Consider the following 115343-nt stretch of genomic DNA (forward strand, 5'->3'; position numbering starts at 1 on the left):
AACGTTGTTTACGCTTTGCCATTTAAAATAGCTTCAATAATTGCCATACGGACAAAGACTCCGTTTTGCATCTGAGCAACGATACGAGCCTTAGGTGCCTCAACCAGACTATCAGCAATCTCCACATCACGATTAACCGGAGCAGGGTGCATGATAATCGCCTGATCAGCTAACTTGGCATAACGTTCTTCAGTCAAACCATAGAGAGCATGGTAGTCTTCTTTTGAAAATCCTTTGTCATCCCCATGACGCTCGTGCTGAACACGAAGCAACATGAGAACATCCAAGTCCTCAATGACGTCGTCAATGGCCACATGCTGACCATAAACATCAAACTCATTCGAGTACCACTCTGCCGGACCAGCAAAATAAAGCTGAGCTCCCAAACGCTTGAGAATCTGCATATTTGACTTAGCGACACGCGAATGCGTAATGTCACCTGCAATACAAATCTTAAGATTTTCAAAGGTTCCAAACTCTTCGTAAATGGTCATCAAGTCAAGCAAACACTGACTTGGGTGTTGCCCTGAACCATCACCACCATTGACAATAGAGGTCTGAATAGTTCTACTATCAATCAACTGCTTGTAGTAATCGACTTCCGAGTGGCGGACCACACAGATGTCCACGCCCAAAGCAGACATGGTTAAGATCGTATCATAGAGGGTCTCACCCTTGTTCACCGAGCTAGTTCCAGCATCGAACTCAATCACATCCAGGCCAAGTTTTTTCTCAGCTACCTCGAAGGACTTGTGTGTTCGTGTTGAATTTTCAAAAAAGAGATTGGCAGCGAAATACTGTCGATCCAGCTGGAAATCAGCTCTGCCATTTTTAAAATCTCCACCTCGACGAATCAGGCCCAAGACCTCTTCATTCGTGAGGGTTTCCATTGTCACCAAATGTTTCAGTGACACTTTTCCATCTGCAATCGCCATAGTTTTTCCTTTTAAATTGATTGACTAATCTTTGCTACCTTTTTTAGGATCTGGCAAAATTTGGTAAAGCAAGATACCAAGAATGGTTGAACTTGCCACACCCGTAATTTGAAGACCACCAAGGTCAATCATCAAACCACCGATACCAGATACCAAGATAACACTAGCAATCAAGAGATTCTTTTTATTATCAAAATCAATCTTATGTTCAACTAAAATTTTCAAACCGCTAGCAGCGATAACCCCAAAGAGGGCAATAGATAATCCGCCCAATACAGGAGTTGGAATAGAATGCAAGAGTGCTGATAGCTTACCAATAAAGCTCATCAAGACCGCAATCACTGCTGCGCCCGCAATAACGTAAACTGAGTAGACCTTACTGAGGGCCATAACCCCAATATTTTCACCATAAGAAGTTACCGGAGGAGCTCCAAAGAACCCAGCGATAATCTGTGCCAAACCATCACCAGTAAGGGTGTGGTCAAGTCCTGGATCTTTGAAGTAGTCACGCTCAGTCAAACTGTTTAGAACCATGACGTGACCAAAGTGTTCGGTCATCGTCACAAAGGCAATCGGAGCCATGGTCAAAATCGCACTTGGATAGAGCTTAAAGCTATAATCCACAAATGGAATATCAAAGTTTGGAACTTGAATCCAATGTGCCGCCGCTACCTCTGAGAAATTGATAAAACTATGTCCTGTCAGCAAACCAAGAACCGCTGAGAAAATATAGCCCACAATTAAACCAAGCAAAATTGGGATGACACCGACAATCTTCTTGCCATACATGTTAAAGAGGATAACCGCAAAGAGAGTGACCATCGAAATCAATAGAGCATAGATACTATAGCTTTTATTTAAAGTTGTCGCATCATTGACTGCATTGGCTGCAAGGTTCAAACCAATCACCATGATAATGGGACCAACCACGATTGGTGGAAGGACCTTATCAATCCAGTCTTTACCCGCATACTTAACAATCAGAGCCACAAGCAAGTAAACCAAACCACCAGCCATGGCACCTTGAGCGACCGCTGCAATTCCATCAGTCTTCATAAGTGTCTGCATAGCCGCAATATAGGCAAAGCTAGACCCCATGTAAGCTGGAATTTTGTACTTGGTCACCGTCAAGTGAGCCAAAGTTCCCAAACCAGATGAGAAAAGAGCAATAGCGGGATCAATCCCAACCAAAATCGGCACAAGCACCGTCGCACCAAACATGGCAAACAAGTGCTGGAATGACAAACCAACCAATAAACCAGGTTTTGGCATATCATTCACATCATATTTTACGTTATTCACGATATCAAAGGACTCCTTAAATTAAGATACAAAGGGACGCTTTGGCTTAGCCAAACATTTCTGTAGAAAAATAGGAAGTCGACACCGCACTCCCAAGAGTGCTAGGAGACTTATCTTTTTTCCTAAGAAATGAGTCCCGTGTTCAATTAACAAGATACAAAGGGCGTTTCACCCTATCTGTCAGCCAACTTAGCTTGGGTCAATAATGTTGACGCTATCTTTGCCATCAACTTCTGCGACCAAAACTTCAATTTCTTCTGACTCACTAGTTGGGATATTTTTACCAACATAGTCCGCACGGATTGGCAATTCACGGTGACCACGGTCAACCAAAACAGCCAAACCAACACGCGCTGGACGCCCATGGCTAACGATATTATCAATAGCTGCACGAATCGTACGACCTGTGTAAAGCACATCATCCACAAGGATAACATCTGTACCATCAATTTCAATAGGGAAAACAGATGTGTCTTGCTCAGCCTTAACATCATCACGGAAAGCCTTAGTGTCAAGCTCAATCAATGGCACATCAAGGTTTTCCAACTGTTTCAAGCGCTCTTGAATACGCTGTGCAATATAAACACCACGTGTCTTAATACCAGCCAAGACAATCTTGTCGAGATTTTTGTTACGTTCAATAATCTCATAAGTGATACGTGTAATGGCACGTTTCATGGTTACGTCATCGACGATCTCTTTTTTCTTCATAAAAAGAACCTTTCTAAATACAAAAAAATCCCCTCGAAAACAAGGAGATACACAAAAATATGAGTACAGTTCACCCGTACACTTCTCATGGCTCCTTGCCTGCCTCTCTGGACAGTGATTAAAGGACTTATTTAATTAGGTAAATTATAGCAAATTTCAGACTCTTTTACAAGAAAAAAACGGACACCTCTACCAAGAAAGACTATCCGTTTAATAACTGTTAAGCTTCTCTCAACTTCTCCAAGGTTTCCTTGAAAATAGCAGGGTCTTCCGCTGTAAATTCGACCAATTCTCCAGTCGTAGGATGCGTGAACCCAAGGGTCTTAGCATGTAGAAATTGTCCATGGCCCTTGAGGGTCTTGCGTGGCCCATAAAGAGGATCGCCCGCCACCGGGTGACCGATATAAGCCATGTGCACACGAATCTGGTGTGTGCGACCTGTTTCCAGCTGCAACTCTACCAAAGTATAGTTGCCAAAACGTTCAAGAACGGTAAATCGTGTTACTGCAGGTTTTCCTTTAGCTGTGACTGCCTGCTTCTTGCGGTCCTTGTCCGAACGCCCAATCGGAGCCTCAATCACGCCTCGATCGTTAGGCAAATTGCCATGCACGATAGCCACATACTTACGAAGGGACTTCTTATCCTTAAGCTCAGCCGCCAAAGCATTGTGGGCCTTATCATTCTTAGCAATCATAAGGAGACCAGACGTGTCCTTGTCAATACGGTGGACAATCCCTGGACGAACCACACCATTAATAGACGAGAGGTCCTTGACATGATACATAAGGGCATTGACCAAGGTACCAGACGTGTGACCAGCTGATGGATGGACAACCATGCCTTGAGGCTTGTTGACCACTGCCACATCCGCATCTTCGTAGATAATATCCAAAGGAATATCTTCAGCCTTGTATTCCAAGACCTCTTCTTCTGGCAATTCATAGGTGATGACATCACCCTCTTTAACCGCATACTTGGCCTTTGCCGACTTACCATTAACCAAGACCGTTCCAGCCTTAATCGCTTCATTAGCCTGACTACGTGACAATTCTGTCAAATCTGCCAAAGCCTTGTCCAGACGGTTTCCCGCCTCTTTAATGATGACTTCCATTTTCCTCTTTCCATAAGATTAAAATCAAGAGCAGTACGCCCACCGTTAGGTAGGAGTCTGCCACGTTAAATATTGCAAAATCAATAAAATCAAGCTGAACCATATCAACCACGTAACCCAAGTGCACACGGTCAATAAAGTTACCAATACCACCTGAGATAATCAAAACCAAAGATAGCACCAACCAAAGACTCTTCTGGTAATTTTTAACCAGATAAACCAGAGCCGCACCAATCACTAGAACCGTCAAAATCACAAAGAAATATTTCTGATCCTGTAAAATCGAAAAGGCAGCACCACGGTTCTGTAGATAGGTCAAGCTGAAAAGTCCAGGGATCGCCTTGATAACTTGGTTAAGGGCAATATTTGCCACAACCCAATGCTTGACCCACTGATCCAAACCAATCAGAGCTAGAATAGCCAAAGGAATCGCAACCTTACGCATAAATCCTCCTATGGTTTATATGTATCAAAGTAGTCAAACATAACATTGACAAACTTGAGAGCACAAGACGACAAGTTAATACCCTTACGACGGACATAAACCATCTTGTTATCCAAATTATCCTCAAGCGGAATCACCGTAATCCCATTCACACTTTGTGCATCCAAGAAGCCAGACCCCGTCGCATAAGCATCCGTACGTTCCAAGATACCGTTCAAAGTCGCACGGTCTGTCACGTTAAACATAAGAGACGAATCTGACGTATCCACAAAGTTCTCAGAATAGTAAAGGTACTCGTCCTTCTCCTGAGTGAAACGCACCGTAGGCAAGGCCGCCAAGTCCTCCATGACCAGACTTTCTTTTTTAGCCAGAGGATGCCCCTTACGGAGATAAATGTGCGTCTTAAACGGAATCAAATCAATAGCCTCAAGCCCAAGCTTGTCCATATTTTGCTGGATTCCCTTGCTATTTTGACGATTCAAATAGATAATCCCAATCTCACTGTGTCCCTTGGCTACCTCATCCAAAATCTGAATGGTCGTAGACTCAAAGATACGGAAATCCTTGTAATCAGGGTAACGCTCTGAAAAAGTCGTAATCAAAGGTGGCAAAAAGTCATAGTGCTGGCTGGCAATCGAATACTGGTTACCCTTTTCAGAAGCATTGAGATAGCGATTTTCAAAACTATCAAAACTGCGTACCACCTCAAGCGCACGCTCATAAAAGGTCATACCCTGACTGGTCAAGACAGCCCCCGTCGTTGTACGGGTGAAAATTTGAAAATTCAGCTCCTGCTCCAAATCCTTGATAGCCACTGATAGGCTAGGCTGGCTCACAAAGAGCTTGCTGGCTGCCTCACGGAAGGTTCCGCTGTTGGCAATGGCTACGACATAACGTAGTTGTTGTATGTTCATCTGTGACACTTCTTTCTTGAAAAATCAATCAATTCTATTATACCAGATTTTATCCTCTTTTGTTGATACTAAAAAGCCCAGACAACCCTGAGCTTGAATTAATTAAAAAGTAGTCTTATTCGTCTGATTTGTCTGTCAAGAAGTACTCGTTTTCACGTTTGTCATAGTCAAAGGTCAAACGAACAGCATCTACCTTACCACTTTCTGGATTATAATCACGGTAGCTAAGACTCACTGACTGAGTGAGATCGCCTTGTTCAGTTTGTGTCATTTCATGATAAGTGAAGCTAGCCTCTGGGTGTTTTTCAACCACCTCAGAAAGTCGTGTCCCCTTGAGCAAATCAGCTTGTGTACCTACAGACAACTTTTCATAGTCATCTTTTGTCCAGTTGCTATGATAGTCATCGACTTCTTTGACCTTATCATAGTCGAAGGTTGCTGAGGCAGATTTCAAAACATAGACATCGTCTTTTTTCTCGAAAGTCAAACGAACATAGTTGTTCCCATCTGTGTTTTCTTTTCTATAGGTAAGATCTAGCAAATCTGGTTTATCTTCCTCGTAAGCATCACTATACTCGGCATCAGTCGCCTTACCGTGAGCATCCAAGACCTCATCCAATGTCAAAGTACCAACCTTCAACTCCTTAAACTGATCCTCAGTCCAGTCAAACTTATTATTCTCATCGATATACAGATAAGCTCTATCGTGACCGTCACTTTGGAACTGTTCAGCGTGGTTCATGACATATTTCACCGCTTGATAACCTGCTCCAGCAAGCGAAGTCATAAAGAAGATGATTGACATGACTAGGGCAATAATAGATAGTGCCTTGCGTGTCGACTTCAGACTCAAAACCAAAGTCACAATAGCTAGAATGATAAGGAAGAAGGCAAGGAAAGTAAAGACAAAACCGATAGGAAGCGTCCAAGACAAAATGACAAATAGAATCCCCAAAACTAGGATAATGATTGGCAAAGCAATATTAACAAAAACATTGTTCTTGGTTACTTTTGGTTTGTAATAAGGGTTTTCCAAAGGTATCTGACTTGCCTTTGGAGCTTCTTTTTCTTGCTCTTTCTCCATATTCAACTCAGGCATTAGCTTAGGAGCTTCCTCCTCTAATGCCACCTGAGCCTCGTCTGGTTGCGTATCTGCTACTGAGTCAGCTGACACCTCTTCAGTAGCTTCAGAGCTATCCACCTGCTGAGCCTCAACCTGCTCAGACACTTGGACACTTGGTTCCTCCGAAGCAATGACAAAGCTCTCTTTCTTAGCTTCCATAAACTCCTCAGGACTTGGTTTACGTCCATTGACGTCCTCAAAGTGACGCACCCATTCTTCTCTAGTTGCCATAGCCGACTCCTTTATCTCTTTTTCTTTATTTTATCATACTTTAATCTGGTCTTATGAAAATAAGGTCGGATATAAGAGAGAATTTTTTGAGACTACCTTAGGTGCTTAAGCGACAAGCCATCTCATGAAAATAGACGAAAGAAGAAAAGAAACTGCACCTAAAAGTAAGATTTTTTCGATCACACTTTTTGGGGCAGTTCAATATTAGTAAGAGTAGTTTTTATATTTATATGTATAGTTATGTATCTAGTCCTTTTTAATCTCCAAACTAAGCTTATAAAAACTATAAAGGCTATAAGCAATTGCAATGATCCCCAAGAAACCAAAGTATACATTATCCTTTAAACTCTTCATATAAATCCCAATTATTATAAAGAGAAGGGTATTGATCAAAATGACTAATCTTTTATTTTCTATCTTGCCTATTTTAAGTACCAATAGTCTAATAATAAGTATCGATGGAGAGAATAAAACGGCAATTATTGTAAGTAAAAATTTTTTTCTGCTAATTAAATTAGCTTTAATGTCTTTTTGAGATTCTTTTTCAATATTCATCTCTTTAAATAATAGTTCCAGTGAAACATTATCAGGTTCACTTTTTCCTAATTCCCATTTAGAAATCGTCTGACGAGTAACAAATACTTTATCTGCAAGTTCTTGCTGAGTCATACCTGTTTTAATTCTATATTCTTTAATCAACGTAGCAATGTCCATTTTAATACCCCTAGCTTATTTCTATTCTTTGATAAAAGGCTCTGCTAACAAAATTGCTATTACTATTATATAGAGAGGATGTTTATAAATAAAGTAAGTAGCAACGAGTAATAGAAACAATAACATTCTCGTAACCCACGGATATCTGTTTGATAAACTGACCAATAAATTAACTAAAGGTTTCAGTATCAACCCCATTAATCCAAAAGTAAGCACCTATATAAAATTAGTTTTGTTTTTCTTAATAAATTGTAACATTAAGAATACCTCCTCAGATTTGTTACTTTAAATTTATCAAGACCCATGACTAAAAGCACGCAACGAATAGTAAAATATGCGCAACGTCCTTAGAAACTAGGATGCAACGCTCCAAGTCATTACGCAACGAGGAGAATAGTACCTCTTAAAAGTACGAAATGGTAGTACATTAGAACCTAAAGGCAGTAAAATTTTACAATACTACAAAAGACATGGCAATAGAGAAGAAATAAATAACAATTGAAGTGATAAACAAGCCAATAAATCGTTTCCAGCTCCCTTTTTGATTGAGCTTGTCTACAGTTTCCTTAGTGACAAGAGACTGGCTTTGCTCGAATGTATAATTTAAGAATTTCAATAGCTTTCTCCTTCTATCAAGAAAAAACAGGAAGGTTTCCCCTCCTGTCCCTTAATTAATCCTCATCTGGACCTGATTTATAAGTAAGGTAGAATGTATCTTCACCTTCTTTGGTATCAAATGACAAGTAAACACTCTTGAGTTTGCCATCTTCAGCCTTATAATCACTATAAGAAATAGTCATTTCTTTTGTGAATTCACCTTGACGAGATGTTGAAATCGTGTATTCTGCACTTGAAGCTTTAGGGTGATCCTTAACGACATCTTCAAGTTTCGTACCATTTGATGGATCAGTGTAATCACCCTTATTGAGAGCATCAAACTGTTCTTTTGTCCAATCAGATTTATAAGATTTATCAACTTCTACCTTATCTTGAGGGAATCTACCTGAAGCATATGACAAGATAAATGTACCGTCATATTGTTTCTTAAAGTTTAGGTAGACACTCTCGCCATAGTCTTTACCAGAGTATGTCAACTTCAACTCATCACCTGACACCTCAGCATCTGACGCCTTGCCGTATGTTTTAACGATTGATTTAACAGTGTCTTTACCTGCTTTCAACTTCTTGAACTTAGATTCATTCCAATCAAATTTAGCATTTTTGTCAATGTAGTCGTTGACATCAGTACTATCACCTTTTGAGTCTGATTTTGAATCGCTGTCGTCATCTTTCTTGTCAGCGTCATCGTCGTCTTTATCAGCAACTTTTGATGTCTTGCTTGAGCTTGTGTTGTTGTTGCTAGCATTTTGAGAGATTTGGAAAATCAAACCACCAATAGACACAAAGAGCATGAGACCAGCAACGCCTATTGCAATGATTGAAAGCAATTTCTTGCTTGATTTAAGGCTAAAAACAAGCGAAACAACTGCTACTGCAACTGCGAGGACTGTCAAGATGATGAAGACCCAAGCAGGACTTACAAACCACGCCAAAATTGCAAAGATTACTGAAAGTGCAATCGCAACGATTGGCAAGATAAGATTGAAAAGAGGGTTATCTGCTGAGCCAGCTGCTGCTGGATTAGGAACTGTTCCAAATCCTTGAGCTGAAGAGATAGGTGCCTTTTCAAACATGCTTGAATCAAATTGTGGTGTTGGTTGTTGCACAGGTGCTTCTGAGAAAGATTCTGCACCAAATGGTGATTCACTACTTGCTTGTTCTGCGACAGCATCTTCAGCTGTTTCAGCCACATCTGCGATATCATCTTGTTCTGTGACTTCTTCAGTAGCAACTGGTTCTGGAGCTACTTCTTCAGCGACAGGTTCATTAGCTGGTGCTTCTACAGATGCTGCTTGAGCAGCCAAAGCACTTGTATCAAAGTCAGCTGCTTTAGCATCCAAAAATTCTTGGGGGCTAGGCTTACGCCCATGTACCGACTCAAAGAGTTCAGCCCATTCTGCTTTAGTTGACATAAAAATCTCCTTTTTTCAAGAAATCCAAACAAGAGGTCCCTTCGCCTTAGCGAAGTTTTCTATAGTTAGAATTTAGACACCTATCTCTGATAAGAGCAAGTAGCATGCGTCCTTCCAAAAGTCAGCCCTCACTTTTTAGCCTGAGGCAACCTTTTTCCTATATCTAGTCCCATTGTTCATTTTCTTGTTGATAATCCCATTCTACCATATTTAAAGACCTCTGTTAACCGTTTCCCAAAAGGTTTTTTTCTGCTACAATAGTAGGTACAATGCACCAAAGGAGTTATATATGAAAAACATTAAAAAGTACATTCCATTAATTATTGTACTTGTTATCGCAGGACTAGGTTTTGCCTTTCGTGAGAACATCGCACGCGCCGTTCGTGGAGATGCTTATGTTGATAATAAGATATTCACTAAACAATTAGAAAAAGCCCAAAAATCTGGAAAAGATGCCTTCCCACAGTTGTCTGACAAGGTCGCTAAGGACGAAGCTGAAGTTATCCTCCACACTTCAAAGGGTGATATCACAGTCAAACTCTTCCCTACACTTGCTCCAAAGGCTTCTGAAAACTTCTTGAAACATGCCAAGGACAAATACTATGATGGACTTACCTTCCACCGCGTCATCAAGGACTTCATGGTTCAAAGTGGTGACCCTAAGGGTGACGGTACTGGCGGAGAATCTATCTGGAAGAAAGGTTTCGCTGTTGAGCCTACACCATTCCTCTACAACATCCGTGGCGCACTTGCTATGGCCAATACTGGTGCTAAGAATTCAAACGGCAGCCAATTCTACATTGTTCAAAACAAGGACGATCAAAGCAAGCAACTAGGAAATGCTGGCTATCCAAAACCTATCGTTGACGCCTACAAAAAAGGTGGTTACCCAGCTGGTGATACTAAATATACTGTCTTTGGACAAGTCATCAAAGGTATGGATGTCGTTGATACCATTGCTAACCTTGAAGTCGATGACAACAGCAAACCAAAAGAAAATGTAACGGTTAATTCCGTTGAAGTTGTTAAAGACTACAAATTCAAATAAACAAAAATCCGAGAAGTTGATTCTCGGATTTCTTTTTTATTTAACAGCAGTGAGGAGATAGTCACCAGTGTTAACACGAGCTTCTTTAGTCGTTAAGACATCATCAAAGTCAGCTGTATTGGTCACAATAACTGGCGTGATAACTGGTAATTTAGCCTCTCGGATAGTTGCTAGGTCAAATTCTATAAGTTTTTGTCCTGCTTCTACAACTTGACCTGCTTCCACATAGGTCTTGAAGCCTTTACCAGCAAGAGAAACAGTGTCCATACCAATATGGATGAGAAGCTCTGCACCATTTTCAGTTGTCAAACCAATCGCATGACCAGTAGGGAAGACTAAATTAACCGTTGCCTTAGCTGGTGCGACCACTACCCCATCGGTAGGGTCAATAGCGATACCCTTACCCATAGCTCCTGAGGCAAAGACTTGGTCAGGAACTTGGTCAAGTGGGACAATATTCCCGATAAGTGGGCTCGCAATAATTTCTTGTTGAATTTCTTTAGGAACAGGTGCGACTTCTTCAGCTTTTTCCTCAACCTTAGCTGCTCCACCACCGTATAGATTTGGCACTCGTACAAAGAGTTGGATGAGGAAGGCAAGAACACCACCCACAATGGCAATAATAATGGCAAAGATAACTTTAGAAAGGTTACCGTCAGGCCCAATAAGGCTTGGGAAGACAAATACACCCAGACCACCTATTGAATACGTCTTAATATCTAGGGCCATCATGGCAGCCCCCATAAGTCCTGAAACACCACATGAAATGTAGAATGGCGTTTTCATTGGAAGGCTTACCCCATAGATAGCAGGTTCTGTAACCCCAAAAATAGATGAAATGAAGGCTGGCATAGAGATGGTACGGACTTTTTCTTCTTTCGTTTTAAGCATGATAGCTCCCAACACACCTGTTTGCGTGAAACATGGAAGAATAGCCGCCGAAAGAATAATAGAACTTCCGTTTGTTGCCACATCTAGGATAGCAAGGGGAACAAGCGCCCAGTGCATTCCGAACATAACCAAGACTTGCCACGAGATACCGAGTATAAGACCAAAGACAATCGGACTAAAGTTCATGATCGCTTGGAAAAGATTTGTCAATCCATCAGAGAAAGTATTAGCAACTGGTCCTACCACCAAGAATGTTAATGGTACCGTAATGAGCAATGTAAAGAAAGGTACTACAAAGACTTTAATGACATCAGGAGTAATCTTGGTAAAGAATTTTTGAATGTATGAAGCCACCCAAACGGCCAAGATAGAAGGCATTACAGTTGAGAGGTAGCCCCCTGCAGGAAGCGCAAAGGGAATAACTCCTAGAACATGACCCTGACCAGTTTTCTGAAGAGCAGTCACCATCGTAGCAATATCAGGATAAACAAGTGCTCCTGCAATCGCAATAGCTGTAAACTCATTAACCTTGAAACGACGAGCAGATGTCAAGGCAATCAAGATTGGCAAGAACTGGAAGAAACCATCTCCTGCTGCATTCAAGATTACATACATAGGGCTTGTTGCAGCTGACAGGCCACATGCTGCCATGACAGCGACTATTCCTTTGATAATCCCGGCTGCAGCCAAAGGCCCAAGGAAAGGTTGGAAAATACTTGAAACCAAAGATACAAAGCGGTCAAAGAGATTCCCTTTAGGCGCATCACCTTCATCAATATCAAGACTACCACCCGCTGGAAGACCGCCAACCTGGAGAACCTCCGCATAAACATCAGGGACATGGTTACCTATAACCACCTGATATTGACCACCTGCCTTAACAACAGTAACAACACCGTCACGGTTCTTAAGGTAGTCATCATCTGCTTTAGACTCATCTTTCAAATCAAAGCGCAAACGTGTCACACAGTGTTTCAAGCTATTGACATTTTCCTTGCCACCAACGTGTTTGAGAATGTCTTCAGCTAATTCAGTATATTTAGCCATAAGGGCTCCTTTCTTGTCTAGGATCCTAGTTTTCTTTGAGGCTTTTTCAACGAAAAAAACCTAAATAAATACCAAGAACCAATTGGAATGAGCATACACTACTCCCATTAGTTTTTCGTATTTATCTAGGTTTTGCCTGCTGACCAGTAACAATCCTTTTGCTATGGTTCTATCTTATCAGAGTTCAAATATTTTTGCAAGCCCTTACAAAAATATTTTTTTGTTTTTGAAGGTAAAATCTTGACCAAGATTATAAGTCATGATAAACTATTGTTAGTTTATAAACTAACAGAAAGAGAGTTACACGATGAAAACAAGAGCAATTATTGAATTTAAAGACACATACGCTAGTATGGAATGTCACGAGCTTGGTTACCAAACCAAGGAAACTGCCTTGGCTATTATTTCTCCCACTGGACATATTCTATCAAGTACACCGCTTTTCAGAAAGGCATATGGTTCAAACACTGCTCACATCAACCAGCTTCCTTTCAATATAGATGATCTCAGTATCACAGCAAAAGGTCTCAGTAAAAAAGCTAAAGCCAACTTGGAAGATTGGATTGCCCATACTATCATTCTTCCAATGGACTATGATAAGTACTTTACTAAGCATCAAGAACTTTTGCACCTCTTAGCAGAGTCACCAATCGTCGAGTCTGTCCAAGCTTTAACTTATAAGACAGTTAAGATTCATTTTTCTCAAGCCCTCAATGATGAGCATATTCGCCAACTGCAAGGGTTTATTCTTGCTCAGGCAGGTATCTATAGCTATATTGGGACATCTACAGTTTCAGATCGAAATGCCTACCAGGCTCTTGAATGGGCTAAACTTGATGTTAATGGTCGTTCACACAACGATCATAAGCCTGCTATTTTCCATCGTAGCAAGGGCCTCTTAGGTGGCTTCTTTCACCATGGAAACCAAGAAAGTATTGCATAAATAGTTACCGGGACACCTTGTCTCCTTTTTTTGCAACAAAAAACTCACCATAAAGGTGAGCTAAATTGATTTATTTACTGTGTTTCCAGTTACTATAGATACTAAATACGACAATCCAGATGGCTGCCCCAATAGCTCCGACAACTGTTGACTTTTGCAAGAAGAGACAAACAAAGACGAAGATGAAGAAAAGGATTGTCAATGGATTAAGAATCTTATAAGCTGGCATAAGGAATCCATCTGCCATAAACTCTTGAGATTTACGGTACTTGAGATGAGCAAGCATGGTCAAGATATAGATGGCAATGTAGACCCCTGATGATGATGCAGTAATCAAAGCGAAGGCATCAGATACACCAGGCAAGACATTGATGAAGGCTGAAACACATACTACAATAGCTGAAACAATGATAGCACATGAAGGAATACCATTACGTGACAAAGTATCTAGCTTCAAAGCTTTCATGACTTTACTATTTGGTGTTTCCTTAGCAATTTGGAAGAGGTGACGACCTGTAGAGTAAAGTGTTGAGTTCAATGATGAAGCCGCTGCTGTCAAGACAACAAAGTTAATGAAGGCTGCTGCCCACTTGATACCAGCCATTTGGAAGACCGTTACGAACGGTGATTCATTAACTGGAAGTTTTTGCCATGGGAAGATAGCCATGAGGGCAATGAGGGCACCCACATAGAAGATGACAATACGAATCGGAATCTCCTTGATTGCCTTTGGTAAAACCTTACGTGGATTTGCTGTCTCAGAAGTTGTAATCCCTACAAATTCGATGGCTTGGTAAGCAAAGAAGACCATTTGGAAGGTCATAACAAAGCTTACCCAACCTTTAGGGAACATCTGGAAGCCGTGTGTAATATTGGCAAGGCTAGCATGTCCAGCAGGCGTTTCAAAGTTGGTTGCTACCATGAAGATACCTGTTGCGATAAGAGCTAGAATAGTGACAATCTTGATCATCCCAAACCAAAACTCAACTTCCCCGAAAATCTTAACCGCAATCAGGTTAACCGAACTCAGGATAATCAAGAAGACAATCTGAATCTGCCAGGCAGGCCAACTTGGGAACCAATATTGGACATAAGTTGATACGGCCGTAATTTCTGCCATTCCAAGGAATATCAGTGATACCCAGTAAGACCAACCCGAAAAGAATCCCCAGCCCTTACCAAGGTATTTGGTAATAAAGTTGATAAAAGTGTGCTGGTCAGGATCCATATAGAGCATCTCACCGATCGCTCGCATCATAAGATACATGAAGATACCAGTTAGTATATATACTAAGATAATTGAAGGTCCTGTTAGGGAGAGAGAACGCCCTGCCCCTAGGAAGAGACCTGTACCGATGGTACCAGCGATGGCAATCAGCTGGACGTGACGGTTTTGAAGACCACGTACCATCCCATTCTCAGTCTGGTTGTCGTCGTCTTTATGATGTTGCTTTTGCGACATTTTTTTCACTCCAATTCTATTGAGCACGACTCATTGAATCATGCCATTTTTTAACATAACTTATATTTTACCATTTTTGAAATAATTGGTCAATTTTATACAGAATATTCAGAATTTTATACTTCAAAACAAGGGCTTGGAAAAATTCCAAACCCTTGTTCATCGTTATTATGATTCAGGATCATCAAGGCTACGGCCATGCAAACCTTTTTCACGTTGTATTTGACGTAGTTTTTCAGGTGTCACATCGTTACCCTCTTCGTCAACGACTTTAATTCCTTCGATATGATGTCGAACCGAACGACGATAACCTTCAATGTATTCTTCACGAAGTTTTGCTTGTTCCACTGCTTCTTCTGGAGTCAAACCTTCTGTTTTCTTCTTTTTAGCAAGCTCATTGATACGAGCAATTTTTTTAGGATCCATTCCCTTTCACCTCTATTTTGTGTTCAATTGGTTGAAGGCTGCAACAGCATTAGCTTTAGACACAAGACCTGCAAGAAGGGCCAAACGGTTGTTTTTAACAGCCTCATCTTCTGCCATAACCATAGTATTGTCAAAGAAGGCATCGATGACTGGGCTAAGAGCGAAGAGCTGTGCCAATTTGTCACTTGCTGAACCTGTCAATTCAAGCTCTTCAATCGCTTTAGCAAGGGCTTTTTCTTGGTCGTTTTCAAAGAGACTAGCATCGACTGTCACTGAAGCATCCGCTTTTTCTGCCAAGTTGAAGGCACGAGAAAGTGACTCAACAGCTGACTTATAGCCATCAGCCTTAGCAGCTTCTGAGAGGGCGTCAGCTGCTTCAAGCATATCAGCCACGACAAAGTTTGAACCAGCAAGAACGGCTTCTTTGATATCTTTTGAAGTGCGTCCCATCATCTTGTCCACACGCGCTTTGATGAAGTTGATGACTTCTGCTTGATTGTCATATGAAAGACTATCAAATGAAAGTCCGTAAAGGCTGTCAATCAACTCATCCATAGGGATATGCCAACCAAAAGCATCCAAGATACGAACAATCCCTTGTGTTGCACGACGAAGCGCATAAGGGTCATTTGAACCTGATGGAATCAAGCCAACTGAGAAGAATGAAAGTAGGGTATCCAATTTATCTGCAAGCGCAAGGATAGCACCAACCTTAGTCTCTGGAAGAGCTCCGTCTGCTGAATCAGGAAGGTAGTGCTCACGGATAGCTGTCGCTACCGCAGCATCTTCACCAGCGAGAAGGGCGTATTTTTCACCCATGATTCCTTGCAATTCATCGAACTCTCCGACCATACCAGTCAAGAGGTCAAATTTGTAGATTTCAGCTGCACGAGCTACGGCTGCCGTTTCTTCTGCAGTCAAACCAGCTTGCTCAGCTAGTGACGCTGCAATAACACCCGCACGTGCCATGTGTTCTGAAAGAGAACCAATTTTTTCATGGAAGGTCACGTTAGCCAATTTAGCAACGAGGTCTTCAATCTTAAGTTTTTGGTCTTCACGCCAGAAGAATTCACCGTCTTCAAGACGTGCCACCAATACTTTTTCATTTCCTCGGATAACATTTTCCAAGTGCTCAGCGTTACCATTACGGACTGAGATGAAGTTTGGTTTAAGTTTACCATCAAGGTCACGTACAACAAAGTAACGTTGGTGCGTTTCCATTGAGGTCACCAAAACTTCTTCTGGAACATCCAAATACTTAGTATCAAAACTTCCCATGAAGGCAGTTGGGTATTCGACCAAGTTCAAGACTTCATTCAAAAGGCCTTCTTCGATTTGAACTTGAACACCTTGTTCTGCTTCGATAGCCTTGATTTGCTCACGAATCATATTTTCACGTTCTTTGCTATCCGCAATCACGTAAACGGTACGAAGGTCTTCTTCATAAGAATCCGCATTAGTAATTTCCACTTCATGTCCAAGGAAACGGTGTCCACGGCTCACACGACCTGACTTGATATCCAAGAAATCAAGGTCGAGCGCTTCGTCGCCCAAAAGAACTGTCAAGGTGTGAACTGGGCGAATGTATTCAAATGTATTGTTAGCCCAGTGCATGCTGACAGGGAAGGTCAATGAAGCAAGCACTTCTGGAACGCCAGCCAAGACTTCTTTAGCTGGTTTTCCAGCTTCGTGCTTAGTGACATAAACGTACTCTTCACCTTTGACTTCACGGAATTCAATATCATCAACCGTCAAGCCTTTCCCACGGACGAATCCTTGTGCCGCTTTTGAGAAGTTTCCATCTGCATCCAAGGCAATTTTCTTAGAAGGTCCTTTAAAATCTTCGGTCAAATCAGATTGTTGATCAGCCAAACTAATCACACGGACTGCCAAACGACGTGGTGTTGAGAAGGTTTGAATGCTTTCGTATGAAAGACGGTTGTCATCCAAGAAGGCTGCCATTTTCTCACCGAGTTGTTTTTCACTTGGTGTGACAACGTAGGCTGGCAACTCTTCAAGTCCTAGTTCTACTAATAAGTTTTTTGTCATGTTTTTTCTCCGAAAAATATCTTTTTTTCCAGTTTGCCTTATGTGATTGGCACGCAAGCAACCGACTTCGTCGTTTCATTGCTAAAATTGGAGCCTAAGGTCTCCAATTTTGCCTGGTATCGTTAGTTTCTCTAACGATACCTTTATCACTGCGGCAACTGGTTCTTTAGGATTGCTCGATCAGCCAATCCCATCTAATACGCTCTCGTTATTCTTCCTCTTCTGCTAGGAGTTTTGCGCGTGTGGCTTCGTCAAGAAGTGGGTAACCGAGTTTCTTGCGTTCTGCGACGAAGGTTTTTGCTACGACACGGGCCAAGTTACGGATGCGGGCAATGTAACCGGCACGTTCTGTAACGGATACTGCTCCACGAGCATCAAGCAAGTTGAAGGTATGTGAACATTTCAAAACGTAGTCATAGGCAGGGTGAACAAGTCCCAATTCCAAAGCACGTCCTGCTTCTTTTTCAAATTTTTCGAAGTTTTCAAGAAGCATATCTTGGTCAGAAACTTCAAAGCTGTATTTTGAGTGTTCATATTCTGGTTGAAGGAAGATTTCTCCGTATTTAACGCCTGGAGCCCACTCAATATCGTAAACAGAATCTACTTCTTGGATGTAAGAAGCCAAACGTTCCAATCCGTAAGTGACCTCAGAAGTTACCGGACCAGTTGCCAATCCCCCAACTTGTTGGAAGTAGGTGAACTGAGTGATTTCCATACCATCAAGCCAAACTTCCCAACCAAGACCAGCTGAACCAGTTGATGGGTTTTCCCAGTTATCTTCAACGAAACGGATATCGTGTTCCAAAGGATTGATACCCAATTTTTCCAATGACTCAAGGTAGAGTTCTTGGATGTTTGATGGTGATGGTTTCATCACCACTTGGAATTGGTGGTGTTGGTAAAGACGGTTTGGGTTTTCTCCGTAACGTCCATCAGCTGGACGACGTGATGGCTCTACATAAGCCGCATTCCATGGCTCGGGACCAATAGCACGAAGGAAAGTGTAAGGACTCATTGTTCCCGCACCTTTTTCATTATCATAAGCCTGCATGAGCATACAACCCTGGTCATTCCAGTATTGTTGCAAAGTAAGGATGATTTCCTGGAAAGTCAATTTTTTAGACATTATTTACTCCTTTTTCTATAATTTCTTGCGACACGAGTCTACCTCGTCGATTATACGAGGCAAGACGAGTTAGTACTGCGTCTAGCTCAGGCACCCTAGTGCTGAGCGTGGAGCAGTCCGACTATAAGGAAGTATCTGCCACTGACGCAGTGAAAAGTCAATTTTTTAGACATTATTTACTCCTTATTCATAAAGTTTCTTGTGACTCAGGATACAAAAAGAACCGTGTCTCTGCTCCTAAGTCGTTTGACCTAGGGGCGTCAGAAACGCGGTTCCACCCTAATTTATTACTTCATTTTATCTGTTTGTACTCAGCTCTTCGCTGAGAGAAAGCGCCACTTGCTTACTTTGCCCTACTTGGCTTTCACTATCCCAAGCTCGCTAGAAAAACGCCATAAGCCCTTCTTTCTTGTCAGTATTATAGCAAAAATAGGGAAACTTGTAAAATAAAATTCTAATCCTTCTTACTGATTCCCATTTCCTGACGAACATGTGCATGGGAATCTTTATGGAGAATGTCATTATCAATAATTGAGGCATCTCGAAGTTCCTCGGCCTTTTTCTTGTCCTGATGAGTTAAGTCTTGATTGGGATCATAAGCTTTCTCAACGATAGACAAAAGATGATTTCGAATTTCCTTTTCCTTACGAATTTTGGCTTTTTTGCGGTAGCTAGCCACAACCAGCACAACCAACATCAGCATTCCCAGATAACCGATAATAGGATACATAACTGCTACCAGTTGACGGAAGCCCATAAAGGAAATAGCAAAGCCAGCAAGGGCAAATGCAGCCACGAAGAACTTGAAGCGTTTATCACTACCTGCTGAAAAGCGTTTACCAAGGGCATAGTAGAGACTAAAGACGGTATTAAAAATCAAACCAAAAATCACTAAAGCGTAGAGCGTCGCAAAGATTGGGTTCACTTCCTTCGCAATAGCCAACATAGGAACATCCGAGCTAGCAATCTTATCACTGTTAGCAAAGAGAATCAAGGTCGTGACGAAGAAAATCACACCAACCATGAATCCTCCCCAGGCTCCACTCTTTTCAGCTTCATTGATTTTGAGAATAGACCCACCCATCACAAAGGCCATGGCTATGGCCGACATGACACAAACGGCAAAATAGTTAACAACAGACAGCCAAATACTCGGAAAAGGAGATTGAATGGTTTGCGACACCTTATCCATCTCAGCAAAATCCCAGTGACGCCCTAGAACATTGGTCACGAATATCATGGCAATCATAACCAGAATCATAGGGGTAAAAACTCCAATAACACCGATGATTTTTTTGAAATCTAGGAAACTCACAAAGATAGTCAGAGCTGTACAAAGGAAAGCACCTACCCAAATCGGAAAGCCGAACTGTTGGTTTAGGTTAGCCCCTGCACCTGCTGTCATCACAAAACCAAACAGGAAACAAGTGATAATCAAAGCGATATCCAGAATACGGTAAATCACAGGATGACTGATTTCTGCCAGGACTCCCGAATGATCATCTGAGCGGTAATAACTTCCCAGAGCAATCATGAGTCGCCCAAAGCCAACATGCAAAATTCCTAGAACTATAACACCTATCAGTCCCCAGGCTCCAAAACTAACAAAATACTGTAAGAGGTCCTGTCCTGAAGATACTCCTGCACCAATCATTACACCGACATAGGCCAGAGCAATGCTCCAAATACGTTTTGACATATTACCTCCTGTAAAATATAAAGTATTTCTATTTTACACTACTCTGACACCTTTGTAAAAATCAACTAAAAATAGCACCTTCCACAGAAAGTGCTACTTATTCTCTTATTTTTCCCAACCTTTTCGTCCATCAACATAGGTTGCTTGTAAGTCCAAGGAGTCATCTAAGACGATAAAATCAGCTGGTAGACCTGCTTTTAGGCTTCCGCAAGTATTCTCAAGTCCAACCGATTTAGCTGGAACACTAGTTGCCATCTGCAGAGCTTGAGCAACCGTCACAAGTCCCCAGTCAACCACATGTTTAACACCGTCTTTAAGTTGTAGGATAGATCCAGCTAGGTTACCACCTTCTTTGAGGCGGGCAGTACCATTTTCGACGATGACAGGAAGTTCACCCAGTATATAGTCGCCATCCGGACGTCCTCCCGCTGACATACAGTCCGTAATAAGGGCAACTCCTTGAGGTGTCTTTTGCTTGATAAGAACCTTACAAGCTGCAGGGACCGCGTGATGCCCATCTGCGATCAACTCACCAATCGTTTCTGGACTATCGAAGGCTGCTCCAACCATACCAGGCTCACGATGTGTAAAACCACGCATTCCGTTGTAGACGTGAACCCAAACGGATGCCCCGGCTTCCACTGCTGCCATGGCTTCTTCATATGTGGCATTGGAATGACCTAGAGCAATAGTTACGCCTTGCTTGGTTGCTTCCTGGATAAATTCAGATACTCCCTCACGTTCAGGGGCAAGAGCCAATTTAATCAATTTTCCTTGAGCTGCCTCCTGCCATGCCTTCAATTGTTCCACACTTGGATTGCCCATGTATTTAGGATTTTGAGCCCCCTTATAGGTTTCAGTGAAATAAGGTCCCTCAAAGAAGAGCCCTTGAATTTTGGCACCATTTTCCTTACCAACCGTACTAGCTGTTGTTTGGCAAATAGCCTTTAACTCTTCAAATGGCGCTGTTAGGGCTGTCGGTAAGAAAGAGGTCACACCTGCTGAAAGCAAGGCTTGACTCATGCCTAGAAGACTTTCCTCAGAATTATCCATGACATCATAACCCGCAAATCCATGAATATGAGTATCTACAAGACCCGGAGCAATCTGATAATCACTGTAATCCAGCACCTCTGCACCTTCTGGTACATTTTCCGACCAATCGCCGAAACGACCATCCACAATCGCTAGGTAGCCACCTTCCTTGATTTTATTTTCAAAGTAAAAACGTTTGGCTGAAATATAATAGGTCATAGGACCACCTCTCATCATTTTTCTATATTCTTAATACGCTTTCATTATATCAAAAAAGCCGAGAAATTTTCTCGACTTTCTCTATTAAATCACACCTTCTGTAACCTTTTCAACAAGATTAATCGCATGGTCTGCGATACGTGTGTAATGTGAGAGGTAATCAACATAGTTGATACCTGCTTGTGCAGTACATTCACCATTGTTAAGACGTTTGGTATGTGTTTTACGCAATTGTTTTTCAAGTTTTTCCAACTCTTCATGACGAAGGATGACTTGACCTGCAAGTACCTTGTCATCATCTACAACCACACGAATACTATCAAGGGCGATGCGGTGAGTACGGTTGTAAACATCCGCAAGCTCAGCCTTGGCAGTATCAGAAAATTCAATTCCCTTATTATGAATGTGTTGTGAAAGGTTTGCACTTGCAACTGCAAGGTCACCAATGCGCTCCAAGTCACGAACAGAGTCAAGCACACTTGCCAACACTTCATTTTCAGAAACGCTTAGAGATTCGTTAGAGATGTCAATCAAGTAAGTTGTCAACTCTTCGTCAATACTATTAACTGCTGTTTCATACTTCTCAACCTTATCGAAGTATTTCTCATCTCCCTTAGCAAAGAAAGCATAGGAAGCTTCCAAAGACTGGATGGCGTATGACGCCAAGTGTACCAATTCTTTCTTAGCATTACCAAGGGCAATAGCTGGTGCTTGTGTAATAAGCAAACGGTCCAAGTAGAGTGCTTCGTACTTGTTAATCTCATCTTCACCAGGAATAATCTTAGTTACAAGGTAAGCTAGAACTCCGATGAATGGGAATTGAACGATAGTATTTGCAATGTTAAAAGTACCGTGAGCAAAGGCGATAGTCATCTCTGGTGTCAAACCAAGCACAGATTTAAACCATTGAATCAAGGCTGTGAATGGTACCAAGAGAATCAAACACAAGACCGTCCCAATAACATTGAACAGGACGTGAGCCCCTGCCACACGTTTAGCTGCAATGTTTGAACCAAGAGCAGCTAGAACCGCTGTGATAGTTGTTCCGATATTATCCCCAAAAAGGATTGGAAGGGCACCTTGCAGGTCAAGCAAACCACCTGAGTAGAGACTCTGAAGAATACCGATAGTTGCTGCTGATGACTGAATCAACATGGTCAAACCAGCACCAATGATAACCCCCATGATTGGACGATTACCGAGTGTCGCCAAGTAGTCCTTAAAGGCTGTAACTGACTTCAAAGGCTCAACCGCATCTCCCATAAGGTTAAGGGCAAAGAAAATTCCCCCAACACCAAACAAGATACGACCTAGGTTATTGAGCTTCTTATTGCTTGTAAAGAAGAGAAGCGCAGCCCCCAGGAAAATCACTGGAAGGGCATAGTCACCAAGCTTGAAACCAATCATGAAGGAAGTTACGGTTGTACCGATGTTTGCCCCCATGACAATCCCAATAGCCTGACGAAGACTCAAGAGCCCTGCCGAAACCAGACCGACGACAATAACGGTAACCCCTGAACTCGATTGAATCAAGGCCGTCATGACAATACCAATCAAAACCCCTAAAAACGGGTTGCTGGTATACTTATCGATGTAAAAGCGCAACTTATCTCCGGCTGCTTGTTGAAGACCATCTCCCATGTACTTGATACTAAAGAGGAAAAGCCCCAAACCACCGAGGAAAGAAAACGCAATATCTTGCCAATTTACTGACACATTTTTGTCCTCATTATTTAAAAATTTTCGGTAAAACCGACCTTTCTATTGTATCTATTTATCAGGGAATAGACAAGACTTTTTCCACAAAATAATAGAAAGATCAGAAGAAAATCTGACCTTTCTAGATGTCTCATTAATCCACTTGAACATAACGGCGAACACCACTATAGCTAATGTAAGAAATCCAACTATGACCGTCTTGCGTAACCTTCAAATCGAAGTTAATCTTATCGCCTGCTTCTAAGTAAAATTCTACTGGAGCTGTATCACTAGGCGTATTTTTGACAGCCGTACGTTTGGTAAGCGTGTAGCTGCCAGATTCTGCAATACCACCATCAATTGGAAGTTGATTGTCAGTAACTGTCACGTCTTTAGGTAGCGTCACATTGTCTGATTCTTTAAAGTAGACTTTTGTTCCACTAGTACTGGTTACTTGAATGGTATCTTGTTCATAGCTAGGACCAGAAATAGCTGCCTTTTTAGAAACAAAACTAATAGCCCTATTGTAAAATGAAGTGCAACACAAAAGACATGTTCATCTGATATACTAGAGTTGCGAAAAACAGTATAAAGGAAGATGAACATGTCCACTAATTATTCTACCACAAATCAATCATACAAGCACTTATCTGAAGCTGAGCGAGGGGAAATTGAAGCTTATTTAAGCGTAGGACTCAAACCTGCTGAGATTGCTCGTAGACTAGGGAGAAATCGCTCTACTATTACTCGTGAAATTAATCGTGGTTCCATAACACAAGTGAAAAAAGTAAATGGGCAAAAGGTCTATTACCAACACTATTATGCAGATGCTGCTCATAACCGTTATCGTCATGCTAGAGAAGCCAGCTATTATTTGAAACTGGATTCCGTATCGGATGACTTTCTGAGAGCATTTACAGAAGCAATGAGAGAGAAACCAAGGGTGCATAGCGTGGATACCTTTGTTCATACCTATAGACTCCAACATGTAGATGCAGTTGTTCCTTCAACCAAGACGCTCTATAACTATATCCATCAAGGATTGTTAGAGATTAAGGTCATTGATTTGCCAAGAGCAGTGCGGATCCGTAAGAAATTTACCAAGCGCCCCTCTACCAAGAAACATCTAGGAAAGTCAATTGAAGAAAGGCCAGAAGAAATCAATAATCGTTCCCGTTTTGGAGATTGGGAAATCGATTCTGTTCTGGGTGGAAAGACAATAGGAGAACCTTCTATTCTAACCTTGGTAGAACGACAAACACGCTATGCTGTCACAAAGAAACTCGTGGAAAAGAAAGCAGAGTATGTCAATCAAGCAGTCTTAGAGTGTATGAAACTTTATCCCATTAAGTCCATAACTGCAGATAATGGAAACGAATTTTCATCATTGAGTAAGATAGAGGGATTAGATGTTTATTTTGCACATGCCTATTCATCTTATGAACGAGGTACAAATGAGAATTTCAATGGACTACTAAGAGAGTTCATTCCGAAGGGGTGTTCGTTAAAAGAACTAAATCAGAATCTTTTAGAGGACTATACAAAGGCTATCAATGAAAGACCTAGACGAATTCATGGCTATCAGTCCGCAAAAAAGCTGTTTGAGCTAACTCAAACAGCTTGAAAGATACTCACTTAATCAGAGGAACATCTTTGTTGCACTTGACTTGACAATTAGGGAACAAAACTAATATCGCCAACAATACCAGAGGTGTCACCCCTATCTCTTGAAAGAGTGGCATCATACTTACCTGAGCCTTCTTGATAATTATCTTTCGGGTGCACATAATTGTGAACTGTCGCTTGACCTTGGGCAGTGATATCTCCTACTAGACTAGTGTTATTAAAGACCAGACGACTGCCATCACTGGACTTCCAAGTACCAGCAATACTATCAAACTGACCACGCGCTACAGCACTCACATCCATATCCACGGTGGTTACTTGCATATCCGTTTTAGCTTGAGCTTGACTGCTAGATTGACTACTTGAAGCTTGACTATCACTTGAGCTCTTTGGCGCTTGGGATTGACTGGCTGAAGATTGACTCTCGTTTGAAGATTTAGGAGCTTGGGACTGGCTACTTGAGGAAGCTGATGAACCCTTTGAAGATGATGACTGAGACTGACTGCTACTCGAACTTGGGGCAGAAGCCTTTTGACTACTTTGCGTGCTTGAAGACTCCGCCTTTGAACCCGAAGATTCCTTGACCTTAGCACTAGACTTGCTAGTCTTACCGCTATCTTTACTGGATGTTTTAGCCTTACTTGATGAGGTCACCTGGCTGCTCTTAGGCGTCTTATCTGCTGAACTCGATTCCTTATGGCTGGAACAGGCCGTCAGCAAAGCCGCTGAGGAAAGGGTAACCATGGAAAGCACGATTGCTTGGGAAAATTTGTTTTTCATAATTATTTCCTCATTTCTAGTCTATCGTAAAAAGTAAAGAAAGGACCTATGTTACAAGGGAACATCGGGTTCTCTCTACTTTTAAGGGAACAATCTTTTCTACAATTTCATTATATCATTTTCTAATGTAAACGCTAACATATTAGGGTTGTAAATTCTAAAAAAGACATGAAAATCTCTTGAATCCTTGTGATATAATGGAGACAAAAATTGAAAGTTATATCATGACAGTCTATCTTCTAGCACAAGTATTCTCAGCCATCGGAGCTCTCTGTGTCGCTATTTCCTCTTTTGCAAAATCAAAAAATAAGATGCTGGTCTGGCAAATTACCGACTACATTTTTACTGCTATTGCCAACCTCTTATTGGGTGGCTATACCGGTGCTTTAACCATTAGTATTTCCATCATACGTAATAGCTTGATGGTCAAAAAGAAGATGACCAAGACTATCTTGACCATCCTCATCGTTATTCAAATCATTGTAGGAACCTATCTCAATCAACTTGGACTTATTGGCTATCTGCCAATCATCTCTTCAGTCTCTTATAGTTTAGCCATTGCCATCACACGAAACCTTCAGTGGCTTCGCTGGGTCATCATTGAGAATATGTTACTCTGGCTAATTTACGATTTGACCATTAAGGCCTACCCCGCTGCTATCACTGACGTCACGATCACACTAACTACCCTCATTGCCATTATCAAAAATCGAAAGACCTTTAGCAAACAATAAAGCTAAAGGTCTTTTTCTTATAAAGCCCAAGTACGAATGGCGTGTGCCACACCTGCTTCGTCATTTGTCAAGGTCACATACTTACACAACTCTTTAATGTCGTCACTAGCATTACCCATGGCAACACTCTGACCGACGAATTGAAGCATTTCAAGGTCATTAGCAGCATCACCCAGAGCCATGATTTGATCTGGAGAAATTCCAAGTTTTTCAGCTAAATGCTTAAGTCCACTGGCCTTAGTTGCCCCCTGTGGCATGATTTCAAAGATATAGTCTTGGCTACGAACTGTGCTATAGCTTTGATCAAGTCTGTCTTGCACAGCGTTTTGGAAGGCGTCCAAAGGTTCAGTATCAGCCATATACATGGCTTGGAAAATCACTTGCCCTTCCGCAAAGATTTCTTCCAAACTTCTAGCCTTCGCTTCTGTGAAAACAGTACCAGCATCATAAGCTACTAGCTCAGGCACTTCATCGCCCACAACATAGTAAGTCTTCTCACCAGTCAAGGTTAGAGCCACCTCTGGAAAGTCTTCGCAAGCCTGCAAGAGTTCTTCCATCTCAGAGCGAGATAAACTTTCATATTGAAGCAACTTCCAATTTTTTGTCTCATAAGTTGAACAGCCATTATTCATGATAATGTACTCTTCTTCACTCAGTCCTAATTTCTCAAAATGCGGAAGAATGCCTGAACGCGGGCGTCCTGTACAAAGGACAATTTTGATACCTGCCGCAGCTGCTTCTTGAATAGCCTTAATATTCTCGACAGGAATCTCTTTTTGGCTATTTAAGAGTGTTCCGTCCATATCTATTGCAATGAGTTTCACTTGGTTCTGATTCATTTTACTCTCCTTCGACCCTAATAAGTGTCATAAATGGTTAACTGGTATTGTTCAATGATGCTGTTTAATTTGTCTCCGTAGGTTGTGTCCGTAGCGTAGACCCCTGTTAGGGCAGCTGTCGCATCCTTATAATTCTTAGTATTGGAACGGTGCACCCCTACATAGTAGCTCCCCTCAAGGAAATCCACATAGTCCTGTAAAGAATTTTCCACAGAACCATAAGAACGAAAAGCCGCATCAATATAGTAAGGATTGCCCTTACCATCATCCTCCCAGGTCGGTAGGGTCACACTTTGACCATTGTAGTCCCCCTTAATCCCAAAGAAGTTATAGGACGGCTTCTGACTCAAAGTAGATTGTCCAGAGTCGGATTCCAAGATGGCCTGAGCAATCATGACAGATGCATAAAGATCGTTTCTAGCTGCCAAATAGCGGGACGTCTCGCCAATCTCGGCAATAAAAGCAACCGTCCTCTCATCTGTAGATGTCATGTTTTTTTCCATAGTCAACTTTGGAAAATTCAAACTAGCTAGGAGTCCCAATAAGGCAAATAGGCCAATAAAAATCAGACTCCACTTTTGGAAAAATTTAGGAAAGAGCAAGAAAGACTTCTGTTTCTTTTTAGTTTTCTTAGGTCTAGCTTTAGACTTACCTTTCTTTTTTCCTTTTGCCAATCGGTCACCCCCTCAATCATACTAACTCCTCTAAGTATATCAAAATTCACTAAAAAAGACCCAAACCAACCGGTTTAAGCCTTCATTATATTAAATGGCGTCTCCACCACGTTCGCCTGTACGAATACGGATAACATCATCAATAGGAACAATAAAAATCTTCCCATCACCAACTTCTCCTGTCGCCACGGCGCTCCGAATGGCATCAACAACTTCGTCAACCGCCATATCCTTAACTACAATTTCAACCTTAACCTTAGCTAATAAGGTAGGAACAATGCGCTGTCCACGAACAAACTCTGCAAAGCCACGTTGATTACCATAACCTAGAACTTGACTTACAGTCATCCCCTTAGCCAAGCCACTACCAGTCAAGGCATTTTTCAAATCTTCCAATTTATCCGAACGAATAATCGCTTCTACTTTTTTCATCTGTATTCTCCTACGAATCTAAGCCCATAAAGGTTGGATAGGCTGTCTCTTTGTGTTCACAGTCATCAAGACCAATAGCTTCATCACGGTCACTAACACGCAAAGGCATATAATGAGCAATTACTTTAATAATACCATAGGTCACAAGAGCAGACCAAATAGCTGTAAAGATAATAGCTAAAATGGTCACAATAAAGAGATGGGCCTTTCCATAAATCAAGCCAATATTGGCCTTATCTAGGGCTAAATCCGGTGTCGTAAAAATCGCGGTAGCCAAACCACCAAAGATTCCTCCAACGCCGTGGCAACCAAAAGCATCCAAAGCATCATCATAGGCAAAACGTTTCTTCAAGACAGAAATAGCATAGAAACAAATCGGACTAACCATAAGACCAATTAGAATAGCGCTCCAAATTGAAACAAAACCTGCTCCAGGTGTGATTGCAACCAGTCCTGCCACCAAACCGGTTGAACCACCAACCAAGGATGGATGTCCTGTGACATGTTTTTCAATTGCCAACCATGAAAACATGGCTGCAGCAGCTGAAACATGGGTGGTTACTAGCGCGTGCACTGCCAAGCCATTAGCAGCCAAGGCTGATCCTGCATTAAAGCCAAACCAGCCAAACCATAAGAGACCCGCTCCCAATAGGACAAAAGGAACATTATGAGGACGGTGTTCTAAAATGCCAAAATCACGACGTTTACCAACAACGATTGCCAAAACCAAGGCCGATACCCCCGAGGTAATATGAACCACATCACCACCTGCGAAGTCAATTGTCCCCCATTTAGCAAGGAGCCCTTCGTCCCAAACCATATGTGCAAATGGATAGTAGACAAGAAGTAACCAAAAGACAACAAAGATGGCTAAAGGTGTAAAGCGCATCCTTCCTACTACTGAACCCGTCAAAATCGCCACACAGATAATCGAAAACATCATCTGAAAAGCAGCAAACAGCATATCAGGAATGGTTAGACCACGACTTGAGGCAGTTTCAGACACGCCATTTAAAAAAAGGTGACTGAAATTACCGAAGATATTCCCATGACCGCCAAAAGAAAGCGAGTAGCCAGCAACAATCCACAAGAGGGAAGCTATAGCTAAGGGAAGAACAGACATCATCATGGTATTGATAACATTCTTACGACGTCCAAGCCCACCATAGAAGAAGGCCAAGGCCGGTGTCATCAAACAAACCATGGCTGAACAAATCAATATAAAGGCACTGCTACCTGTATCCATGAAACCACTCCAATTCACAAATTATTCTATGTCAGATAATATAACACAAAAATATGAGATAAACAAGCGTATTTACGGAATTTTTTGATAATTCTTTCTTTTCTGACATCTTATGTCGCCACAAAAAAAGAGCCTCTTAAACCCCATGGAAAAGGTTATAAAGCTCTTGTCTGTTTATTTTTCGCTCTTTAGCAACGGTTTTTATAGCCTGATTAGGTTTCATGCCAGAAGCAATTAAAGCTTCAACAGCCTCTACTGGCGTAACATCTGATGTTAGATTTTCTTCCCTATTATTTTCAGAAGCTCCAGCCACAATCAGTAAACATTCTCCCTTGAGAGGATTACTAGCAATATAATCTAAAATTTCTGAAATTGACCCTCGCTGGTACTCTTCATAAAGCTTGGTTAATTCTCGAACTAGCGTTACTTGACGATTGCCATAGACCTCATGAATATTTTCAAGGGTATCCGCCACACGGTATGGTGACTCGTAAAAAATCTGTGTCTCAGGATAAGATACTTTTTCCTTGAAGAAATCAATCTGCTGTCCCTTTTTACGAGGCAGGAAGCCATAAAAAATATGAGGTTGGGGTGCTAAACCACTAGCAATCAAGGCTGTAATACCAGCTGATGCTCCCGGTAAGGCCACCACAGGAATATTCTCAGCAATGGCGGCTTTGACCAAATCATGCCCAGGATCCGAAATGGAAGGCATACCAGCATCAGAAACCTGAGCCAAAGAAAGACCTGATTTCAAGCGCTCCAGTAAATCTGGAATTTTCTCATAGGCATTGTGCTCATGGAAAGAATACTGCTTGGTTTCAATCTCAAAATGCTTGAGCAAGAGACCCGTATTGCGCGTGTCCTCCGCACAAATAAGATCCACCTCTTTCAGGATTTGCACACTACGAAAAGTCATATCCTGCAAATTTCCAATAGGAGTAGGAACCAGATAGAGGGTACCGTAACTAGATTGCCCCTTAAAACTCTTTTGAACCTGCATGTTTAGTCTCCGTACAACAATTCTGCACAGAAGCCGCAAGCTTCATTATTGTCACGACGTTGGCCGTAGAAATCTGGACAAATATGGAATCCATCATCGTAAATAGCCTCGAGGTTCACCTTACCATGAGACATTTTAGTTCCTGTCTCCTCTTGAACCACTTGACTCAAGTGCTCACGCAACTTGTCATTTTCCAACTTGAGGGCCGTATTTTCATCAAGAATCCCTGAGAAGTTCGCCTTAATTGCTTCCACTTCTGCCAACATCGACATCAAATTTTGTGATAATTCCTCGAATTTATCATACAATTCACGCTTTTCCATTTAGCTGAACTTCCTCCACTCCATAAGTTAGGGGCGCACGCCCTTTTTCAAATAAAACCTTAATGGTCCCTGCAATCACATCAATGGCAACGACCTGACCCGTGCCATCCTTGGTTTCAATTTCATCACCCAAGTCAGGATAACTCGCCTTGCTATCTCGGTAAAAGTCATCTTCATAACTGAGACAACACATAAGTCGACCACAGACCCCATTCATCTTACCAGAATTCAAAGATAAACTCTGATTTTTAGCCATCTTAATCGATACTGGTGGGAATTCACCCAAAAAACTAGAACAACAAAGTGCTCGGCCACAAGGTCCTAAGCCACCATAGATTTTTGATTCCTCACGACTTGAAATTTGACGCAACTCAATACGTGTCTTAAAGTAAGAAGCCAGATCTTTGAGCAACTGACGAAAATCTACCCGTTTTTCAGCTACAAAACTGATTAGCACATAAGAGTTATTTAATGGAAAGACAATATCAACCACCTTCATATCTAGCTGATTTTGAGCAATTAATTCAGCCACTACTCCCATACTCTTTTCAGCCTTCAAAAGATTTTCCTCATATCTAGCAAAATCTTTCTCTCCTGCCAATCCTTCAACCCGATTCAGATCCGCAGGTAAACTAAGCTCAGGAAAATCAGTGTTTTCCATGACAACCTGGGCTAGGCGCTTATCTTTTTTCTCCAAAACGACTACAAAGTCATCTTTGGCGTAATTTTTATCAGGAACAACGTATTCTACTGCTCCAGTTTCTTCAAATTTTATTCCAATGACTTCTGTCATGATAATACCATATACTCCATCGCATTTTGAAAGCTAACATTAGCTAGCCACATTTTTCGTGCCTCATAAACTAAGTCTAGCCATCGTCTTGCTTGTGGATTTTGTATATCCTTCCCCAATTGATAAGTTAAAAAAGCCCAGACCATCTCTTGTTCCGACTTTTCACTACACTGGACAGCCAGTTTTGCAACGTCCAAATAAAGCAGGTCCTGATTAGATAGCAGGGACTGTGTGAAACGCTCTACTGTATTAATCAGATCAAGAATCTTATTATCTTTAGCTAAGTCTAAAGCCTGAACATCATCTTTAGCAAAGTCAGCCAACACTTTGGCTTGTGTCAGCAACAAACCTTCCTTCTGCAACAACTCTTCCAGATAAGCCCGATTCTTTGGAAAATAAAAGAGTTGAGCCCGGCTTTTAATCGTCGGTAACATACGACTATCATCAGCTGTCAAAAGAAAAATATAAATCTGACTTTGAGGTTCTTCAATAAACTTTAATAGACTATTAGCAGCATTGACGTGCATCTTATCTGCATCCCGAATGATAAAAAACTGAGCCTGCCCCTCAAAACTCGATTGACTAAACTCTCTAGTCAACTGACGAATCGTGTCCGTCTTAATAATCTGTCCTTGTGGCTCTACTAATTTAACATCAGAAAAGTCCCCCTGTGCAATCAAACGACAGGGACGACAGTGACCACAAGGTAGACCATTCTCAGGAGTCAGACAAAACCGACTCTGTGCTAGCCAAATAGCCATGTCGAGACTTCCAAAATCACCCGAAAACAAATAAGCATGACTCAAACGATTTTCTCTGATAATTTGTGAAAACTCTTCAAATAGTTTGCTTTGACTTTCAGCTAACTTCATCTTGCTCCTTATAAATAGTCTTTAATTACATTCCAAGCTTGCTCTACAACATCCTCAAAATCCTGTGAGGCATCAATTAGCTTGATACGTTCTGGTTCAGCCTGTGCCAAATCCAAATAACCTTGACGTACACGCTGATGTAGGTCAAGTTTCTCTAAATCCAACCGATTGACTTCACGTTCGCCGCTAGCTGCAATGCGGTCCAAACCAGTCTCAGAATCCACATCAAACAATAGGGTCACATCAGGTTTATACCCATCAGTCGCATAGGCATTTAACCAGGCAATCTCATTCTGATTCAAGCCACGACCAGTACCTTGATAGGCAACTGATGAATCAATAAAGCGATCCATGATGACCATATTGCCCTTTTCAAGCTCTGGCAAAACCTTCTCAACCAGATGTTGACGGCGAGCAGCAATATAGAGCAAGAGCTCTGTCTTAGCATCCATAGCCGTATTATCTACATCCAGAATAACCTCACGGATTTGCTCTGCAATAGCTACTCCTCCTGGTTCACGTGTCGTCACGACTTTGGCTGGATAGGCTTCTCTAAGACGAGGTAAAAGTGCCTCCAAAACTGTTGTCTTTCCAGCACCATCTGGCCCTTCGATTGAGATTAATAACCCTTTTGACATGATACTTCCTTTTTGATTTCTTTACTTTCTATTTTATCAAATTTTAGCTCAAATGAACAATCAAGGGCAAAAGAAAACAGAGGTTTCTAAAAACCCCTGTTTCTATCTGAATACTTCTGACCATGCCGATTGCAGGTTTCGAACCTGTGACCTACGCGTTACGAGTGCGTTGCTCTACCAACTGAGCTAAATCGGCTGACACAGTCATTCTAACACTATGTCCTAAAAAGTCAAGTTCTGTATGAAATTTACAAAAAAGAACTTGGACTAGCCAAGCTCATTCTTTTCTTACAATGATTTGTAAAGTTGACTTGCATTTTCAACAGTGAATCCATATTCTTTAAAGATACGGTCACCAGGTGCTGAGGCACCCCAAGTATCAATAGTAAGTGTTTTACCTGCAAGACCAACATATTTGCCCCAACCAAAGCTAGTTCCAGCTTCGATAGCCAAACGTTTTGTCACAGCTGCTGGAAGAACTTCTTCTTTATATGCAGCATCTTGTTCATCAAAGAGATTTTGTGATGGCATTGAAACAACACGGACATGCACTCCTTCAGCTTCAAGAGCCGCTTGAGTATCAAGAGCCAATTTCACTTCAGAACCTGTCGCAATGATGATACCATCAAGATCACCTTTAGCTTCTGAGATGATGTAAGCCCCTTTATTGACACCAGCTTCGGCATTTTCAGCTGTACCATCAAGGACTGGCAAGTTTTGACGTGTCAAAACTAGCATTGTTGGACGTTCAGTCTCAGCCAAGGCACGTTTCCACGCAGCATTAGTTTCATTACCATCTGCAGGACGGATAACGTTAAGGTTAGGCATTGAACGCACACTTGCCAATTGTTCGATTGGTTCGTGAGTAGGTCCATCTTCACCAACTGCTACTGAGTCGTGTGTCATAACATAAGTTACTGGCAAGTTTTGAAGAGCTGCCATACGTACTGCTGGAAGCAAGTAGTTTGAGAAGACGAAGAAAGTACCACCATAAACGCGAGTACCACCATGAAGAGCAATACCATTCATCGCTGCAGCCATAGCAAACTCACGTACACCGAACCAAATATTACGTCCAGCATAGTTGTCTGGTTGGAAATCAGACTCAGCCTTAACCATAGTATTGTTAGAAGCTGAAAGGTCTGCAGAACCTCCCCAGAATGAAGGAACTTGTTCAGAAATCTGTTGGATAGCTTGTTGGCTTGACACACGGCTAGCTACTGCTGAACCCAATTCATGAGCATTCAAGTCAACGTGTACAGGTTCATTCGCAAAGGCAACCTTGTATTCAGCAGCCAATTCTGGATAAGCAGCTTCATATTCTGCAAATTTAGTTTGCCAAGCATTTTCAGCAGCTTCACCACGGAATTTAATACCAGCTTCGAAACGACGAGCGACTTCATCTGGAACTGTAAATGCTGGTGCATCGTAACCGTAAACACCTTTTGCGTGATCAATACCGTCTTGACCAATTGGAGCACCGTGGACAGCCGATGTTCCTTGTCCTTCAGCTCCGTAACCAATGATTGTCTTAACTTCGATGATAGATGGTTTATCTGTCTCAGCTTTAGCTTCTTCGATTGCTTTAGCGATAGCTTCCAAATCATTACCATCTTTGACAAGAATGTGTTGCCAACCATAAGCCTCAAACTTAGCCTTAACATCTTCAGTGAAAGCCATTGAAGTCGGTCCATCAAGTGAGATATCATTTGAATCGTAAAGAAGTACCAACTTACCAAGTTTAAGGTGACCAGCAAGACTAGCAGCTTCTTGAGAAACACCTTCCATCAAACAACCATCGCCATGGAGAGCATAAGTATAATGGTCAACAATATCAAAACCAGGTTTGTTAAATTTAGCAGCCAAATGTGCTTCAGCCATTGCCATACCTACTGCATTAGCAATCCCTTGACCAAGAGGACCTGATGTTGCTTCAACACCATCAGTATGATCAACTTCAGGGTGACCCGGAGTCTTAGAACCCCATTGACGGAAGTTCTTCAAATCATCCATTGATACATCATAGCCTGAAAGGTGCAAGAGACTATAAAGCAAAGCAGAACCATGACCTGCAGAAAGAACAAAACGGTCACGGTTTGTCCAGTTACGGCTAGTCTTTGGATTAACATTCATCACATGGTTCCAAAGTACATAAGCCATTGGCGCTGCACCCATAGGAAGACCTGGGTGTCCAGAATTCGCGGCTTGAATTGCCTCGATCGAAAGCGAACGAATAGTGCTGACCGCCATTTGGTCAATTGCATCAAAAGTCATGATTCTAACTCTCCTTTTTTGGAAAAAAATACGGAGCATACAGACTATTAGCATCTGAGCTCTAGTTATACTACTTTCATTATAGCATATTATCTGTCTCTTTGGGCAATCCAATTCTATTTGTCAAACCCTAAACCTATAAAATAGAGCACCTAAAGCGTTCGTTTTTACAAACCTGCACCATTTGTCTTATCCCAAGCAATTATTTATAAAGCTATTCATCAAAAAACAAAAAAGCCGAGGAAAACCCCGACTTTATGTAAAATTATTTAACGAAGTCAAGCAATGCCAAGAAGCTTTCAGCTTCAAGTGAAGCACCACCAACAAGAGCTCCGTCAACGTCTGGACAAGCCATGTATTCAGCAACGTTTTCAGGTTTAACTGATCCACCGTATTGAACACGTACTTTGTCAGCAACTTCTTGACCAAAGTCAGCAGCTACAACGTCACGAACAACTTTACACATTTTTTGTGCGTCGTCTTGTGAAGCTGATTTACCAGTACCGATAGCCCAGATTGGTTCGTATGCGATAACTGTTGAAGCTACTTGTTCTGCAGTCAATCCAGCAAGAGCAGCTGAAACTTGAGCACCTACGAATTCTGCTGCTTTACCAGCTTCGTAAGTTTCAAGTGATTCACCACAACAGATGATTGGAAGCATACCGTTAGCAAAGATTGCTTTTGCTTTTTTGTTGATGTCTTCATCAGTTTCGTGGAAGTAGTCACGACGTTCTGAGTGACCGATAACAACGTAGTCAGTACCGATTTCTTTCAAAACTTGTGGGCTAGTTTCACCAGTGAAGGCACCAGCATTTTCAAAGTAAGTGTTTTGTGCAGCAACTTTAAGGTCTGAACCTTTAGCAGCAGCAAGTACAGCTGTCAAGTCAACTGAAGGAGCTGCGATACCAGCTTCAACAAGATCTGATGAAGGAAGTTTTGATGCTACAGCTTCAACGAATGCTTTTGCTTCTTCTGGATTTTTGTTCATTTTCCAGTTACCAGCGATAAATGGTTTACGTGACATTTCACATACCTCTTCTTTTATTTATTTACTCGTTTATTTTATCACAAATCCCTTACTATTACTAGGATTTTAGGAAAATTCCGAAAACTCAGCCTGCTTTATGTGTATTTATCACTATCAAAACTTAGATTAAGCATCTAAAACACGTCAAAAATATAATATTACGAGTATTTTTAAACACCAAAAAGAGCCGAGTAACCTCGACTCTCTCAATTATTGTCTGACGAATAATTGTATTGGGAACTTAATATTAATTAAGCTTCAATTTCAGATACGATACCTGAACCAACAGTACGTCCACCTTCACGGATAGAGAATGTTGTACCTTGTTCAACGGCGATTGGGTGGATCAACTCAACATCGATAGTCACGTTATCACCAGGCATAACCATTTCAGTACCTGCAGGAAGTTCGATTGAACCTGTTACGTCAGTTGTACGGAAGTAGAACTGTGGACGGTAGTTGTTGAAGAATGGAGTGTGACGTCCACCTTCTTCTTTAGAAAGGATGTAAACTTCACCTTTGAATTTAGTGTGTGGGTTGATTGAACCAGGTGCAGCCAATACTTGACCACGTTCGATTTCATCACGTTGGATACCACGAAGAAGAACACCGACGTTATCTCCGGCAATACCTTCGTCAAGTTGTTTACGGAACATTTCAACACCAGTAACAACTGCTTTTTGGATTTCTTCTTTAAGACCAACGATTTCAACTTCGTCATTAACACGAACAACACCACGGTCGATACGTCCTGAAGCAACAGTACCACGACCAGTGATTGAGAATACGTCTTCGACTGGAAGCAACAATGGTTTGTCAGTGTCACGTTCTGGTTCTGGAATGTATTCGTCAACAGTGTTCATCAAGTCCATGATGATGTCTTCGTATTTAGAATCACCTTCAAGAGCTTTAAGAGCTGAACCTTGGATAACTGGAATGTCATCACCTGGGAAATCGTATTCTGAAAGAAGGTCACGGATTTCCATTTCAACCAATTCAAGCAATTCTTCATCGTCAACCAAGTCAACTTTGTTCATGAAGACGATAAGGTGTTTAACACCAACCTGACGTGAAAGAAGGATGTGCTCACGAGTTTGTGGCATTGGTCCGTCAGTAGATGCTACTACAAGGATCGCACCGTCCATTTGAGCGGCACCAGTGATCATGTTTTTAACGTAGTCCGCGTGTCCTGGCGCATCGATGTGAGCGTAGTGACGTTTTTCAGTTTCATACTCAACGTGTGCAGTGTTGATTGTGATACCGCGTTCACGTTCTTCTGGAGCAGCGTCGATTGAAGCGTAGTCTTTTGGTGTGTTAACTGCGCTAGGAAGACGACGAGCCAATACAGTTGTGATAGCAGCTGTCAAAGTAGTTTTACCGTGGTCAACGTGTCCGATTGTACCAATGTTAACGTGTGGTTTACTACGATCGTATTTTTCTTTTGCCATTTAGGAAAAGCCTCCAATAAAATATATTTTATAGATAGACAGTAGGCAATACAGTCTAACTTTACTCTACTATTCTATCAAAATGTCATAGAATTGCAAGTATTTTATATAGTTTTCAATTTTTCTTTAGAGTAATCACAAATATTTCTTTCAGTATTTCTATTTCTACTACTTCTACAAGCTTTTAGTATTACCTTTACTAATGCAAAACGCTATCAAGTAAAAAAGAAGCCGAATTAACGACCTCTTCTTAAAGGTACAATTTTTTCATCTTGATTTTCCAATTCTTGAGTCTGAGATAACTCGTCCTCAATAGCTTGAACAATATTATCACGCTTTTCGTTGGCAGCAATATTTAAAACAAAAGCAATCCCAACAGAAGTTACCAGAAGCGAGTTACCACCTTGTGAAAGGAAGGGGAAGGTAACCCCTGTCGATGGGATTAGCCCTGAGATTCCCCCAATATTAACAAAGACCTGCATAAGCATGAGAGCTCCCACACCAAGCGCCATCATAGAGTTAAATGGATTTCTGGCCTTAACTCCCACAATCATAATACGAAGAATGAGGAAAAAGAGGAGGGCCAGAATCAAGCCGGCTCCGATAAGACCTAATTCTTCAATAACAATCGAAAACACAAAGTCTGTTGTAGCTTCTGGTAAATAACCAGTTTTCTCAATTGAATTTCCAAGCCCGAGACCAAACCATCCTCCATTACTCATAGCATAGTATGAATGAGATAGCTGAAGACCAGATCCTGTCAAATCCTTGAACGGATTAAAATATGCTGCGAAACGCTTGGCAACATATCCAAAGATAGGTACCTTAGCCATGGTTTGAACCCCAACCAAGGCAATTAAGCCTAGGAAGGCCGACGAAATCCCTACAATACTGGCAAATAAGGCCGTAAACCAACGGTAGCCAACACCAGAAATTGAAAACATCACTACTGTAGTCAATACAATGATAGCCGCATTCCCCAAGTCAGGTTGGATAGCAACCAAACCGATCATACCAAGCAAATAGACACGCCAGTCATTAAGTTCCTTACCATTCCTAGGAATCCATCTATTCTTCGTCAGGGCTTGGTAGTCATAACGTTCTATGGCAGACTGTTTTTTTGAAAAGGTGTGTGCCAAAAACCAAACAACAATGATCTTAAGGTACTCCGCTGGTTGGAAAGACAAGGGACCTAGCACAATCCAACCATTGGCACCATTGATTTCCCTGGTGAAAAATTTGGCAATGACCAAAAGTAAAATCTCAAAGGCAATAACAACACCCAAAAGCTTATCTTTCCTGAGAAAGTTCAATTTCAGTCGGTAGATGAAAAAAATAGAGAACAAGGATAGCAACCAGAAGCCTCCTTGGTTCATAACAGATGCGAAGGGATTGGCCCCCAAGGTTACTAAACGAGCACTCGTTGTTGAATACACTACTATTAAACCAACCACGGATAAGATTAAATAAGGTATCAAAATGGTGTAATCTAAAAGATGCTTCTTTTCAATTTTCATATCTTTAAAAAACTCATACTTTCTATTACGTTACTCTACATTTTCTCTTAAAATATAAAGCTAACAGCTTATATTATAACACTTTGATACCTTAAACTAAAGCAAAAGCTAAATTAACCGTTTTCAGGACTGAAAATCTGATTATTTTATCTTACCTTCAGATAGGTTTTACAATGAGCTTTCTTTGATAACCTTGCTACTTCTTATGTTTTCTTTTTATGTTTTCTTTTTATGTTTTCTTTTTATGTTTTCTTTTAAGACAAACAAAAAACAAGACCTAAGTCTCGCTTTTTGTTTATCTTATTTTGTACCGACACTGATACGATTAAGTGCTCGACGGAGAGCAACCTGAGCACGTTGAACTTCATCAATACGGTCAGATTTAGTTGCTTCTTCCAAGTCACGTTCGGCACGTTGCTTGGCACGTTCGGCACGAGAAACGTCAATGTCGCGTTCACGTTCTGCTGAATCGGCAACGATAGTAATAAAATCATCTTTAACTTCGATGATACCACCATTTACGGCAATCCAATCGACGTGACTCTCGTCATCCACACGACGAACCTTGAGTTCATCCACTTCAAGTGGCGCAATCAAGTTAATATGGCCTGGCAAGATACCAATTTGACCATCTTTAGTAACCGCGTGGATAAAGCTGGCATGGTGGTCATATTTAAGACCATCCGGAGTTACCACTTGTACGGTCATTTGTGCCATATATTCACCTCATTAGTAGCCCATAGCTTTAGCTTTAGCTACTACATCCTCAATTGGACCTACGCTACGGAAGGCATCTTCTGGAAGATTGTCATATTTACCTTCAAGGATTTCTTTAAAGCTACGAACAGTTTCAGCAACTGGAACATAAGAACCTGGTTGACCTGTAAACTGTTCAGCAACGTTGAAGTTTTGTGACAAGAAGAATTGGATACGACGAGCACGTCCAACCAATGTTTTTTCTTCGTCTGACAATTCATCCATACCAAGGATAGCGATAATATCTTGCAATTCACGGTAACGTTGAAGCACACGTTGAACTTCAGTCGCAACAGCATAGTGTTCTTCACCAACAATTTCAGGTGAAAGGGCACGTGAGCTTGATGCCAATGGGTCAACGGCTGGGTAAATACCCATTTGTGTCAACTTACGTTCAAGGTTGGTTGTTGAATCCAAGTGAGCAAATGCTGTAGCTGGCGCTGGGTCAGTATAGTCATCGGCTGGAACGTAGATGGCTTGGATTGATGTAACAGAACCTTTTTTAGTTGATGTGATACGTTCTTGCAATTGACCCATTTCAGTAGCAAGTGTAGGTTGGTAACCAACGGCTGATGGCATACGACCAAGAAGGGCAGAAACCTCAGAACCTGCTTGAGTGAAACGGAAGATGTTATCGATGAAGAGAAGCACGTCTTGACCTTCGACATCACGGAAGTATTCCGCAATTGTCAAACCAGTAAGGGCAACACGCATACGTGCTCCAGGTGGTTCATTCATTTGACCGAAGACCATGGCTGTTTTCTCAATAACGCCAGATTCTTTCATTTCCCAGTAAAGGTCATTACCTTCACGTGTACGTTCACCAACACCTGTAAACACGGAAATACCACCGTGCTCTTGGGCAATGTTGTGAATCAACTCTTGAATAAGAACGGTTTTACCAACACCGGCACCACCAAAGAGTCCGACTTTACCACCTTTAAGGTAAGGGGCAAGCAAGTCGATAACTTTAATCCCTGTTTCAAGGATTTCAGTAGATGTTGACAATTCATCGAAAGTTGGTGCTTTTTTGTGAATTGGTTCACGCTCTGCATCGTCTGCAAAAGGTGCTTCCAAGTCAATGGTATCACCAAGAACGTTAAAGACACGTCCAAGGGTATCTTTACCAACAGGAACGCTGATTGGACGTCCAGTGTCCAGAACTTCTAGTCCACGAGTCAATCCATCAGTAGATTCCATGGCAATGGTACGAACCACACCTTCTCCAAGTTCAAGAGCTACTTCGAGCACGATACGTTTAGACTTTTGTTCATCAGTATAAACGACCAATGCATTGTTAATCTCAGGAAGTTTATCACCAGCTGCAAACGCTACGTCTACAACAGGACCAACAACCTGAGCAATTTTGCCTGAGCTCATTGTTTTCTCCTTATGATAGTTTTCTGGATGACAATCATCCTTTTTTCATGTGTGTCTAATTAAGACAAATCTCTAGCTATTCAAGTGCACTTGCACCGCCAACGATTTCAGTAATTTCCTGAGTGATGGCAGCTTGACGCGCACGGTTATATTGGATTGTCAAATCGTTAATCACATTCTTCGCATTATCAGTGGCTGTCTGCATTGCAGTCATACCAGCTGCGTGCTCAGCTGTTTTGGCATCTACGATAGCACCGTAGATAAGACTCTCAGCATATTGTGGTAAGAGTTGATCCAAAATAGTGTCACGATCTGGTTCCAATTCAAACTTGGTCAACACATGACCTTCTGATTCATTGGGATCCAAATCAGCGATAGGAAGCATTTGTTCCACACGAACCTCACTAGACAAACTGTTGACATGGTGGTTGTAGCACACATAGAGTTCATCAAAAAGTTCATTTTGATACATTCCTACTGCTTTAGAAATGATTTTTCCGACTTGTTCAAAACTAGGTTGATCTTCAAGGCCACGAAGTTCAAAAGCAACATTCATGTTACGAGCCTTGAAGAAATCTGAACCTGTTCCACCAATAGAAATGATAGCATATTCATCTTCAGAATCATGGTCACGTTTAATCATGTCCAACACAGCTTTAAGAATTGTTGAGTTATAACCCCCAACTAGTCCCTTATCTGAAGTAATGACAATGTAACCTGTCTTACGGACTGGACGTGCGTCCAACATTGGATTTGACGAACCATTAATCAATTCTGAATGTAGAAGATCTGTTGTGATCTGTCTAATTTTTGAGGCATAGATTTGGAAATCTTTAGCAGCTTGCTCAGAACGTGTCAATTTTGATGCAGAAACCATTTGCATGGCTCCTGTAATTTGACTCGTTTTCTTTGTTGAAGCAATTTTTGCTTGGATTTCTCTTAGAGAGCCTGCCATATGCTGTCCTCCCTATTTCTATTTATATTCTGACTGATCTTTGAAAGCTTGGATAGCTTCATTAAGTACAGATTCCTCAGGAAGATCCTTAGTTGTACGAATAGTTTCAAAGATATCCTCATGGTGACCATCAAAGTAGTCATAGAGTGCTTCTTCAAAATCCAAGATTTGATCAACCGGAACACTATCCAAGAAACCGTGTGTCAAAGCGTAAAGGATAACAACTTGTTTCTCAACTGGAAGTGGTTTATGAAGCGGTTGTTTCAAAACTTCGATTGTACGACGACCACGGTTCAATTTCGCTTGAGTCGCAGCATCCAAATCTGAACCAAATTGCGTAAAGGCTTCAAGTTCACGATATGAAGCCAAGTCAAGACGAAGTGTCCCAGCAACCTTCTTCATCGCTTTAATTTGCGCTGATCCACCTACACGTGATACGGAAGAACCCGCATCAATGGCTGGACGAATACCTGAGTTAAACAAGTTTTCTTGCAAGAAGATTTGTCCATCTGTGATTGAGATAACGTTTGTTGCGATATATGCTGAGATATCTCCGGCTTGCGTTTGGATGATTGGCAAGGCAGTAATTGAACCACCACCAAGATCATCCGAAACTTTAGCTGAACGTTCCAAAAGACGTGAGTGGAGATAGAAGACATCCCCTGGGTAAGCTTCACGACCTGGTGGACGACGGAGAAGCAATGAAAGTTCACGGTAGGCCACGGCTTGTTTAGACAAATCATCATAAACAATCAGTACGTGTTTTCCGTTATACATGAACTCTTCAGCCATTGCAACACCAGCATAAGGCGCAATGTAAAGCAATGGTGATGGTTGTGATGCAGAGGCAGTCACAACGATTGTGTAATCAAGAGCACCGTGTTTACGGAGAGTTTCTACTTGTGTACGAACTGTTGATTCTTTTTGACCAATAGCCACATAGATACAGATCATATCTTGACCTTTTTGGTTCAAGATCGCATCAATGGCTACTGAAGTTTTACCAGTTTGGCGGTCTCCGATAACCAATTCACGTTGACCACGTCCGATTGGAACCAAGGCATCAATGGCCTTAAGACCAGTTTGCAATGGCTCAGAAACTGATTTACGTTGCATAACACCTGGAGCAGGTGTTTCAACTGGACGGAAACCTGTTGTTTCGATGTCACCAAGACCATCAACTGGTTGCCCAAGTGGGTTTACTACACGACCAATAAGGGCTTCACCAACTGGAACTTCCATAATTTTTCCAGTACGTTTAACAATATCGCCTTCACGAATTGCTACGAAATCCCCCAAGATAATGATACCGACATCATTAGTTTCAAGGTTTTGGGCCATACCATAGGCACCATTTTCAAATTCGAGCAACTCACCACTCATAGCATTATCAAGACCACGAGCACGTGCGATACCGTCACCGATATAGGTAACGACACCAGTTTCAGTGACGTCAAAGTTTGGCTGGAAGTTTTCAATTTGCTTTTTAATTAAAGCGCTAATTTCTTGTGCGTTAATTGCCAAAAGTCACACCACTTTCTATTTCAAATTCGTTTTAAAGGTTTGCAATTGACTGCGAATTGACGTGTCAACAACCTTATTTTTTGCTTTGATGACGAATCCTCCGATGAGGTCCTCATCAATTTTTTCTACTAAACGACGTGTCTTAATCTCAAATTTTTGTGAAACAATCGCCAAAAGTCGAGCTTTTTGTTCTTCAGACAAGGGACTTGCTGATGTCACTGTGACATCGTAAGTATTGTCTTCTTGATCAAAGAGCTCAAGGACCAACTTCAACACATCATAGAGAATGTTGGCACGGTCATTGAGTAAGATTACCTCAAGAAAATTGTTCATATACACTGAACAAGACTCTTGAAACAAGCTCAAACTTTCTTTTTTAGCTTCACTTGTCACATTTTCCTGCGACAAGAAGGTTTTTAGATTTGTTTCAGCAAAAACTGTTAGGATTTGCCTTACTTCTTCTTGGATTGTTGACACGGCGTCTTGTTCAAAAGCGACTTCTACCAGGCTTCTGGCATACTGCTCAACAAGAGCTTGTGTTTTCTTATCCATTAAGCATCTCCTAATTGATCAAGATAGCTATCAATCAAGTCAGATTGCGCTTTAGCATCAAGGTTTTGTTTCATAACTTTTTCCGCCAAGAGGACAGTCAAGTCTGCAACTTCACCTTTAACTCCAGCAAGTGCTTCCACACGGCTTTGGGCGATGTCTTGATTTGCTTTTTCTTTCAAGCGTTTAGCTTCATCATGTGCTTCTGCAATGATTTTTGATTCTTGAGTTTTACCAGTTTCCTTGGCCCCATCAATAATTTGAGCCGCCTCAGTGCGAGCACCTGCTAACTCATCTTGACGTTTTTGTGCCAAGCTTTCTGCTTCTTGACGAGCATTTTCAGCACTATCAATATCTGTGGCAATTTTCTTTTCACGAGCAGCAAAGATTCCTGTAATTTGATCCCATGCGAATTTACGGATGAGGTAATACAAGAGAAAAACTGAGCCGAGTGTGATAATGATATTACCAAGTGTCGTACTATTAATCAGTAATGACATTTCATTTCTCCCTTTCTTAATTATTCTTCGTTGACTTTATCACCAATATAGTTTGAACTTAGGATAATAAAGACATAGGCTTGGATGAAGCCGATAAAGGCTGAAAAGGCAACCCAGACAAGGTTCAAAGCAAAGGATACAGGTGCTGCAAAGACAGACCATGTCACCAATTTAAGAATCAAGCCAGTAAGTACCTCACCAGAATAAATGTTACCAAACAAACGCAAGGCCAATGAAGCAAGATTGGTTATTTGTTCCAAAATGTTCATTGGGAGCATAGCTGGGTATGGTGAAAGGTAGCCTTTTAGATAGCCTTTAAACCCTTTTTTACGGATCCCCTCAATATGACTAATGAGGGTAATAATCAAAGAAAGAGTGATAGTAACACCGAAGTTCGATGTTGGAGAAGTCCAAAAATTGTAATGCTCACTTTTTACAGATACAAGCAAACCTAAGTTGTTTGCTGTAAAAACAAAGGTGAAAATTACAAACAAGAGCAAACTATAATTCTTCGTGAATTTCCCAAGATTTTGAGAAATGGTACTATTCACAAACTCATAGATGAACTCAAGCACATTTTGTTTTCCCTTTGGTTTAATGGTCATCTTACGACTTGACCAGAAAACCACTCCAAAAACGATAATTACTGTCAAGAGAGACATGGCAAGGACAGTCAAGTCAAAATCAATCCCAAATAATGAGACGGTTGGATTACTTGTAGTTTCCACTGCTCATCCCTCCTTCATCTTTTTATTTGTCTATTAGACAATGTAGCTAAGGGCAAACAATACGAAGAAGGTACCTTCGATAAAGGCAACACCAGTAAACATCAATGTTTGAAGTTTGCTAAACATCTCAGGTTGGCGAGCTGCAGCTTTAGCGACATTGGCAACGAGGATACCCTCACCAATAGATACACCCATAACGGCCAAACCGAGGCCTAAGATAGTTAAATTCATAGTAGAATTCTCCTTTTAATTTTTTTTTACCCTGTTATTTTAGTCCTATTTTCCACGAAAGTCAACGAATTGACGGTTTTTTAGACGTTTTCACTGACTTTGCCTAACGTTTTCACTATTTTTGCGTAAGCGTTTACTTTTAATGAACAGGCTGATCTGCTAATTCCAAAAAAAAACAAGCCTAACTATGGCAGGTTAGACTTGTTTGGGAAATTTATGAAAAAAAGAAAGTTTCACTGTCTGACTCAGCGTCAGAGGTGTGAGTTCTACCGAACCATGTTCAGCAATACTTATTAGGATGATTATAGTATAGCTTGGGTTGCTTAAAGAAAGCTGAAGGAAAGCTGATTATTTTTTTCAAATTGCTCCATTATTTCTTTTAAAAGTCCTGCTAACTCCAAACGTAGGAGACACTACTCCGACACTTTTTAATATTGGTATCGATCTATATCAAATGATTAACTTATCAATAATCACCATTGATGTTGCTTCTTTCCTTGAATAAAATAAACACTAATATTATCAGATGTTAGACGACTTACCCAGCCTTGATTTTTTATAGCCTAGGAACAACAATACCAACCCTTGGAGACTTTGTATTTTTCATAAAATGACGTGTATAAAACGGTAACTCGTCAGATTTAACAACTTCTGTTGTTCAAAAAGCTTCTGCTATCTTCCTTTCGTTGTCAACGATAGAATCTGGAAGCTCACTGTACCTAGATTTATATAATGTGAGATTCCTAGACTTTATCATTCTGTGATTATAGTCAATTTGAAATATAGATAGTTTGAAGCATCTGAACTTATTTTTGTTATAATATCTTATATAACTATTTACTTGTAATCGAAAGGAAATAAAATGAGTTTTACAATTTTGAAAGAGGAAGAGTTTACATCTTTCATAGAAAAATGTAAAGAACATTCGTTCATGCAAACAGTATCAATGTCTAATCTCCTAAGAAAAAGAGGATTCGAGACTAAGTTTTTAGGTTGGAAAAGTAATAATGAAATTACTGTTGCTGCTATTGCTTTCATGAAGCATTTGACTGGAGGAGTCAGAATAGAAATTAATAGTGGTCCATCGTATACAGATGAATCCGACTTAAAGAGTTTTTATCATGAATTACAACTTTTTGCTAAGAAACAGGGAGCTCTAGAACTGGTTGTAAAGCCAGACGACACTTATCAGACATTTGAAATTGATGGAAAGCCTACTGAACCTGAGAAAACAGAATTAATTTCTACACTAACAGATCTTGGCTACAAATTTGATGGTTTACAGGTAGGCTATCCTGAAGGGGAACCAACCTGGCATTATTTGAAAAATCTTGAGGGCTTTGATGAAACATCCTTATTAAAATCATTTAACAAAAATAGCGTCAGAAACATCAAAACTGCTCTCGACTATAATGTTATTGTTCGCAAAATAAATAAAGGCGAAATCACAGAATTCAAAAAGATTATAGAAGAAACCGGAAAAAGGCAAGGGTTTGAAGATAAAAGTTTAGATTATTATACAGATCTATATGATGCATTTGGTGATAACGCTGATTTCTTGGTAGCAGAGTTAGATTTTGAAAAAAGCTTAGATCACATAAATAGTAAACTTACCTCACTGAACCCTAAGAGCAAACAGTATGAGCAACAAGCTCAAAAATTGAATAAACAAAAACAGATCATTTCAGAGCTCAAACAAAAAATTAATACAGAGAAGATACTTCTTGCTTGTGCTTTAATACTATATACACAAGATCAGGCCACCTATCTATTTGGAGGTTCCTATACAGAATTTCAAAAATTCTCTGCTGCTTTCTTAATTCAGTATCATGCCATGAAATGCACTTTGAAGAGAAATATTATGAGTTATAATTTCCTTGGAATTACAGGCGTGTTTGACGGCTCTGATGGAGTTCTACGATTTAAACAAAACTTTAACGGTTATATTGTTCGTAAGATGGGAACCTTCCGTTATTACCCACAACCTTTAAAATACAAACTTATCCAAGGACTTAAAAAGCTTCTTAAACGTTCTTAGTTTAAAGAATACTGTTTGCTATTCTCTCCTTGAAAATAAACACAAAATTCTAATACAACAAAAAGTCATCATATGATGACTTTTTGTTGTATTAGAATCGACGTGAGACTATTCTCAATAGTCATAATCACCCGTCTAACAGTTAATTTGCTTAAACGCTAAAAAACCAAATACCGGCCAGTGCCCAAGCATTTTCTTCAAATCTTAGTGCACTTGACTCGTCACAAACTCTCAAAGAAGAATTCGCAGTACTTAGTATTATCAGTAAAGCTTTCAATACACTCTCGCATAATAGGTGATTTATTTGTCTCATACCTTCGAAGCGAGACAAGCTTAAACTCACATAAAAAAAATCCAACCCTAAGGCTGGACGCTATCACAGATGCCACCACCGAGAATTGAACTCGGAACGGAGCATTACCATTGCTCTATTATACCATTTAACTATAGCGGCAACTGTTTTAATCTTACCATACTTCTATTTACTGTGGCAAGATTTTTTGCTTATTTTTTATAAATTTAAGTCTTGGTAAGGCGTACGGTAACCAACCTGTAAAACCTTACCATCTTTAATCAAGATAGGACGTTTAATCAACATACCATCTGAAGCCAAGAGTTCAACAGCTTCATCAAGAGATAGTGTCGGTAGCTTATCCTTTAAACCTAGAGAGCGGTAGGATTGACCACTCGTATTGAAGAATTTCTTAAGTTCTAAATCTGACCCTTCCAAAAGCTCTTTTAAAAATTGAGCTGAAGGTGGATTTTCCTTAATATTAATAGATTCAACATCTAAACCTAATTGATTGAGTTCTGCCTTTGCCTTACGGCAAGTGCTACATTTTGGATATTCATAAAAAGTGTACATGTTTTTCTCCTTTTTTCTAGCATAAGCTATCTCTCTGGGACTGTCAAACCTGATGTCTTCTAAATGCAGTAGAAAACACTTAGCTTCTTCTCCTGCTGCATAATTACCTATCTGACCACTACTAGGCAAGACACGATGACAAGGGACCAGAATCAACCAAGGATTTTTACCAACAGCAGTTCCCACAGCCTGTGCGGATTTGCAGGAGATTTGCTGGCTAATCTGTCCATAGCTAATGGTCCGTCCATAAGGTATCTCCCCTAAAACTGACCAGACTTTTTGTTGAAAATCTGTCCCTCTATCAGCTAGAGGTAGGATATCTGGACTTGGATTATCCCCCTTAAAATAAGCCTCTAACCAATGCTTGGTCTTTTTCAAGATAGAATTTGAGGTGTCTACTAGCTCCTCTTCCTTGATCCCTGCCTGAAAATGTTTTTGCCCCTCCAACCAAACACCATAAAGCGCTTGGTCACTTGCCACCAAGCACAAGCGTCCAATAGGAGATAAATAATACTGACGATAAAGCATATCTTTATTATAACAAAAAAGACAGGAATCTCTTGTTCCTGTCAATTAACTCTTATGATTTACCTTTAATCAAACGCACACGAACGATATTTTCACTAGCTTCAAACTTGGCAACCAATTCATCAATCTTAGACTTGTCTGTTTCATCAAGGTCAAGAAGTGTATAGGCATAGTCACCCTTAGAACGGTTGATGATATTATCAATATTGATATTAAAATCAGAAACCGCTGTAGAGATACGAGCCACAATATTAGGCACGTTTTTATTAATCAAAGTGATACGGTATGGGGCACTTAAGGCCTGTTGAACACGTGGGAAGTTGACAGAGTTAACAATTTCACCTGTTTCCATGAAACGACGAATGGTTTGACCTGCCATAATCGCACAGTTAAGTTCTGCTTCACCTGTTGATCCACCAACGTGTGGGAAGACAGTCACATTAGGTTTGTTAAGGAGATCTTCTGTACCAAAGTCTGTGATATAGCGTTTAACCACACCTGTTTCCAAAGCATCAAAGAGGGCATCGTTATCTACCAACTCTGCACGAGCAAAGTTAATGATAGTTGTCCCTTTTTGCATGAGGTTAAAGGCATCCGCATTGAAAGTACCTTTTGTATCTGGTGTCAATGGAACGTGAACAGTGATATAGTCACAGTTTTCAAAAATCTCTTTAAGATCAGAAACACGTTTTACATGGTGAGAGATATTCCAGGCAGCTTCAATAGAAACATATGGGTCGTAACCATAGACCTTCATTCCCAAACGGTAAGCATAATTGGCAATACGTGCACCAATCGCACCAAGCCCGATAACACCCAATGTCTTACCAGTAATCTCGCTACCTGCAAACTGTTTCTTACCTGCTTCAATTTGTTTAGGAACATCGTCACCACTAAGTGTGTTAACCCAAGCATTGGCCGCAATATAGTCACGTGCTGAGAGTAAGATAGAGGCCAAAACAGCTTCTTTAACAGCGTTAGCATTGGCACCTGGAGTATTGAAGACAACAATCCCTTTTTCAGTTGCTTCGTCAACTGGGATATTGTTAGTACCTGCACCAGCACGCGCAATAGCTTTCAAGTTGTCAGGGAAGACAGTATTATGGAGATTTTGACTACGAATGATAAAGGCATCCGGATTTTCCGCTAAATCACCATCAATTTGGAAATGATTTCCAAGTTCCTTCAAACCAATCTGGTTAATATTGTTATACGTTTTTACACTAAATACCATAATTTTATTCCTCTTAAATCAATGTATCCCGTGGTGAGCTGCTTCATCAAGTTCTTGATAAAAGGCTTTCTCCCGCTTAGTTTTGATTTTCTGATAAGCAAGACGTTCACCATCAATAGGAACCTTGCCACAATAGACATAGCCAAGCTTCTCCAAAATATGCTGCATGACAGTATTCTTTTCATGCGTATCGCAACGGAAATCATGAGCATCAGTCCCCTCAATAAGACCTTGAATAAAGGTTTGAGCAATGCCTTGACCCGTAAATTCACTTAAAACGGCAATTCTATGAAAAGTAATGTAGCGCTTATTGTGGTGTTTCCAGTCCCCGTCATAGATTTTGTCGTAGGCAGGGTCTCCATCAACAATCACCGCAGCATAAGAAACGATTTGACCATCAACAATCCCTACATAGGCCTGCCCATTAAGGACATCGTCAAAGATAGTTTCTTCTGTAGGGTAACCATCAGCTCCTTGCCATTGGGTACTCCCTGCTTCTGCTAAAGCAGTTCTAGCACTCTCAATCACAGTCATGATAGCCCCAATTTCATTTGGGAAGGCTTGTCTAATTTCCATCTCTTTACCTAATTATTTATTTTCGGCTTCAAATTTCTTCATAAAGTCAATCAAGTCAAGTACACCCTGACGTGGGAAAGCGTTATAAACACTAGCACGCATACCACCTACTGAACGGTGTCCTTTGATATTCTTGAAACCAAGAGCATCTGCTTCTGCTACAAATTTAGCATCCAACTCTTTACTTGGTGTTACAAATGGAATATTGCAGACAGAACGATCCTTGGCATCTTTGACAGGATTTGTATAGAAATCAGAGGACTCAATGTAATCGTAGAGAAGACCTGATTTCTCACGTTGAATTTCAGCCATCTTGTCCACGCCACCAATTTCATTTTTAACCCAGTCAAAGACGAGTTTTGAAATATAGATGTTGAAACATGGTGGTGTATTGTAAAGTGATCCTGCTTCAGCTTGAATACGGTAATCCAACATGGCAGACAATTGTGGTTGGTCGTTAAGGAAGTCTTCACGAACGATAACCACTGTAACACCAGCAGGTCCAATATTTTTCTGAGCACCAGCATAGATAAGGGCAAAGTCCTCAACATTGTAACGAGCAGCCAAAATATTTGAAGACATATCAGCTACAATTGGCACACCATTAGTATCAGGCAAATCGTAGATAGATGTTCCTTCAATGGTATTGTTCGTTGTCAAGTGAACATAAGCAGCTTCTGGATCAATTGTTGCTGGGTCAAAACTTGGGATATGATCGTAAACAGTTTCTTCTGAAGAGGCCAAAAGAATTGGTTCAAAAGGAATGGTTTTTGAAAGTTTAACAGCTTCTGTATAAGCTTTTTTTCCCCATGAACCACCTACAAGGTAGTAAGCTTTCTTACCTTGAGCGAGGTTAAGTGGGACCATTGTAAATTGTGTTGAAGCGCCACCTTGCAAGAAAATAACCTTATAGTTATCTGGAATAGCCATGAGCTCACGAAGTGTCGCTTCCGCATCTTTAACGATTTTGTCAAATTCTGGAGAACGGTGGGACATTTCTAGCACGGACATACCGGAATCTTGATAGTTAAGCAATTCAGCTTGGGCTTTTTCAAGCACTGGTTTTGGTAATGTAGCAGGTCCTGCTGAGAAATTATAAATTGTCATAAAGACACCTCCAAAATTTTAATGGTCCTATTATAGCGAATTTTCTGAATATTGTAAAGTGTTAACAGTAAAAAACGAACGGGATTAACCGCTCGCCACAAAAAAGTTAGCTATTTTATGTATATTTTGATCAGTAATTGATTTTAGTATCCGTTTATTTTTGCTTAAGAAAATAGGCTGCCCCAATTAGATTAGCTCCATTATGATGATGACAAGCAACAATCTCGGGACGTTTAATAATTTTACCGATAAAGTCAATCTCATGGTGAACCTTATCAAACTGGCGATTGACCTCCTTGATAAGAATCGGTTGCGCTGAAATACCACCTCCAATAACAAAGGTTTCCACATCAAAGATGGTTTGAAGATTCAAAATGGTAATGGCTAGATTACGGCAATAGCTTTCAAAAAGCGAATAGACTGTTTCATCTCCTGCATTTATGGCCTTAAACGCGGCTAAACCATCCTTTAAATCTGAGTTACCTAGCACTTCATTTACCTTGGTAATTAAACCGACAGCCGACAAATCCATGCCTCGCATCAATGAAGGATCAACTTTTTCCATTTGAACTGGTAACAGAAAGGTCAACTCCCCTGCTTGAAAGTGGCTTCCTTGAAAAAGTTTACCATTAATAATGAATCCACCACCTAGACCTGAACCCAAAACAAGGGCTGCACCATTGGTCACTCCTTGCAAATGACCTGTGGCTAGCTCTGCCAAGGCCGCTGCTTTACCATCATTAAGTGCCATTACAGGTAGATGGTACTTGGCTTCGAGGACCTCTTTAATACGAAAGCCGTGGAAGAACCTCAATAAGCCACCATGATAAATCACACCTTCCTCAGTATCAACTGTCCCTGGAACACTAATTGCTAAACCTGATAAGTCTACTTCAACTGAAGTAACTTTCTGATCAATCACGTCAATAGCTTGTTCCAAGGTTTGTGGGGATGACTGCGTCGGCAGATTCTTTTCAATGGCGAACTGCTCCGAAACAAGTGCTGACTTCATCTGTGTTCCCCCAAAATCAATCGCTAAAATCGTCATAAGCATCCTCCACAGATTGTTATTCGTCATTATAACACAAAAGAGCAAAAACTAGAAAAAACGGTTCCAAAATGCTATCATAAACTTACAGAATTAGATAAAAGGAGTTATCTCACATGACTAAATTTCTACACACTTGTGTCCGTGTCAAGGACCTAGAAGCCTCACTTAAATTCTATAAAGAAGCTCTTGGTTTCAAAGAAGCTCGTCGCAATGATTTTCCAGAATATAAGTTCACCCTTGTCTACTTGCAACTCGAAGATGATCCTGATTACGAGTTGGAATTAACCTACAACTACGACCATGAAGCTTATGATCTCGGAGATGGATACGGGCATATCGCCGTTGGTGTTGATGACCTAGAAGCTACACACCAAGCTCACAAAGAGGCTGGCTATACTGTCACAGACCTCTCAGGTCTTCCTGGTAAACCAAAAATGTACTACTTTATCACTGATCCAGATGGCTATAAGATTGAAGTTATCCGTTTGACGCAATTCCTAGAAAAATAAAACAAAAAAAGTCAGATCGTATAGATCTGGCTTCTTTTTGTGCTTAATTTTTATTATCTGTCTTTAAGGCTGACAAAATTTGGGTACGAATATCATCCACACCGTTTGGATTATTTGGTAGGAATAAGGTTTGATTGCCTTTTGCCGCAAAAGTATTAAGGGTATCTAGATATTGGTTAGTCAAGAGAATAGACATAATCTGCTCTTCAGACATACCCACATTGGCCTCTTTAAGTTCTGCGATAGATTCAGCCAATCCATCAACGATTGCCTTACGTTGTTGGGCAATACCGACCCCGTGAAGACGATCTTTTTCAGCTTCGGCTTCGGCTGCTGTGACAATCTTAATCTTATCAGCTTCTGCCAATTCTTGAGCTGCTACACGCTTACGTTGAGCAGCATTGATTTCGTTCATAGACTGTTTAACTTCAGCATCTGGTTCAACTTTGGTAATCAAGGTCTTAACAATGATATACCCATAAGTTGTCATTTCTTCGGCCACTTGGTGTTGAACCTCAAGGGCAATTTCATCCTTCTTCTCAAAGAGCTCATCAAGTGTCAATTTAGGAACTGATGAACGGAGAGCATCCTCAATGTATGATTTAATTTGAGCTTCTGGACGCATGAGTTTATAGTAAGCATCTGTTACATTTTGCTCATTAACACGATATTGAGTAGCCACATTCATCATGACAAAGACATTGTCCTTTGTTTTAGTCTCAACCACAATCTCACTTTGAAGCAAACGTAGTTGAATACGAGCGGCAATTTTATCGATACCAAATGGTAAACGCATATGAATCCCACTCGTTGCAATCTTTTGATAACGTCCAAAACGTTCAACGATAGCCACTGACTGTTGACGTACAACGTAAAGCATACTAATGAGAATTCCCAAAATAATCAGGAAGGAAAACAGTAAAAAGAGAAGTGCTGCTTGCATGTTAAGTCCTCCAAAATAAACATTAAAAATTTCTTTGTTTTATTATAGCACAGTAATACAATTTTTCAAGAAAAATAGCATGGCTCGTTCGAAATAGTGTAAAAGAGACACTTTCTTTATCACTGATGTGTCAGCACTCCTGAAAACTTGAAAATTCCTGCTAATCGAGAAAGTTGTACGCAACAGGCGAGACTTTTCGAAATAAGAAAAAGGCTGAAACGATTGCGTTTCAGCCTCTTAGTATTTTCGAAAATAAAATCGTTTGAAGAATCATTCTAGATGGCATCTAAAACTCAAATCTCAAATGACTTATTTACGATACATCTTAACTTGAAGGTAAATATCGTTATAGATTCCGAGCCATTTTTGTCCTAAGTTGTTATAAACTTCAAGGTTTTTAATGGTTGATTCTGAGGGATAAAAGGCTTTATCATCGGTGATACTCTTTGGAAGCAAGGCTTTAGCTGCTTGGTTAGGTGTGGCATAACCGATATATTCAGCATTTTGCGCTGCATTTTCCGGTTTAAGCATGAAGTTGATAAAGGCATAAGCCTCTTTTTCATGCTTTACAGTCTTAGGAATCACCAGATTATCAAACCAAAGGTTTGAGCCTTCAGATGGGACAACATAACGTAGGTCCTCATTTTTATCAAGCATCTCACTAGCTTCCCCTGAGAAAGTCACTCCGATAGCTGCGTCACCTTGAACCATGTAGCCCTTCATCTCATCACCAACAATAGCCTTGATTTTTGGTGTTAGACTATTAAGTTTAGTTTCAGCCAAACGTAATTCAGTCATGTTCTTCGTATTCAAGCTATATCCCAGGCTATTGAGTGAGAAACCAAGGACTTCACGCGCACCATCAACTAGCATAATCTGGTTTTTGTAATCTGGTGACCAAAGATCATCCCAGTGCTGTGGTGCTTTTTTCACCAATTTTGTATTATAAACAATACCGACAGTTCCCCAGAAATAAGGGATGGAATAGTCATTGTGAGGGTCAAAACTAAGCCCTTTAAAGCTTGAACCAATCTGGTCAAAACCTTTGATTTTAGATTTATCCAACTTCACCAAAAGGTCTTCCTTAACCATTTTATCAATGGTATAGTCTGACGGCACAGCGATATCGTAGGTTGTTCCGCCCTGCTTAATCTTGGTATACATGGCTTCATTGGAATCAAAGGTTTCGTACTGGACCTTGATGCCCGTTTCTTTTGTAAACTTGGTCAGAAGGTCTGGGTCAATATAATCACCCCAGTTATAGATAACTAATTTGTCTGACACATTTCCAGTACGACTCTGCATGTAGGCAGAGATGCCCCAAAGGAAGAAGATAATGGCTAAGATACCTGCCAGAAATTGATAGAGTCTACGCATCCTGCTCCTCCTTCTCCTTGGTAATCGCATAATAACCTATCACTAAAAGAATAGAGAATAGGAAAACAACGGTTGACAAGGCATTGATTTCCAGAGAAATCCCCTTACGTGCACGTGAGTAAATTTCCACAGCAAGTGTTGAAAAACCATTCCCCGTTACAAAGAAGGTTACTGCAAAGTCATCCAACGAATAGGTAAAGGCCATGAAATAACCAGCAATAATACCAGGTGTCAAGTATGGCAACATAACCTCACGTAACATCTGCCATTGAGTTGCACCTAGGTCATAAGCGGCATTCACCATATCTCGATTCATTTCCTTGAGACGTGGCAACACCATGAGAACCACGATTGGGATTGAAAAGGCAATGTGACTCAATAAGACAGATACAAAGCCTAGTTGGAAACCAATCAAGGTGAAGAGAATCAAGAAACTTGCACCAATCATGACGTCCGGTGCAACCATGAGCACGTTATTTAGGGATAAAATCCCAGTCTGCTGCTTCTGTTTACTCTCATAGATAAAGATAGACCCAAAGGTACCAATAATCGTTGCCAGAAGAGCGCTAAGGAAAGCTAAAAAGAAGGTTTGAGCCAGAATTAACATAAGACGGCTATCTGAAAACATGCTCTGGTAGTTATCCAGAGTAACACCTGTGAAACTATTCATATCGCCACCACTATTGAAAGAATAGGCGATTAAATAGAAGATTGGCAGGTAAAGGATAACAAAGACAAGAGCTAAATAGAGATTTGCAAATTTTTTCATTGACGTCTCTCCTTTGTTAACCACATTGTCGCAATCATAGCAGCAATAAGAACAACACCAATGGTTGCCCCCATTCCCCAGTTTTGTGTCGTGAGGAAGTGCTGTTCGATAGCTGTCCCTAAGGTGATAACTCGGTTACCACCAATCAAACGTGTCAGCATAAAGAGGCTGAGACTAGGAATAAAGACCGACTGGACGCCAGAGCGTACCCCATTAAGCGATAAGGGAAAAATAACCTTGGTAAAGGTCTGCCAATCATTGGCTCCCAAATCTTTACTTGCATTCACAATATTTTCATCCAAATCATCTAGTACATTGAAAATCGGTAGAATCATAAAGGGAATTTCAATGTAACTAGCTACGAAAATAAAGGAGAAATCCGTAAAGAGAATTTGCATGGGTGCAATCCCAAAGAAACCGAGAAAGGCATTGATACCGCCTTGTTGACCAAAAATCCCCATAAAAGCATAGGCTTTCAGAAGGAGATTGACCCAGGTTGGCAAAATGACCAACATTAACCAAAGTTGCTTATGCTTCAGTCTGGTTAAAAGATATGCCGTCGGATAAGAGATGAGGAGAGTTACTAGAGTAATGATGGCTGCATAAAGAACTGAGTTAAAACTCATCCTTAAGTAAGTCCAACTTGAAAAGAAGGTGCCATAATTATCCAATGTAAAGTTGCCACTGATATCAAAGAAAGACTGATAGAGTAGCATGAGCACTGGAGCAACCACGAAGAGTAAGAGCCATAGGAGGTAAGGTACCGAGAAGAGGCTAGCTGTTTTCTTCATAGCGCTCCTCCTCAATGGCATTAATCAAGCCATCTTCATGTTCTTCCACTTCCACATATTCTTCAATACGTGCATCGAACTCTTCTTCTGTCTCATTAAGACGCATGATATGAATATCCTCAGGCGTAAAATCAAGACCGATAATCTCACCCTCAATTGCCTTACGGGTTGAATGAATCATCCATTCATTGCCAAGATTGTCATAGGCAATGATTTCATAGTGGACCCCACGGAAGAGCTGAGTTTCCACGCGAACTTGCAATTTGCCTTCCTCAGGAAGTGTAATCTGCAAATCTTCAGGACGAATAACCACTTCGACAGGTTCGTTAGGACGCATTCCTCCATCGACAGATTCAAAACGTTTCCCATTGAACTCAACCAAATAGTCCTCAATCATAACACCTGGAAGGATGTTGGATTCTCCAATAAAGGTTGCAACAAAGTGATTGATAGGTTCGTCATAGATATCAACCGGAGTTCCTGATTGAACAATTTCACCATCATTCATAACAAAAATCCAATCCGACATGGCCAAGGCCTCTTCTTGGTCATGGGTAACAAAGACAAAAGTAATCCCTAGACGTTGCTGTAATTCGCGCAACTCGTATTGCATTTCAGTACGTAGTTTCAAATCCAGTGCTGACAAGGGCTCATCCAAAAGGACCACACGTGGTTGGTTAATAATCGCACGGGCAATGGCCACACGTTGACGTTGACCACCTGATAATTTTTGAATTGAGCGCTTTTGATAACCATTTAGTTGAACCATCTTTAAGGCTTCTTCTACACGCTCTTCGATTTCCTTTTTTGGCACCTTTTTCAATTTAAGGGCAAAAGCCACATTGTCAAAGACATTCATATGTGGAAAGAGGGCGTAAGATTGAAAAACGGTGTGGACATCCCTTTTATTAATAGGAATATCATTGATACGCTTTCCATCCAAAAGGACGTCACCACTGGTCGCATCTAAGAGACCTGCAATGATGTTCAAAATCGTTGATTTACCAGAACCAGAAGCCCCGAGTAGGGTATAGAACTTACCTTCTTCTAGTTCAAAGTTGATGTCTTTTAAAACTTGTGTGCCACTATCTTCAAACACTTTTGAGACGTTTCGAAAGGCAATAATCGGATTAGTCAATTGTCATAAATCCTCCATGGATAGCAAATATAGGGATAGGGTTTTATTAGTTTAATTTGTCGCCAATGATACGTACTTCAGGCTCAAGTGTTACACCTGAATTTTCCTTAACCTTAGCGATGACATCTGCAATAAGATCTTCATAGTCTTTAGCTGTTCCGTGATCAACATTGACCATGAATCCAGCATGCTTAGTTGACACCTCAACACCACCGATACGATGTCCCTTGAGATTTGCTTCCACAATAAGCTGACCTGCAAAATGACCTGGTGGGCGTTTAAAGACCGAACCACATGAAGGGTATTCAAGAGGTTGTTTAAGCTCTCGCAAATGATTAAGACGATTCATCTCATTCTTGATTTGCTCGTAATCTCCTGGTTTGAGGTTAAATTTAGCTGAAATAACCACTTCACCTGTTTCTTGGAGCACTGAACGACGATAACCAAAACGCATATCTCTTGCGTCAATCGTACGAACATCACCGTCTTTTGTAAGAACCTGAGCAGAAACCAAGATATGGGCAATCTCGCCACCATAGGCACCAGCATTCATAAAGACGGCACCACCAACACTACCTGGAATCCCCGCTGCAAATTCAAAACCAGTCAAACTTTGAAAACGGGCTACCTTGGTCGTCGCAATCAGGTTAGCTCCCGCTTCAGCTTCAATTTGATAACCATTAACTGCGATACCATTAAGTCTGTCAAACATAATCACAAAACCTCTGATACCACCGTCACGGACAATCAAATTACTAGCATTACCAAGAACCAACCAAGGAATGTCATGCTTATTAGCAAATTTGACAATACGAGAGAGTTCATAGCGGTTACGTGGAAAGGCCAAATAATCTGCTGGACCACCAACCTTGGTATATGTATAACGTTTTAAGGGTTCGTCGAAACGAATATCAATTTCCACTAAATCTTCTTTAAGTTCATCTAACATGTTATTTTCCATACTTTTTCTATACATTGATTTCTTTGTAGGTATCGTGATAGACTCCCCCATGTTACTATCACTACCTAAAAATGAGTTAGTATTTTTCCCTAAAAATTAGAAGAAAAATACAGCAAAAAGCCAAGTTTAATTATAGCAAAAATTCCCCATCTTGACGACAAGGAATTTCACGCAAAGCTAGTCCATAAGTTCCAATTTACGGACATCACTAGTGTTTAAGTGACTCAAATAATTTTTGTAGGCTTGCCCAGTTTTGGGGTCAACCAAATCATCTGCTATTTCTACTAAGGGCACCAAAACAAAAGCTCTCTGGCTCATATAAGGGTGGGGCACTTTAAGGTGCTCAGTCTCCCAAATTTCCTGCCCATATAGAAGAATATCGATATCTACTGTCCGAGGCCCCCAATGCTCATGACGAACGCGATCAAGATCTTTTTCAATTTGCTGACATGACCTTAGTAAGGTCTCTGCTGGCAACTTCGTCTCTAAAGCCAAGGCAAGATTCAAAAAATCAGCCTGATTTGTCAGTCCCCAAGCAGCCGTTTCATAATAAGAGGATACCGCTTTAACCTCCGTCTCAGGTAGGTCATTCAAGGCCTTCACAGCTTTTTGAAGATAGCCCTGACGGTCTCCCATATTAGATCCCAAACTCAAATAAACTCTTGTCATCGGCTACGCTCCAATTCGATACCAACACTCTTATAATGCCCATTAATTGGGGGATTTTCCTTGGTAATTCGAACTTTAATAGATTGAATTGGTGGAAACTGTGCAAATAGATCCTCGCAAATTGCACCAGCTAAACGCTCAATCAAAATGTACTTTTTATCTTCCACTTGTTTTTGCACAGCTTCAAAAACCAATCCATAGTGAACCGTATCATCTAGATTGTCACTCTGTGAGGCCTTGGTTAGATCAACAGCCAATTCCAAATCTACCACAAAAATTTGTCCCAGGGTCTGTTCCTCAGCAAAAGCCCCGTGATAGCCATAAAAACGGCAACCATTTAAAATAATTTTATCCATAGTTTCTCCTTCACACGACTAGACTCCTCTTTATTCTAGCACAAAACAGTTGAAAAGTTGGTCTCTAATTAGTATGATATTTTAGACAGATCTGAAGTTATTGTGTTTACGCGTATGCAATCGGTTGCATAATTCTTCTGATTTGGTAAAATATAGGCACAGGAGTTAAAAAGATTCCTGATTACAAGCAAGACTATCTCAACTAATTAAGGAAAAAACTATGACAAATCAAACCGCAATGCAATACTTTGAATGGTATCTTCCAAGTGACGGTCAACACTGGAACAATTTGGCTGATGATGCCCAACATTTAGCAGACCTGGGCATCAGCCACGTTTGGATGCCACCTGCTTTTAAGGCCACCAACAAAGATGATGTTGGTTACGGAGTCTATGACCTCTTTGACCTTGGAGAATTCGACCAAAAAGGAACAGTCCGCACCAAATACGGCCTCAAAGAAGAGTATCTCAATGCTATCAACCAACTCAAAGAAGTTGGTATTGTACCTATGGCCGACGTTGTGCTTAACCACAAGGCAGCAGCCGATAAACTCGAGACCTTCGAAGTGGTCGAAGTTGACCCAGAGGACCGTACCCAAGAAATCAGCGAACCATTTGAAATCGAAGGTTGGACACACTTCACCTTTGACGGACGTAATAAAGCCTACAACGATTTTGAATGGCACTGGTACCACTTTAACGGAACTGACTTCGATGCCAAACGTAATAAAAGTGGCATCTATCTTATCCAAGGTGACAACAAAGGTTGGGCAGACAACGACTTGGTTGACAATGAGAATGGTAACTTTGACTACCTTATGTATGCTAACCTAGACTATAAACACCCTGAAGTTATTGAAAACATTTACGAATGGGCAGATTGGTTCGTTGAAACAACAGGCGTTCAAGGATTCCGCATGGATGCAGTCAAGCACATTGATTCATTCTTCATGCGTAACTTTATTCGTGATGTCAAAGAAAAACAAGGTCAGGATTTCTATGTCTTTGGTGAATTTTGGAATGGTAACGAAGAGGAAAATAATATCTATCTTGAAAAGATTGAAAAACGTTTTGACCTCGTCGATGTTCCCCTCCACAACAATCTACACAAGGCTAGCTTAGATGGTGCCGATTATGATTTGACGACAATTTTCGATCATTCCTTGGTCAAAAATCATCCTGAACATGCTGTAACCTTCGTAGACAACCACGACACTCAACGCGGACAAGCTCTAGAATCTACTGTTGAAGAATGGTTTAAACCAGCTGCTTATGCTCTCATCCTTCTCCGTGAAGACGGTCTTCCTTGCCTATTTTATGGTGACTACTATGGAATCGAAGGTGAATTTGCTCAAGAAAATTTCCAAGAAACCCTAGATACCTTGCTCTACGCTCGTAAAGACCTAGCTTACGGAGAGCAAACAGACTACTTTGATGATCCAAACTGTATTGGATGGACACGCTCTGGCAACGAAGATGGCGCTCCATTAGCTGTAACAATCTCTAATGATGCTGCTAACAGCAAGTCTATGGAAATTGGTAGTGATTGGGCTGGACAAACCTTCTATGACATTCTTGGAAACTGCTCTGATACTGTAACCATTGACGAAGACGGATGGGGAGACTTCCCAGTTTCTGAAAAATCTGTCAGCGTTTGGACAATTCAAGACTAAGAAAAAAAGCTCAATTGAGCTTTTTTTAGTATCATAGAATTCCTGAAATGGTCTTAACAATATCACGATTGGCGTCAACATTATGTACACGGACAATCTGACAACCCTTGCTAACAGCATAGCCAGATAGAGCAGCCGTTCCCTGATCGCGGTCCTTAGCTTGGGTATTTCCACCTAGTAGGTAGTCCACAACACGCTTACGAGAAATCCCAAAAAGAACAGGATAGCCTAGGGCAACGACCTTGTCCAAACCTTTTAGCAGGTCAATATTGTGTTGGACATTTTTCGCAAAGCCAAAGCCTGGATCAATCCAGATATTGTCCTTGACCACACCTGCTTCCAAGGCGGCCTGAGCACGTTGACTGAGGAATGTACAGACATCTTCTGTGACATCATTGTATACTTCTTCTTTTTGATTATGCATGAGAATAATCGGCACATTCTTTTCAGCTGCTAAAGCTAGCATCTGACCATCATAGAGTCCAGCCCAGACATCATTTAGAATATCTGCACCTGCTTCAAGAGCAGCTCTGGCAGTGGCTGTCTTATAGGTATCAATACTGATGAGCACATCATATTTTGCCTTGATAGCCTGAATAACTGGCACGATACGAGCAATCTCTTCTTCCTCAGTTACAAATTCTGCTCCTGGTCTTGTAGATTCGCCACCTACATCGATAATGGCAGCCCCTTGGGCAATCATACGCTCAACCTGAGCCAAAGCATCTTCTACAGTGTCAAAATCGCCACCATCTGAGAAAGAATCAGGGGTGACATTCAAGATTCCCATAATACAGGCCTTACCTGCAATCTCATGTTTGCCAATAAACATCTTAACTCCTAAAAATCACGCATCAATGAAAGAATTTCCTTGCGTTCTTCACGGTCTTCTTTATAAAGGCCCTTAGCGACAGTTGTGATTGTCTTACTTCCTGGTTTCTTAATGCCTCGCATGGTCATGCACATGTGCTCTGCTTCAACCATGACAAAAACTCCTCGAGGATTCAGAGCTTCTTCAAGTGCTGTAGCAACTTGATCGGTAAGACGTTCTTGCAACTGCGGACGACGAGCAGCTACTTCAACCGCACGCGCTAATTTGGAAAGTCCTGTCACCTTGTCTCCACTTGGCAAATAAGCCACGTGGGCCTTACCATAAAATGGAACCAAATGGTGCTCACACATAGAGTAAAAAGGAATATCCTTGACAAGGACAACTTCGTCATGGACTTCTGAAAAGACAGCTGTAAATTGATCCTTAGGGTCTTCATTTAGACCTGAAAACATTTCAGCATACATCTTAGCCACACGTTTTGGTGTGTCCAAAAGTCCCTCACGCTCAGGATTTTCACCTAGAGCTTCCAATAGTTGATAGACTGCTTGTTCTACTTTTTCTTGATTTGCCATAATTTCCTCTTGCAACGTTATAATACTATCTATTATACCTTATTTTGCTGGATTTTTCTTGCAAAAAATAAGATTTCCTAGCTACCTAATTCTCAAAAAAAGCGAAGACTCACCTCCTCACAAAGGCTGTCATCGCTTATATTTTTTAGTCTTTCAAGTGGTAAGAATAAGATGAAATGACAATATTCTCACGCCATTTGAGGTAATATTTCAATCGCAAACTCATCTGGTTATGAAGCATGGTTTGCCATGATTTTTTAGGCACAAACTGAGGAATCATGACTGTCAGAGTCGCATTATCCTTCTCAGCTTGAGTAGCGACCTCGTCCACATACTGAATGGTTGACTGAGTGATTGAGCTGTACGGTGATTGGATATGAACCATCTCGATTTCAGGGAAATATTTTTTAAACTCTTGTTCAGTTTCCTTGTCCTTGTTCTCTGTATCCTTAGTAGATACATGCATGGCGATAACCTTGTCACCAATAGAACGTGCATAGGAAATAGCTCCGATATTAGCCTTGGTAACATTCCCAACAAGGATAAGAACAATATTTCCTTGATAATGGTGTTCTTCTACCGCTCCATCAATACGCAACTGTTGAGCAACACCATTATAGTGTTTTTTAATCTTAAGGAACATCCACATCAAGATTGCAATAATCGGGAAGAATGGCCAGATATCTCCTAAACGGAAAAGGAAGAGAATGAGAACGATAGCATAACAAATGAGGGCACCTAAGATATTTGCTAAAGAGTGTTTCCAGAATCCCTTACCATATTCACGAATCCAATGGATGACCATCCCCGTTTGAGAAAGAGCAAATGGAATAAATACACCGATGGTGTAAAGCGGAATCAACCGTTCCGTATTTCCTCGGAAAATAAACAAAAGGGTAATGGCACCAATTGCAAGTGTCAAGATCCCATTAGAGTATCCCATACGTGCACCTTTTTCAAGGTACATGTGAGGCATGTATTTATTTTTCGCCATATTAAAGGACAACATCGGAAAGGCTGAAAAACCTGTGTTAGCTGCCACTGCAAGAATCATGGCAGTAGAGAATTGGAAAACGTAAAATAGAATACTACCAATCCATGATTGACCAAGAATTTCTCTAGCCATTTGTGACAAGATAGTTACTCCTGCATGAGGTGTAATACCTGTCCACCAGTTGAGGAAGGTGATTCCCGCAAACATAGCTCCCAAAATGCTAGACATGATAAAGAGGGTTGATGCTGCATTTTTTGCCTTAGGTTTCTTAAAGAAAGGCACCGCATTAGAGATGGCTTCTACCCCTGTCAATGAGGCAGAACCTGAAGTAAAGGCCCTTAAAATAAGAATCAATGACACCCCTGTAATGGGTTGTCCTAAATGTGCCGTGGCTGCGTAAGGCATATGACCCGTTAAAATTTGAAAGAAACCAAATCCCAACAAGAACAGCGTCGAAACAATGAAGAGATAAACCGGTATCATCAAAGATTTTGCCGATTCACGCATTCCCCTAAGATTCATAACCATCAAAACAAGTACCAAAATCATTGATATCTCAAGATTGAAAGGATGAAGGAAGGGAAGGGCTGAAGTAATGGCATCTGCACCTGAGGCCACTGAAACAGCAACTGTCAACATGTAATCGACCAAAAGACTGCCACCAGCTATCAAGCCAAACTTAGGAGACAGATTTTCCGTCGTTACCATATAGGCACCACCACCTTGAGGATAGGCCTTGATAACCTGTCTATAAGAGATGGTAAGGCTGGCTAAAAGGACGAGAACCAAAAGCCCAATAGGGATTGACCACCAAATAGCCGCACTAGATACAGCTGTCAGAACCAAGATAACTTGCTCTGGCCCATAGGCGATAGATGATAGCGCATCACTCGACAACATGGCCAAGGCCTGAATCTTGGACAATAAGTGTTCATCACCACTATCATCATGAGTTAAAGGTTCACCGATTAAAATGTTTTTTAGACGTTGAAACATTGCGATCTCCTTGCTTTTAAAACATACGAGGGTTATTATACGCCCCTAAACGTCATCTTTCAAGTCTTAAACATCACTTGCCTGCTCTAAAACCCATTTTCTGACCTGAGAAATAAAGTATAGAGATCCCGTAATCACATAAAGTTTCTTATTGTCAGTCGTTACATGTTCTTTAATCCATGTTTTGAAATCTGGTACCTGCTTATAAACCTCTGGGTATTTATCTAATTTAACACTGTTTGGATAGTCAAAACTCGTTACAGTCAAGTCACCAACCGATTTTAGTTGGGCAAGCATTCCGTCAATAGGCTTGGTGTCAATAGCTGCAAAGAGAAGTTCAATCTCCTTATCTGCATATTCTGATTGCAACAAGTCAATCAAAACTTTAACACTCTCATTATTATGAGCACCATCAATCATGAGATTAGGTCTTAAAAATTCTGTTCGACCTCTCCAATGGGCATGAGCCAGGGCATCCTTTATGAGTTCAAGAGTTACTTTAGGATAATCTTTTTGAAGCAATAAAGAAGCCATGATAGCCATGCTAGCATTTGCTACTTGGTGTTGACCGGCCATAGCCAAAACTATATCATCTAACCTTTGCTCTCCATAGGTAAAATCAAAGGAATGGCTTGACCCTTCAGCTGTGAAATCTCTCCCCAGCTCATAGGTCTTAGACCCTTCTTCACGCGCCTTCTTCTCGAAAACATCTCGAACATCAGTACGATCAGTCGCATAAATAAAGGGAGCCCCATTCTTCAAAACACCAGCTTTTTCTGCTGCAATTTCAGCATGGGTATTTCCCAAAATAGCCTGATGATCCAAACCAATCGATGGACACAGGACTGCCAAGGGCTTAAAGAGATTAGTCGAATCATGAAGACCACCCATTCCAGCTTCAATGAATGCGATATCCACAGGATGGGCCTGACCAAAATAGAGGAACATCAAGACTGTGATAATTTCAAACTCTGTCGCATTTTCATGCTCTGTCTCTTTTGGCAGCCGTTCAACCACAGGCTTCACACGATTAACCAGGTCAAGTAAGTCCTCTTCTGAAATCATCTGACCATTAAGAGAGATTCGTTCCTTGAAGTCAATAATATAGGGTGAAGTAAAGGTTCCAACTTCATAGCCCGCCTGGGTAAAAATGGTTTGTAGGGCATTGACTGTAGACCCTTTGCCGTTTGTTCCCACGATATGCACAGCCTTGAGATTATCTTGTGGATTTCCCAACTCTTTAAGCATCCAAGCCATACGCTCCAAGCCAGGCTTGATGCCAAATTTTAATTGTCCATGAATCCAATCCAACGCTTCCTGATAAGTCATAACTACTCCTTTTTTAGGCTAATGCTTCAACTTAGTCATTAAGCTGACCTCTAAACTAGATTTCTAGTTTTTCCTTGAGCTTAATGCTTTGACGCTCTTATTATACCAAAGACTTCTAGGTATAACCAAAATATGCAAAAAAGGCAACCCTAGGGTCACCTCTTAAGCTTTCTCTTTTTCGTCAATAACAAGACGAACTTTTTTACCTTGAGTAGGTACCGAATAGACAATCGCTCTTATCGCCGTAATAGTACGTCCTTTTTTCCCGATAACTCGCCCAATATCGGCTGGGGCAAGATCAAGATGGTACTCCAAAAACTCAGGACCGTCAAAAATTTTGATGGTCAACTGATCTGGTGAAGCAATTAAAGGTTTAACGATAGCGATAATAAGATTTTCAATGGTATCCATAGGCTAAAAAATTATTTTGAGAATTTTGATTCGTGGAATTTCTTCATAACGCCTTCTTTTGAAAGGATGTTACGAACTGTATCTGAAGGTTGTGCACCTTTAGACAACCACTCAAGAACACGTTCTTCTTTAAGTGTTACTTGGTTTTCTTCAACGAGTGGGTTGTAAGTACCAACTGTTTCGATGAAACGTCCATCACGTGGAGCACGTGAATCTGCAACGTTAATACGGTAGAAAGGTTTTTTCTTAGAACCCATACGAGTCAAACGGATTTTTACTGCCATTTTTAATATCTCTTTTCTTTAGTTTTTTATTATGGTGGAGGCACTTATCGCCCCTCGACCTTAACTAGTATACCATATCATTTTTATGTGTCAAGAAAAAAACTTGACAGACTTAAAATTTCTACAAAAAAAGTTAGAGTCAAACTCTAACTTCCTTTTCGACTATTTCTTAGTCGTAGTCTTATGATTTTTTTCATAAGCTACCTTTGCTCCAGCATATTCAGCTTCTAAACCCTTAGCCGCTGCCTTCGACACTTTCTCGTAAGTATCACGACTGGTCAACTTGCCATCCTCGTTGTAGGTAGAAACAACCAAGGTATCTTTATTTACAGTATAGGACTTGGTGCGTTTCCCTTTACGGTAGAGTCGGTAGTTATCTACGTTATCCGAAATATAGTAATCTACTAGATTCTTATCTGCATTTGGATAAAGTTGCGAGACAACTTTAGTTAACTCACGCTTAAATTCTGAAACTTCTTTAGTATAGGTGATCGATTTATTCCACTGATCAACAACTTGATATTCCTTCAAATAATCTGAAGCTGTAAAAGTAGGCTGATCCTCCTCACCTTTTTTATAAAAGTAAGAATGTGTTTGTAAATTATTAGACTGATCAACTTTAAGGAAAGAGACGTAAATTTCATCTTTATCTTCATGTTCTTTCAGAGCATTGGTTAACTTTCCAGAATTTTCATCCAAGACCTTAGACGATTTTAATTCCCAAGTCCCCTCAATGTTCCCCGAAGCATTACGCCAAAAACCGTAGACACCACCGACAAGCAACATCAAAACAACAGCAACAAGACTAGATATCAAGGCTCCTTTACCCCAATTTTTGGCCTTTTGCGATTTTTGATTAGCGTTTTGAATCGTTTCGAGAAGACGAACCTGACTTTCCAATCTCTTTTCTAGTTTGGCAACTGTCTGTTCTTCCTTAGATTTAGCTTTAGCAGCTAATTTTTCAGCCTTTTTCTTATCACGAGCAGCTTGACGAGCAAGCTTCTTAGCTGCTTTTTCTTCCTTATGATCAAGTTTTGTCAAATCCTCAGACAATCCAAGATGCTGTGCTTGGTTACTGAAAACTGGAATAGATTGATTAGGTTCACTCGAGGTATTAACAGAATGATTTCCTGCATCTGGACGGGTTGGCGCATAACTTGCCAAACGCTCCTTAGCCTCTGCGACGCGTTTACGTTGTTCCTCTTCTTTTTGAATATCCTCAGCCTGACGGCCCGACTGAATGGTTCTTACTTGACCAACAGTCTCTTGAGATAGGGCCTTCCGCTTTTCTTGGGCCGCATTTGCCATAGCCTCTTGCGCGTTGTCACGCTCTTTCTGAGACTGGGCTAGTGCTCTGGCAGTTGCGGTTCCTTCTTCAAACTGTTGGTCAGCTGATGTTTCTCCTTGATCAGCTACTTGGTTAGCCTCTGCACCTTCAGAGAGAACAAACTCTCCTCGTTCCAAGGCTTCTTTAAAGTCGATTGGTCTTGGTTTTCGGCCATTCACAGCCTCAAAGTACTCTAACCATTCGTCTTTCAACATAATAAATCCCCCTGAATTAAAAAACACATGATTAACTTCCCTATTTTACCATACTTTTTAACATAAAAATAGGGATTAATAAGAATTCTAAAAATTCTTATTAAATCCCCATTAATCTTCTTTTGGTGTAATAGACAATAATTGGACAAAACGGTGTTGTGCTGATTCCGTTTCAAGCGTGACATTATCGTATCTAAAGAGAATCTCTTCGATATTTGCCAAGCCCAACCCTCGACCTGTTCCTTTTGTTGAAAATCCTCTTTGTTTCAAAGGAGTTACATCAATATAAGCTTCCTTAGTTGAATTTTCAACAACAATAACTGATTGATTTCCCATCTTAAAGATAGCAATAGATAATTTTGGTTTATCTGCCAATACAGTAGCTTCAATAGCATTGTCACAAAGAATGGATATGATTGTGATCAAGTCTAGAGCACGCACTTCCGTGAAGAAAACACCTTCTTCAACCTCAACATGACATTGAATTCCCTTATCAAAAGCTTCAGCCAATTTAGATGATAGAAGACTCTTGAGTGGCATGTTGGTCACTCGTGTTAGTTTTGCTAAATCAAACTTTTGCTGATTCAGATCTGATGCAGAATCTTTAAGGACACTGTCATAAATCATCTTAATCTGGTCAATGTCTTTCATCTGAATGGCTTCATTAAGCGAAATCATGACATTAGTATAGTCGTGACGGAAACTGCGTAACGTTTCGTAAAGACTTTCAACCTGCTCAGAATACTTCTCTAGGTCATCCAAGTGACGACGATTTTCTTTTCTTCGCTCATTTTCAAAGTACTCATCTGCGTATCTATTGACACTGTAAACAGCATAAAGAATCGCTATATAGCCAATCAAGGTTATAATATGGCCAGCATAGTACAAATCAAAGAAACGCGAAGCCACAACTACGGAATAGTTCATAATCACATAACTAATCAAAACAAAGTTAGTGAAAAACATTATCCGACCAAATTTGCGATCTCGCTCCAAAACCCTCAAATATTTAAAATCAATATTAAGAAGTTTGGAAAGAGCAACAAATGTTGGAATAATTAAAAGGTCAAAGAAAATAAAATAAAGATAACTTTTGTTAAGAAAATCCGATGTGATACCAAATCCCGGCATCAAAAAGTAGGCATAACCATTAAAAATCAAAAGATAAAGAACAAGAGGATAGAAGGCATAAAACGCCAACATATTGGTGGTTCTTTCCTTGCCATAGAAATAAGCATAGAAAAGAAGGTAGAAAGGTGTCATAAAGGACAAACCGACATTATATGACATCCCCAGTATTCCCCCTATACATTCAACTAGGAACGCAATAGGAAGAATCATACGTGGTATCCTAACCAGGCTAGTCTTTTCGTAAATCCACTGTATAACGATGAAATGCAAAAGAAACTCTAATGCAATTTGTAAATTGAGTATCATTTAATGGTTAGCAACTTCCTTCTAAAGATTCTAAATAAACAACAAAAGGTCATACTGCTATTCTATCATAATTCCTGATAATAAATGAGATAAAGTTGAATAGTTATCCCTAATTTCAGAAAAATTTCAATAACAATTAAAGAAAAAAGGAGAGCTAAAACTTTAACGGTTTTTCAACCGTTCCAAAAATTCCTTTTTACGTGTGCGCGAGAGCAGACAAGACTCATCACCCTCAAAAAATACCATATTAGCTGTACGATCAACGCTGGCGACATTGCTAACATTGACAACAAAGGAGCGATGCGTTTGGAAGAAAATGTCATCCAACTTTGCTACCTCTGCAATCTTTCCATAGAATTCTACCAAGTTTAACTTGGTGTGGGCAATCAACTTATGGGGTACCGGAGCTGTCTCAATATATAAAATATCTTCATAAGGAAGATTGACATCATTTTTATCTGTTTTGACAGTTAGGCTCTGAGCCTTAGTTTCTTGTTCAACCTGTGACTGAGCAAAATCTAATAGTTCTACTAGGGCTCTCTTAAGATCCACATCGTCCATGGATTTATCTACAAAATCAAGGGCTTGAATCTTATAACGAAAGGTCAAAGGCATAAATTCGGAATAGGCCGTTACAAAAGCAATTTGTGCCTTTAAATCTTCTTTTCGAATCTCCAAGCCAATATCTAGTCCCTGCTTGGTCTGATTCTTGAGGTCAATATCCAAAAGATAAACCATGGATTTACCTGAGTCCCTGTCAGTATCTAACAATTCCTGACCCTGCTCATAAAAGGTAATCCCATCAACAACGGCCTTCGACTCCTCAACTGCTTCGTCCAATAAACGACTAACACGATGACGCTGCAAGGCATCATCTTCAAGGACGATAATAGAAAGCATCTTATTTCCCTCTTTCTTTCTAATATACTTTAATATACCTACCTAACATTTTATCATAATTAATCGGATAATATTCCTTTTTTTACAGCATAAAATCTTTTTAACTCACCACATTTCATTTATAAAACAATTGTTATCTACTTGTCATTTCATCTTCATTTTTAGGTGTTATCATGAGAACTGTTTTTGTTTGATATTAAAAAGGAGAAAGTTATGTTACGTTCATTTAAAACACAAGGGACTAAGACAAAGACCATCTTGACCCTTGCAACTGTCGGTATCATTAGTGCTTTTCTTGTGGGAAGTCCTCAGCATGCCTCTGCGGATCAAACCTATGTTTCAGATCCTAATCAGGCTCTGACATTTTCCGAACTTGAAACAGCTACAAATACAAATATCATCGCTCAAACAGGTGTATCTAGTGAAACACCTACTACTGTGACTACTGTGTCACATACCTCTGTGGATGGTCTTCATACACATGAAAATGACTATGAACAAACTCCCGCAAATACTACGACTTTTGAGGAATTGAAACAAGATAGTCAAACAGCTAATAGTACTGTCGACAGCCAGACTGGCAGCAAAACCTATGAGACTAGAATTCCGACAAATACAGATAGCAATCAGAAGGCTGTAGAAAATCAAGCTGAACCAAAGACCGAAACTGTTGCTCAAGCACAAACCTGGTCAAATGATGGTGCTACATGGGTGTCAACAGAAATTAATAATGGTAACGTTCATAAGATTCTATCTACTTATATTCCAAAACCATTAACACCTTCTACAAAACCAACGACAACAGCTACACCGAAACCTAAACAATCAACTCCTGCTGTTAGTCAACCTAAAAAAGTGGCCACAGTCGCTAACAAACCTAAAACACCTACAACTCAGCCTAAGAAACCAACAACGACTGTCACTAAACCTACAGCTCCTAAAGCCACTCCTATCCAACCTGCTAAACCAGTGGACCGAGTTGCTCAAGTATGGCAAAAGAATAACGAACTGGTAAAAGAGAATTACGACACTCCTCACTGGTCAAGTAAGGAAGCAACAGTCTTCATCAATGCTAAGAATCCTGAAATCGTGAACGCCTACAAACAAGCTATCACTTCTTGGAATAACACTGGTGCCTTTAATTTCTTGCTCACTAACGATAAACAAAAAGCTAACATCATTGCTGATGAACGTTATGAAGGTAATGTAGCAGCTCCTCTTGGGGTTACCTACTCTACTTACTACCTCCCAACAAAGCAATATAGTAATGCTACTGTTTACTTGAATACCTTCCATGTTCAAAACAATTATTATCAAAAGAATGGTGGAAAACTCCTTAACACTGCGCAACACGAATTAGGACACTCAATTGGACTTGAGCACAACAGTGCCGTTGCCTCTGTAATGGAACCTAAAGGTGGTAAGACAAGTATCCAACCTGTTGATATTAACAATGTTAAGAAACTCTATAGCAAGATTGTCTAAGTTCTTACACTATTACTACAATTCATAAGCAGACCTATCAGGTTCTGCTTTTTTTATACAGGTGAGTTGACCATTCAAGACTAGAAAATGACTGTTCATGATTGTTTCTTACATATTTTAAAAATACGTAAGATTTTCTTCGTTTTTTTTGGTAAAATAGAAAATGTAAAGAGAGACCGGATGAGTTATAGAACTCAACTTTGTTAGTTTTTGCTCATTATTCTCATAAACAGAATAACATAGTCTAGGAACCCTTCTTAACATTTATACCTATCTTCCCCAAACACTTTTCCCCCATTCCTAGATTTCCAGATCTCTCCTAATAAAGAACGTCTAGCAACAGCAGCTAGGCGTTTTTTAGTCTATTAAAGCACATAGTCGTTGGTATTAGCTCACTAGATTAGTAATCGTTCAAAATAATTCTCACAAAATTACCATTCAAGACCAGAAAATGACTGTTCATGATTGTTTCTTACATATTTTTGATATATGTAAGTTTTCTCTGGTTTTTTTGGTACAATAGATAATGTAAAGAGAGATATAATGAGCTGTAGATAAGCGTTTTGTCATTTAAAATTTATTATTCTCATAAACATTTTCTAAATAGTCTAGGAACCCTTCTTAACATTTATAACTATCTTCCCCAAACACTTTTCCCATTCCTAGATTATCAGATCTCTCACAAGAAAAGCGTCTAGCTCACCCGGCTAGGCTTTTTTTCTTTTTCCATACTTTTGCTATAATAGAGCCATACCGTTTGAAAGGAACTCATAAAATGACTATAGATCAGCAACTTCTTTGCTACAAACGTTTACCAAACTGGACAGCTACAACACTTCCGGAAATGGTGACGCAAAAACACAATACTAAGGTGGGAACTTGGGCTAAATTGACCATTCTATCGGGATCTCTTCACTTCTACGAATTAGACGAAGAGGGAGAGGTTACTGCCGAGCACCTCTTTACCCCCGAGACAGAGATTCCTTTTGTTGAACCACAAGCTTGGCATCGCATCGCTGCTGCTTCAGATGATTTGGAATGCTATCTTTCTTTTTACTGTAAGCCTGAGGACTACATGGCTAAAAAGTATGACACTAGGGCCCACTCCGAGGTTCTTGAAGCTGTCCAATCTGGCCATATCAAACCTGGTCGCACCCTTGACCTAGGCTGTGGTCATGGCCGTAACGCTCTTTATTTGGCATCTCTTGGGCATGATGTTACAGCCGTTGATGTTAATAACGAAGCTACACAACGCATCCAAATGATTGCAGATGAGGAAAATTACAATGTTAGAGCTGGCTACTACGATATCAATGCTGCTGCTCTTCCTGAGTCTGAGACCTTTGATTTCATCCTCTCAACAGTAGTCTTTATGTTCCTTGATCCGGATCAAATTCCGGCTATTATCAAGAATATGCAAGAGCGTACTGTCGTCGGTGGTTACAATCTAATTGTCTGTGCCATGGATACTGAGGAACACCCTTGTACCATGCCTTTCCCATTTACGTTTGAAGAGGGAGAGTTGAAAAATTATTATAGTGACTGGGAGTTAGTCAAGTATAATGAAAATCTTGGTCACCTTCACCGTCTGGATGAATATGGCAATCCCATCGCCCTTCAATTTGCAACCATGTTAGCTAAGAAGGTTAAATAAGAGCGAATAACTGTAGACGAGCTGAGCACAGCTTGACTTGTCTTCAAAGTAAAAACTAGGAACCCAGTCGGATTCCTAGTTTTTAATTGTTTACAATATCTGCATATCCTGATTTAAGGTCTGCATTTTCTGTTTCTTTGACATAATAGACACCACCATTGGTAGTTGGTGAATAAAGAACAAAGGGAGTCCCATCTTTTTTAATGGTAAAGAAATAACGGTGAACTGATACATTTTCCCATCTCTCGTAAACGGAAACAATAGTATACTCAGAACTGCTATTACCATTTGCAGCATAAGTAGCATCCACAGTCTGGTTATGGTCCGACATCCAACGGATAGGCAAAGAAGAAGCCTCATTGGTGATTTCTTTGTATCCAGGCTGATTCATCTGATTGCCCCAAGAAACCATCAAACTAGCAAGTCGACTAGCCTTATCATTGGTCCAACGTGGATTTTCAGTATAGGCTTCCTTGGCATGGTTAGCATCAGGTGTGTCAATACTTGCACTGCTAGATTCACTTGTCCTCGTATTTCCGGTCGATGAAGTACTTGATGAGGCACTAGCCTTATCTGTCGATGAAAATATCGAGCTAGGCACTGTGGCAGATGACTTAGTCTGTTTGACGTTCTTCATTGAACTAGAGACTAGAGTCAAGCCAATGCCAACTACGATTGCTACTAGAGCCCCCAGAAGAATATAGATATAATTATAATTTTTCGAGATTCCAATAAGGCCAGACTGATAAGCTAATTGTAGTTCATCTGGTTTCGGTTTCCGCCCTTGAACTTGCTCAAAACGACTTATCCATTCTGCTTCTGACAGCTTTCGCATAATTTTCCTCTTCTCTTTATCAATTATCTTCCATCCTATCATAGAACAGTGATGATGACAATAGTAGAGAGAACTTGAGGTCTACCTTCAACCAATTACCCTTTATTTTCAAAATAACGACGAACAATCGGCGCCACTTCTTCACCATAAAGTTTAATGGCCTTTAGAACGTCTTCATGTGGCATAGAACCAATCGGGAGATGAAGCATGAAGCGATCTAGCTGTAAATCCTCAATAATACGAATGATTTTTTGAGCGACGTGAGCAGGGTCCCCAACGAACATGGCTCCGTTTGGTCCAACACTAGCATAGTACTGCTCTTTAGTCATTTCAGACCAGTGTGGGCGATCCTTAGCAATGTTATCCACCGTTTGTTTTGTTGGATAAAAATAATTCTCTATCGCTTGGAAATTATTTTCTTCAATCCAACCCCAAGAATGAGCAGCCACCTTAAGTTGTTCATCCGAATAACCATTTCGAGCACCTATCTCCTTATAAACCTCAACTAATTTTGCAAAGGCCTTTGGATTTCCTCCAATTGTAGCATAGGCAATTGGCAGACCTTTTTCCGCAATTTGAATGGTCGACTCAATGTGACCACCTGTCGCTACCCATATTGGAAAATCATCTTGGACTGCTCGCGGATACACAGGACGATTGTCAACAGATTGAGTATGCTTACCTTGCCAAGTTAAATTCGTTTGTTTTTTCACTTCCAGAAGCATATCTAGTTTTTCATTGAAAAGTTCATCATAGTCTGAAAGATCATAGCCAAAAAGTGGAAAACTCTCAACAAAAGAACCTCTACCCGCCATGATTTCTGCACGACCATTTGACAGAGCATCAATGGTTGCATACTGCTGATAGACACGAACCGGGTCAATAGATGACAAAATGGTTACTGCACTAGATAAACGAATCTTCTTGGTATTCACAGCACCTGCTGCAAGAACAATTTCCGGTGCCGATACCGCAAAATCTTCACGGTGATGCTCTCCAATCGCATAAATGTCTAGTCCAACTTGATCCGCCAATTCAATCTCTTCAACGAGTTCTCGAATACGTTGGTCATGAGAGATAGCTTTTCCAGTCGATTCTAGGAGGGTTGTTTCTCCAAAAGTTGAAATGCCAAGTTCAATCGTCATAAATCTTTCCTCCAGTAATTCTTTTATTTGTTATGAGAACAACATTATCACTAGTTAGTGATAATTACAAATAAAAAAGCCTAAGACTCTATTTTCCAAGAAAGGCTAATAGGGTTAGGCAGAAAAGAAGAACTAAAGCACCCATGACCACTAGGAGACTAAGCTTATAACCCAGAGGATTTTGAGGATTTAAACTAGTTCCAAGACCACTCCTACGAAGGACAAATAAGGGTTCTGAGGGAGATTGATTAAGGGTGTAATGCAAGAGATACCTTAAGCAAAATAGAAAGTAGAGACTCATCCCTGGAAAAATGGCAAGGGGAAGAATCATTCCCTGTGACCACCAAATCATGATTGTAAGAATGATTTGTATCAATAAGAGAGCCCAAAACAAGTAATAAATGTAGGATTGCTTTTTCATTAATATGTACCTCTCAATCTAAGATAAGTATACTCCTCCTAGCGTCCCTTATCAAGCCCATAACTCGCCTGACACCTTATTTTCTGCTACAATAGATAGGAAAGACTCAAAAAAGGAAACTGTACACATGAAATTAATTTCTTGGAATATTGATTCCCTAAATGCCGCCCTTACTAGTGATTCTGCACGCGCTCAATTATCACGCGCTGTTATCGACACCTTGGTCGCTGAAAATGCAGACATCATTGCTATTCAAGAGACAAAACTGTCTGCCAAAGGTCCGACTAAAAAGCATTTGCAAATCTTGGAAGACTACTTCCCTGACTATGACAATACTTGGCGTTCATCTGTTGAACCTGCCCGTAAAGGTTATGCTGGAACCATGTTCTTGTATAAAAAAGAATTGACACCAGTTATTACTTATCCTGAAATTGGGGCACCTTCAACCATGGACTGTGAAGGGCGTATCATCACTCTCGAATTTGACAATTTCTTTGTGACACAGGTTTACACACCAAACGCTGGCGATGGCCTCAAACGTCTGCTTGAACGTCAAATCTGGGATGAAAAATATGCGGATTATCTAGCTGAATTGGACGCTCAGAAACCAGTTCTTGCGACTGGTGACTACAATGTTGCCCACAAGGAAATCGACTTGGCTAATCCTTCAAGTAATCGTCGTTCACCAGGATTTACAGATGAAGAACGTGCTGGCTTCACTAACCTCCTCGCAAAAGGTTTCACAGATACCTACCGTCACCTCAACGGCGACGTTACAGGAGCTTACACTTGGTGGGCCCAACGTAGCAAAACATCTAAAATCAACAATACAGGCTGGAGAATCGACTACTGGTTGACTTCAAATCGTATTGCCGATAAGGTCACAAAATCAGACATGATTGACTCTGGTGATCGCCAAGACCACACACCTATCGTCTTAGAGATTGATTTATAAAATAACTCTAGACCTAAATCACAAAAAGAGTAGACCTGCTACTCTTTTACTATGCCCAATTAAGGAGAAATTATGAAAACCAAACTTAATACCACTCAAAAGCTCGTTCTGTCAGCTATTATGATGGCTCTTTACATCGCTATCCTCTTTGTATCTCAAGCCATTTCCTTTGGTGCAGTTCAGATGCGTCTGGCCACTGCTTTATATGGATTAACCTACATCTTCCCATTTTTGGTATTCCCAATTAGTCTGGCTAATGCCATCGCAAACTCTTTTGGAGGTTTGGGATTGATTGACGTGGTTGGTGGTTTCTGTGCTAGCTTTTTAACAACTGGTAGCATCTACCTCATCCGTAAAGCTAAGTTATCTAGCTGGTTCATCATCCTTCCAATCCTACTCGTTCCTGCCTTAGTGGTACCAATCTGGCTTAGTGCTTTGCTCAAACTTCCTTATTTTGCTCTCGTTATTAATCTCCTCCTAGGACAATTAGTGCCTGCAATCTTGGGAGCAGTTCTAGTACAAGAGTTAGCTAAACGAGGATATAAAGACTGACAAACAAAAATATCTCTGCACATTGCAGAGATATTTTTTAGTAATGATATGCTTTCTTGTAAGCTTCTCTTGGTGTCAGCTTGTCACCAGAGATAAGCAAACGGTAGTCAACATTAGTAGGATCTTTTTGATACTCATCAACCCAATCTTGATTCATTTCGAGGTAAAGATTATAAGTTCCCAACTCAGTCGAAACAGTACCTACTTTATAAAAATCTTTATAACGCTTTTGGTTATCCGTTTTTTTCAATTTTTCATATCGATAATAGGTTCTAGCAAAGTCAGTGAACTGGTATTCTTTCTTATCTTTTCCAGAGCCAGTTGTGACTTCAATGGTGCCCTTGTTATTTGTTAAATGCAAATCATAATCATAATCATTGTGACTATTCACTTGGAAAACACCTGAAGTAATGTCACTATCATCAGAGAATGTCTGAATGTCAGCGAACTTAGCAGCCTGCCAAGAAGTAGGGACTCCTTCATATTCACCATCACTCTGTAGACCTAGAAGTGACCAATAGTGACCGAGATAGAAGGTATTAGACTTCTCACGATCTGTCACCAGTTCACCTACCATATTAAGATTTTCAGCACCCAGACGGTATGGGTTAGAAAGATAACCAAAGACTGGGAAGAAATAAATGATGACTGTAAAGGTCAAGAGGGTCTTCATATTAATCTTATTGATAGCCCAGAAGAAATAAGCAGCTGAGAATAAGAGAGCGTAAGCAGCCCCGTAGCTGAACTTATGCGCATGGGCGATCAAAAGTAAAATGAAGAAAATAGGTTGAATAGGACGGACCTTATGATAGATGATAGAGAAAACGTCCTCCTTGTCTTCCTCAGATTTGAAAATCAAGGACAAGACAATAGTCAAGAGTACAAAGAAGGCGCCAAACCCGAAACCAACATCATTTGGACGGAAGAAGTAAGCCAAGATGGACATGTCCATTACCAATAGCCAGACAGATGCAAATTTGACCATGTTGTTACCAAATTTTGCAGCTGTTTGACTTGGTGCCTTCAAAGGTACTTCGAAGGCTTGTGCAAGTGCTCTTTCTTTAGCTTGGCGTTCGGCCTCTATTGCCGCTTTCATTTCCTTAGTACGGCGTTCCTTTTGGAACAAATGGGCAACCTTGGTCGGTTCATCTTGTCTCGACTTGGTAATGCTCAAAAAGAGCAAATATTGCATAGCAAAGATGAGAGCTGTGTTCCCACCGTATTCTAGGAAGGAACCATTCCAAATACTAGAAACAACTGCAAAAACGATATAACCTCCAATTGAGATTAAAACCGTCAAGAGCAAATGAATCCAACGATAGCGGTAAGTGTATTTATCAGTTGTATCTCGCCTCAAAAACGTGTCACGTGGGTAAAGATACCAGATAACGAAGATAAGTTCAATGGCTTGAACTGCTGTTAAAAAACCAACGTAGTTGAAGCCAAAAACGGCTGCTACCACATTGATGAGATAGGAAATAATGGCCAAAACTCGCAGACTGGTGCGCTTAGACAAGAGTCCAATACTCATCAGGGTGATAGTTGAGAAGGCAGAAAAACCAGCGCCCATCTTATTATCAAAGATAAACACATTGACAAAGGCAAAAATCAAGATTCCTAAAAGAGTTAAGACTTGTTTTTGCATTTCTTTTTTCTTTTCTTTCATATTTTCCCTCCTTATGGAAATGATAACGTTTCCGTACTCCTATTTTAACACAATTGTACTATTTTTGTCAGATTTAAAAAGGCATTCGGATAACCGAAGGCCTTTTTCATTTGTTATCTATTGCTTCAATCTTGAGGAACACAAAATCCCCATCAAAGCGTTGAATGTACTTTTGAAAACCTAATAAACTAAAGGTTTCAATCTCATAACGGACCTGATCAACACCATCACTAGTGCTTTCTTCAAGCAATTTTAGTTTTGGAATATCGGATTCCAAGACATCACGGTAAAGTCCTTTATACTCAAAGGTAATTCGAGCCCACTCGTTACCAGAAAGCATTGAGAAAGCCTGATAACGCACCTGCTCATCTGTAATAAGACGGTCTTTTTGTTCTGGACTGAGCGTGAAAGCCAAATCATTTTCAGATTTGTGAATGGTTTGGAAACGATCCACACGGAAATAACGGATTTCAGAGAACTGATAATCACAAGTAAAGTTATCATCCAGTTTGTAAGAAATACAGTAAAAATAATGGTTGTCAAAAATGACTGAAATTGGAAAGACCTTATATTCCTCCACTTTTTCTCCTGGCTTACGGTAACTAAATGACAATGGACGTTGGTCCACAATGGCATCGAAAATGGCTGAAATAGCTGGTAAGAGTGACTTATCTTGTTCCTGATAAATCTTAAGTTCTTGATAACTATCTAATTCTAGCTCAGTCAATCGCTTGATACGTCTGCGCTCCTTGTCGTCTACAGCCCTCTCAACAAAGATGTTGATTATCTCTGCTACTTCATCCTTTCGAAGGGCACGACTCTCTAAAAGAATCTTAGATAGGATAACTGCCTGGTTGTATTTAAGGTTACCATAGCCCTGTTCATACTGAGCATGGTAGGAACCGTATTTTCTGGAATACTTAACCTTCATATTTGGACGGAGTTCAGTCAAGTTCTCCTTGAGCTCACTCACATCCTCTTTAAGCGTACGCTCACTGATACCAAAGCGAGCTAGGTAGTCCGTTTTTGAAATGTCATTTCCCTTTTCCAATTCGGACATAAAGTACAAGAGACGTTTGGTTTTTGATGCTGTCATTATAAAATCCCCCTTTATAATCAAACCTCTTATTACTAAAAAATTGCTGTCTAGTTATTAATTATCATAGATAGTCATCACCAGTGGCCACGATCCACAGAATTATAACTCAAATAATAGTCCTTTTTCTTTTCGTTATACTCATAAGAAGACCGACATCCAGCTCACACTTAAGAGTATCAATGGCAAAACAAGGGTCAAAAAGAAATGTCGCTTTTCAGCTTTTTCCTCCTGAAAAGCAGATTCAAACTCTGGTCCTTGATTACTAAAAGCCGACTCGAAAGCCTGATCACCATTCTTTCGATGATCATCACTTAAATAACGTTCACTTTCTTTATTAAACATCTACTCCTCTAAATATTCTATATAACAATTTCCCAGTTTTTTCTATTGTAACAAATGAAAGCGTCATTTTCTACAGAAATACTTAAAAAGCAACCTGTCTTAGGTTGCTTAATGGTTTAACATTAGTCATTCTCAATTTTTTCAGCTTCTGTACTGAATTTTTGTGCGATGGCTTCAAGAGCTAATTCATCTGTATCTGGAAGAGTGATGGCATCATCAGAAATCTCATCAATATTTGCATAGAATTCAATGTGATTTTTAAGGTTTTGAAGCCGGATAGGTGCATCACCACCGTATTCGCCATCGAGGTTAATCATCATACGATCATCACTTAGAGGCTCAATATACAGCGAGCTCGTTTTGATATAGGAAATTCTCTTATCGTAGATGTGTTTACCACCTTGGAGAACCTGACGAATAAGGTCTACCAATTCAAAGAGGTTGGCTGTCTTAACCATGATTAGTGTAAATTTACCATCATCCAGTTTAGCATCTGGGGCAATCGTTTCAAAGCCACCAACTGAATTGGTCAAGGCAACGAAAATCATGGAAAGACCACCTTCAAAGACACCCTCATCATGCGTAATGCGGACAGGAACCTTCTTAACTTGTGGCAGCAACTCTGCCCCCTTAACAAGGTAAGCCAAATAACCAAGCACTGTCTTTAAGCGGCTAGGCACACTATAAGTTAGTTCCGTAAAGGAACCCGCAGCTGCAATATTGATGAAGTATTTATCATCATAGGCACGACCAATATCCATTTGAAGGGTTTGATTTTTAGCAATAACCTTGGCTGCTTCAACAGGATTCCCTCTTGGAATCTTCAAAGCGCGTGCAAAGTCATTTGTTGTCCCCGTTGGAATAACCGCCATTTGTGGGCGCTTTTTGAGTGGGGCAATCCCAGAAACAACCTCATTGATTGTTCCATCGCCACCTGCAGCAATAACTAAGTCAAAGCCTGCTTTGGCTGCACGAGTGGCCTCATTTTTTGCTGAGTTCTCATCTGGTGTTGTTTGAAAGGCTGATGCTTCAAAGCCAGCGCCTTCCAGAATATCCAAGACCTCGGCAACATTTTTTTTCATAATTTCTTGTCCAGATGTTGGATTATAAATTAAGCGGGCACGTTTTTGTTTCATATTGAACTCCTATAAATCCAGCAACCAAGCCTCATCTTTTACGTCAATTTCTAGGCTTTGTGCTTTTTCCAACTTACTTCCGGCATCACTACCAGCAACTACTAAATCTGTTTTCTTAGAGACAGAACCTGTCACCTTAGCACCCAGAGCTTCTAGTTTTGCCTTTGCTTCACTACGTTTAAGATGCTCCAATTTCCCTGTCAAAACAACTGTCTTACCAGATAGGATGGCATCATCTGCTACCTTTTGCCCAAGGTAGGACAAATTAACCCCATAAGTTTCCAGTTCTTTCATAAGAACTTGAGCTTCTTCCTTGTCAAAATAGCGCTGGATGGACTTGGCAATAACCTCTCCTAAACCATCTACAGCAGCAATTGCCTCGACATCTGCACTTGCTAACTCTTGTATACTTCCAAACGCTTCTAGCAACTGCTTACTAACTTTGGCACCGACATGACGAATACCCAAGCCATAGAGCAATTTCTCTGCAGAATTTTCTTTTGAGGATTGAATGGCTGCATAAAGTTTTTCAGCAGACTTTTCCTTGAAACCTTCCAATTGGAGGAAATCCTGACTGTTCAAGCCATAGATATCAGCTACATCTTTAACCAACTCAGCTTTAAAGAGCTTTTCAACCACTGAAGGTCCCATACCTGCGATGTTCATGGCATCACGAGAGGCAAAATGGATGAGGCCTTCCTTAATCTGAGCAGGACAAGAAGGATTAATACAACGTAGGGCAACTTCATCTTCAAAATGTAAGAGACCACTGCCACAAGATGGACATTGAGTCGGTACTTCCATCGGTTCCTGTGTTGTACGCTTACTTTCCACTACACGAAGTACTGCAGGGATAATATCACCAGCTTTGTAGACAATAACGGTATCCCCGATACGAATGTCTTTTTCAGCAATATAATCCACATTATGAAGGGTAGCTCGACTTACCGTTGTTCCTGCTAATTGCACCGGAGTCAAATTAGCAGTCGGCGTTACTACACCCGTACGACCTACCTGCCAGTCCACTGAGAGAAGCTCTGCTTCCTTTTCCTCAGCAGGGAATTTATAGGCAATGGCCCAACGTGGTGCCTTAACTGTAAAACCTAGCTCTTCTTGCATGGCTAAACTATTGACCTTGATAACAACGCCATCAATATCGTAAGCCAAGTCATCACGATCCTGTCCAACAGCTTGAATAAAGTCCCAAATCTCATCCATCGATGATGTGACAATACGTCGTGGATTAACAGAGAAACCTAGTTCTGCCACTTCATTCAGGACATCATTTTGTGTGAGACGCTCCGTTGGACTAGCTTCCTGATAAAGGAAAGTCGCTAAACGACGCTCTGCAACCACTTTGGTATCCAACTGACGAAGGGTTCCAGCTGCTGCATTACGTGGATTGGCAAATTCGGCTTCACCGTTCTCCTGACGCTGGATGTTGATGCGTTCAAACTCAGCCCGTGGCAGGTAACACTCTCCACGAACGGTAATATTAAGCGGTTGATCCAACTTGAGAGGAATATCTGAGATACGCTTGACATTTTCAGTGATATTTTCACCGATAGAACCATCACCACGTGTCGCACCTACCTGGAGAACACCATCCACATAGGTCAGCGAGATAGAGAGACCATCAATTTTAAGTTCAGCCATATAATCAGCATTAGGAAACTCGGCCTTCACTCTCTGATCAAAGGCATCCAGTTCTTCTCGTGAAAAAGCATCCTGCAAACTATAAAGCGGATACTCATGTTGATATTTTTCAAAACCATCAAGGACCAGACCTCCCACACGATGCGTAGGACTATCTACTTGAACATATTCAGGGTACTCAGCCTCCAAAGCTACAAGCTCTCGATAGAGCTTATCATAGTCTGCATCTGACACCGATGGATTATCTTCCGTATAATACTCTTTTGCATACTGGTTAAGTTTAGCAACCAGCTCTTTCATTCGTTTTTCCATAGGAACATTTTAACATAAAAGCAGAAAAAAACGCCTTTACAGACGTTAATTAGGAAACAAAATCAATGACTTTGGCCAATTTCTTAATAAGAATTGCACCAACCAAGAGAGAAGCCAATTCTCCCATAGCAACAGTGAACCAAGTTGCCCAAAATGGTGCTTGAGTAACTAGGGTCAACTCAGCCGCAATCGTCACCATGAAGAATGAGAAGTAAAAGGCAAAGAAAACATGAGCCTTGTCAAAAAGGCCACCCAAAATGTCTTGGTTTTTGAAACGGTCAAAGAAATAAACACCTGAACCGACAAAGACCAATGTTGATAGGCTTCCAACAACCACATCAATCATGTTAAAGCTAAAGAAATTAGCAATCACGCAGCCCAAAGTAACGGCAATGATATACTTGCGATTATAAAATCCTAAAAGATTGAACATTTCTGCAATTCGGAACTGGTAGGGACCATAGGAAATTAAGTTAAAAGGTGGCACGACAGTCAAGACCACATAAAGGGCTGCCACAATAGCAATATGTGTTAAATCACGAACAGTTTGTTTTTTCATTTTTCCTCCATAATCAATGTTTTTATTAGCTACGAAAAATCAATAATCCCGTCAAAAGAGCCTGGATCTCACCAAGCTCTTTTTATCATCTAGGAATCATCCTCATGTTTTTTGTGTTTTTTGCTATCACTACCATCTCCAGAAAAACTCTGAATAATAGTAATCACATCTCCTCTTCTACTTTTTAGTTCACCTTGTCTAAGTTCTTGATAGGTCGCATTAAAGACGGCACCCAAAATCAAAATTCTGGCCAAGAAGATGAACCAAAGCATGAAGACGAAAATCATAATGGATCCAAATAACTTGATGTCAACCAATCGACTCAAGGTACGAATCACGTAGGTTCCAAACAAGTTGCTTAAATAACCAATCACTAAAGTCGTAAAGATAGTCCCTGGCATAACATAGCGTATTTTTCGAATCTTCACATTCGGAAGCACGAAATAAAGTACCATCATTCCCAGGAAGACAACTGCAATACTCAGAGGTTGAATACTATTTAGAATAAGCTGGGTCATCTTGGAACCAATAGGATAGGTCTGATTGATAACTCGAAGGACCGACTGAATAATCGTAGACAGCATTAGTGCAAAGGTGAGCAGGAATAAGATAACCAGACTCATGAAACCACCGATAATGTGACTAATAAAGACATCACGGTGTTCTGAAGCACCATACACCTTGTTAATAGCCTTTTGAAGGGAAGACAAGGACTTAATCATAGTCCAGAATCCCGTCAAAGAGGCAACTCCTAGCAACTGTCCAGAAGGTGTCGAGAAGATATCCTGAACAACGTTGGCTGCAGGTGCATAAAACTGCTTAGGAAGATGCTCATTCATAAACTTCAAGAGATCAGTCGTATCAATATTCAGATAGGGAAAGACATTGGCCGCAATGACAATGAGCGGAAAAACCGTCAAAATGAGATAGTAAGCCACTGCGATAGTTGAAATGTCTATCTCTGCACTACGATAATGCCTAAGATAAACCTGCAATGGGCGCCACTGGAGTTTATCCAAGAGACGGGCCATTAAGCCTTGTCGTTTCATATTAGTAAGTTCTTTCTTCGCCTTGAGAAGTCAAAATTACTGGACCATCCTTAGTAATAACAAATTGGTGTTCATATTGACAAGAAAGTCCACCGTCGAGAGTTTTGTGAGCCCAACCAGTTTCAAGGTCCGTATCAATTTCCCAAGTACCAGTGTTAATCATTGGCTCGATAGTCAAAACCATTCCTTCTTTGAGACGGAGACCTCGTCCGGCTACCCCATAGTTTGGCACCATTGGCTCTTCGTGCATTGTTGGCCCAACTCCGTGTCCAACCAAATCACGAACAACACCGTAACCACGACTTTCAGCGTATTCTTGGATAGCCGCCCCGATATCACCGATACGGTTACCGACTACTGCTTGTTCAATACCAAGGTACATAGCCTCACGTGTTACTTCCATAAGTTTTTTAACTTCATCAGACGGCGTTCCAATCGCATAAGCCCAACATGAGTCAGCCAAACCGCCAGAATATGATTCCGTGTATTTTTTAACCTGAGCAACATTGTCAAAGTCCAATTTTGACACATCAAGGACTGACTTATCGATAGGTTCTGACAAGACCATATCAACTTTCAAGAGGTCACCATCTTTCAAAATATAGTGACGTGGAAAAGCATGTGCCACTTCGTCATTAAGGCCACAGCATGTTGCATAAGGGTAATCCATAATGCTTCCCTCAACTCCAATCTGAAGGGGAAGAACATTTTCTTCTTTACAACGACGACGTACATACTCTTCTACTTCCCACATATCCACTCCTGGTTTCAAGAGGTCACGTAGACCAATGTGAATGCTAGCAAGAAAATCCCCTGCCCTATCCATTGCTTCAATTTCACGTGCTGATTTTAATGTAATCATTATTTTCTCCGTTTTCTTTATATCTTTTTTTATTCGTTACTAAGTTTTCTTAACCACAACGACTGATTTGCAGACGGTATGATTCCCATGAGTAACCATAAGGTCCAGATGAGCTCTACGTCTGGTTTCAGCGATAATACTTGGTGTAATCGTCACCTTGTCATCAATCTGAGCCGCCTGAAGAAAGTAAAACATCATCTCTTCAATCACAAGACCATTTTGCTCCTGCTTTTCCATGATACGATAGACAACCTCTTTAACCATCTCTGCAAGAACACCCTGAGTGAGGTTTCCAGAATTGTCAATCATAGTGGGCTCTACTTCAAAGCTGAAAGCATGCTTGTCCTGGTTTAGGTTAGCTATCATTTGATCGCTAAAGGTATGCAAGTTGCCACGATTATTGTCCTGAAGTTCTTCCAAAACCTGACGACGGGTAATAACACCTAGATAGTGTTTTTCTTCATCCACGACAGGAATGATATCAAAGTCTTCAAAAATCATCTTTTGGGCAACAGTTGCCAGACTAGTCTCAAGTCTTGTCACCGTCGGCTTGGTCATGATTGCCTTAAGCATGGTCGTCGGTTGCTGATTAGACACATCCCGCATGGTCACAATCCCAATCACTTTTTCAGACTCAGATAGAATTGGAAAACGTACCAAGTTGGTCCGTTTAACCAAATTCTGAAAATCCCTGACCGTCATTTCTGGAGTCATGTAGTTGTAGTCTTCTCGTCTGGTATAGACTTGAGCTACAGTCTTGATGTCTGTTTTGATGCGGACATTCGAAAGCGCCTGGTTAATCATAGTTGCCACGGTAAAAGTATCGTAAGTTGTTACCATGACCGGAAATTGCTTCAAACGAGAAAGCTCTTTTACCCTATCGGAGACCTGAAAGCCCCCCGTCACTAGAATAGCATTATTGTGTTCTAGGGCAAGCAATTGAATATCCTCACGGTCCCCAACAATAAGAAGATCTCCCTTGGTTAGATAACGGGTGATATTCTCAATAGTCATGGCTCCAATATAGAACTTACTGAAGACACGTTCCAGACCTTCATGACCAGAGATAACCTCAGACTCCGTAATCTCTGCAATCTCCGCAAAGGTCAGCCTATCAAGACGAACTTGGACTTTCTTTTCAATTCGAACCGTCCCACTCCGAGGACGAGTCTCAACTAGCCCTCGATTTTCAGCTTCTTTAATGGCTCGATAGGCAGTTCCATCAGAAACCTGTAAGTGATTCGAAATACTACGCACACTAACACGCTTACCGATTGGCAAGGCCTCAAGATAATCTAGAATTTCTTGGTGTTTACTCACAGTTCTCCTCCTTCTCAAAGCGGAGATAATCACGCATGGTACGAGTGTATCGGTCTGCTCCCTTAAAGTGGGACACAAGTTTAAAGCCTGATTTTTCCGCTACACGAATCGATGACTTATTTTCCAAGTGGGCAATAAGAATAATACGGTCCATTCCCATAGCCGTCAAAGCCAAATCTGACAGACAGGTAACCGCCTCAGTCATTAAACCTCTACCCCAATATGAGGCATTCAGAAAATAGCCAAGCTCTGCAGTCCGTTTCTGGACATCAATCTTTTCAAAACGAACGACGCCAATCATCTTATCTAACTCTTTATCTACAATCGCCCATACACCTAGAGGCTCCTTCATGAAATAATGGACCAAAAGGCAATCCGTTTCATGCTGTGTTTGAGTGGCAGGAAAGAAAAATTGTAGATTCTGAGGATTTGATACAATTTCGTGTAAATCAAAACGATCCAAAAAGATGAGTGGTCTAAAAGAAAGGCGCTCCGACTCAAAAAAGGCAAAAGCACCCAGACTAGTCCAAATATCCATGATAGTATTATAACACAGTTTTAGAAATGGAAAAAGGCTCAACCACTAGGGGTTGAACCTTAGACTTAATCTTCAATCAAACGAATATCTGCACCAAGGTCAGAAAGTTTCTCAATGATATTTGAATACCCGCGAAGGATAAACTCAATATTGGTAATTTCAGTTTGACCTTCTGCCATAAGACCTGCCGTAACAAGCGCCGCACCCGCACGTAAATCACTAGCTTTTACTGGTACACCTGAGAGTTGCGTTGGACCGTTATAAACAATCTGTCCACCGAGTACTTGAATATCAGCTCCCATACGAGCCAATTCAGGAACGTGGTTCACACGTTTTTCATAAATTGTATCTATGATTTTTCCTCGACCACTTGCTTTCAATAACAACGGTGTCATCGGTTGTTGTAAATCTGTTGCAAAACCTGGATAAGGCGACGTCTTAATGTCAACAGGTTTTAGATCACCTTGCTCTTCCACAAAGATGGCATCTTCTTCAACTGTCATACGAACACCCATTGCTTCAAGTTTAGCAATAAAACTTTCAAGGTGTTCATAAAGAACATTTTTAACCTTAACTCCCTTACCGATAGCCGCGGCCATAGCAATGTAAGAACCCGCTTCAATACGGTCTGGAATAACTTGGTGACGAGTGCCATGTAAGCTCTCTACACCGTCAATCGTGATAACCTCTGTACCAGCGCCACGTACACGTGCGCCCATATTGTTAAGAAGAGTTGCTACATCAATAATCTCAGGTTCACGCGCCGCATTTTCAATAACCGTACGACCCTCAGCCTTAGCTGCTGCCAACATGGTATTGATAGTCGCTCCAACACTGACCGTATCCATGTAAATATGAGCACCCTTAATGCATTGACCAGCATCAGTCGCAATACGCATAGACTCCGCTTCATAGGAAATGCTAGCACCCATCGCTTCAAACGCCTTAAGGTGAAGGTCAATAGGACGTGGTCCCAAATCACAGCCACCTGGCAAACCTACTGTTGCCTGTCCGTAACGTCCAAGCAAGCTACCGTAGAAATAGTAAGAAGCACGAAGGCTGTTAATCTTACCAAATGGCATTGGCATATCCTTAACGCCTCGTGGATCAATTTCAAGTGTTTCGCCATCACGCTTAACAGAACCACCCATTACTTCTATAATTTCAATGAGGTTATCGACGTCGCTGATTGCTGGTACCCCATCAAGAGTAACCACCCCATCAGATAAAATGATGGCTGGAATCAATGCAACAACTGAATTTTTAGCCCCTGATACTGTAACTTCTCCCTGAAGTTTCTTACCACCATTGATGATAATTTTACGCATACTGTTCAATCTTTCTTATACTGGAATATTAGCCTTTACATTCTACCATAGATTGAGGTGCATGACAAATTAAGAACTCTAACAATTATCGGACAGTTTCACTTGACCACTTAAACCACCCCTTAAAACGGATAGCGCCGTTCTGGTCTGTTCGTAAAACCTTAATGTGACGTTTCTTAAAACGCTTCAAAGTTTCATCATTTGGATGTTTATAACGATTGTTCTCACCGGCTGAAACAAGTGCAAGGGAGGGATGCAGCTGGTCCAAAAAAGCTTCAGACGATGACCCTTTTGAACCGTGGTGTCCGGCTTTGAGGACACTGGCCTTTAAATTAGGATAGCTGACCATCAGTTCCTCCTCTCCTTCTTTTTCCAAATCACCAGTAAACAGAAAACTGCTTCCTAATAGTTTTCCGTAAAGAACTATCGAATCATTGTTACCACCATCACCAATTTTATTTGGATAAAGAACCTGTAGCTTACTTCCCATCATGGGTAAGTTGTCTCCAGCCTTTAGAGTGCGAACTGGGCGTTTTAAAGTTCGAAGTCGTTTCACAAAACTAGGCTTAGTCAAAGCTCCTTGACTGACACAGATTTCCTTAATCTTAAACCGCTTGGTCACTTCTTCCAAATCACCAATATGGTCTGTGTCCGTATGAGTCAGGACCAGATGGTCAATTTGAGACACTCCCCTAGCCTGTAGATAGGGAATCAAGGCTTTCTCCGCATTGCTCGTCTGACTAGCCTCTTGCCATTTTTCCTTTGAGCCGAAAGTCACCTTGCCACCCACATCAATTAGGATGGTATCGCCTTTCATACTCCTCAGAAAAATACTATCTCCCTGACCAACGTCAACCATAGTCACCTCATTGGTTAAAGGATGTTTGACCCAGACCATCAAAAGACTAAAAATCATCAAAAGACAAACCCTAAACTGGGGCTTTTTCCAAAAATCAAAGAGCATAACCAATACAGCTATCATCAAGCCAAACTGAAACAAACTAGGTTTCCCTAAAATCAAAGGCTGGCCTATCCAGGATTGTATCCAAGTCAAAAAGGTCTCCATCCATTCAAAAAGTGGGTTGATTTGAGAAAAGATTACTAGTCCTGAAAGGACAAAGAAGACCGTCAAGACAGGTAAGAGAAAGCTATCAAAGACTATCGAAAACATCGCCGTCAGAATTAAACTCACCGGTTGAAAGGTCCCATAATAGTAAGTTAGAAAGGGCAAAATCCCAAGACTCAATACCAAGCTCGTACAGATTGACTTTTTAAGAGATGACATCTCCTCAAAATCAAACAAACACAACAAGAAGGCATAGGAACAACTTAAAACACCTCCCACTGTCAAAAGAAAATGAGGTAAAAAGAGAAACAATAAAAGCAAGGTTATACCCATATTATCCAGTTTTTTAATACCAAACTCCGCCAACAAACTTTGAATCAAGGAACGTAGGACTGAAGCTGTCCAACCTGTCATTAAGCCATAGCATAAGGAAAAAGGCAGCAAGATAATTAATAGATAATCTTTAGGAAGGCCCAAGCGTAGGAGTCCATAGCGAAACCATCCCAGAAAAAAGCCGACTTGCATCCCTGAAAGTGCGAATAGATGAATAATACCTAAGCTTGTGTAAAGCTGACTCTGCTCATCAAACTCCTTATCCAAATACCCAAAGAGCAGGCCTGTCATATAGTGTCTCATAGGATTAGGAAAGTGCGTCTGGATATGAACCAATGCCCTCCTCCTCAGTTGATGGAAAAAAGCTAGGGGAGATAGAGATTTTTGAGGCACCACATGGTCCAAGTGCTCAATCTGAGCCATTCGATAAATGCCTTGACTGGCTAGATAAGACTGATAATTAAACCCTTGAAAATTACGTTGACCAGTTGCTGGGGATAACTTTATTTTTCCTTTTAGTACTAGCGTTTGACTAGTAGTCTTAAAAAAATGCTGCTCCTTCTCATATTTGAGTCGGTAAAAGACCTGATAAGTTTGTCCCTTTGCCTTTCCAATAGCTGATAATTGCTCACCATTAACCGATAGCGTATCAGCAACCAGAGTCACCTGATTGATTTCAGCAGGAGCTTGTTTATCTTGTATGCTAGCTCTGTGATGCAAGAATAAAAAATAAATCAAAAAGAACCCACCTACAAGCCCCACCAACTTTAGGGCTGCCTTATTCTTCCAATGATGCTTCAAAAAACATACTAAAAGAAAAGCAAAAGCCCCCATAGCATAAACATTAGTGACAAAAATCGTAAAATAAAGAGCAGCTATTAACAGAGCCAAGGAAAAAAGATTGATTGGAGCTTTTTTAAGCCACATAGAGGGACTCTCTGATTTTATCTAAAGTTTTATCACCAATTCCTGAGACATTTTTCAAGTCATCTACGGATTGAAAGCCTCCATGACTTTCACGATAGGCAATGATATCCTCTGCCCGCTTAGCTCCAATTCCAGAAATAGTTTGCAACTCCTCTGAGGTTGCTGTATTTAAGTTAATTTTGCCATCCTTAGCACTAGTTTGCCCTCCTTTGTCAGAGACCTGACCAGTTCCTGATTGACCAAGAACAGAGAGGTTTTCATCCTTAGTTGCCACATAGATAACCTCTTCGTCCGACAGACTTGCGGCTAAATTAACACTCTTAGCATCCGCATCCTCAGTCATTCCCCCAGCAGCTTTGATGGCATCAGTCACCCTAGCGCTTGCTTTTAAGGTATAAACACCTGGATTAGCCACAGCCCCCTTAACATCTACCGTTACTTTTAACTTATCCTTTTCACTTCCTTCAGTCTTTGACTGGGAAGACGCCTCAGAAAGAGACTGTGAGCTTTGTTTGGAGGAGGAGGAGGTTGACAAAGCTGTCACATCTGTATAAGACGTCTCCGCCTCCATGCTGTTGCCGGCACCATAAGTCATCCATAGGAAGAAGCAAAAAATCACCATCAGTACAGCAATAACACTCACAAACAGACAATTATCTTTGACATAGGCTAGAATCTTTTCCTTCACGCTATTCTCCTTAATTGATATATTTTCTTTCTTATTCGTAAAAAATTTGAAAAATATATCAAAAAGTAAAAAAACTCCATCAGATCTATGTCTGACAGAGTTATTAGCTTATTTCTGCGTTTCTTTGGCACGGTGTTTTTCAGGGTTCCAAACAAAGCTAGCTACATATGAGAAAGCCATGGTCAAAAGCACTGCAATAATAGCCACAAGACCGAGAGGTACACGGTAAATATAAGTGAATGGGTTTGGTTTCTTGCCTGTTTGATAGCTCAAAGCTTCTTCATCGAGACGAGCAAATTCAGACTGGATACGACGAGCAACCTCTTGAATATTTTCGTCATTCAAACGCTTCAAATCTGAAATATCAATAGGATTACCATAGTTCATATCCACACGTTCACCCGTTAAGAGACCCTTGAGCTCACGAGGGCCTTGATAGACAACTGGCATAATCTTAACCTTGGCCATTTTAGCGATAACCGCAACCCCACCCTTAACATCAGAAGAATGACGGCTACCACTTGGGAACATAATCAAACTACGATTACTCTTCTTAAGCATGTTAACAGGGTACTTGATAGCTTCTTGACCAGGATTTTCACGGTCAATTGGAAAGGCACCACACATGCGGATCCACCAACCAAAGATACGGCTCTTAAAGAGTTCTTTCTTAGCCATGAAAATAAACTGCTTAGGACGGGCTGAAAAAGCCATATAAACAGGGTCCCACCAAGTTCGGTGCGGAGCAACCAAGATATAGTTTTCATCCTTGTTCAATAATTTATCGCGATTGTGATAATGGGCATTACCATTGATAATCCATAGAAGGAAGACAACAAGCCCACGTAAATAAGCGTAAAACACGTTTTTACCTCTTTTTCTACAAGTTTTTTACTATTATACCAAAAAAAGGAGATCTTTTTTCATCGAATTTCTTTGTAAACTATTGAAAATGGTGTGGCACTTTCCAATGGTTTGAGCTATAATGTAGCTATGATAAAAAGTATTAAGATTACAGGGGAAAATCGAAAGGCACTTAATATTTGCCTCATTATTGCAAACTTGGCTGTTTTGGCTATCCTAGGCTTTGTCCTATTCCAACGCCATAACACGAAATCTGAACAAGTAGCCAAGGCTGAAAAGACTGAACAAGTCGCTAATAGCGCAAGTTCAGCTTCAGAAAAACCTAAGGAAGAAGATAAAACACAACTCAAGAAAGGTAGTAACCACAGCATTGCAGCTTCTGACTATGCTTACGATGTTACTGCTGTGAATAATACTATTCGAGGCAAGTCTCAGGATATCGACGACAAGGTAGTCTTTTTAACGTTTGACGATGGGATTGATCCAACACTGACCCCACAAGTCATGAGTATTTTGAAAGAATATGGTGTTCATGCCACATTCTTCCACATTGGTTACACCATTACACAAGAAAATGCGGACATCCTCAAACGCCAAATTACAGAAGGACATGCGATTGCCAACCATAGCCTCAGCCATAACTTTAATCTCCTTTATCCAGGACGTGTTCCTAATCAAAGTCAGATTGTTTCTGAGGTTAACCAAACCATGGCTAATTTCCAAGCCATCCTAGGTAAAGACTTCAAGACAAGAATCTTCCGTTATCCTGGTGGTCATATGTCATGGCAAGGTCTAGAAAGTACTGACCAAGCTCTCGCCAAGGAAGGTGTCCAGTGGATTGATTGGAACATGCTTTGTGGTGATGCAGAACCAGCCTCTGTTCGCCCAACGACATCTGAAAGCATGATGGCCTACTTGGATGGTTCACAAAAATATTTCCCTGAGAGTCATGTTAAGGTTGTCCTTATGCACGACACTGCTGGTAAGGAACTCACAGTTCAGACCCTTCCACAAATCATCGAATACTTCAAAGATCAAGGCTACACCTTTGGTGTCCTGGAGTAATCACTCACAACAGTTCCTTTGGGAGCTGTTTTTTGTTACAATAAAAGCTATGACAAATCCAATTTTAAAAGATGGAGAACGCATTGACCAACTCTTCTCCACAGATGTAAAAATCATTCAAAATAAGGAGGTTTTCAGCTATTCTATCGACAGTGTCCTCCTCTCGCGATTCCCAAAAATTCCAAAGAAGGGGTTAATCGTCGACCTCTGTTCGGGAAATGGTGCCGTTGGCCTCTTTGCTAGTACACGCACTGAGGCACCAATTACCTTGGTTGAGCTACAAGAACGTCTGGCTGACATGGCCAAACGTTCCGTCACTCTCAACCAACTAGAGGACCAGGTGACTGTGGTTAATGACGACCTGAAAAATTTGCTTGACCATGCTCCACGATCTCAGGTGGACCTTATTCTCTGTAACCCACCTTACTTTAAGGCGACAGAAACATCCAAGAAGAATCTGTCCGAGCACTACCTCTTGGCCCGTCACGAAATCACAACCAATCTAGAGGAAATTTGCCAGGTCGCTCGTCATGCCCTCAAATCTAACGGACGTATTGCCATGGTGCATCGTCCTGACCGCTTTTTGGATATCATCGATACTATGCGCCAGTATAATCTAGCGCCTAAACGCATCCAGTTTATTTATCCTAAGATGGGACGTGAGGCAAATATGCTCCTGATTGAAGCCATTAAAGACGGCTCGACAGATGGCTTGAAAATCCTTCCGCCTCTCTTTGTGCATAAGGAAAATGGCGACTATACCGACGAAATCTTTGAGATTTACTTTGGAAAAAAGACTGAGGGTGAGTCCTAGACGATGACAGAAAAGGATAACAAGGCCTACATGTATGTGGTTGAGTGTGCCGATGGCACCCTCTATACAGGCTATACCACAGACGTCGAACGCCGCCTCAAAACCCATAATGCAGGCAAAGGCGCCAAGTATACCAGAGCCCGCCTACCAGTTAAACTCCTCTATTCAGAAGTCTTTGACAGCAAGCCTGAAGCCATGAGCGCCGAAGCACTCTTTAAGAGAAAAAGCCGAGAGAAAAAACTAGCCTATATCAAAGAACACACGGAAAAATAACCGTGTGTTTTTATTTGAAAAAAACATCAAAAATAGCGCAAAAAACTCTTCTTGTGTTATACTGTAATTGAGATTTTTTAAATTTTTGGTGTTAGAACTGTTGCCTCAGTCCTAGCACTTTTTCTTTGTCGTATTCTTGGTGTGTTGCGAGAATTTTGTAAATGATACGAAGTAGCTTATGTGCGCAATCAATGACGGCTTTCATCTTACTTCCTCTTTGGGAAATTTTGCTATAAAAAGATGAAAACGCATTGTCTTTAGAGTGAGCCGCAATCAATCCCGACATGGTCAAAGCCTGTTTGATATATCGATTTCCTTGCGTGATATGTGAGGATTTTTTAATGCCAGCACTTTCATAAGATCCTGGGCAGAGCCCAGCCCAAGAAGCTAAGTGTGCGTCCGATTGAAAAGCCTTCACATCTGGTCCAATCTCAGCTAAAATAGTGGCTGCACAAGTTTCACTCACACCAGGAATCATTTGAAGTAATCTATTTTCTTCAGGGAAACTCCTTTTCGATATAAGCTATTATTTCACTCCTTAATTTATTCATGAGTTTTTGATACAATTGATATTCTTCTAGGCTTTGCTCCAAGAGAAATCGATCCTCCAGTGACAACTTCCCATTCATGGCCTCCATTAATTCTTCGGGACTTGCTTTGACATGCTTGTGAATACAAGCTGTCACATTGTCATAATCAATGAGTTCCCCATTGATAAAGAGCGTTAAAAGAGACTGTCCTGTCTTAGAGAAGATATCAGAAAGATAGCTGGTTAGTTTGATATTAGCACGTTGTAAGAGGTTATGAATCTCATTCTTTATTTGAGTTTGACGTTGTTTGTAAGAACGTAACCTACGAGTGAGTAAACGTAACTGCATCACTTCAGGGCTTGGAATGTAAGATGGCTCAATAAGTCCACAACGTCCGAGCTGTGCAATCCATTCGGCATCTTTCATGTCTGTTTTTCGACCAGGCACATTCTTAATATGTTGGGGGTTAGCTAATATCAAATTGAGTTCTGAGTCTGAGAATATATTAAAGAGTGGTACCCAATATTGGCCAGTGCTTTCAAAAAAGACATGTGTGACGTGATTTTCCAATAACCAATCTAAGGCGTTTTGGAGAGCTATAGTTGTTGTACCAAATTTTTTCTGAATCTTTTTAGGTTTATTGCTTTCTAGTGGACCATCTAGAATACAACAAACGATAGACTTTTGGTGGACATCAATTCCACAACAAGTTTCAATCATAACTTCCATTACAAAAACCTCCTGTTAACTATTGAACAATAGAACAAGAGGATATTAGTAATTTTATTTTCATGCTCAAGGCATATTCGAGTTATCTCATGACTCTTGTTCATCCAGTTTTTGATACAGGCTAGGCAAAGCCCTATTAAAGACAACGGATTGGTATTGTTCACCTTCATTATAAGCCGAACTTTCTTTTCTGTCATGAGTTAGCAGGCTAAGCCTGCTTAGAGTTTTTGATATTGGAAAACGCTCTATTTTCATAGAGCGTTTTCATTGTTTATTTATCACCCTTGTTACGGATAACAAAGCCGTTTTTCTTTTCGCTTGAGGTACGGTGTGGGCGTTTGTTGCCACGGTTTTCGAAGTCACGGCTATTCTTCTTAGACTTGCGTTTGAAGTCACGACGACCACCGTCTCGGTCATCGCGGTTACGGTCGCCACGGTATCCACCACGACGGTTGTTATCGCGACCACGGTTGCCACGGCCACCTTTGCCGCCTTTACCACCAAAGCCACCACCTGATGGTTTGAATGGCAATGGTTTTTCACGGGCAATTTCCACTTCTGGCATTGTCTCTGGGTCTTGAACGGTCAAGCTCAAGATGTAAAGTGCCAATTCTTCAGGAGTGAATTCTTGAGCCAATTTAACCGCATCACCCTTGAACTTGTCAAAGTTAGAACGGATAGCTTCATCCGCAAAGTCGCGTTCAATTTTCTTAAGAGCAACTTTCTTCTTAGCTTGGAAGGCTTCTTGAGCTGTTGGTGGCTTAAGACCTTTCATGCGTTTCTTAGTCAAGTTTTCGATAATTCCCAAGTAACCCATTTCATTTGGTGCTACGAAAGTAATAGATTGACCTGATTGGCCTGCACGTCCTGTACGTCCAATACGGTGAACGTAGCTTTCTGGATCTTGTGGAATATCGTAGTTGTAAACGTGAGTGACACCCGAAATGTCAAGACCACGCGCCGCAACGTCTGTCGCAACCAAGATATCGATTTGGTCGTTCTTGAAGTCACGGATAACACGAAGACGCTTGTTTTGGTCAAGGTCACCGTGGATACCTTCTGCACGGAAACCACGAAGTTTCAAACCACGTGTCAACTCATCCACACGACGTTTGGTACGACCAAAGACAATTGACAATTCTGGTTGGTCAACGTCCATAAGGCGAGTCATGGTATCAAACTTCTCTTGTTCCTTCACTCGGATAAAGTATTGGTCAACGTTAACATTGGTCAATTCTTTAGCCTTGATTTTCACATGCTCAGGGTCCTTCATGAACTGCACACCAATACGTTTGATGGCATCAGGCATAGTTGCTGAGAAAAGGAGAGTTTGACGTTCTTCTGGTACTCGGCTAATGATAGCTTCAATATCTTCAAGGAAGCCCATGTTAAGCATTTCATCCGCTTCATCCAAAATCAAAGTCTCGATGTTATTGAGTTTAAGAGCCTTACGTTTGATAAGGTCAAGGAGACGACCTGGTGTTCCTACAACGATGTGAGCACCTGAACGGAGGGCCTTGATTTGTTTTTCAATGCTAGAACCACCGTAGACTGAGCGAACTTTAACGCCTTTGTCACGACCAAAACGGAAAAGCTCTTCTTGAGATTGCACTGCCAACTCACGTGTTGGGGCAATAACAAGGGCTTGGATTGTATTTTCTTCTGTACGAATTTTATCTAGGGTAGGCAAACCAAAGGCAGCTGTTTTACCAGTACCAGTTTGGGCCTGACCGATAACATCCTTACCTTCAAGAGCGAGTGGAATTGTCAACTCTTGGATAGGTGATGGTTTTTCAAAACCGGCAGCTACAACAGCTGATTGGATGTCTTCTGATAGGTTTAAATCTGTAAATTTCAAAGTATTCTTCTTTCTATTTGAAGGCGGTGCGAAGCCACCTTATGAGACTTGGTTGTGTAGTAGATTAACTACCTGTATTTAATAGTCGTTTATTTTAACAACTCATCTAGTCTATCATATTTAGAAATAAAAAGACAGAAAATAACGTTTTAAAACCGCCTCCAATTTGAGAAGACGGTTTCACTCACTAATTATTATTTATGGACCAACCAACGCAAGTAGCGGGCCAAGACCAAACAAAGAATCGCACTACCGATAATGATGAAAATCCAGGCTGGACTGACAGTCATAAAAGGTAGAGGAACATTCATCCCAAAGAAACCGGTAATGACGGCAAGCACTCCCAAGAGCACCTCAATAATAGTCAAATTACTCAAGTTGTTGTTCAGGTTGTTGTTTAGGATATTATTATAAGAACCTGATAATTGCTGTAAGACCTTAGAAATGAGGTCCGTCATGGCTACTAACTGTCTGGCTTCAATCATGGCATCATCAAACTGTTCTTTTTCAACCTCGTTGAGACGACGATAAATGGCGTGCCCCTTGATGTGCTCCAAAAGGAGACGGTTTTGTGTAGCGGCAGCCACCAAATAGACCATGCCTGTTTCCAAATCTGAAAGGTCGTAAAGATTCTTACTTGTCGTAGTCTGCCTTAGACGTCGACTAACCTCATCTTTTTGCTGATCCAAACGTTCAATGACGGGATAGTAGGCATTTGAAATCATCTCAAGTCCTGCAAAAAGCAATTTATAAATAGATAAATCTTCATGGTTATCCACATAGTCTTGCATTTTGCTGATCACATAAGCATTATCCTCATTACTAATGGTCACCAAACGCGTATCTTGTACAATAAAGGTCAGAGGAATGGTTTCATAGTATTCCTTGTCCTTCTCAAGAGCCAGAACATTATAGATAAAGGTGATTGTTCCATTCTCACGGTTGTAGTCCATGTGGGCTCGTTCATTTTTATCCAAGGCATACTCTATGGTTTCCTGATCAATATCATACTTGGTATAAAGGTAGGATTGCTCAGAAATAATATCTGAGTCAATATTAATCCAGTGACGCTTATAACCCAGTTCTTTTTCAATAAACATTTTTCTTCCTCATTACTTTAGCACTGCTGCTGCCAAAGCTTGTTGAATTTCAAAGACATTATTATCACTCTTAAATTGAAGGACCTCTGCGGGCTCCAATGCTGATGAAATCCAAATCTTAAGTTCAGCATCTAGGTCAAAGTGCCCTGAACTTTCTACAGTAAAACGAGAAATCGAGTGATAAGGGATAGACTTGTAGGAAGTCTTCTTCCCTGTAACACCTTGCTTATCGACTAAAATCAAGCGCTTCTCTGTAAAGACAATCAAGTCACGAATAAGGACATAGGCTAACTCCACCTGTTCACCTGGAATTAAGATGCCCTCCAATTGGCGCTCAACTTTATCATTATCTTTTTTAGATGCGTTACCAAGCAGTCCTGAAAAAAGTCCCATAGTTGTTTCTCCTTTTTATTGTAAAGATAATCCTTGCTTTAACTATACCACAATTTTAGGATTTCAGACACTTGCAGAAATGGGTTTCTAGTAGTACAATTAAGGAGTCACAAGAGGAGCAATTGCTGAGAATGGCTAGCTTGATTATTTCTTCAAGACATGCCTAAACTCTTACCACCTGATCAGGTTAGGACCTGCGTAGGGATGTGTCTCAAAATAGATTGAAATAGAGGAACTTCTATGACGTCGTTTTGATGTGGCAAAAAACAGCCAATCAAGACGATTGGTATAGGAGGTTTTTTTATGTCGAAAACAAATATTCGACCAATGATTGAGGTTGCCCTTTTTGCAACCATTGCTTATATCCTGGACCTAGTTACCCAGCCCATGTCACTAGGCCCTTGGATTTCCCTTTCCTTTAAGATGGTACCTATCTTTCTCCTCAGTTTTCGCTGGGGGGTTAAAGCTGGTGCTATGGGCGGTCTTATCTGGGGGCTACTTCAAGTGGTGACAGGACAGGCAGCCGGTGGTTGGCTGACCTTGACACAAGGGTTTCTGGAGTACTTTGTCGCCTTTAGTCTGATTGGTATCAGTGGTGTGGTCAAACCAGCCCTTGATAAAGCCATTAAACAAGGCAATAAAGTCAAGTCTCTGATGGTGATTACTGAGGGGATTCTTCTTGGTAGCTTCGCTCGTTACCTCATTCACTTTATAGCCGGTGTCATCTTTTGGGGAAGCTATGCCCCTAAAGGACAAAGCCCTTATCTCTATTCATTTATTGTCAATAGCTCATCCTTCCTTGGAGAAACATTGGCCAGCCTCATCGTTTTCTTCGCCCTACAACGATTCCTAGGCAGGTTACTAAATACAGAAAAATAAAAGAAACCATAGGACAGTCTTAAGTGACAGTCCTATGGTTTTTCTTGTTTATATAAAAAATAGCAATTATTGCCTATTCACAGTAATAACCTCACTTTTGTTTTACTGTTTTTTATGTTAAGATACAAAAAAATATATGTTCCCATATATGCAAACTGGAGGTTTCCCATGCAAAAATTTGGAGAAATTTTTAAAAAATTTCGCGAATCAAGAGGGATACGATTAAAAGATGTCGCAAAAGCTGGTATCTCGACATCTCAACTGTCTCGTTTTGAAAAAGGTCAGACAGACTTAACCATTACAAAGTTTATGTTGATATTGGACGAGATTAACATGCCTATTGACGAATTCATGTATGCTGTCCATGATTTTCATCGTGATGAACTGAATGAACTATTAGCAAAGATTCAGCTTTTTGTATCGACTCATGATATTAATGGATTAAAGAAACTACTTAATTCCCAACTAAAATCAGAACCTAAACGAGAAAAGTTTCATCACATTAATACTATTTTATTAAAAATTCGCTTGCAGGATTTATCGGGAGAAAGCTATTATACAAAGCAGGATCTAACCGATTTAACCGATTATCTATTTAGTGTTGAGTACTGGGGTTATTATGAATTATTGCTTTTTGCAAATACCTTAGATGTGTTGAACCATGAGACTCTTATGGTTTTGGCAAAGGAGATGGTTAGAAGGTCTGATTTTTACAAAGAGATTCCTAATAATCGACGCATGATATCAACCATGTTATTAAATGTTTATATTACATGTATAGAAAGAGGAGAGCTCATTGATGCACTGTATTTCGAAAAACAATTAAACCAATGCTTTTTTATCGAGACTGAAATCTATGAACGATTGGTTTTTCAATATGCACAAAATTATTATCAATATAAAAAAGAAGGAAGCAATCAGTCTATTATCGAAATGAAGAAATGTATTGATGCCATGAAATTGGCAGGGAGCAAGAATATTGCAAAGACTTATGAAGCGCATTTGAAAAAATTGATAGATAAAAATAGTTAGCAAGCATATATGGGAATTTATTAAATAAGCTTATTATTCTTGTAAAATTATTTAAAAATATGTGTGAATCCAATTTCATTTCCAGATTTGGTAACCAATATGGAGAAACGATATGTCTAAATCCTTTCTGAAATTACTTATCTCTCAGTTATTTGCTAACTTAGCTGACATTTTTCTCAGGGTATCCCTCATTGCAAATATCTACGTCATTACAAAATCCGTTATTGCAACCTCAATGGTTCCGATTCTAATCGGATTGTCAGCTTTCGTGGCAAGCCTTCTAGTGCCATTGGTGACTAAAAAACTATCCCTAAATAGAGTGCTTTCTTTCACTCAATGTGGAAAGACTTTTTTATTAGCAATACTCCTTGTAATGCTCATTAAGGCTCAATTTGTTCCAGCCTTAGGATTGTATATCTTTGTTGTCGCTATTTCTATCTTAGATGGCTTTGCGTCACCCGTATCTTATGCCATGATTCCTAGATATGCCACAAATTTGGGAAAGGCAAATGCTGCCTTATCAATGAGTGGTGAGGGAGTACAATTGATTGGTTGGGGACTGGGCGGTCTCTTATATACTTCGCTTGGTCTTTTTCCCACACTGTTGATAATCTTACTCCTTTATCTCCTTTCCACTTTTGTAATGCTCTTTCTTCCTCAGGCCAAAATAGAGCAGTTAGAAGCGGAGACAAATCTTGATACTCTAGTAAAAGGATGGAAGTTAGTTGCAAAAAATCCTAAATTAAAGTTATTTGTTCAAGCAAATTTATTAGAGGACTTCTCAAATACAATCTGGGTATCGTCTGTAATCCTTGTTTTTGTAACCGAGGCGTTAAAACAAACTGAAAGTTACTGGGGCTACTCAAATACAGCCTATTCCCTTGGTATCATTTTAGGTGGAATAATTGTCTACAAACTATCCGAAAAGTTTTTAGCCCATAAGTGGAAAAGTATTCTCTTTTCACTCTTAGCAATGGCGACCATCACAGCCAGTATCCTCTTTTTCTCAAACACACAAACATTTTTAATTTTCTCAAGTTTAATCGGCTTCTTTTCTCAGTTAAAAGAAGTCCCTGAAAGTGTCTTTCTTCAAGAAACTGTCAATGAAAATCAGTTAGTACATGTTTATTCTGTATTTGAAGTCATTTCAACCCTTGCTTTTTCAGTTTTCGTCTTTCTGATGAGTTCTATTACTGAAAAATTTGGAATTACAACAAGTTTCTGGCTATCAACAATTTGCATACTTTTAGAAGCTAGCTTAATTTATCATAATCGTAATTATCTAAAGTAATTAATGGTATACTTGATAACTATTAGGTTTATAAAAAATATAGGGCTATCTGATTAGATAGTCCTATATTTTTTTGTGTTGTTTTAGAGACGTGACGTAGTTAGTGAGACGGCTAGCTAGCCACAAGATAGTGGCTAGCTTCAAAAGATGAACGATTTACATAAACTATACATAGTATTACGACATGAGAAAACGGAAACGATAATTTTCCGTTTTCGAGTTAGTAAAGGACTTAGTCACGGTCCTATAGGACGTGGCGTAGATTGCTTAGGCTATGATATAGCCAAGCAATCTTAGTACATTACATCTTCTCTTCCAATGTTACATCTGGATATTTATCCGCAAACCAACGAAGGGCAAAGTCATTTTCAAAGAGGAAGACTGGTTGGTCAAAGCGGTCTTTAGCCAAGATATTTCGGCTTGATGACATGCGTTCATCAAGGTCCTCAGGTTGGATCCAACGCACAGTCTTTTTACCCATTGGTGTCATAACGACTTCGGCATTGTATTCATTTTCCATACGATGTTTGAAAACTTCAAACTGAAGTTGACCAACGGCACCAAGCATGTATTCACCTGTTTGGTAGTTGGTGTAGAGCTGGATGGCTCCTTCTTGCACCAATTGTTCAATTCCTTTGTGGAAGGACTTCTGTTTCATAACGTTTTTAGCAGAAACTTTCATGAACAACTCTGGCGTAAAGGTTGGTAGTGGCTCAAATTCAAATTTGTTTTTACCTACAGTAAGGGTATCACCAACCTGGTAAGTTCCTGTATCGTAAACCCCGATAATGTCTCCTGCCACGGCATTTTCGACATTTTCACGAGACTCGGCCATAAACTGAGTGACGTTAGAGAGCTTAGCTCCTTTACCAGTACGGGTTAAGTTAACACTCATACCACGCTCGAATTCACCAGACACGATACGAACAAAGGCAATACGGTCACGGTGACGTGGGTCCATGTTGGCTTGGATTTTGAAAACAAAACCAGAGAAATCCTTGTTAAGAGGATCAATCTCATCACCATCAACTGTCTTGTGGCCATGTGGTTCTGGCGCAAATTTAAGGAAGGTATCGAGGAAGGTTTGAACTCCAAAGTTTGTAAGGGCAGAACCGAAGAAGACCGGCGTCAATTCACCAGCTAAAATAGCTTCTTCAGAGAATTCATTACCCGCTTCTGTCAAGAGTTCGATATCTTCTTTAGCTTGCTCATAGAATGGGTTGTTGGCAAAAAGGGTATCACCATCTTCAATCTTGGCAAAGCGCTCGTCACCCTTGTAAAGCTCCAAGCGTTCGTTATAGAGGTCATAAAGTCCTTCGAAGGCTTTCCCCATACCGATAGGCCAGTTCATTGGGTAGCTAGCAATACCAAGCACTTCTTCCAACTCTTCCAAGAGGTCAAGTGGCTCACGTCCATCACGGTCCAATTTGTTCATGAAGGTGAAGACAGGAATCCCACGGTGTTTGACAACTTCGAAAAGTTTTTTAGTTTGGGCCTCGATACCTTTGGCTGAGTCAACAACCATGACGGCAGCGTCAACCGCCATAAGGGTACGGTAGGTATCCTCTGAGAAGTCCTCGTGCCCTGGGGTATCAAGGATATTGACACGTTTACCGGCATAGTCAAACTGCATCACAGATGAAGTTACTGAGATACCACGTTGTTTCTCGATATCCATCCAGTCTGATTTAGCGAAGTTTCCGGTTTTCTTACCTTTTACGGTACCAGCTTCACGGATTTCACCCCCAAAGTAAAGCAATTGTTCAGTGATTGTTGTTTTACCAGCATCGGGGTGAGAGATGATGGCAAAAGTACGGCGTTTTTTGATTTCGTCTTGGATACTCATAGTTTTCTTTCTTCTTTAAAAATAATCTTTTTGATACTTTTCCTTAGCGGTATCGGACGTCAGTAGCTTCCTTAGGAATCTCAATATTTCCATGTTCCAGAACTACGACAACCATAGGTTTTTACCAGATCGAAAAGTAAGATAGTTGTAGCGCTTCTTTCAGAAAATCTTTGTCTCTTAAGAGCTACATTTGTTGTCGAGGCTTGCGATAATCTCGCAGGCACAGCTCCTTTATTATATCCAAATTACAGTGTGAAAGCAATTCTGAAAGCGTTTTGTGTTAGAATAAAACAAATAAAATGAAAAAACACGCTATCAACTTTCTGATAGCGTGTTTCTTCATTTATTTAATATTTGTCTTCAAAATGCTCCAGACCTTTTTTCATGATTATCATGAGAATAATCAGGGACCCTGAAACAGCAAGGTATTTGACAAATAAGGGAGTTCCCATAATAAATGGCGTGTGTTTAAGCATGCCATAGTTTCCACCGATAGTCTGATTAACTATTACCAAAGCTAGATTCAGTAGCAGGGTAGCCACCACAATCAGCCGCTGGCTGATGGGATGCGTTTTAAAACTATTAAAAATTACATTCAGGCTATTGACCAGTAGGGCATAGTGGCCAATTAGGAAAGAAAAGCCTGTGATATGAGGAAACTCATAGGGATCAAATACTGGATAAATCAATGCACAGTAGGTCCCGACAACTCCCATAATAGCAAAATAGCTCTTTATTCTACTATTTTTCAAGAGGAGAACAGCAAACATGGCCATGCGGCAATGGTAAAGGGGAAGACTAATATAAAGAGGAAAGCCCTGCCAGAGATACCAGGTATAGAGGGCAAAGAGTTGAATGGCTTGGATAGTAAGAAAGGTCCAACGCCATATATTATTCTTATACCATCGCCAACTCAAGTAACTCAAGACTACCATCGCCAAAAGCATAAGCAAATAATAGGGCAAAGGTATCTGGGGTGGATGAGTTTGGGTGGTTGTCAAAAAATCCTTCATTCTCTTCTCCTGCTGAAATTACTATGCCTGCTATTATATCAAATTTCAGGGTAAAGCAAAAACCTGCTTAGAGAGCAGGTTAGAGAACTTAATTCTTAGCTTGGAGTTCTTCCACGACCTTGGCTAGGTTCATAGAGTTAGAGCCCTTGAGCAAGATTTGATCGTGCTCGCCTAGGCTTTCTTTGATTTGCTTAACCATAGCATCAAATTGGTCTTCGTCAGCTGTTTTCTTGAAATAATAGACATGACCAAGTGGGAACATTTGGCTAGCAAGTTGTGACAATTCTGCAATGTCTTCACCATAGAAAATTACCATATCAATAGCATCTGGTGTCAGGCTTAGAATCATCTGTGTGTGAAGTTGCACAGACTGTTCACCGAGTTCTTTCATATCAGCTAGGACAGCGATTTTCTTGCCTCCTTCATTCTTAGGAATGGCTGAGAAGGTCTCCAAAATGAGCTTCATGGCTGTTGGATTGGCATTGTAGACGTCGGAAAGAATATCAGCACCATTGGCTGCTTTTTTCCATTCAGTACGGTTCTTTGTAAGCTGTAAGTTAGCAAGAGCTGAGAGGATATTTTCCTCAGTTACACCCAAGTGTTTAGCCACATAGGCAGCAACCATGGCATTTGTAGCATTGTATTTTCCTGTGACTGGCAAGGTAACTTGTCCGTCTAGGAAGTTTGTTGAAAAGGTGAGATGGTCCTTGAATTCTGTCAAGTCAGAGACTGTAAGCTCTGCACCATCTCCAAAGCGTACCACTTCAAGATTGCTTGGCAAGAATGGATTGACGATAGGATCACTAGGTACAAGCAAGAGGCTACCATCAGGCATACCGTCTTGCATTTGCATTTTACCTTGGGCAATCTTGTCACGGCTACCGAAGAATTCCAAATGAGCCTCTCCGATTAAGGTAACAACGGCTGTTTTTGGCTTAGCCAAGGTTGACAAGAGATGAATGTCTCCCATGTGGTCTTGTCCCATCTCAAGGACGATTTTCTCTGTATCATCAGGCATGTGGAGGGCTGTATAAGGAAGACCAATCTCGTTGTTGTAATTGCCTTGGGTTTTGTAAGTACGATAGGTCGTTGCCAAGATATCATGAATCATGTCCTTGGTTGTTGTCTTACCATTAGAACCAGTCACAGCAATGACATCAACCTCAGTCTTTTCAAGATAGTAAGCAGCTAGCTTTTGGAAAGCTTCAAGAGCGTCATCAACTAGGATGTGGACTTGATCAGCTGGTAATTCTTTTTCTGTGAATGTCGCTAGGGCACCATTGTCAAAGGCTGTTTGGATAAAATCATGCCCATCACGCGCACCTTTTAGTGGCAAAAAGAGGTCGCCCGCTGTAATCTTACGGCTATCAAACTCAATCTGGTTAATGGCAACATCTTCATAGGCTGTGACATCATTTTTAGCGCCAACAACCTTGGCAATTTCATGGAGTGTCAGTTTCATCTTAAAATCCTCTGTTTTATTTTTACAAGTCTGGCAAGAAATAAGATTTCCTTGTCTACAATCACTCCCAATTATATCACAAATCAGGCTAGCTTTTGCTTGGGAGACGAATTTGTTACAATGGTTGATGAAAGGATTAGGCATGACAAAGAAAAAATTAATCAACCTCTCTAAAGGAGAGGAAAATATAAATAGCGACTGTCAAAGTATCGAAGAACCTAAAGGATGGCGCTTTAATTGGAAAAAGGTTATCCCACTAGAGCCAACAGCTGAATTGATTATCTTAGTGCTAATGGCACTGCTGTATGGTGGCTTTTATTATTACAAGCACTATACGGTCAATGAAAGCAATATCTACGGACTTTGGCAATCCGAAAACCACACGCTAGCCATTTCCTATGAACACATCCGTAGACATGGTGATACGAATTGGCGAATCATCCAGGATGGAAAAGCGATAATCTATGCAGCAGATACTCGTGCCATCAAAAAGATGAACGATGGAACACTCCATATTGAGGTCTATGCTCCAGAAAATATCCTCTCAAAACTCCCTCAAAAAGGTGGTTATAATTATTTGGATATGTATGTGCGAAAGGGGAATCTCCTAACTTATGACGGCGAGTCCTACAAGCGAATAGATTCCGGAAACAAGTCCATCACTTGGAAAGATGGTTCCACTAGCCCTTATGGTGAACGGAAAAAGAACCTCTCTACAATTGTTCAAACTATCTACCGTGGAATCCTAGGATTGGGCGCATTTCTTGTTATTTTTAGAGCTTGGCAAAAGAGGAGAGAAAAACTAAGTGAGACACCAATCAAAAAGAAAATACGCTGACCGAAAGAAACTCAACCGAAAATATCATTCACAAAAAGCATATCGAAAAGAACAAAAACGTAAAACGGGATGGCGAGCACTCTGGGATAAATTTACAGACCGTCTAGTCAATGTGTTTATGATATGTTTCCTACTCATGATACCGATTTTCATCGTCCATATGATTTTCTTTGACGATGGGGTTTATAAAGATGGTATCTACGGTCTGTGGCAATCTGAAAATCATAAGCTTGCCATATCATATGAAGATGGTTCAAAGGGAAGTAAGCGTGATTGGGATATTGTTCAAGATGGAAATGTCCTCATCAAAAATGCACGTATCGATGATATTAAACGCTTAGAGGATGGGACCCTCTACATTGAAGTTTATGCTAAGGAAAGTCTGTTTTCAGACCTTCCCACAAAGAACGGCTACAACTATTTGAATATGTATGTCCGTAAAGACGATTACTTGACCTATGATGGCGAATCCTACAAACGGATTGATGATGAAAACAAGAGCATTACCTGGAAAGATGGTTCAAAATCCCTTTATGGTCAACGAATAACCTTGTTTGATCGTCTGAAACCTTATATCGTATTTGGAATTATTGGTTCTATGATTTTGTATGCCATTTTTGTCGATTGGAGAATAAAAAGAAATCTAAAAAGGAAAAATAGGCTAAATGAGGCATCAAATAAAGAAAAAATATAGTAATCAACAGGAAATTGATAGAAAAGATTATTCACAAAATGAATATCGAAGAACACAAAAGTACAAAACTGGATGGCGAGCACGTTGGGGTGAATTCAAAGACCGTTTAGTCAAGATTTTGAGGATTTGTTTTCTATTCATGGTACCTATACTCAATATCTATATTGTTTTCTTTTATGATGGTATCAGTGAAAATAGTATCTACGGGCTATGGCAGTCTGAAAATCACAAGCTTGCTATTTCCTATAACGAAGGAGGAAGAAGTCGTAAGTACGATTGGGAGATTGTACAAGATGGAAAACTCCTTATCAAAAATGCTCGAACTCAGAAAATTAAAGGTCTTAAAGATGGAACCATCTACATTGAAGTTTACGCCAAGGAAAGTCTGTTCTCAGACCTTCCCACAAAGAACGGCCATAACTATTTGAATATGTATGTGCGGAAGGATCATTATTTGACTTATAATGGGGAGTCCTACAAAAGGATTGATGATAGGGACAAAACCATTACTTGGAAAGATGGCTCTACCTCGGTCTATGGTGAACGCAAAACTTTTTTTGATTATATTGAACCATTTCTTTTTTGGGGAATGATGGGAGCCCTTTTCTTGTCAATTATTTTCATCGAGTGGGGAGATAGAAAAAACAAAAAGGTAAGAAAAAAATCACCCTAAAACAAGAAAAACCACCCCTGCTTCTAGCTTGATATGCCCCCTGTCAAGTAGACAGGTTAAATATCTAAAAAAGTGTCTGTTTTTGAAGGTCAGTCGTACAAAATAAATGTACGGCTGTTTTTTTATGCAGACCACTTTGACTTGTACTTTTCAATTTTGTTATTCTTAGCGATTGGGTATGACAAAGGATGTTCTGATGTTAAGGCAGCGTTTCTGACTTCCAAAGGCGTTCTACAGTCATATCTGCTTTGTGGACGCTCTTGACAGTAAAATCGGATATAGTCTTTGATGGCATATCGGAGGGAGGCCTCATCTGAAATCTCATACATCTGATACATTTCCGATTTTATAATTCCCCAAAAACCTTCTATTGGTCCGTTATCAATACAATGGCCTACTCTTGACATGGATTGAATCATATCAGTATCTTTCAGCTTTTTTTGAAAGTTTTTATTGGTATATTGAAACCCTCTATCGCTGTGAAATATAGGCTTAGCTGTGGGATTTTTTTCAATAGCTTTGTCAAATGTTTTGAAGACTAGCCGATTGTCATTTCGACCACTTATGACAAAAGCAATAGGATAGCGGTCATATAAATCAAGTATGGCACTCAGATAAAGTTTCTTATGAGAGTTAGGAATCTTAAACTCTGTAACATCTGTTACCCATTTTTTGTTCGGAGCAGTCGTATAGAAGTTTCTTGATAACTTATTTTCTGCAGTTTCTTCAGACTTGGCAGTCTTGTATTTTTTCCTTTTCTTACGGATAAAAGCGTGAATATCGAGTATTTTCATAATTCGGTGAATTCTCTTTCTTGAGTAATTCGTATGATTGAAATGATTGATCCAATCGGTCATTCTTCGGTATCCCAAGATGTGTGAAAAACGTTCGTCATATTCTTTAATTAATTCCGCAATTTCGCTGTTTAATTGTTCTTGTTCTGGAACTATTCTATGTTTCCATTTATAAAATGCAGACCTCGTAATGCCGAGCTGATGACACATCCAGCTAATGCTCCACCCTTTATTTGTGTTGAAGTCTTCAATCGCTAAGTATTTTGATTCGTGGCGCTGTTTCCCTAGCCTCACATCCTTCCGAATTCTTTCACTTTTTTTAAGAGTTCAACAGCCATATCCTTTTCTTCTAACTGACGTTTTAAGCGCACATTTTCTCTTCGTAAACGTTCTAATTCATCAACCTCATCATCTAGTTTGTGATGACCCCTTTTGTCAACTAAACCTTCTTCACCATCACTATCATACTTTTTCACCCACGAATACACTTGGCTATAAGAAACATCATAAAGTGACGCCGTTTCCTTATAATTGCGATTGTGTTCAATACAATAATTGACAATCTCTTTACGCTCATCAATAGTAGTTTTACGTCTTGCTTTTGCCATATAGACCCCCTGTTTTGGATTGTAATCCTTAAGTTCTATATTGGCATTATACATCCTAATCCACTTTCTTAAAAGTCCTGAAGAAATATCATACTGATGACCTAAATCAATAGATGAAGCCTCACCACTAATACATTTTTCTACAAGTTCCATTTTAAATTCTTTTGAATAGGAACTGTTTTTTGTTTTCTTTGTGAATCCTAAAATCCCATATTTTTTATAGATGGCGGCCCAATCTTGAATCGTCCTTGTGGAAATATGGAGACAGTTACATATTTCAGATCTGGAACGATTTCCATTAATATAATCGAGACAAGCTTGTTCTTTCTCGTATGGGGTGAATCTTTCTCTTCTAGACATAAAAATACCTCTTAAGTAGATTTTAGGTATTTACCTTGTCTACTTAAGAGGTATCATATCAGCTGAGCTAGATAGCCACGGGGTGGTTGTTTTATTCTAATTAAGCAAGACTTACCTCTTACGAAGGCTGTCAGTCTTATTTCACTTCGCCACCTTCAACCACGAGGTCATCAGCTTTAGCTGCATCACCGTAAGTTGGACGAAGTGTTTTTTCATAATCTTTGTGGAAGAAATTCTCTTTACCAAGTTTCTTAATGTCTTTATTGATAAAGTCAAGGAGTTCTTTGTTACCTTTTTGAACGGCTGGGGCAATGGTATCTGGGTTACCAAGTGATGTGATTCCTACTTCATAACCTTTATTTTCTAGAGCCCAAGCAAGAACTTCTGTATTATCAGTTGAGAAGGCATCACCACGACCATCAAGGAGGGCTTGGTAAGCATCGCTATATTGGTCATACTTTTGCAATTTGATATTTGGGTAGTTCTTTTCAAAGTAAGTTTCAGCAGTTGTTCCCTTAGTAACAATCAAAGTCTTACCTTCAAGCTCTTTAACATCCTTAATGACCTTGTCTTTAGGTGACACCACACCGATTGAGACTTTCATGTAAGGAAGGGCGAAGTCCACTTGTTTCTTACGTTCATCAGTTACTGTAAAGTTAGCAAGGGTAATATCTACCTTGTTTGAAATCAAGAATTCTGCACGGTTGGCCGCATCTACTGAAACGTATTTAGGTTTAACACCCAAGTCTTTGGCCAAACGGTTCCCAAGTTCAATATCGTAACCTTGGTAAGCACCCTTGTTATCTACATAACCGAAAGGTTTCTTGTCCGCAAAGACGGCGATACGGAGTTCACCACTCTTCTTAATTTCTTCAATGGTACGTGCTTTGGCTGTTGATTTACCAGAGCTACTGTTACTTGAGCAAGCAGTCACTGCCACCAAGGCAAAGACGAGGGCTAATAGGGCAAAAATTTTCTTTGTTAATTTCATAAATATCTCCTAAAATATTATATTTTACTAAAAACAATGGGTTACAAATAGGCACCAAACTGACTGAAATCAAAGACATTGAGGAACTCTTGAGCCCGTTGTGTCTTTGGATGATTGAAGAATTCTTCAGCAGTACCTTCCTCAGCGATGACTCCCTTATCCATAAAGATAATACGGTCAGCGATGGCACGCGCAAACTGAAGCTCATGGGTCACAATCAACATGGTACGCCCTTCTTGAGCGAGGTCATTGATCAATTCCAGAACCTCACGAACCATCTCAGGGTCAAGCGAAGCCGTCACCTCGTCAAAGAGGATAACTTCAGGATGCATGAGCAGAGAGCGGACAATGGCCACACGCTGCTTTTGACCACCTGACAGTTGTCGTGCGAAGCTATGCTTCTTGTCCAGAAGTCCCACACGGTCCAAAAGTTTCTCAGCCTCCGCAATGACTTCTTCCTTGTTACGACCTTGAGCTTTGACCGGCCCCAAAATCAGATTTTGCAGGATGTCCAAATGTGGAAAGAGGTCATAACTTTGAAAGACCATTCCGATTTTCTGACGAATCAAGTGGAAATCCTTCTTACTGCCAGTGATAGACTTGCCATCCAGGAGAATATCGCCTCCTTGAATGGTCTCCAAGCCATTGATGCAACGTAGCAAGGTCGATTTTCCACAACCTGAGGAACCCAGGATAACAACGACTTCACCTTGTTTAACATCCAAGGAGATGCCTTTGAGAATCTCATTGTCCCCAAAGGACTTTTTCAAATCCTTGATTTGTAAAATGCTTTCTGCCATCTTAATTCCTCCAACGATTTTCAAGATAAGTAGACAGCTTAGATACTGGGTAACAAATGGCAAAATAAAGAATCAAAATCGTGCCATAAATCCAGAAAGAAGCTGTTGGAATAGTCAGGCGGTTACTATCGATAATCTGCTGACCAACCTTGGTCACCTCAACCACGCCAATCAAAACCACCAAGGACGTCGTTTTAATCATCCGTGTCACAAGGTTAATAGCCTGAGGCAACAAGCGACGCAAGACTTGTGGGATAATCACATAGGTATAGAGTTGCCCATTGGTCAATCCAAGGGCTCTTCCACTCTCAAACTGGTGTCTAGGTAGCGACGTGATTGACCCACGCACCAAATCACCCATCTCAGCTGTTCCCCAAAGGGTAAAGACGATAATAGCCGATAACTCACCTGAGATATTGATGTTAAAGTTCCTAGCCAGACCAAAATAAACAATAAAGAGCAAGACCAACTGGGGCATGATACGAATAAATTCCAGATAAATACGTGACAAGAAACGAACAATCCTAGACTTCGAAGTCATGACAATCCCAAAAAGTGTTCCTAGTAAGAGGGACAGAAGAACCGAGACGATGGAAATTCCAATAGTTACGCCTAA

112 protein-coding genes, 2 tRNA genes, 1 pseudogene and 1 riboswitch (1 of these 116 running past the window's edge) are annotated in these 115343 nt (G+C 40.5%); of the genes and pseudogenes, 20 read left to right on the forward strand and 95 right to left on the reverse strand.

From position 1 onward, the window contains the following. Positions 1 to 8: 8 nt before the first annotated feature. From V471_RS00005 to V471_RS00045, 10 genes are all read right to left on the reverse strand, one after another. Positions 9 to 935, reverse strand: coding sequence for an aspartate carbamoyltransferase catalytic subunit (locus tag V471_RS00005; RefSeq protein WP_002890256.1), 927 nt, complete (start codon positions 933 to 935; stop codon positions 9 to 11). A gap of 24 nt (positions 936 to 959) precedes the next feature. Beyond that, complete coding sequence (locus V471_RS00010) at positions 960 to 2237, reverse strand: uracil-xanthine permease family protein (RefSeq protein WP_045769018.1); 1278 nt, start codon at positions 2235 to 2237, stop codon at positions 960 to 962. 189 nt (positions 2238 to 2426) lie between these two features. Next, positions 2427 to 2948, reverse strand: a complete 522-nt coding sequence (gene pyrR, locus V471_RS00015; RefSeq protein WP_002886175.1) for a bifunctional pyr operon transcriptional regulator/uracil phosphoribosyltransferase PyrR — start codon at positions 2946 to 2948, stop codon at positions 2427 to 2429. Between the two features lie 220 nt (positions 2949 to 3168). Further along, complete coding sequence (locus tag V471_RS00020; protein ID WP_049529403.1) at positions 3169 to 4059, reverse strand: RluA family pseudouridine synthase; 891 nt, start codon at positions 4057 to 4059, stop codon at positions 3169 to 3171. After that, positions 4043 to 4504 (reverse strand): signal peptidase II, encoded by a 462-nt coding sequence (gene lspA / locus V471_RS00025; RefSeq protein WP_014634033.1) that lies wholly within the window; start codon positions 4502 to 4504, stop codon positions 4043 to 4045. Before lspA ends, V471_RS00020 begins: the two co-directional genes overlap by 17 nt. Positions 4505 to 4512: 8 nt before the next feature. Then, positions 4513 to 5418, reverse strand: coding sequence for a LysR family transcriptional regulator (locus V471_RS00030; RefSeq protein WP_004183016.1), 906 nt, complete (start codon positions 5416 to 5418; stop codon positions 4513 to 4515). Positions 5419 to 5533: 115 nt separating this feature from the next. Then, a complete protein-coding gene (locus V471_RS00035; RefSeq protein WP_049529404.1) occupies positions 5534 to 6772 on the reverse strand; it encodes a CD20-like domain-containing protein in 1239 nt (412 codons plus the stop codon). A 246-nt stretch (positions 6773 to 7018) separates the two neighbouring features. Then, positions 7019 to 7486 (reverse strand): helix-turn-helix transcriptional regulator, encoded by a 468-nt coding sequence (locus tag V471_RS00040; RefSeq protein ID WP_014633472.1) that lies wholly within the window; start codon positions 7484 to 7486, stop codon positions 7019 to 7021. 451 nt (positions 7487 to 7937) lie between these two features. Continuing rightward, positions 7938 to 8102, reverse strand: a complete 165-nt coding sequence (locus V471_RS11020) for a hypothetical protein (RefSeq protein ID WP_004183021.1) — start codon at positions 8100 to 8102, stop codon at positions 7938 to 7940. 55 nt (positions 8103 to 8157) lie between these two features. Next, positions 8158 to 9519 (reverse strand): hypothetical protein, encoded by a 1362-nt coding sequence (locus tag V471_RS00045; RefSeq protein WP_045769025.1) that lies wholly within the window; start codon positions 9517 to 9519, stop codon positions 8158 to 8160. Positions 9520 to 9808: 289 nt separating this feature from the next. On the opposite strand from V471_RS00045, the gene V471_RS00050 reads away from it, so the two are divergent. Beyond that, the gene (locus tag V471_RS00050) at positions 9809 to 10567 is read left to right on the forward strand and encodes a peptidylprolyl isomerase (RefSeq protein WP_045769026.1); all 759 of its coding nucleotides are present in this window, start codon (positions 9809 to 9811) and stop codon (positions 10565 to 10567) included. A 36-nt stretch (positions 10568 to 10603) separates the two neighbouring features. Here V471_RS00050 and V471_RS00055 read toward each other — a convergent pair whose 3' ends face one another. Further along, complete coding sequence (locus V471_RS00055) at positions 10604 to 12505, reverse strand: beta-glucoside-specific PTS transporter subunit IIABC (RefSeq protein ID WP_045769027.1); 1902 nt, start codon at positions 12503 to 12505, stop codon at positions 10604 to 10606. A 307-nt stretch (positions 12506 to 12812) separates the two neighbouring features. Between V471_RS00055 and V471_RS00060 the strand changes: the two genes are divergently transcribed. Continuing rightward, complete coding sequence (locus tag V471_RS00060) at positions 12813 to 13448, forward strand: hypothetical protein (RefSeq protein ID WP_045769028.1); 636 nt, start codon at positions 12813 to 12815, stop codon at positions 13446 to 13448. A 70-nt stretch (positions 13449 to 13518) separates the two neighbouring features. Here V471_RS00060 and V471_RS00065 read toward each other — a convergent pair whose 3' ends face one another. The 8 genes from V471_RS00065 to V471_RS00100 form a co-directional block, all read right to left on the reverse strand. Beyond that, positions 13519 to 14910 (reverse strand): amino acid permease, encoded by a 1392-nt coding sequence (locus V471_RS00065; protein ID WP_045769029.1) that lies wholly within the window; start codon positions 14908 to 14910, stop codon positions 13519 to 13521. A gap of 168 nt (positions 14911 to 15078) precedes the next feature. Further along, positions 15079 to 15336 (reverse strand): DUF896 family protein, encoded by a 258-nt coding sequence (locus tag V471_RS00070; protein ID WP_045769030.1) that lies wholly within the window; start codon positions 15334 to 15336, stop codon positions 15079 to 15081. A gap of 12 nt (positions 15337 to 15348) precedes the next feature. Beyond that, entirely contained in the window at positions 15349 to 17385 is a 2037-nt protein-coding gene (gene glyS, locus V471_RS00075) for a glycine--tRNA ligase subunit beta (RefSeq protein ID WP_084870969.1), read from the reverse strand. A 208-nt stretch (positions 17386 to 17593) separates the two neighbouring features. After that, a complete protein-coding gene (glyQ, locus tag V471_RS00080) occupies positions 17594 to 18511 on the reverse strand; it encodes a glycine--tRNA ligase subunit alpha (protein WP_002886077.1) in 918 nt (305 codons plus the stop codon). Positions 18512 to 18965: 454 nt separating this feature from the next. Continuing rightward, positions 18966 to 20210 carry a YkvI family membrane protein gene (locus V471_RS00085; RefSeq protein WP_049553885.1) on the reverse strand — a complete coding sequence of 415 codons (1245 nt, stop codon included), beginning with the start codon at positions 20208 to 20210 and terminating at the stop codon, positions 18966 to 18968. A gap of 105 nt (positions 20211 to 20315) precedes the next feature. Then, the gene (gene nagA / locus V471_RS00090) at positions 20316 to 21464 is read right to left on the reverse strand and encodes an N-acetylglucosamine-6-phosphate deacetylase (RefSeq protein ID WP_049529409.1); all 1149 of its coding nucleotides are present in this window, start codon (positions 21462 to 21464) and stop codon (positions 20316 to 20318) included. Positions 21465 to 21548: 84 nt separating this feature from the next. After that, positions 21549 to 23180 carry a Na/Pi cotransporter family protein gene (locus V471_RS00095; RefSeq protein WP_049529410.1) on the reverse strand — a complete coding sequence of 544 codons (1632 nt, stop codon included), beginning with the start codon at positions 23178 to 23180 and terminating at the stop codon, positions 21549 to 21551. A gap of 136 nt (positions 23181 to 23316) precedes the next feature. Beyond that, positions 23317 to 23709: an SH3 domain-containing protein gene (locus tag V471_RS00100; RefSeq protein WP_084870970.1), complete on the reverse strand. Its 393-nt coding sequence runs from the start codon at positions 23707 to 23709 to the stop codon at positions 23317 to 23319. Positions 23710 to 23766: 57 nt separating this feature from the next. Here V471_RS00100 and V471_RS00105 point away from each other — a divergent pair, with 57 nt between their 5' ends. Then, a complete protein-coding gene (locus tag V471_RS00105) occupies positions 23767 to 24786 on the forward strand; it encodes an IS30-like element IS1139 family transposase (protein ID WP_171021848.1) in 1020 nt (339 codons plus the stop codon). Positions 24787 to 24836: 50 nt separating this feature from the next. Here V471_RS00105 and V471_RS00110 read toward each other — a convergent pair whose 3' ends face one another. Continuing rightward, positions 24837 to 25568, reverse strand: a complete 732-nt coding sequence (locus tag V471_RS00110) for a hypothetical protein (RefSeq protein ID WP_232326834.1) — start codon at positions 25566 to 25568, stop codon at positions 24837 to 24839. A 224-nt stretch (positions 25569 to 25792) separates the two neighbouring features. On the opposite strand from V471_RS00110, the gene V471_RS00115 reads away from it, so the two are divergent. Next, complete coding sequence (locus V471_RS00115) at positions 25793 to 26302, forward strand: YgjV family protein (protein ID WP_049529420.1); 510 nt, start codon at positions 25793 to 25795, stop codon at positions 26300 to 26302. 17 nt (positions 26303 to 26319) lie between these two features. On the opposite strand, the gene V471_RS00120 is transcribed toward V471_RS00115, so the two are convergent. The 22 genes from V471_RS00120 to V471_RS00225 all read right to left on the reverse strand — a co-directional run bounded on the left by V471_RS00120 (position 26320) and on the right by V471_RS00225 (position 46011). Then, positions 26320 to 27141 (reverse strand): Cof-type HAD-IIB family hydrolase, encoded by an 822-nt coding sequence (locus V471_RS00120; protein WP_049553886.1) that lies wholly within the window; start codon positions 27139 to 27141, stop codon positions 26320 to 26322. 17 nt (positions 27142 to 27158) lie between these two features. After that, positions 27159 to 27815 carry a glucosaminidase domain-containing protein gene (locus V471_RS00125; RefSeq protein WP_004183048.1) on the reverse strand — a complete coding sequence of 219 codons (657 nt, stop codon included), beginning with the start codon at positions 27813 to 27815 and terminating at the stop codon, positions 27159 to 27161. Between the two features lie 90 nt (positions 27816 to 27905). Beyond that, positions 27906 to 28247, reverse strand: coding sequence for a P-II family nitrogen regulator (locus tag V471_RS00130; protein ID WP_002886165.1), 342 nt, complete (start codon positions 28245 to 28247; stop codon positions 27906 to 27908). Between the two features lie 10 nt (positions 28248 to 28257). After that, positions 28258 to 29493, reverse strand: coding sequence for an ammonium transporter (locus tag V471_RS00135; protein ID WP_013991001.1), 1236 nt, complete (start codon positions 29491 to 29493; stop codon positions 28258 to 28260). A 136-nt stretch (positions 29494 to 29629) separates the two neighbouring features. Continuing rightward, positions 29630 to 30496: a 16S rRNA (cytidine(1402)-2'-O)-methyltransferase gene (gene rsmI, locus V471_RS00140; RefSeq protein ID WP_084870971.1), complete on the reverse strand. Its 867-nt coding sequence runs from the start codon at positions 30494 to 30496 to the stop codon at positions 29630 to 29632. Positions 30497 to 30498: 2 nt separating this feature from the next. Then, positions 30499 to 30819 carry a DNA replication initiation control protein YabA gene (gene yabA, locus V471_RS00145; protein ID WP_002887582.1) on the reverse strand — a complete coding sequence of 107 codons (321 nt, stop codon included), beginning with the start codon at positions 30817 to 30819 and terminating at the stop codon, positions 30499 to 30501. Beyond that, positions 30806 to 31612 (reverse strand): regulatory iron-sulfur-containing complex subunit RicT, encoded by an 807-nt coding sequence (gene ricT, locus V471_RS00150; protein ID WP_084870972.1) that lies wholly within the window; start codon positions 31610 to 31612, stop codon positions 30806 to 30808. Before ricT ends, yabA begins: the two co-directional genes overlap by 14 nt. Continuing rightward, complete coding sequence (locus V471_RS00155; protein WP_084870973.1) at positions 31609 to 32484, reverse strand: DNA polymerase III subunit delta'; 876 nt, start codon at positions 32482 to 32484, stop codon at positions 31609 to 31611. The genes ricT and V471_RS00155 overlap by 4 nt, the downstream gene beginning before the upstream one ends. An 8-nt stretch (positions 32485 to 32492) precedes the next feature. Then, a complete protein-coding gene (gene tmk, locus V471_RS00160) occupies positions 32493 to 33122 on the reverse strand; it encodes a dTMP kinase (RefSeq protein ID WP_070438794.1) in 630 nt (209 codons plus the stop codon). A gap of 123 nt (positions 33123 to 33245) precedes the next feature. Continuing rightward, positions 33246 to 33318: transfer RNA gene (locus V471_RS00165), tRNA-Thr, on the reverse strand. A 92-nt stretch (positions 33319 to 33410) separates the two neighbouring features. Then, positions 33411 to 35396, reverse strand: a complete 1986-nt coding sequence (tkt, locus tag V471_RS00170) for a transketolase (protein WP_084870974.1) — start codon at positions 35394 to 35396, stop codon at positions 33411 to 33413. Between the two features lie 265 nt (positions 35397 to 35661). Continuing rightward, the gene (gene tpiA, locus V471_RS00175; protein WP_084870975.1) at positions 35662 to 36420 is read right to left on the reverse strand and encodes a triose-phosphate isomerase; all 759 of its coding nucleotides are present in this window, start codon (positions 36418 to 36420) and stop codon (positions 35662 to 35664) included. A gap of 254 nt (positions 36421 to 36674) precedes the next feature. Continuing rightward, a complete protein-coding gene (gene tuf / locus V471_RS00180) occupies positions 36675 to 37871 on the reverse strand; it encodes an elongation factor Tu (RefSeq protein ID WP_002890213.1) in 1197 nt (398 codons plus the stop codon). A 236-nt stretch (positions 37872 to 38107) separates the two neighbouring features. After that, on the reverse strand, positions 38108 to 39388 hold the full coding sequence (gene ftsW, locus V471_RS00185; RefSeq protein WP_045002097.1) for a cell division peptidoglycan polymerase FtsW: 1281 nt from the start codon (positions 39386 to 39388) through the stop codon (positions 38108 to 38110). 300 nt (positions 39389 to 39688) lie between these two features. After that, on the reverse strand, positions 39689 to 40105 hold the full coding sequence (locus tag V471_RS00190) for a F0F1 ATP synthase subunit epsilon (protein ID WP_002890211.1): 417 nt from the start codon (positions 40103 to 40105) through the stop codon (positions 39689 to 39691). 12 nt (positions 40106 to 40117) lie between these two features. Then, a complete protein-coding gene (gene atpD, locus V471_RS00195) occupies positions 40118 to 41524 on the reverse strand; it encodes a F0F1 ATP synthase subunit beta (protein WP_002885994.1) in 1407 nt (468 codons plus the stop codon). A gap of 76 nt (positions 41525 to 41600) precedes the next feature. After that, on the reverse strand, positions 41601 to 42479 hold the full coding sequence (locus tag V471_RS00200; protein WP_002886026.1) for a F0F1 ATP synthase subunit gamma: 879 nt from the start codon (positions 42477 to 42479) through the stop codon (positions 41601 to 41603). A gap of 18 nt (positions 42480 to 42497) precedes the next feature. Beyond that, complete coding sequence (gene atpA, locus V471_RS00205) at positions 42498 to 44003, reverse strand: F0F1 ATP synthase subunit alpha (protein ID WP_014633492.1); 1506 nt, start codon at positions 44001 to 44003, stop codon at positions 42498 to 42500. A 15-nt stretch (positions 44004 to 44018) separates the two neighbouring features. Further along, positions 44019 to 44555: a F0F1 ATP synthase subunit delta gene (locus V471_RS00210; protein WP_002885901.1), complete on the reverse strand. Its 537-nt coding sequence runs from the start codon at positions 44553 to 44555 to the stop codon at positions 44019 to 44021. Further along, complete coding sequence (gene atpF, locus V471_RS00215) at positions 44555 to 45052, reverse strand: F0F1 ATP synthase subunit B (protein ID WP_002886161.1); 498 nt, start codon at positions 45050 to 45052, stop codon at positions 44555 to 44557. Before atpF ends, V471_RS00210 begins: the two co-directional genes overlap by 1 nt. 20 nt (positions 45053 to 45072) lie before the next feature. Next, positions 45073 to 45780: a F0F1 ATP synthase subunit A gene (gene atpB / locus V471_RS00220; protein ID WP_045768748.1), complete on the reverse strand. Its 708-nt coding sequence runs from the start codon at positions 45778 to 45780 to the stop codon at positions 45073 to 45075. Positions 45781 to 45813: 33 nt separating this feature from the next. Then, complete coding sequence (locus V471_RS00225) at positions 45814 to 46011, reverse strand: F0F1 ATP synthase subunit C (protein WP_004183077.1); 198 nt, start codon at positions 46009 to 46011, stop codon at positions 45814 to 45816. Positions 46012 to 46873: 862 nt separating this feature from the next. On the opposite strand from V471_RS00225, the gene V471_RS00230 reads away from it, so the two are divergent. Next, positions 46874 to 48049: a peptidoglycan bridge formation glycyltransferase FemA/FemB family protein gene (locus V471_RS00230; protein ID WP_045771947.1), complete on the forward strand. Its 1176-nt coding sequence runs from the start codon at positions 46874 to 46876 to the stop codon at positions 48047 to 48049. A gap of 383 nt (positions 48050 to 48432) precedes the next feature. Here V471_RS00230 and V471_RS00235 read toward each other — a convergent pair. The 7 genes and pseudogenes from V471_RS00235 to V471_RS00260 form a co-directional block, all read right to left on the reverse strand. Further along, a tRNA-Thr gene (locus tag V471_RS00235) sits at positions 48433 to 48503 on the reverse strand. 57 nt (positions 48504 to 48560) lie between these two features. Then, positions 48561 to 48914, reverse strand: coding sequence for an arsenate reductase family protein (locus V471_RS10890; RefSeq protein ID WP_037611955.1), 354 nt, complete (start codon positions 48912 to 48914; stop codon positions 48561 to 48563). 42 nt (positions 48915 to 48956) lie between these two features. Next, a pseudogene (locus tag V471_RS10895) lies at positions 48957 to 49442 on the reverse strand (methylated-DNA--[protein]-cysteine S-methyltransferase); the annotation flags it as partial. 52 nt (positions 49443 to 49494) lie between these two features. Further along, positions 49495 to 50676 (reverse strand): 3-phosphoglycerate dehydrogenase family protein, encoded by a 1182-nt coding sequence (locus tag V471_RS00245; protein WP_084870976.1) that lies wholly within the window; start codon positions 50674 to 50676, stop codon positions 49495 to 49497. A gap of 18 nt (positions 50677 to 50694) precedes the next feature. After that, a complete protein-coding gene (locus V471_RS00250) occupies positions 50695 to 51252 on the reverse strand; it encodes a GNAT family N-acetyltransferase (RefSeq protein WP_002884484.1) in 558 nt (185 codons plus the stop codon). 12 nt (positions 51253 to 51264) lie between these two features. Beyond that, entirely contained in the window at positions 51265 to 52359 is a 1095-nt protein-coding gene (serC, locus tag V471_RS00255) for a 3-phosphoserine/phosphohydroxythreonine transaminase (protein ID WP_014632766.1), read from the reverse strand. 154 nt (positions 52360 to 52513) lie between these two features. Then, positions 52514 to 53407 carry an ROK family protein gene (locus V471_RS00260; RefSeq protein ID WP_084870977.1) on the reverse strand — a complete coding sequence of 298 codons (894 nt, stop codon included), beginning with the start codon at positions 53405 to 53407 and terminating at the stop codon, positions 52514 to 52516. 116 nt (positions 53408 to 53523) lie between these two features. Between V471_RS00260 and gloA the strand changes: the two genes are divergently transcribed. Next, positions 53524 to 53919: a lactoylglutathione lyase gene (gloA, locus tag V471_RS00265; RefSeq protein ID WP_002884456.1), complete on the forward strand. Its 396-nt coding sequence runs from the start codon at positions 53524 to 53526 to the stop codon at positions 53917 to 53919. A gap of 43 nt (positions 53920 to 53962) precedes the next feature. On the opposite strand, the gene V471_RS00270 is transcribed toward gloA, so the two are convergent. The 8 genes from V471_RS00270 to folB form a co-directional block, all read right to left on the reverse strand. Beyond that, complete coding sequence (locus tag V471_RS00270; protein WP_004183097.1) at positions 53963 to 54862, reverse strand: SPFH domain-containing protein; 900 nt, start codon at positions 54860 to 54862, stop codon at positions 53963 to 53965. A 309-nt stretch (positions 54863 to 55171) separates the two neighbouring features. Further along, on the reverse strand, positions 55172 to 56239 hold the full coding sequence (locus tag V471_RS00275) for an ABC transporter substrate-binding protein (RefSeq protein ID WP_084870978.1): 1068 nt from the start codon (positions 56237 to 56239) through the stop codon (positions 55172 to 55174). Then, positions 56232 to 57008, reverse strand: a complete 777-nt coding sequence (locus V471_RS00280; RefSeq protein WP_014632760.1) for an ABC transporter permease — start codon at positions 57006 to 57008, stop codon at positions 56232 to 56234. Before V471_RS00280 ends, V471_RS00275 begins: the two co-directional genes overlap by 8 nt. After that, positions 57005 to 57799: an ABC transporter permease gene (locus tag V471_RS00285; RefSeq protein ID WP_045001535.1), complete on the reverse strand. Its 795-nt coding sequence runs from the start codon at positions 57797 to 57799 to the stop codon at positions 57005 to 57007. The genes V471_RS00280 and V471_RS00285 overlap by 4 nt, the downstream gene beginning before the upstream one ends. Next, positions 57783 to 58937, reverse strand: a complete 1155-nt coding sequence (locus V471_RS00290) for an ABC transporter ATP-binding protein (RefSeq protein ID WP_002884517.1) — start codon at positions 58935 to 58937, stop codon at positions 57783 to 57785. Before V471_RS00290 ends, V471_RS00285 begins: the two co-directional genes overlap by 17 nt. 46 nt (positions 58938 to 58983) lie before the next feature. Further along, positions 58984 to 59886 (reverse strand): UDP-N-acetylmuramate dehydrogenase, encoded by a 903-nt coding sequence (murB, locus tag V471_RS00295; protein ID WP_084870979.1) that lies wholly within the window; start codon positions 59884 to 59886, stop codon positions 58984 to 58986. 189 nt (positions 59887 to 60075) lie between these two features. After that, positions 60076 to 60567: a 2-amino-4-hydroxy-6-hydroxymethyldihydropteridine diphosphokinase gene (gene folK, locus V471_RS00300; RefSeq protein WP_004183105.1), complete on the reverse strand. Its 492-nt coding sequence runs from the start codon at positions 60565 to 60567 to the stop codon at positions 60076 to 60078. Further along, the gene (folB, locus tag V471_RS00305) at positions 60564 to 60923 is read right to left on the reverse strand and encodes a dihydroneopterin aldolase (protein WP_004183107.1); all 360 of its coding nucleotides are present in this window, start codon (positions 60921 to 60923) and stop codon (positions 60564 to 60566) included. Before folB ends, folK begins: the two co-directional genes overlap by 4 nt. Before the next feature lie 220 nt (positions 60924 to 61143). On the opposite strand from folB, the gene V471_RS00310 reads away from it, so the two are divergent. After that, the gene (locus tag V471_RS00310) at positions 61144 to 62595 is read left to right on the forward strand and encodes an alpha-amylase (protein WP_045001529.1); all 1452 of its coding nucleotides are present in this window, start codon (positions 61144 to 61146) and stop codon (positions 62593 to 62595) included. Between the two features lie 31 nt (positions 62596 to 62626). On the opposite strand, the gene folP is transcribed toward V471_RS00310, so the two are convergent. The 9 genes from folP to V471_RS00355 all read right to left on the reverse strand — a co-directional run bounded on the left by folP (position 62627) and on the right by V471_RS00355 (position 71892). Continuing rightward, entirely contained in the window at positions 62627 to 63427 is an 801-nt protein-coding gene (gene folP, locus V471_RS00315; protein WP_014632753.1) for a dihydropteroate synthase, read from the reverse strand. A gap of 8 nt (positions 63428 to 63435) precedes the next feature. Next, complete coding sequence (gene folE / locus V471_RS00320; RefSeq protein WP_002884345.1) at positions 63436 to 63999, reverse strand: GTP cyclohydrolase I FolE; 564 nt, start codon at positions 63997 to 63999, stop codon at positions 63436 to 63438. A 145-nt stretch (positions 64000 to 64144) separates the two neighbouring features. Then, entirely contained in the window at positions 64145 to 65989 is a 1845-nt protein-coding gene (locus tag V471_RS00325; protein WP_084870980.1) for an APC family permease, read from the reverse strand. A gap of 66 nt (positions 65990 to 66055) precedes the next feature. Beyond that, the gene (locus tag V471_RS00330; protein WP_084870981.1) at positions 66056 to 67318 is read right to left on the reverse strand and encodes a bifunctional folylpolyglutamate synthase/dihydrofolate synthase; all 1263 of its coding nucleotides are present in this window, start codon (positions 67316 to 67318) and stop codon (positions 66056 to 66058) included. Between the two features lie 162 nt (positions 67319 to 67480). Beyond that, positions 67481 to 67729, reverse strand: a complete 249-nt coding sequence (locus tag V471_RS00335; protein ID WP_014632751.1) for a KH domain-containing protein — start codon at positions 67727 to 67729, stop codon at positions 67481 to 67483. Positions 67730 to 67740: 11 nt separating this feature from the next. Then, positions 67741 to 68013: a 30S ribosomal protein S16 gene (rpsP, locus tag V471_RS00340; RefSeq protein ID WP_002884675.1), complete on the reverse strand. Its 273-nt coding sequence runs from the start codon at positions 68011 to 68013 to the stop codon at positions 67741 to 67743. A 162-nt stretch (positions 68014 to 68175) separates the two neighbouring features. Beyond that, a complete protein-coding gene (locus tag V471_RS00345; protein ID WP_049553626.1) occupies positions 68176 to 69555 on the reverse strand; it encodes a hypothetical protein in 1380 nt (459 codons plus the stop codon). Positions 69556 to 69666: 111 nt separating this feature from the next. Beyond that, complete coding sequence (locus V471_RS00350) at positions 69667 to 70845, reverse strand: sensor histidine kinase (protein WP_049553627.1); 1179 nt, start codon at positions 70843 to 70845, stop codon at positions 69667 to 69669. 309 nt (positions 70846 to 71154) lie between these two features. Further along, the gene (locus V471_RS00355; RefSeq protein WP_004183124.1) at positions 71155 to 71892 is read right to left on the reverse strand and encodes a LytR/AlgR family response regulator transcription factor; all 738 of its coding nucleotides are present in this window, start codon (positions 71890 to 71892) and stop codon (positions 71155 to 71157) included. A 213-nt stretch (positions 71893 to 72105) separates the two neighbouring features. Between V471_RS00355 and V471_RS00360 the strand changes: the two genes are divergently transcribed. Together V471_RS00360 and tehB are read left to right on the forward strand one after the other, a co-directional pair. After that, on the forward strand, positions 72106 to 73377 hold the full coding sequence (locus tag V471_RS00360; protein WP_013991019.1) for a matrixin family metalloprotease: 1272 nt from the start codon (positions 72106 to 72108) through the stop codon (positions 73375 to 73377). Positions 73378 to 74152: 775 nt separating this feature from the next. Next, on the forward strand, positions 74153 to 75031 hold the full coding sequence (gene tehB, locus V471_RS00365; protein ID WP_084870982.1) for an SAM-dependent methyltransferase TehB: 879 nt from the start codon (positions 74153 to 74155) through the stop codon (positions 75029 to 75031). Positions 75032 to 75113: 82 nt separating this feature from the next. Here tehB and V471_RS00370 read toward each other — a convergent pair whose 3' ends face one another. Both V471_RS00370 and V471_RS00375 read right to left on the reverse strand, forming a co-directional pair. Then, entirely contained in the window at positions 75114 to 75866 is a 753-nt protein-coding gene (locus tag V471_RS00370) for a DUF4767 domain-containing protein (protein ID WP_045768795.1), read from the reverse strand. A 95-nt stretch (positions 75867 to 75961) separates the two neighbouring features. Then, positions 75962 to 77011, reverse strand: coding sequence for an LLM class flavin-dependent oxidoreductase (locus tag V471_RS00375; RefSeq protein ID WP_045771953.1), 1050 nt, complete (start codon positions 77009 to 77011; stop codon positions 75962 to 75964). 548 nt (positions 77012 to 77559) lie between these two features. Here V471_RS00375 and V471_RS00385 point away from each other — a divergent pair. Together V471_RS00385 and V471_RS00390 are read left to right on the forward strand one after the other, a co-directional pair. Further along, entirely contained in the window at positions 77560 to 78387 is an 828-nt protein-coding gene (locus V471_RS00385) for an exodeoxyribonuclease III (RefSeq protein WP_002891542.1), read from the forward strand. A 72-nt stretch (positions 78388 to 78459) separates the two neighbouring features. After that, positions 78460 to 78939 carry a QueT transporter family protein gene (locus tag V471_RS00390; RefSeq protein WP_045768792.1) on the forward strand — a complete coding sequence of 160 codons (480 nt, stop codon included), beginning with the start codon at positions 78460 to 78462 and terminating at the stop codon, positions 78937 to 78939. A 37-nt stretch (positions 78940 to 78976) separates the two neighbouring features. Here the strand turns inward: V471_RS00390 and V471_RS00395 are convergent, their stop codons facing one another. The 14 genes from V471_RS00395 to V471_RS00460 all read right to left on the reverse strand — a co-directional run bounded on the left by V471_RS00395 (position 78977) and on the right by V471_RS00460 (position 94684). After that, positions 78977 to 80605 carry a membrane protein gene (locus tag V471_RS00395; protein WP_049553629.1) on the reverse strand — a complete coding sequence of 543 codons (1629 nt, stop codon included), beginning with the start codon at positions 80603 to 80605 and terminating at the stop codon, positions 78977 to 78979. Positions 80606 to 80711: 106 nt separating this feature from the next. Then, a complete protein-coding gene (locus V471_RS00400) occupies positions 80712 to 81701 on the reverse strand; it encodes a helix-turn-helix transcriptional regulator (protein WP_070579562.1) in 990 nt (329 codons plus the stop codon). A gap of 141 nt (positions 81702 to 81842) precedes the next feature. Then, positions 81843 to 82046 (reverse strand): hypothetical protein, encoded by a 204-nt coding sequence (locus V471_RS00405; RefSeq protein ID WP_045768789.1) that lies wholly within the window; start codon positions 82044 to 82046, stop codon positions 81843 to 81845. A gap of 122 nt (positions 82047 to 82168) precedes the next feature. Then, positions 82169 to 83182 carry a diacylglycerol kinase gene (locus tag V471_RS00410; RefSeq protein WP_045768788.1) on the reverse strand — a complete coding sequence of 338 codons (1014 nt, stop codon included), beginning with the start codon at positions 83180 to 83182 and terminating at the stop codon, positions 82169 to 82171. Positions 83183 to 83191: 9 nt separating this feature from the next. Continuing rightward, on the reverse strand, positions 83192 to 85150 hold the full coding sequence (ligA, locus tag V471_RS00415) for an NAD-dependent DNA ligase LigA (RefSeq protein WP_084870983.1): 1959 nt from the start codon (positions 85148 to 85150) through the stop codon (positions 83192 to 83194). Positions 85151 to 85199: 49 nt separating this feature from the next. Further along, positions 85200 to 85709, reverse strand: a complete 510-nt coding sequence (locus V471_RS00420; RefSeq protein WP_002891556.1) for a QueT transporter family protein — start codon at positions 85707 to 85709, stop codon at positions 85200 to 85202. An 89-nt stretch (positions 85710 to 85798) separates the two neighbouring features. Further along, entirely contained in the window at positions 85799 to 86758 is a 960-nt protein-coding gene (locus tag V471_RS00425; RefSeq protein ID WP_013991030.1) for a YihY/virulence factor BrkB family protein, read from the reverse strand. A 1-nt stretch (position 86759) separates the two neighbouring features. Beyond that, positions 86760 to 87620, reverse strand: coding sequence for a methionyl aminopeptidase (locus tag V471_RS00430; protein ID WP_004183173.1), 861 nt, complete (start codon positions 87618 to 87620; stop codon positions 86760 to 86762). Positions 87621 to 87659: 39 nt separating this feature from the next. Continuing rightward, positions 87660 to 88940, reverse strand: coding sequence for a CBS-HotDog domain-containing transcription factor SpxR (gene spxR / locus V471_RS00435; RefSeq protein ID WP_002884454.1), 1281 nt, complete (start codon positions 88938 to 88940; stop codon positions 87660 to 87662). Next, the gene (locus V471_RS00440; protein ID WP_084870984.1) at positions 88933 to 89478 is read right to left on the reverse strand and encodes a GNAT family N-acetyltransferase; all 546 of its coding nucleotides are present in this window, start codon (positions 89476 to 89478) and stop codon (positions 88933 to 88935) included. Before V471_RS00440 ends, spxR begins: the two co-directional genes overlap by 8 nt. 65 nt (positions 89479 to 89543) lie before the next feature. After that, complete coding sequence (locus tag V471_RS00445) at positions 89544 to 90806, reverse strand: UDP-N-acetylglucosamine 1-carboxyvinyltransferase (RefSeq protein ID WP_013991032.1); 1263 nt, start codon at positions 90804 to 90806, stop codon at positions 89544 to 89546. A gap of 85 nt (positions 90807 to 90891) precedes the next feature. Beyond that, positions 90892 to 93132, reverse strand: a complete 2241-nt coding sequence (locus V471_RS00450) for a DNA internalization-related competence protein ComEC/Rec2 (protein ID WP_084870985.1) — start codon at positions 93130 to 93132, stop codon at positions 90892 to 90894. Next, entirely contained in the window at positions 93122 to 93820 is a 699-nt protein-coding gene (locus V471_RS00455) for a helix-hairpin-helix domain-containing protein (RefSeq protein ID WP_084870986.1), read from the reverse strand. Before V471_RS00455 ends, V471_RS00450 begins: the two co-directional genes overlap by 11 nt. A gap of 108 nt (positions 93821 to 93928) precedes the next feature. Further along, a complete protein-coding gene (locus V471_RS00460) occupies positions 93929 to 94684 on the reverse strand; it encodes a lysophospholipid acyltransferase family protein (RefSeq protein WP_084870987.1) in 756 nt (251 codons plus the stop codon). A gap of 129 nt (positions 94685 to 94813) precedes the next feature. Here V471_RS00460 and V471_RS00465 point away from each other — a divergent pair, with 129 nt between their 5' ends. The 3 genes from V471_RS00465 to V471_RS00475 are packed head-to-tail and all read left to right on the forward strand — an operon-like array spanning position 94814 to position 96836. Then, a complete protein-coding gene (locus V471_RS00465) occupies positions 94814 to 95749 on the forward strand; it encodes a polysaccharide deacetylase family protein (protein WP_084871503.1) in 936 nt (311 codons plus the stop codon). Positions 95750 to 95798: 49 nt separating this feature from the next. Further along, entirely contained in the window at positions 95799 to 96563 is a 765-nt protein-coding gene (locus V471_RS00470; protein ID WP_037599202.1) for a tRNA1(Val) (adenine(37)-N6)-methyltransferase, read from the forward strand. Between the two features lie 3 nt (positions 96564 to 96566). Then, positions 96567 to 96836, forward strand: coding sequence for a GIY-YIG nuclease family protein (locus V471_RS00475; RefSeq protein ID WP_084870988.1), 270 nt, complete (start codon positions 96567 to 96569; stop codon positions 96834 to 96836). A 91-nt stretch (positions 96837 to 96927) separates the two neighbouring features. Here V471_RS00475 and V471_RS00480 read toward each other — a convergent pair whose 3' ends face one another. The 5 genes from V471_RS00480 to V471_RS00500 all read right to left on the reverse strand — a co-directional run bounded on the left by V471_RS00480 (position 96928) and on the right by V471_RS00500 (position 101446). Continuing rightward, on the reverse strand, positions 96928 to 97314 hold the full coding sequence (locus V471_RS00480) for an IS110 family transposase (RefSeq protein WP_002886743.1): 387 nt from the start codon (positions 97312 to 97314) through the stop codon (positions 96928 to 96930). Positions 97315 to 97333: 19 nt separating this feature from the next. After that, entirely contained in the window at positions 97334 to 98095 is a 762-nt protein-coding gene (locus V471_RS00485) for an IS110 family RNA-guided transposase (protein ID WP_002886742.1), read from the reverse strand. Positions 98096 to 98366: 271 nt separating this feature from the next. Then, on the reverse strand, positions 98367 to 99953 hold the full coding sequence (locus V471_RS00490; RefSeq protein ID WP_004183188.1) for a DEAD/DEAH box helicase: 1587 nt from the start codon (positions 99951 to 99953) through the stop codon (positions 98367 to 98369). Between the two features lie 194 nt (positions 99954 to 100147). Then, entirely contained in the window at positions 100148 to 101053 is a 906-nt protein-coding gene (locus V471_RS00495) for a magnesium transporter CorA family protein (protein WP_002891572.1), read from the reverse strand. Between the two features lie 12 nt (positions 101054 to 101065). Then, positions 101066 to 101446 carry a PH domain-containing protein gene (locus V471_RS00500; protein WP_004183191.1) on the reverse strand — a complete coding sequence of 127 codons (381 nt, stop codon included), beginning with the start codon at positions 101444 to 101446 and terminating at the stop codon, positions 101066 to 101068. Positions 101447 to 101548: 102 nt separating this feature from the next. Continuing rightward, positions 101549 to 101668: riboswitch (TPP riboswitch) on the forward strand. 81 nt (positions 101669 to 101749) lie between these two features. Between V471_RS00500 and thiT the strand changes: the two genes are divergently transcribed. The 3 genes from thiT to V471_RS00515 all read left to right on the forward strand — a co-directional run bounded on the left by thiT (position 101750) and on the right by V471_RS00515 (position 104648). Next, on the forward strand, positions 101750 to 102325 hold the full coding sequence (thiT, locus tag V471_RS00505; RefSeq protein ID WP_004183193.1) for an energy-coupled thiamine transporter ThiT: 576 nt from the start codon (positions 101750 to 101752) through the stop codon (positions 102323 to 102325). A 168-nt stretch (positions 102326 to 102493) separates the two neighbouring features. Next, positions 102494 to 103357, forward strand: a complete 864-nt coding sequence (locus tag V471_RS00510) for a helix-turn-helix domain-containing protein (RefSeq protein ID WP_004183195.1) — start codon at positions 102494 to 102496, stop codon at positions 103355 to 103357. 112 nt (positions 103358 to 103469) lie between these two features. Then, positions 103470 to 104648, forward strand: coding sequence for a ryptide export MFS transporter (locus tag V471_RS00515; RefSeq protein WP_004183197.1), 1179 nt, complete (start codon positions 103470 to 103472; stop codon positions 104646 to 104648). Positions 104649 to 104949: 301 nt separating this feature from the next. Here V471_RS00515 and V471_RS00520 read toward each other — a convergent pair whose 3' ends face one another. From V471_RS00520 to V471_RS00530, 3 genes are all read right to left on the reverse strand, one after another. Then, positions 104950 to 106494, reverse strand: coding sequence for a peptide chain release factor 3 (locus V471_RS00520; protein WP_002884210.1), 1545 nt, complete (start codon positions 106492 to 106494; stop codon positions 104950 to 104952). Positions 106495 to 106841: 347 nt separating this feature from the next. Beyond that, positions 106842 to 107507 (reverse strand): YwaF family protein, encoded by a 666-nt coding sequence (locus V471_RS00525; RefSeq protein ID WP_004183200.1) that lies wholly within the window; start codon positions 107505 to 107507, stop codon positions 106842 to 106844. An 88-nt stretch (positions 107508 to 107595) separates the two neighbouring features. Further along, a complete protein-coding gene (locus tag V471_RS00530) occupies positions 107596 to 108969 on the reverse strand; it encodes a UDP-N-acetylmuramoyl-tripeptide--D-alanyl-D-alanine ligase (protein WP_004183201.1) in 1374 nt (457 codons plus the stop codon). A 142-nt stretch (positions 108970 to 109111) separates the two neighbouring features. Between V471_RS00530 and V471_RS00535 the strand changes: the two genes are divergently transcribed. Genes V471_RS00535 through V471_RS00545 form a run of 3 tightly spaced genes read left to right on the forward strand, consistent with a single transcriptional unit; the run spans position 109112 to position 111174 of the window. Beyond that, positions 109112 to 109807: a hypothetical protein gene (locus V471_RS00535; RefSeq protein WP_004183203.1), complete on the forward strand. Its 696-nt coding sequence runs from the start codon at positions 109112 to 109114 to the stop codon at positions 109805 to 109807. Further along, a complete protein-coding gene (locus V471_RS00540) occupies positions 109776 to 110501 on the forward strand; it encodes a hypothetical protein (protein ID WP_004183204.1) in 726 nt (241 codons plus the stop codon). The genes V471_RS00535 and V471_RS00540 overlap by 32 nt, the downstream gene beginning before the upstream one ends. Continuing rightward, on the forward strand, positions 110473 to 111174 hold the full coding sequence (locus tag V471_RS00545; protein ID WP_004183205.1) for a hypothetical protein: 702 nt from the start codon (positions 110473 to 110475) through the stop codon (positions 111172 to 111174). Before V471_RS00540 ends, V471_RS00545 begins: the two co-directional genes overlap by 29 nt. A 122-nt stretch (positions 111175 to 111296) precedes the next feature. On the opposite strand, the gene V471_RS00550 is transcribed toward V471_RS00545, so the two are convergent. The 5 genes from V471_RS00550 to V471_RS00570 all read right to left on the reverse strand — a co-directional run. Then, the gene (locus tag V471_RS00550) at positions 111297 to 112262 is read right to left on the reverse strand and encodes an IS3 family transposase (RefSeq protein ID WP_045771628.1); all 966 of its coding nucleotides are present in this window, start codon (positions 112260 to 112262) and stop codon (positions 111297 to 111299) included. Continuing rightward, positions 112259 to 112936, reverse strand: coding sequence for a helix-turn-helix domain-containing protein (locus tag V471_RS00555; protein WP_045771627.1), 678 nt, complete (start codon positions 112934 to 112936; stop codon positions 112259 to 112261). The genes V471_RS00550 and V471_RS00555 overlap by 4 nt, the downstream gene beginning before the upstream one ends. A gap of 136 nt (positions 112937 to 113072) precedes the next feature. Further along, a complete protein-coding gene (locus V471_RS00560; protein WP_002884332.1) occupies positions 113073 to 113927 on the reverse strand; it encodes a cysteine ABC transporter substrate-binding protein in 855 nt (284 codons plus the stop codon). A 41-nt stretch (positions 113928 to 113968) separates the two neighbouring features. Next, on the reverse strand, positions 113969 to 114727 hold the full coding sequence (locus V471_RS00565) for an amino acid ABC transporter ATP-binding protein (RefSeq protein ID WP_004183207.1): 759 nt from the start codon (positions 114725 to 114727) through the stop codon (positions 113969 to 113971). A gap of 1 nt (position 114728) precedes the next feature. Then, a protein-coding gene (locus tag V471_RS00570) for an amino acid ABC transporter permease (RefSeq protein ID WP_004183209.1) crosses the window boundary here: on the reverse strand, positions 114729 to 115343 show its 3' portion. The gene runs 63 nt beyond the window's last position; only the last 615 of its 678 coding nucleotides appear in the window; its start codon lies off the right edge, out of view; it ends in the stop codon at positions 114729 to 114731.

Origin of the sequence: Streptococcus salivarius, assembly GCF_002094975.1 — a bacterium.
Taxonomy (GTDB): domain Bacteria; phylum Bacillota; class Bacilli; order Lactobacillales; family Streptococcaceae; genus Streptococcus; species Streptococcus salivarius_D.

Coding starts and splice junctions, on each gene's coding strand:
- V471_RS00400 (WP_070579562.1), bottom strand. CDS start 81,701: ATGACAGCATCAAAAACCAAACGTCTCTTGTACTTTATGTCCGAATTG.
- ftsW (WP_045002097.1), bottom strand. CDS start 39,388: ATGAAAATTGAAAAGAAGCATCTTTTAGATTACACCATTTTGATACCT.
- V471_RS00565 (WP_004183207.1), bottom strand. CDS start 114,727: ATGGCAGAAAGCATTTTACAAATCAAGGATTTGAAAAAGTCCTTTGGG.
- V471_RS00360 (WP_013991019.1), top strand. CDS start 72,106: ATGTTACGTTCATTTAAAACACAAGGGACTAAGACAAAGACCATCTTG.
- V471_RS00345 (WP_049553626.1), bottom strand. CDS start 69,555: ATGTTGAAAGACGAATGGTTAGAGTACTTTGAGGCTGTGAATGGCCGA.
- V471_RS00130 (WP_002886165.1), bottom strand. CDS start 28,247: ATGAAAAAAGTAGAAGCGATTATTCGTTCGGATAAATTGGAAGATTTG.
- V471_RS00070 (WP_045769030.1), bottom strand. CDS start 15,336: ATGGATCCTAAAAAAATTGCTCGTATCAATGAGCTTGCTAAAAAGAAG.
- V471_RS00245 (WP_084870976.1), bottom strand. CDS start 50,676: ATGGTATTTAGTGTAAAAACGTATAACAATATTAACCAGATTGGTTTG.
- V471_RS00250 (WP_002884484.1), bottom strand. CDS start 51,252: ATGGAAATTAGACAAGCCTTCCCAAATGAAATTGGGGCTATCATGACT.
- thiT (WP_004183193.1), top strand. CDS start 101,750: ATGTCGAAAACAAATATTCGACCAATGATTGAGGTTGCCCTTTTTGCA.
- V471_RS00375 (WP_045771953.1), bottom strand. CDS start 77,011: ATGACGATTGAACTTGGCATTTCAACTTTTGGAGAAACAACCCTCCTA.
- ligA (WP_084870983.1), bottom strand. CDS start 85,150: ATGGAAAAACGAATGAAAGAGCTGGTTGCTAAACTTAACCAGTATGCA.
- V471_RS00155 (WP_084870973.1), bottom strand. CDS start 32,484: ATGAAGTTAGCTGAAAGTCAAAGCAAACTATTTGAAGAGTTTTCACAA.
- V471_RS00055 (WP_045769027.1), bottom strand. CDS start 12,505: ATGGCTAAATATACTGAATTAGCTGAAGACATTCTCAAACACGTTGGT.
- atpF (WP_002886161.1), bottom strand. CDS start 45,052: ATGTCATTACTGATTAATAGTACGACACTTGGTAATATCATTATCACA.
- rsmI (WP_084870971.1), bottom strand. CDS start 30,496: ATGCAGGTTCAAAAGAGTTTTAAGGGGCAATCTAGTTACGGTACCCTC.
- V471_RS00060 (WP_045769028.1), top strand. CDS start 12,813: ATGAAAACAAGAGCAATTATTGAATTTAAAGACACATACGCTAGTATG.
- V471_RS00410 (WP_045768788.1), bottom strand. CDS start 83,182: ATGAAACAAAAACGTGCCCGCTTAATTTATAATCCAACATCTGGACAA.
- V471_RS00005 (WP_002890256.1), bottom strand. CDS start 935: ATGGCGATTGCAGATGGAAAAGTGTCACTGAAACATTTGGTGACAATG.
- yabA (WP_002887582.1), bottom strand. CDS start 30,819: ATGGAAAAGCGTGAATTGTATGATAAATTCGAGGAATTATCACAAAAT.
- V471_RS00385 (WP_002891542.1), top strand. CDS start 77,560: ATGAAATTAATTTCTTGGAATATTGATTCCCTAAATGCCGCCCTTACT.
- V471_RS00310 (WP_045001529.1), top strand. CDS start 61,144: ATGACAAATCAAACCGCAATGCAATACTTTGAATGGTATCTTCCAAGT.
- V471_RS00210 (WP_002885901.1), bottom strand. CDS start 44,555: ATGGATAAGAAAACACAAGCTCTTGTTGAGCAGTATGCCAGAAGCCTG.
- V471_RS00535 (WP_004183203.1), top strand. CDS start 109,112: ATGACAAAGAAAAAATTAATCAACCTCTCTAAAGGAGAGGAAAATATA.
- V471_RS00335 (WP_014632751.1), bottom strand. CDS start 67,729: ATGGATACCATTGAAAATCTTATTATCGCTATCGTTAAACCTTTAATT.
- V471_RS00350 (WP_049553627.1), bottom strand. CDS start 70,845: ATGTCATATAATGTCGGTTTGTCCTTTATGACACCTTTCTACCTTCTT.
- V471_RS00430 (WP_004183173.1), bottom strand. CDS start 87,620: ATGATTACATTAAAATCAGCACGTGAAATTGAAGCAATGGATAGGGCA.
- nagA (WP_049529409.1), bottom strand. CDS start 21,464: ATGACCTATTATATTTCAGCCAAACGTTTTTACTTTGAAAATAAAATC.
- V471_RS00190 (WP_002890211.1), bottom strand. CDS start 40,105: ATGGCACAAATGACCGTACAAGTGGTAACTCCGGATGGTCTTAAATAT.
- ricT (WP_084870972.1), bottom strand. CDS start 31,612: ATGACAGAAGTCATTGGAATAAAATTTGAAGAAACTGGAGCAGTAGAA.
- V471_RS00035 (WP_049529404.1), bottom strand. CDS start 6,772: ATGGCAACTAGAGAAGAATGGGTGCGTCACTTTGAGGACGTCAATGGA.
- tpiA (WP_084870975.1), bottom strand. CDS start 36,420: ATGTCACGTAAACCATTTATCGCTGGTAACTGGAAAATGAACAAAAAT.
- V471_RS00395 (WP_049553629.1), bottom strand. CDS start 80,605: ATGAAAGAAAAGAAAAAAGAAATGCAAAAACAAGTCTTAACTCTTTTA.
- V471_RS00450 (WP_084870985.1), bottom strand. CDS start 93,132: ATGTGGCTTAAAAAAGCTCCAATCAATCTTTTTTCCTTGGCTCTGTTA.
- V471_RS00500 (WP_004183191.1), bottom strand. CDS start 101,446: ATGGGACTTTTTTCAGGACTGCTTGGTAACGCATCTAAAAAAGATAAT.
- folP (WP_014632753.1), bottom strand. CDS start 63,427: ATGTTTATTGGCAAACATGAGATTGCAGGTAAGGCCTGTATTATGGGA.
- V471_RS00515 (WP_004183197.1), top strand. CDS start 103,470: ATGTCTAAATCCTTTCTGAAATTACTTATCTCTCAGTTATTTGCTAAC.
- folE (WP_002884345.1), bottom strand. CDS start 63,999: ATGGCAAATCAAGAAAAAGTAGAACAAGCAGTCTATCAACTATTGGAA.
- pyrR (WP_002886175.1), bottom strand. CDS start 2,948: ATGAAGAAAAAAGAGATCGTCGATGACGTAACCATGAAACGTGCCATT.
- tuf (WP_002890213.1), bottom strand. CDS start 37,871: ATGGCAAAAGAAAAATACGATCGTAGTAAACCACACGTTAACATTGGT.
- V471_RS00280 (WP_014632760.1), bottom strand. CDS start 57,008: ATGAAAAAATTTGCAAATCTCTATTTAGCTCTTGTCTTTGTTATCCTT.
- V471_RS00510 (WP_004183195.1), top strand. CDS start 102,494: ATGCAAAAATTTGGAGAAATTTTTAAAAAATTTCGCGAATCAAGAGGG.
- V471_RS00270 (WP_004183097.1), bottom strand. CDS start 54,862: ATGCAAGCAGCACTTCTCTTTTTACTGTTTTCCTTCCTGATTATTTTG.
- V471_RS00110 (WP_232326834.1), bottom strand. CDS start 25,568: ATGAAAAACAAATTTTCCCAAGCAATCGTGCTTTCCATGGTTACCCTT.
- lspA (WP_014634033.1), bottom strand. CDS start 4,504: ATGCGTAAGGTTGCGATTCCTTTGGCTATTCTAGCTCTGATTGGTTTG.
- tmk (WP_070438794.1), bottom strand. CDS start 33,122: ATGTCAAAAGGGTTATTAATCTCAATCGAAGGGCCAGATGGTGCTGGA.
- folK (WP_004183105.1), bottom strand. CDS start 60,567: ATGACAAGAGTTTATTTGAGTTTGGGATCTAATATGGGAGACCGTCAG.
- V471_RS00200 (WP_002886026.1), bottom strand. CDS start 42,479: ATGGCAGGCTCTCTAAGAGAAATCCAAGCAAAAATTGCTTCAACAAAG.
- V471_RS00545 (WP_004183205.1), top strand. CDS start 110,473: ATGAGGCATCAAATAAAGAAAAAATATAGTAATCAACAGGAAATTGAT.
- V471_RS00045 (WP_045769025.1), bottom strand. CDS start 9,519: ATGTCAACTAAAGCAGAATGGGCTGAACTCTTTGAGTCGGTACATGGG.
- glyS (WP_084870969.1), bottom strand. CDS start 17,385: ATGACAAAAAACTTATTAGTAGAACTAGGACTTGAAGAGTTGCCAGCC.
- V471_RS00480 (WP_002886743.1), bottom strand. CDS start 97,314: ATGATTCCTGGTGTGAGTGAAACTTGTGCAGCCACTATTTTAGCTGAG.
- gloA (WP_002884456.1), top strand. CDS start 53,524: ATGACTAAATTTCTACACACTTGTGTCCGTGTCAAGGACCTAGAAGCC.
- V471_RS00465 (WP_084871503.1), top strand. CDS start 94,814: ATGATAAAAAGTATTAAGATTACAGGGGAAAATCGAAAGGCACTTAAT.
- V471_RS00065 (WP_045769029.1), bottom strand. CDS start 14,910: ATGTCGCAAAAGCAACATCATAAAGACGACGACAACCAGACTGAGAAT.
- V471_RS10890 (WP_037611955.1), bottom strand. CDS start 48,914: ATGTACACTTTTTATGAATATCCAAAATGTAGCACTTGCCGTAAGGCA.
- V471_RS00555 (WP_045771627.1), bottom strand. CDS start 112,936: ATGTCTAGAAGAGAAAGATTCACCCCATACGAGAAAGAACAAGCTTGT.
- serC (WP_014632766.1), bottom strand. CDS start 52,359: ATGACAATTTATAATTTCTCAGCAGGACCTGCTACATTACCAAAACCA.
- V471_RS00475 (WP_084870988.1), top strand. CDS start 96,567: ATGACAGAAAAGGATAACAAGGCCTACATGTATGTGGTTGAGTGTGCC.
- glyQ (WP_002886077.1), bottom strand. CDS start 18,511: ATGTCTAAAAAATTGACTTTCCAGGAAATCATCCTTACTTTGCAACAA.
- V471_RS00485 (WP_002886742.1), bottom strand. CDS start 98,095: ATGGAAGTTATGATTGAAACTTGTTGTGGAATTGATGTCCACCAAAAG.
- V471_RS00275 (WP_084870978.1), bottom strand. CDS start 56,239: ATGCGTAGACTCTATCAATTTCTGGCAGGTATCTTAGCCATTATCTTC.
- V471_RS00135 (WP_013991001.1), bottom strand. CDS start 29,493: ATGGATACAGGTAGCAGTGCCTTTATATTGATTTGTTCAGCCATGGTT.
- V471_RS00050 (WP_045769026.1), top strand. CDS start 9,809: ATGAAAAACATTAAAAAGTACATTCCATTAATTATTGTACTTGTTATC.
- V471_RS00445 (WP_013991032.1), bottom strand. CDS start 90,806: ATGCGTAAAATTATCATCAATGGTGGTAAGAAACTTCAGGGAGAAGTT.
- V471_RS00330 (WP_084870981.1), bottom strand. CDS start 67,318: ATGACTTATCAGGAAGCGTTGGATTGGATTCATGGACAATTAAAATTT.
- V471_RS00105 (WP_171021848.1), top strand. CDS start 23,767: ATGTCCACTAATTATTCTACCACAAATCAATCATACAAGCACTTATCT.
- V471_RS00355 (WP_004183124.1), bottom strand. CDS start 71,892: ATGCTTTCTATTATCGTCCTTGAAGATGATGCCTTGCAGCGTCATCGT.
- V471_RS00425 (WP_013991030.1), bottom strand. CDS start 86,758: ATGAAACGACAAGGCTTAATGGCCCGTCTCTTGGATAAACTCCAGTGG.
- V471_RS00225 (WP_004183077.1), bottom strand. CDS start 46,011: ATGAATTTAACTATCTTAGGCCTCGGTTTGGCCGTTATGGGTGTATCT.
- V471_RS00115 (WP_049529420.1), top strand. CDS start 25,793: ATGACAGTCTATCTTCTAGCACAAGTATTCTCAGCCATCGGAGCTCTC.
- V471_RS00560 (WP_002884332.1), bottom strand. CDS start 113,927: ATGAAATTAACAAAGAAAATTTTTGCCCTATTAGCCCTCGTCTTTGCC.
- atpD (WP_002885994.1), bottom strand. CDS start 41,524: ATGAGCTCAGGCAAAATTGCTCAGGTTGTTGGTCCTGTTGTAGACGTA.
- V471_RS00470 (WP_037599202.1), top strand. CDS start 95,799: ATGACAAATCCAATTTTAAAAGATGGAGAACGCATTGACCAACTCTTC.
- murB (WP_084870979.1), bottom strand. CDS start 59,886: ATGTTAGATGAACTTAAAGAAGATTTAGTGGAAATTGATATTCGTTTC.
- V471_RS00530 (WP_004183201.1), bottom strand. CDS start 108,969: ATGAAACTGACACTCCATGAAATTGCCAAGGTTGTTGGCGCTAAAAAT.
- V471_RS00495 (WP_002891572.1), bottom strand. CDS start 101,053: ATGTTTATTGAAAAAGAACTGGGTTATAAGCGTCACTGGATTAATATT.
- V471_RS00120 (WP_049553886.1), bottom strand. CDS start 27,141: ATGAATCAGAACCAAGTGAAACTCATTGCAATAGATATGGACGGAACA.
- V471_RS00285 (WP_045001535.1), bottom strand. CDS start 57,799: ATGAAGAAAACAGCTAGCCTCTTCTCGGTACCTTACCTCCTATGGCTC.
- V471_RS00420 (WP_002891556.1), bottom strand. CDS start 85,709: ATGAAAAAACAAACTGTTCGTGATTTAACACATATTGCTATTGTGGCA.
- V471_RS00390 (WP_045768792.1), top strand. CDS start 78,460: ATGAAAACCAAACTTAATACCACTCAAAAGCTCGTTCTGTCAGCTATT.
- tehB (WP_084870982.1), top strand. CDS start 74,153: ATGACTATAGATCAGCAACTTCTTTGCTACAAACGTTTACCAAACTGG.
- V471_RS00260 (WP_084870977.1), bottom strand. CDS start 53,407: ATGACGATTTTAGCGATTGATTTTGGGGGAACACAGATGAAGTCAGCA.
- V471_RS00325 (WP_084870980.1), bottom strand. CDS start 65,989: ATGTTTCAACGTCTAAAAAACATTTTAATCGGTGAACCTTTAACTCAT.
- folB (WP_004183107.1), bottom strand. CDS start 60,923: ATGGATAAAATTATTTTAAATGGTTGCCGTTTTTATGGCTATCACGGG.
- V471_RS00020 (WP_049529403.1), bottom strand. CDS start 4,059: ATGGAAGTCATCATTAAAGAGGCGGGAAACCGTCTGGACAAGGCTTTG.
- V471_RS00085 (WP_049553885.1), bottom strand. CDS start 20,210: ATGTCAAAACGTATTTGGAGCATTGCTCTGGCCTATGTCGGTGTAATG.
- V471_RS00040 (WP_014633472.1), bottom strand. CDS start 7,486: ATGGACATTGCTACGTTGATTAAAGAATATAGAATTAAAACAGGTATG.
- rpsP (WP_002884675.1), bottom strand. CDS start 68,013: ATGGCAGTAAAAATCCGTTTGACTCGTATGGGTTCTAAGAAAAAACCT.
- V471_RS00520 (WP_002884210.1), bottom strand. CDS start 106,494: ATGAGTATCCAAGACGAAATCAAAAAACGCCGTACTTTTGCCATCATC.
- V471_RS00230 (WP_045771947.1), top strand. CDS start 46,874: ATGAGTTTTACAATTTTGAAAGAGGAAGAGTTTACATCTTTCATAGAA.
- V471_RS00525 (WP_004183200.1), bottom strand. CDS start 107,507: ATGAAGGATTTTTTGACAACCACCCAAACTCATCCACCCCAGATACCT.
- tkt (WP_084870974.1), bottom strand. CDS start 35,396: ATGACTTTTGATGCAATTGACCAAATGGCGGTCAGCACTATTCGTTCG.
- V471_RS00440 (WP_084870984.1), bottom strand. CDS start 89,478: ATGGATATTTGGACTAGTCTGGGTGCTTTTGCCTTTTTTGAGTCGGAG.
- V471_RS00370 (WP_045768795.1), bottom strand. CDS start 75,866: ATGCGAAAGCTGTCAGAAGCAGAATGGATAAGTCGTTTTGAGCAAGTT.
- V471_RS00030 (WP_004183016.1), bottom strand. CDS start 5,418: ATGAACATACAACAACTACGTTATGTCGTAGCCATTGCCAACAGCGGA.
- V471_RS00405 (WP_045768789.1), bottom strand. CDS start 82,046: ATGTTTAATAAAGAAAGTGAACGTTATTTAAGTGATGATCATCGAAAG.